At 40.1% G+C, this 115,343-nt stretch carries 108 protein-coding genes and 1 pseudogene (2 of these 109 running past the window's edge); 86 read left to right on the forward strand and 23 right to left on the reverse strand.

Going from position 1 to position 115,343, the window contains the following annotated elements; translation table 11 throughout:
- On the reverse strand, positions 1 to 6 hold the 5' end (the start) of the coding sequence (gdhA, locus tag A3217_RS01655) for an NADP-specific glutamate dehydrogenase (protein ID WP_066387155.1). The gene continues 1,347 nt to the left of window position 1, outside the view; only the first 6 of its 1,353 coding nucleotides appear in the window; the start codon lies at positions 4 to 6; the stop codon falls past the left edge of the window.
- A 196-nt stretch (positions 7 to 202) separates the two neighbouring features.
- On the opposite strand from gdhA, the gene bamA reads away from it, so the two are divergent.
- The 19 genes from bamA to A3217_RS01750 all read left to right on the forward strand — a co-directional run bounded on the left by bamA (position 203) and on the right by A3217_RS01750 (position 15,749).
- Positions 203 to 2,497: an outer membrane protein assembly factor BamA gene (bamA, locus tag A3217_RS01660; RefSeq protein ID WP_066387158.1), complete on the forward strand. Its 2,295-nt coding sequence runs from the start codon at positions 203 to 205 to the stop codon at positions 2,495 to 2,497.
- A gap of 83 nt (positions 2,498 to 2,580) precedes the next feature.
- On the forward strand, positions 2,581 to 3,657 hold the full coding sequence (locus tag A3217_RS01665; protein ID WP_066387160.1) for a dehypoxanthine futalosine cyclase: 1,077 nt from the start codon (positions 2,581 to 2,583) through the stop codon (positions 3,655 to 3,657).
- 24 nt (positions 3,658 to 3,681) lie between these two features.
- Positions 3,682 to 5,034: a M16 family metallopeptidase gene (locus A3217_RS01670; protein WP_231860258.1), complete on the forward strand. Its 1,353-nt coding sequence runs from the start codon at positions 3,682 to 3,684 to the stop codon at positions 5,032 to 5,034.
- Between the two features lie 128 nt (positions 5,035 to 5,162).
- Entirely contained in the window at positions 5,163 to 6,155 is a 993-nt protein-coding gene (moaA, locus tag A3217_RS01675) for a GTP 3',8-cyclase MoaA (RefSeq protein WP_066387162.1), read from the forward strand.
- A 222-nt stretch (positions 6,156 to 6,377) separates the two neighbouring features.
- Complete coding sequence (ccoN, locus tag A3217_RS01680) at positions 6,378 to 7,841, forward strand: cytochrome-c oxidase, cbb3-type subunit I (RefSeq protein WP_066387164.1); 1,464 nt, start codon at positions 6,378 to 6,380, stop codon at positions 7,839 to 7,841.
- Positions 7,842 to 7,856: 15 nt separating this feature from the next.
- A complete protein-coding gene (ccoO, locus tag A3217_RS01685; RefSeq protein ID WP_066387167.1) occupies positions 7,857 to 8,579 on the forward strand; it encodes a cytochrome-c oxidase, cbb3-type subunit II in 723 nt (240 codons plus the stop codon).
- Positions 8,580 to 8,599: 20 nt separating this feature from the next.
- Positions 8,600 to 8,839, forward strand: a complete 240-nt coding sequence (locus A3217_RS01690) for a cytochrome c oxidase, cbb3-type, CcoQ subunit (protein ID WP_066387169.1) — start codon at positions 8,600 to 8,602, stop codon at positions 8,837 to 8,839.
- A 16-nt stretch (positions 8,840 to 8,855) separates the two neighbouring features.
- A complete protein-coding gene (ccoP, locus tag A3217_RS01695) occupies positions 8,856 to 9,728 on the forward strand; it encodes a cytochrome-c oxidase, cbb3-type subunit III (protein WP_066387171.1) in 873 nt (290 codons plus the stop codon).
- Between the two features lie 13 nt (positions 9,729 to 9,741).
- Positions 9,742 to 9,942: a DUF4006 family protein gene (locus tag A3217_RS01700; RefSeq protein ID WP_066387173.1), complete on the forward strand. Its 201-nt coding sequence runs from the start codon at positions 9,742 to 9,744 to the stop codon at positions 9,940 to 9,942.
- A 122-nt stretch (positions 9,943 to 10,064) separates the two neighbouring features.
- On the forward strand, positions 10,065 to 10,877 hold the full coding sequence (locus A3217_RS01705) for a hypothetical protein (protein WP_066387176.1): 813 nt from the start codon (positions 10,065 to 10,067) through the stop codon (positions 10,875 to 10,877).
- A 9-nt stretch (positions 10,878 to 10,886) separates the two neighbouring features.
- Complete coding sequence (locus tag A3217_RS01710; RefSeq protein ID WP_066387178.1) at positions 10,887 to 11,480, forward strand: hypothetical protein; 594 nt, start codon at positions 10,887 to 10,889, stop codon at positions 11,478 to 11,480.
- On the forward strand, positions 11,443 to 11,745 hold the full coding sequence (locus A3217_RS01715) for a hypothetical protein (protein ID WP_066387180.1): 303 nt from the start codon (positions 11,443 to 11,445) through the stop codon (positions 11,743 to 11,745). Before A3217_RS01710 ends, A3217_RS01715 begins: the two co-directional genes overlap by 38 nt.
- Positions 11,742 to 12,497, forward strand: coding sequence for a hypothetical protein (locus A3217_RS01720; protein ID WP_066387182.1), 756 nt, complete (start codon positions 11,742 to 11,744; stop codon positions 12,495 to 12,497). Before A3217_RS01715 ends, A3217_RS01720 begins: the two co-directional genes overlap by 4 nt.
- The gene (locus A3217_RS01725; protein ID WP_066387184.1) at positions 12,494 to 12,901 is read left to right on the forward strand and encodes a hypothetical protein; all 408 of its coding nucleotides are present in this window, start codon (positions 12,494 to 12,496) and stop codon (positions 12,899 to 12,901) included. Before A3217_RS01720 ends, A3217_RS01725 begins: the two co-directional genes overlap by 4 nt.
- A 65-nt stretch (positions 12,902 to 12,966) precedes the next feature.
- Positions 12,967 to 13,194, forward strand: coding sequence for an HP1242/YdcH family protein (locus A3217_RS01730; RefSeq protein ID WP_066387187.1), 228 nt, complete (start codon positions 12,967 to 12,969; stop codon positions 13,192 to 13,194).
- Between the two features lie 5 nt (positions 13,195 to 13,199).
- Entirely contained in the window at positions 13,200 to 13,484 is a 285-nt protein-coding gene (gene gatC / locus A3217_RS01735) for an Asp-tRNA(Asn)/Glu-tRNA(Gln) amidotransferase subunit GatC (RefSeq protein ID WP_066387190.1), read from the forward strand.
- On the forward strand, positions 13,462 to 14,196 hold the full coding sequence (gene ung / locus A3217_RS01740; protein WP_066387192.1) for a uracil-DNA glycosylase: 735 nt from the start codon (positions 13,462 to 13,464) through the stop codon (positions 14,194 to 14,196). The genes gatC and ung overlap by 23 nt, the downstream gene beginning before the upstream one ends.
- A gap of 4 nt (positions 14,197 to 14,200) precedes the next feature.
- Positions 14,201 to 14,971: a tetratricopeptide repeat protein gene (locus A3217_RS01745; RefSeq protein WP_197456897.1), complete on the forward strand. Its 771-nt coding sequence runs from the start codon at positions 14,201 to 14,203 to the stop codon at positions 14,969 to 14,971.
- A 67-nt stretch (positions 14,972 to 15,038) separates the two neighbouring features.
- Entirely contained in the window at positions 15,039 to 15,749 is a 711-nt protein-coding gene (locus A3217_RS01750; protein WP_066387198.1) for a triose-phosphate isomerase, read from the forward strand.
- A 72-nt stretch (positions 15,750 to 15,821) separates the two neighbouring features.
- Here the strand turns inward: A3217_RS01750 and infB are convergent, their stop codons facing one another.
- The 3 genes from infB to pyrG are packed head-to-tail and all read right to left on the reverse strand — an operon-like array spanning position 15,822 to position 20,349.
- Positions 15,822 to 18,395: a translation initiation factor IF-2 gene (infB, locus tag A3217_RS01755; RefSeq protein ID WP_066387203.1), complete on the reverse strand. Its 2,574-nt coding sequence runs from the start codon at positions 18,393 to 18,395 to the stop codon at positions 15,822 to 15,824.
- Positions 18,383 to 18,616, reverse strand: a complete 234-nt coding sequence (locus A3217_RS01760; protein ID WP_066387206.1) for a DUF448 domain-containing protein — start codon at positions 18,614 to 18,616, stop codon at positions 18,383 to 18,385. The genes infB and A3217_RS01760 overlap by 13 nt, the downstream gene beginning before the upstream one ends.
- Positions 18,617 to 18,672: 56 nt before the next feature.
- Complete coding sequence (pyrG, locus tag A3217_RS01765; protein WP_066387208.1) at positions 18,673 to 20,349, reverse strand: glutamine hydrolyzing CTP synthase; 1,677 nt, start codon at positions 20,347 to 20,349, stop codon at positions 18,673 to 18,675.
- Between the two features lie 181 nt (positions 20,350 to 20,530).
- On the opposite strand from pyrG, the gene A3217_RS01775 reads away from it, so the two are divergent.
- From A3217_RS01775 to A3217_RS01810, 8 genes are all read left to right on the forward strand, one after another.
- Positions 20,531 to 21,769, forward strand: coding sequence for a M48 family metallopeptidase (locus A3217_RS01775; RefSeq protein WP_066387215.1), 1,239 nt, complete (start codon positions 20,531 to 20,533; stop codon positions 21,767 to 21,769).
- Positions 21,770 to 22,672, forward strand: coding sequence for a peptide chain release factor N(5)-glutamine methyltransferase (prmC, locus tag A3217_RS01780; protein WP_066387217.1), 903 nt, complete (start codon positions 21,770 to 21,772; stop codon positions 22,670 to 22,672).
- Positions 22,673 to 22,752: 80 nt separating this feature from the next.
- Entirely contained in the window at positions 22,753 to 23,070 is a 318-nt protein-coding gene (locus A3217_RS01785) for a hypothetical protein (protein ID WP_066387220.1), read from the forward strand.
- Entirely contained in the window at positions 23,070 to 23,834 is a 765-nt protein-coding gene (gene rsmD / locus A3217_RS01790; protein ID WP_082807839.1) for a 16S rRNA (guanine(966)-N(2))-methyltransferase RsmD, read from the forward strand. Before A3217_RS01785 ends, rsmD begins: the two co-directional genes overlap by 1 nt.
- Positions 23,827 to 24,384 carry a flagellar basal body-associated protein FliL gene (fliL, locus tag A3217_RS01795; RefSeq protein WP_066387224.1) on the forward strand — a complete coding sequence of 186 codons (558 nt, stop codon included), beginning with the start codon at positions 23,827 to 23,829 and terminating at the stop codon, positions 24,382 to 24,384. The genes rsmD and fliL overlap by 8 nt, the downstream gene beginning before the upstream one ends.
- 36 nt (positions 24,385 to 24,420) lie before the next feature.
- Positions 24,421 to 24,792: a holo-ACP synthase gene (gene acpS / locus A3217_RS01800; RefSeq protein WP_066387227.1), complete on the forward strand. Its 372-nt coding sequence runs from the start codon at positions 24,421 to 24,423 to the stop codon at positions 24,790 to 24,792.
- A 28-nt stretch (positions 24,793 to 24,820) separates the two neighbouring features.
- Entirely contained in the window at positions 24,821 to 25,849 is a 1,029-nt protein-coding gene (trpS, locus tag A3217_RS01805) for a tryptophan--tRNA ligase (protein ID WP_066387228.1), read from the forward strand.
- 122 nt (positions 25,850 to 25,971) lie between these two features.
- Entirely contained in the window at positions 25,972 to 28,395 is a 2,424-nt protein-coding gene (locus A3217_RS01810) for a heavy metal translocating P-type ATPase (protein WP_066387229.1), read from the forward strand.
- Between the two features lie 60 nt (positions 28,396 to 28,455).
- Here A3217_RS01810 and A3217_RS01815 read toward each other — a convergent pair whose 3' ends face one another.
- Complete coding sequence (locus tag A3217_RS01815; RefSeq protein ID WP_231860259.1) at positions 28,456 to 29,235, reverse strand: hypothetical protein; 780 nt, start codon at positions 29,233 to 29,235, stop codon at positions 28,456 to 28,458.
- Positions 29,236 to 29,346: 111 nt separating this feature from the next.
- Here A3217_RS01815 and glyS point away from each other — a divergent pair, with 111 nt between their 5' ends.
- The 8 genes from glyS (at position 29,347) to luxS (ending at position 39,457) form a co-directional block, all read left to right on the forward strand.
- Complete coding sequence (gene glyS, locus A3217_RS01820; RefSeq protein WP_066387230.1) at positions 29,347 to 31,488, forward strand: glycine--tRNA ligase subunit beta; 2,142 nt, start codon at positions 29,347 to 29,349, stop codon at positions 31,486 to 31,488.
- 22 nt (positions 31,489 to 31,510) lie between these two features.
- Positions 31,511 to 34,558 carry an FAD-binding and (Fe-S)-binding domain-containing protein gene (locus tag A3217_RS01825; protein ID WP_231860260.1) on the forward strand — a complete coding sequence of 1,016 codons (3,048 nt, stop codon included), beginning with the start codon at positions 31,511 to 31,513 and terminating at the stop codon, positions 34,556 to 34,558.
- A gap of 24 nt (positions 34,559 to 34,582) precedes the next feature.
- Positions 34,583 to 35,533 (forward strand): 16S rRNA (cytosine(1402)-N(4))-methyltransferase RsmH, encoded by a 951-nt coding sequence (gene rsmH / locus A3217_RS01830; protein ID WP_082807840.1) that lies wholly within the window; start codon positions 34,583 to 34,585, stop codon positions 35,531 to 35,533.
- Between the two features lie 9 nt (positions 35,534 to 35,542).
- Positions 35,543 to 36,052 (forward strand): hypothetical protein, encoded by a 510-nt coding sequence (locus tag A3217_RS01835; RefSeq protein WP_066387232.1) that lies wholly within the window; start codon positions 35,543 to 35,545, stop codon positions 36,050 to 36,052.
- 35 nt (positions 36,053 to 36,087) lie between these two features.
- Positions 36,088 to 37,089 carry a phosphoribosylformylglycinamidine cyclo-ligase gene (gene purM / locus A3217_RS01840; protein ID WP_066387234.1) on the forward strand — a complete coding sequence of 334 codons (1,002 nt, stop codon included), beginning with the start codon at positions 36,088 to 36,090 and terminating at the stop codon, positions 37,087 to 37,089.
- A gap of 10 nt (positions 37,090 to 37,099) precedes the next feature.
- Entirely contained in the window at positions 37,100 to 38,059 is a 960-nt protein-coding gene (locus tag A3217_RS01845) for an SH3 domain-containing protein (protein ID WP_066387236.1), read from the forward strand.
- A 1-nt stretch (position 38,060) separates the two neighbouring features.
- Positions 38,061 to 38,900: a shikimate dehydrogenase gene (locus tag A3217_RS01850; RefSeq protein ID WP_066387238.1), complete on the forward strand. Its 840-nt coding sequence runs from the start codon at positions 38,061 to 38,063 to the stop codon at positions 38,898 to 38,900.
- Positions 38,901 to 38,971: 71 nt separating this feature from the next.
- A complete protein-coding gene (luxS, locus tag A3217_RS01855) occupies positions 38,972 to 39,457 on the forward strand; it encodes an S-ribosylhomocysteine lyase (RefSeq protein WP_066387240.1) in 486 nt (161 codons plus the stop codon).
- Positions 39,458 to 39,564: 107 nt separating this feature from the next.
- Here luxS and A3217_RS01860 read toward each other — a convergent pair whose 3' ends face one another.
- On the reverse strand, positions 39,565 to 41,586 hold the full coding sequence (locus A3217_RS01860; protein ID WP_066387242.1) for a methyl-accepting chemotaxis protein: 2,022 nt from the start codon (positions 41,584 to 41,586) through the stop codon (positions 39,565 to 39,567).
- A gap of 399 nt (positions 41,587 to 41,985) precedes the next feature.
- Between A3217_RS01860 and A3217_RS01865 the strand changes: the two genes are divergently transcribed.
- Positions 41,986 to 43,434, forward strand: a complete 1,449-nt coding sequence (locus A3217_RS01865) for a CapA family protein (RefSeq protein WP_066387245.1) — start codon at positions 41,986 to 41,988, stop codon at positions 43,432 to 43,434.
- Between the two features lie 30 nt (positions 43,435 to 43,464).
- Here A3217_RS01865 and miaB read toward each other — a convergent pair whose 3' ends face one another.
- From miaB to A3217_RS01885, 4 genes are all read right to left on the reverse strand, one after another.
- Positions 43,465 to 44,796 carry a tRNA (N6-isopentenyl adenosine(37)-C2)-methylthiotransferase MiaB gene (miaB, locus tag A3217_RS01870; protein ID WP_082807946.1) on the reverse strand — a complete coding sequence of 444 codons (1,332 nt, stop codon included), beginning with the start codon at positions 44,794 to 44,796 and terminating at the stop codon, positions 43,465 to 43,467.
- Between the two features lie 198 nt (positions 44,797 to 44,994).
- Positions 44,995 to 45,246, reverse strand: coding sequence for an HP0268 family nuclease (locus A3217_RS01875; RefSeq protein ID WP_066387247.1), 252 nt, complete (start codon positions 45,244 to 45,246; stop codon positions 44,995 to 44,997).
- A 65-nt stretch (positions 45,247 to 45,311) separates the two neighbouring features.
- Positions 45,312 to 45,806: a flavodoxin gene (locus A3217_RS01880; RefSeq protein ID WP_066387249.1), complete on the reverse strand. Its 495-nt coding sequence runs from the start codon at positions 45,804 to 45,806 to the stop codon at positions 45,312 to 45,314.
- A gap of 117 nt (positions 45,807 to 45,923) precedes the next feature.
- Positions 45,924 to 47,141: a hypothetical protein gene (locus A3217_RS01885; protein WP_231860261.1), complete on the reverse strand. Its 1,218-nt coding sequence runs from the start codon at positions 47,139 to 47,141 to the stop codon at positions 45,924 to 45,926.
- A gap of 113 nt (positions 47,142 to 47,254) precedes the next feature.
- On the opposite strand from A3217_RS01885, the gene A3217_RS01890 reads away from it, so the two are divergent.
- The 8 genes from A3217_RS01890 (at position 47,255) to A3217_RS01925 (ending at position 54,070) form a co-directional block, all read left to right on the forward strand.
- The gene (locus A3217_RS01890) at positions 47,255 to 47,890 is read left to right on the forward strand and encodes an MBL fold metallo-hydrolase (protein WP_066387254.1); all 636 of its coding nucleotides are present in this window, start codon (positions 47,255 to 47,257) and stop codon (positions 47,888 to 47,890) included.
- 100 nt (positions 47,891 to 47,990) lie between these two features.
- Positions 47,991 to 48,764: a HesA/MoeB/ThiF family protein gene (locus tag A3217_RS01895; RefSeq protein ID WP_066387259.1), complete on the forward strand. Its 774-nt coding sequence runs from the start codon at positions 47,991 to 47,993 to the stop codon at positions 48,762 to 48,764.
- A gap of 62 nt (positions 48,765 to 48,826) precedes the next feature.
- Positions 48,827 to 49,216: a hypothetical protein gene (locus A3217_RS01900; protein ID WP_066387261.1), complete on the forward strand. Its 390-nt coding sequence runs from the start codon at positions 48,827 to 48,829 to the stop codon at positions 49,214 to 49,216.
- Between the two features lie 272 nt (positions 49,217 to 49,488).
- The gene (locus A3217_RS01905; RefSeq protein ID WP_066387264.1) at positions 49,489 to 50,262 is read left to right on the forward strand and encodes a HugZ family heme oxygenase; all 774 of its coding nucleotides are present in this window, start codon (positions 49,489 to 49,491) and stop codon (positions 50,260 to 50,262) included.
- A gap of 128 nt (positions 50,263 to 50,390) precedes the next feature.
- Entirely contained in the window at positions 50,391 to 51,332 is a 942-nt protein-coding gene (gene era / locus A3217_RS01910; RefSeq protein WP_066387267.1) for a GTPase Era, read from the forward strand.
- An 85-nt stretch (positions 51,333 to 51,417) separates the two neighbouring features.
- Positions 51,418 to 52,443 (forward strand): L,D-transpeptidase Cds6 family protein, encoded by a 1,026-nt coding sequence (locus A3217_RS01915; RefSeq protein WP_231860262.1) that lies wholly within the window; start codon positions 51,418 to 51,420, stop codon positions 52,441 to 52,443.
- Positions 52,444 to 53,244 (forward strand): undecaprenyl-diphosphate phosphatase, encoded by an 801-nt coding sequence (locus A3217_RS01920; RefSeq protein ID WP_066387268.1) that lies wholly within the window; start codon positions 52,444 to 52,446, stop codon positions 53,242 to 53,244.
- Positions 53,245 to 53,314: 70 nt separating this feature from the next.
- On the forward strand, positions 53,315 to 54,070 hold the full coding sequence (locus tag A3217_RS01925) for a hypothetical protein (RefSeq protein WP_156471822.1): 756 nt from the start codon (positions 53,315 to 53,317) through the stop codon (positions 54,068 to 54,070).
- On the opposite strand, the gene A3217_RS01930 is transcribed toward A3217_RS01925, so the two are convergent.
- The gene (locus tag A3217_RS01930; protein ID WP_066387273.1) at positions 54,067 to 56,178 is read right to left on the reverse strand and encodes a motility associated factor glycosyltransferase family protein; all 2,112 of its coding nucleotides are present in this window, start codon (positions 56,176 to 56,178) and stop codon (positions 54,067 to 54,069) included. The genes A3217_RS01925 and A3217_RS01930 overlap by 4 nt on opposite strands.
- Positions 56,179 to 56,212: 34 nt before the next feature.
- Positions 56,213 to 57,757 (reverse strand): flagellin B, encoded by a 1,545-nt coding sequence (locus A3217_RS01935; RefSeq protein WP_066387274.1) that lies wholly within the window; start codon positions 57,755 to 57,757, stop codon positions 56,213 to 56,215.
- Positions 57,758 to 57,922: 165 nt separating this feature from the next.
- On the opposite strand from A3217_RS01935, the gene topA reads away from it, so the two are divergent.
- Together topA and A3217_RS01945 are read left to right on the forward strand one after the other, a co-directional pair.
- Complete coding sequence (topA, locus tag A3217_RS01940; protein ID WP_066387275.1) at positions 57,923 to 60,121, forward strand: type I DNA topoisomerase; 2,199 nt, start codon at positions 57,923 to 57,925, stop codon at positions 60,119 to 60,121.
- A 1-nt stretch (position 60,122) separates the two neighbouring features.
- Positions 60,123 to 61,168, forward strand: a pseudogene (locus A3217_RS01945) (microcin C ABC transporter permease YejB).
- Positions 61,169 to 61,271: 103 nt separating this feature from the next.
- Here the strand turns inward: A3217_RS01945 and A3217_RS01950 are convergent.
- The 4 genes from A3217_RS01950 to A3217_RS01965 form a co-directional block, all read right to left on the reverse strand.
- On the reverse strand, positions 61,272 to 61,970 hold the full coding sequence (locus A3217_RS01950) for a CheB methylesterase domain-containing protein (protein ID WP_082807842.1): 699 nt from the start codon (positions 61,968 to 61,970) through the stop codon (positions 61,272 to 61,274).
- Positions 61,971 to 61,985: 15 nt separating this feature from the next.
- Positions 61,986 to 62,816, reverse strand: a complete 831-nt coding sequence (locus A3217_RS01955; protein ID WP_066387280.1) for a CheR family methyltransferase — start codon at positions 62,814 to 62,816, stop codon at positions 61,986 to 61,988.
- A gap of 61 nt (positions 62,817 to 62,877) precedes the next feature.
- Positions 62,878 to 64,305 (reverse strand): Do family serine endopeptidase, encoded by a 1,428-nt coding sequence (locus A3217_RS01960; RefSeq protein WP_066387286.1) that lies wholly within the window; start codon positions 64,303 to 64,305, stop codon positions 62,878 to 62,880.
- A gap of 111 nt (positions 64,306 to 64,416) precedes the next feature.
- Positions 64,417 to 65,514, reverse strand: coding sequence for a glycosyltransferase family 4 protein (locus A3217_RS01965; protein ID WP_066387289.1), 1,098 nt, complete (start codon positions 65,512 to 65,514; stop codon positions 64,417 to 64,419).
- Between the two features lie 171 nt (positions 65,515 to 65,685).
- Here A3217_RS01965 and nusA point away from each other — a divergent pair, with 171 nt between their 5' ends.
- From nusA to A3217_RS02095, 26 genes are all read left to right on the forward strand, one after another.
- Positions 65,686 to 66,867 (forward strand): transcription termination factor NusA, encoded by a 1,182-nt coding sequence (gene nusA / locus A3217_RS01975; RefSeq protein WP_066387295.1) that lies wholly within the window; start codon positions 65,686 to 65,688, stop codon positions 66,865 to 66,867.
- 38 nt (positions 66,868 to 66,905) lie between these two features.
- Positions 66,906 to 68,024, forward strand: coding sequence for a pyridoxal-phosphate-dependent aminotransferase family protein (locus A3217_RS01980; protein ID WP_066387298.1), 1,119 nt, complete (start codon positions 66,906 to 66,908; stop codon positions 68,022 to 68,024).
- Between the two features lie 32 nt (positions 68,025 to 68,056).
- Positions 68,057 to 69,043 (forward strand): tRNA (adenosine(37)-N6)-dimethylallyltransferase MiaA, encoded by a 987-nt coding sequence (gene miaA, locus A3217_RS01985; protein WP_197456900.1) that lies wholly within the window; start codon positions 68,057 to 68,059, stop codon positions 69,041 to 69,043.
- A gap of 86 nt (positions 69,044 to 69,129) precedes the next feature.
- On the forward strand, positions 69,130 to 69,300 hold the full coding sequence (locus A3217_RS09175; protein WP_197456901.1) for a hypothetical protein: 171 nt from the start codon (positions 69,130 to 69,132) through the stop codon (positions 69,298 to 69,300).
- Between the two features lie 41 nt (positions 69,301 to 69,341).
- On the forward strand, positions 69,342 to 71,795 hold the full coding sequence (locus tag A3217_RS01990; protein ID WP_066387300.1) for a DNA cytosine methyltransferase: 2,454 nt from the start codon (positions 69,342 to 69,344) through the stop codon (positions 71,793 to 71,795).
- Complete coding sequence (locus tag A3217_RS01995; protein WP_066387303.1) at positions 71,785 to 73,023, forward strand: restriction endonuclease; 1,239 nt, start codon at positions 71,785 to 71,787, stop codon at positions 73,021 to 73,023. Before A3217_RS01990 ends, A3217_RS01995 begins: the two co-directional genes overlap by 11 nt.
- Before the next feature lie 167 nt (positions 73,024 to 73,190).
- Positions 73,191 to 73,358: a hypothetical protein gene (locus A3217_RS09305; protein ID WP_231860263.1), complete on the forward strand. Its 168-nt coding sequence runs from the start codon at positions 73,191 to 73,193 to the stop codon at positions 73,356 to 73,358.
- Between the two features lie 105 nt (positions 73,359 to 73,463).
- Positions 73,464 to 74,150: a hypothetical protein gene (locus A3217_RS02005; RefSeq protein ID WP_066387307.1), complete on the forward strand. Its 687-nt coding sequence runs from the start codon at positions 73,464 to 73,466 to the stop codon at positions 74,148 to 74,150.
- Positions 74,143 to 76,236: an RNB domain-containing ribonuclease gene (locus A3217_RS02010; RefSeq protein WP_066387309.1), complete on the forward strand. Its 2,094-nt coding sequence runs from the start codon at positions 74,143 to 74,145 to the stop codon at positions 76,234 to 76,236. The genes A3217_RS02005 and A3217_RS02010 overlap by 8 nt, the downstream gene beginning before the upstream one ends.
- Before the next feature lie 16 nt (positions 76,237 to 76,252).
- Positions 76,253 to 77,269, forward strand: a complete 1,017-nt coding sequence (holA, locus tag A3217_RS02015; RefSeq protein ID WP_066387311.1) for a DNA polymerase III subunit delta — start codon at positions 76,253 to 76,255, stop codon at positions 77,267 to 77,269.
- 109 nt (positions 77,270 to 77,378) lie between these two features.
- The gene (gene rpsF / locus A3217_RS02020; protein WP_066387315.1) at positions 77,379 to 77,813 is read left to right on the forward strand and encodes a 30S ribosomal protein S6; all 435 of its coding nucleotides are present in this window, start codon (positions 77,379 to 77,381) and stop codon (positions 77,811 to 77,813) included.
- Positions 77,814 to 77,853: 40 nt separating this feature from the next.
- Positions 77,854 to 78,354, forward strand: coding sequence for a single-stranded DNA-binding protein (locus A3217_RS02025; RefSeq protein WP_066387316.1), 501 nt, complete (start codon positions 77,854 to 77,856; stop codon positions 78,352 to 78,354).
- 14 nt (positions 78,355 to 78,368) lie between these two features.
- Positions 78,369 to 78,623 (forward strand): 30S ribosomal protein S18, encoded by a 255-nt coding sequence (gene rpsR / locus A3217_RS02030; protein ID WP_066387318.1) that lies wholly within the window; start codon positions 78,369 to 78,371, stop codon positions 78,621 to 78,623.
- A gap of 89 nt (positions 78,624 to 78,712) precedes the next feature.
- Positions 78,713 to 80,623, forward strand: a complete 1,911-nt coding sequence (locus tag A3217_RS02035; protein ID WP_066387319.1) for a primosomal protein N' — start codon at positions 78,713 to 78,715, stop codon at positions 80,621 to 80,623.
- A gap of 95 nt (positions 80,624 to 80,718) precedes the next feature.
- Complete coding sequence (locus A3217_RS02040; protein ID WP_066387321.1) at positions 80,719 to 81,366, forward strand: lysophospholipid acyltransferase family protein; 648 nt, start codon at positions 80,719 to 80,721, stop codon at positions 81,364 to 81,366.
- Positions 81,367 to 81,432: 66 nt separating this feature from the next.
- Positions 81,433 to 82,446 (forward strand): hypothetical protein, encoded by a 1,014-nt coding sequence (locus A3217_RS02045; protein ID WP_066387322.1) that lies wholly within the window; start codon positions 81,433 to 81,435, stop codon positions 82,444 to 82,446.
- Between the two features lie 10 nt (positions 82,447 to 82,456).
- Positions 82,457 to 83,023, forward strand: a complete 567-nt coding sequence (locus tag A3217_RS02050) for a hypothetical protein (protein WP_066387323.1) — start codon at positions 82,457 to 82,459, stop codon at positions 83,021 to 83,023.
- On the forward strand, positions 83,013 to 83,612 hold the full coding sequence (locus A3217_RS02055) for a hypothetical protein (RefSeq protein ID WP_231860264.1): 600 nt from the start codon (positions 83,013 to 83,015) through the stop codon (positions 83,610 to 83,612). The genes A3217_RS02050 and A3217_RS02055 overlap by 11 nt, the downstream gene beginning before the upstream one ends.
- Positions 83,613 to 83,662: 50 nt before the next feature.
- On the forward strand, positions 83,663 to 84,709 hold the full coding sequence (locus A3217_RS02060) for an efflux RND transporter periplasmic adaptor subunit (protein WP_066387327.1): 1,047 nt from the start codon (positions 83,663 to 83,665) through the stop codon (positions 84,707 to 84,709).
- A complete protein-coding gene (locus A3217_RS02065) occupies positions 84,709 to 87,954 on the forward strand; it encodes an efflux RND transporter permease subunit (RefSeq protein ID WP_066387330.1) in 3,246 nt (1,081 codons plus the stop codon). Before A3217_RS02060 ends, A3217_RS02065 begins: the two co-directional genes overlap by 1 nt.
- Entirely contained in the window at positions 87,954 to 89,207 is a 1,254-nt protein-coding gene (locus A3217_RS02070) for a TolC family protein (RefSeq protein ID WP_066387331.1), read from the forward strand. Before A3217_RS02065 ends, A3217_RS02070 begins: the two co-directional genes overlap by 1 nt.
- Positions 89,208 to 89,286: 79 nt before the next feature.
- Complete coding sequence (aroQ, locus tag A3217_RS02075; RefSeq protein WP_066387336.1) at positions 89,287 to 89,772, forward strand: type II 3-dehydroquinate dehydratase; 486 nt, start codon at positions 89,287 to 89,289, stop codon at positions 89,770 to 89,772.
- Positions 89,773 to 89,778: 6 nt separating this feature from the next.
- On the forward strand, positions 89,779 to 90,837 hold the full coding sequence (locus A3217_RS02080) for a M24 family metallopeptidase (RefSeq protein WP_066387338.1): 1,059 nt from the start codon (positions 89,779 to 89,781) through the stop codon (positions 90,835 to 90,837).
- Entirely contained in the window at positions 90,834 to 92,768 is a 1,935-nt protein-coding gene (locus A3217_RS02085; protein ID WP_066387342.1) for a 6-hydroxymethylpterin diphosphokinase MptE-like protein, read from the forward strand. Before A3217_RS02080 ends, A3217_RS02085 begins: the two co-directional genes overlap by 4 nt.
- Positions 92,769 to 93,089: 321 nt before the next feature.
- Positions 93,090 to 93,464, forward strand: coding sequence for a group III truncated hemoglobin (locus A3217_RS02090; RefSeq protein WP_066387344.1), 375 nt, complete (start codon positions 93,090 to 93,092; stop codon positions 93,462 to 93,464).
- A gap of 10 nt (positions 93,465 to 93,474) precedes the next feature.
- On the forward strand, positions 93,475 to 94,344 hold the full coding sequence (locus tag A3217_RS02095; RefSeq protein WP_066387346.1) for a tRNA (5-methylaminomethyl-2-thiouridine)(34)-methyltransferase MnmD: 870 nt from the start codon (positions 93,475 to 93,477) through the stop codon (positions 94,342 to 94,344).
- A gap of 16 nt (positions 94,345 to 94,360) precedes the next feature.
- Here the strand turns inward: A3217_RS02095 and A3217_RS08930 are convergent, their stop codons facing one another.
- The gene (locus A3217_RS08930) at positions 94,361 to 94,510 is read right to left on the reverse strand and encodes a hypothetical protein (protein WP_156471824.1); all 150 of its coding nucleotides are present in this window, start codon (positions 94,508 to 94,510) and stop codon (positions 94,361 to 94,363) included.
- Between the two features lie 339 nt (positions 94,511 to 94,849).
- A complete protein-coding gene (locus A3217_RS02100) occupies positions 94,850 to 96,289 on the reverse strand; it encodes a major outer membrane protein (RefSeq protein WP_066387349.1) in 1,440 nt (479 codons plus the stop codon).
- Positions 96,290 to 96,493: 204 nt separating this feature from the next.
- On the opposite strand from A3217_RS02100, the gene A3217_RS02105 reads away from it, so the two are divergent.
- The 8 genes from A3217_RS02105 (at position 96,494) to tilS (ending at position 105,120) form a co-directional block, all read left to right on the forward strand.
- Positions 96,494 to 97,567: a type I glyceraldehyde-3-phosphate dehydrogenase gene (locus A3217_RS02105; protein ID WP_197456902.1), complete on the forward strand. Its 1,074-nt coding sequence runs from the start codon at positions 96,494 to 96,496 to the stop codon at positions 97,565 to 97,567.
- Between the two features lie 105 nt (positions 97,568 to 97,672).
- Positions 97,673 to 99,781, forward strand: a complete 2,109-nt coding sequence (locus A3217_RS02110; protein ID WP_066387353.1) for a DEAD/DEAH box helicase — start codon at positions 97,673 to 97,675, stop codon at positions 99,779 to 99,781.
- A 69-nt stretch (positions 99,782 to 99,850) separates the two neighbouring features.
- A complete protein-coding gene (locus tag A3217_RS08935; RefSeq protein WP_156471825.1) occupies positions 99,851 to 99,991 on the forward strand; it encodes a hypothetical protein in 141 nt (46 codons plus the stop codon).
- 64 nt (positions 99,992 to 100,055) lie between these two features.
- On the forward strand, positions 100,056 to 100,262 hold the full coding sequence (locus A3217_RS02115) for a hypothetical protein (RefSeq protein ID WP_066387355.1): 207 nt from the start codon (positions 100,056 to 100,058) through the stop codon (positions 100,260 to 100,262).
- A gap of 194 nt (positions 100,263 to 100,456) precedes the next feature.
- The gene (locus tag A3217_RS02120) at positions 100,457 to 101,062 is read left to right on the forward strand and encodes a UPF0323 family lipoprotein (protein ID WP_066387357.1); all 606 of its coding nucleotides are present in this window, start codon (positions 100,457 to 100,459) and stop codon (positions 101,060 to 101,062) included.
- 29 nt (positions 101,063 to 101,091) lie between these two features.
- On the forward strand, positions 101,092 to 102,507 hold the full coding sequence (locus A3217_RS02125) for a response regulator (protein ID WP_066387361.1): 1,416 nt from the start codon (positions 101,092 to 101,094) through the stop codon (positions 102,505 to 102,507).
- Positions 102,508 to 102,631: 124 nt separating this feature from the next.
- Entirely contained in the window at positions 102,632 to 104,041 is a 1,410-nt protein-coding gene (aspA, locus tag A3217_RS02130; RefSeq protein ID WP_066387362.1) for an aspartate ammonia-lyase, read from the forward strand.
- 8 nt (positions 104,042 to 104,049) lie between these two features.
- Positions 104,050 to 105,120 carry a tRNA lysidine(34) synthetase TilS gene (gene tilS, locus A3217_RS02135; protein ID WP_066387364.1) on the forward strand — a complete coding sequence of 357 codons (1,071 nt, stop codon included), beginning with the start codon at positions 104,050 to 104,052 and terminating at the stop codon, positions 105,118 to 105,120.
- Between the two features lie 195 nt (positions 105,121 to 105,315).
- Here the strand turns inward: tilS and cysK are convergent, their stop codons facing one another.
- The 4 genes from cysK to serS form a co-directional block, all read right to left on the reverse strand.
- Complete coding sequence (gene cysK / locus A3217_RS02140; RefSeq protein WP_066387367.1) at positions 105,316 to 106,221, reverse strand: cysteine synthase A; 906 nt, start codon at positions 106,219 to 106,221, stop codon at positions 105,316 to 105,318.
- 147 nt (positions 106,222 to 106,368) lie between these two features.
- Positions 106,369 to 106,515, reverse strand: a complete 147-nt coding sequence (locus A3217_RS08940; RefSeq protein ID WP_156471826.1) for a hypothetical protein — start codon at positions 106,513 to 106,515, stop codon at positions 106,369 to 106,371.
- 84 nt (positions 106,516 to 106,599) lie between these two features.
- The gene (locus A3217_RS02145; protein WP_066387368.1) at positions 106,600 to 109,041 is read right to left on the reverse strand and encodes a tetratricopeptide repeat protein; all 2,442 of its coding nucleotides are present in this window, start codon (positions 109,039 to 109,041) and stop codon (positions 106,600 to 106,602) included.
- 12 nt (positions 109,042 to 109,053) lie between these two features.
- Positions 109,054 to 110,337, reverse strand: a complete 1,284-nt coding sequence (gene serS, locus A3217_RS02150; RefSeq protein ID WP_066387371.1) for a serine--tRNA ligase — start codon at positions 110,335 to 110,337, stop codon at positions 109,054 to 109,056.
- Between the two features lie 139 nt (positions 110,338 to 110,476).
- On the opposite strand from serS, the gene tatB reads away from it, so the two are divergent.
- The 6 genes from tatB to A3217_RS02180 are packed head-to-tail and all read left to right on the forward strand — an operon-like array spanning position 110,477 to position 114,146.
- Entirely contained in the window at positions 110,477 to 111,007 is a 531-nt protein-coding gene (tatB, locus tag A3217_RS02155; RefSeq protein WP_066387374.1) for a Sec-independent protein translocase protein TatB, read from the forward strand.
- Positions 111,008 to 111,009: 2 nt separating this feature from the next.
- Complete coding sequence (gene tatC, locus A3217_RS02160) at positions 111,010 to 111,765, forward strand: twin-arginine translocase subunit TatC (protein WP_066387376.1); 756 nt, start codon at positions 111,010 to 111,012, stop codon at positions 111,763 to 111,765.
- A gap of 6 nt (positions 111,766 to 111,771) precedes the next feature.
- Positions 111,772 to 112,911, forward strand: a complete 1,140-nt coding sequence (queA, locus tag A3217_RS02165; protein WP_066387378.1) for a tRNA preQ1(34) S-adenosylmethionine ribosyltransferase-isomerase QueA — start codon at positions 111,772 to 111,774, stop codon at positions 112,909 to 112,911.
- Positions 112,908 to 113,537 carry a 16S rRNA (guanine(527)-N(7))-methyltransferase RsmG gene (gene rsmG, locus A3217_RS02170; protein ID WP_066387381.1) on the forward strand — a complete coding sequence of 210 codons (630 nt, stop codon included), beginning with the start codon at positions 112,908 to 112,910 and terminating at the stop codon, positions 113,535 to 113,537. The genes queA and rsmG overlap by 4 nt, the downstream gene beginning before the upstream one ends.
- The gene (locus tag A3217_RS02175) at positions 113,534 to 113,767 is read left to right on the forward strand and encodes a PP0621 family protein (RefSeq protein WP_066387384.1); all 234 of its coding nucleotides are present in this window, start codon (positions 113,534 to 113,536) and stop codon (positions 113,765 to 113,767) included. The genes rsmG and A3217_RS02175 overlap by 4 nt, the downstream gene beginning before the upstream one ends.
- 1 nt (position 113,768) lies before the next feature.
- Entirely contained in the window at positions 113,769 to 114,146 is a 378-nt protein-coding gene (locus A3217_RS02180) for a hypothetical protein (protein WP_066387385.1), read from the forward strand.
- Positions 114,147 to 114,175: 29 nt separating this feature from the next.
- Here the strand turns inward: A3217_RS02180 and A3217_RS02185 are convergent, their stop codons facing one another.
- Positions 114,176 to 115,343, reverse strand: partial view of a peptidoglycan D,D-transpeptidase FtsI family protein gene (locus tag A3217_RS02185; protein ID WP_231860265.1) — the 3' portion only. It continues 623 nt past the right edge of the window; 1,168 of the gene's 1,791 nt are visible here — the last part of the coding sequence; the start codon falls outside the window, past its right edge; its stop codon occupies positions 114,176 to 114,178.

Raw genomic sequence — 115,343 nt, forward strand, 5'->3', positions numbered from 1 at the left:
AGACATAGATTCTCCTTAATTTAAGTATTGAAAGTTGCACAAAATTGCAAGCATATTATAGCTTCAGAATACTTTTAATTTCATCAATTTTTAAATTATTTTTAGAAATTTAAAGTATAATTGCGCCCTTTAGATTCAAGCGCATTTTCTTGCGTTTGCAAGGGCGTTTAAGTCCCAAAAAATACATCACTTTAAGAGGAATATGCAAACTTTTATCAGAATCTTTTTTTTCATATTTGTGCTTTTGCAATGTAGTGCGCAGATTCTAGGTGCGGTGCAAATTAGTGCGGTGCGTTACCAAGGCTCACAAGTCATCTCAGATGTGCTTGCAAGCGAGATTTCTAAGATTAAGCCCGGCGATGAGCTTAATATCCGAGCTGTGGATATTGCGGTTCAGGAGTTTTTCAAGCAGGGTTATTTTGAGGATGTGTATGCAAGCTTTGAATCTGGCGTGCTAACTTTTCATTTCAAGCAACGCCCAAAAGTCGCAAGTGTGGAAATCAAAGGCTATGGAAGCGAGCAGGAAAAAGAGACGCTTTATAGTCAAATAGGCATTAAAAAAGGCGATAGTTTTGATGAGGTCAAGCTCGAGCGCGCAAAGGTTGTGATAAAAACGATTTTGGAATATCAAGGCTATTATGGAAGCGTAGTGAATGAAGAGCTAAAAAGCGTGGGTGATGATGGCGCGTATGCTATCACGCTTAATATCAATCAGGGTGAAAATATCATCATTACAAAAGCGCAGTATGAGGGTAGAGAGAAGCTTAGTATTAGCGAAGTTGAAGAGCTAGCGGCAAATAGGCAAAAGCAGTTTGCTGGCTGGCTGTGGGGGCGCAATGATGGGAAACTGCGCCTCAATGACTTAGAATATGATAACGCGAGAATCCAAGATGCCTATATGCGTAAAGGATTCTTAGATGCAAATGTGAGTTCGGCTTTTTTGGAGGCAAACTTCAGCGATTACACCGCGCATTTACATTATAAAATCAACGAGGGCGAGCGCTATAAGATTTCAGAAGTGAAAGTGCTTTTGCAGATTCCGGTTATGGACGAGGAAGCTTTGGTTAAAAAGCTTAAAATCAAAAAGGGCGAGTATTTTAATATTGAAAATTTGCGTGCAGATATTGATATTATCAAGCAAGAGGTCGCGGATTTGGGTTATGCCTTTGCACGAGCAAATCCGGATTTGGATAAAGACCCTACAAATTCTCAAGTCAAAGTGATTTATTATGTGCAAGTGGGACAGAAAGTAAAAATTAATGATGTGATCATCACAGGAAATACTCGCACAGGAGATAGGATTATCCGCCGTGAGTTGCTTTTGGCTCCGGGTGATGAATACAGCCTTTCACAATTGCGACGCTCTGAAAATGCACTTAAAAGACTTGGATATTTTGGAAAGGTTGAGATACAAGAGCGTAGGGTGAGTGAAGATTCTATGGATTTGCTTGTAAGCGTAGAGGAATCGCGCACGGGCGAGCTTATGTTTGGCTTTGGCTATGGAAGCTTTGATAGATTAATGGTAAATGCTTCTATTAGAGAGCGCAATCTCTTTGGTACAGGGCACGGTGCGCAGTTTTATGTGGATTGGTCCTATCGTCGCCAGCTCTTTAACCTCACACTTTCAAATCCACGCATTTTTGATTCTGAATATAGTGAATCTGTGAGCGCATTTGTTTCTACTTACTACAATTGGGATTATCGCGAGCGCACAAATGGTGCGAGTGTGACTTTTGGACGCTTACTAAGTGATACTTTTAGAATCTCTGTGGGTTACACGCTTTCAACTACACAGATTCTAAACTTCTATGATTCTACAATCCAAACCGCCTATGAAGCTTATTTTGCGCAAACTTATAAAAGTGGCGTCACGCCTTTAGATGGTCCGATAAAAAGCGCGATTAGCCCAAGCATTAGCTTTGACAATACCGATGACTACTACTTCCCTAAAAATGGTATTATTGCCTCTGCCTATATCGAATATGCCGGGCTTGGCGGGAGTGAAAAATACACCAAAATTTATGGAAAATTTGCTGCCTATAAGCATTTAAAAAGCCTTATTGGACTAGATTTAATAGCGCGCTACAAAACGCAAGGTGGCGCAATATTTGATCAAGGTTACGCGCCTATTACAAGTAGATTTTATATGGGTGGTATCACAAGTGTGAGAGGCTATCAAATAAGCTCGCTCACACCGCGCTACTACCACAACGCTGCGCCTAATGGAATCCGTGTGGGTGGTAACTATATGCTGACAAACTCTGTGGAGTTAAGCTATGGTTTGCTTGAAAAGGCGCAAATGCGCATCGCGCTTTTTGCGGATTATGGTATGATAGGCATTCATTCTCTTGCAGAGACACAGCGCGCATCGTGGGGTGTGGCACTTGAGTGGGTTAGCCCCATTGGTCCTATTGTGCTTGTATTCCCACAAGCGATTAATCCGCAGCCAAATGATTACACTTCAAAATTTGAATTTACTATGGGGACGAGATTCTAGGGCGCGAGATTCCAAGAGAGATGGGATTTTGAAAGACAAGTTTTTAGCAAGATTTTAAAGATTAAATAAAGAGGGCAAATCTAATGAGTAACACACCTACACAAACACTAAAGTCTAATCGTGTAAGCAATGATGAGATTTTGTATTTGATGAAAAATGCCTCGCTTAAAGAGCTTGGCTTGCGCGCGCGTGGTATTCGCGATTTTTTACATCCGAGCAAAACCATCACCTTTGTCATTGATAGGAATATTAACTACACCAACGCGTGCTGGGTGGATTGCAAGTTTTGCGCATTTAAGCGAAGACTTGGCGAAGAGGGCGTGTATGTGCTAAGCTTTGCAGAGATTGACCAAAAAATCGATGAATTATTAGAAATTGGTGGGACGCAGATTCTCTTTCAAGGGGGCGTGCATCCAAAGTTAAAGATTGAATGGTATGAAGAGCTTGTAAATCATATCCACACAAAATACCCGCAAATTACCATACATGGCTTTTCTGCGATTGAGATTAATTATATTGCAAAGATTTCAAAAATTTCGATTTCTGAAGTTTTATTGCGTTTGCAAAAAGCCGGACTTAGCTCAATCCCGGGTGCTGGCGCGGAAATTTTGAGTGATAGCGTGAGAGATATTATTGCGCCAAAAAAACTTGATACAAAAGAATGGCTAGAAGTGCATGAAAGCGCGCATAAAATCGGTATGAAAGGCACGGCTACGATGATGTTTGGTTCGGTGGAAAAAGATGAAGATATTGTGGCGCATTGGGAGTGCATAAGGGAACTGCAAGACAAATACTATGGATTCCGTGCGTTTATCTTGTGGAGTTTTCAGCCAGATAATACACCACTTAAAATTGAGTTTCCACATATCCAACGCGCTAGCTCAAACCGCTACTTGCGCCTTTTGGCTTGCAGTAGAATCTACCTTGATAATTTCACAAATATCCAAAGTTCGTGGGTAACGCAAGGCTCATATATTGGGCAGCTCGCCTTGCTTTTTGGCGCAAATGACTTAGGAAGCACGATGATGGAAGAAAATGTTGTTTCTTCCGCAGGTGTGAGCCACTCGATGAACGAGCAAGAGATGATAAGCCTTATCAAGGATTTGGGTTACAACGCTGCAAAGCGTAACACGGCGTATGAAATTTTAGAGCGCTATTGAAAAATATTCTATAAGGAGCGCGCGATGAAGGCAAGAATCTTAAGTAGCATTATTGCGATTATGATACTGCTAGGAGGTGTGTATTTGATGGTAAGTCAGCAAAAAGATAATCAAAAAGATGGTGTGGAATATGTGGAAATCAATGATGTGCGTGTGCCAATTATTTTTGAAAAAAGCACATTTTTACCACGTGGCTTTATTCGGCTTGTTTTCAATGGTGGTGGGAATTTGTATGATAATGTGGAGAATCTAGACGCGCCTTCAAAAGCCGGGCTTGCGGAGCTAAGCACGCTTTTATTAGATGAAGGCACGCAAAGTCTGGGAGGTGTGGAGTTTGCCAAAAAGCTTGAAAGCAAGGCGATTAATCTTAGTGTGAGCGCAGGCACGCAAACGCTTAGTTTTAAGATAGGATTTTTGAAAGAGTATCAAGATTTTGCCCAATCGTGCTTGATTGAGCTTTTAAGAGATCCAAATGTGAGTCAAAATACTTTGCAAAAAGCAAAAACACTCACCAAGTCCTCACTTTTAGCTAAGGAAAGTGACTTTGATTACATTGCAGAGAAAAATTTGCGTGCTATTTTCTTTGAAGGCACGCCGATGGCTTTTCCAGATATGGGTGATTTGCAAAGTATAGAATCTATAAACTTGCAAGATATTAAAAATTATTTGCAAAAAAATCTCGTGCTTTCTCGTCTTGTCATTGTCGCTGGGGGCGATATGGAATTAGATTCTCTTAAGGAAAATTTGAAAGAGAGCTTGAGCTTTTTGCCAAAGGGTGAAAGCGTGAAAAAGCCTCACATTTCCCCACGCACAACACCTACTTCTATAACCGAGACAAAGCCCACAGAGCAAGCGTTTATTAACTTTGCTTCGCCTTTTAACGCATCAATAGAGGAAAATTACAAAACAAAAGTAATGAGCTTTGTGCTAGGTGGTTCTGGCTTTGGTTCGCGCCTTATGGATGAAGTGCGCGTGAAGCGAGGGCTTGCATATTCTGTGTATTTTAGCATTAATGGCGGAAGTGATTTGGTGAATTTTGGCTTTGGTGCGTTGCAAACAGGGCTGGATTCTAAAGATGAGGCTATAAGCGTGCTAAAAGAGGTTATGGCGGAATTTGTTAAAAATGGCATCACGCAAGAGGAGTTGGATTCTGCAAAGGCGTTTTTGCTCGGCAGTGAGCCTTTGGGTGAGGAGACACTTTCTCAACGCTTGAATACAAAGCTTGCAAATTATCTGCGTTCTATGCCACTTGATAACCACAAGCAAGATATTGCAAAAATCACAGATTTAAGCCTTGAAGAGATAAATGAATTTATCAAAGCCCACGGCGAGATTTTAGATTTAAGCTTTAGCATTGTTGATGATGGTAAAAAATAGAATTTTATTAATCGCGCACAATCCTTTGTGGTTGTGTTGTATGATAAAAACTTTGATGATGTATATTTTAAAAAACATTATGTTTTTTAAGGTATGATTGTAGCACACTTCAAAAATTAGGTTAGATGATGCTTATAGATTCATTTGGGCGCAAGATTGATTACTTGCGCATCTCGCTTACACAGCAATGTAACTTTCGCTGTGTGTATTGTATGCCAGATACGCCGGAAGATTTTTTTGATCCAAAAGCTTTGGAGCTTTCAAAGCTGCTAGAATTTGTCAAAATCGCACTTGATAATGGCATTAAAAAAATCCGCTTAACCGGTGGTGAGCCACTTTTGCGCCCAGATATTGCGGAGTTTATTGCTGGAATCTATGCGCATAATAAAAACACAGAAATTGCGCTTACAAGCAATGCTTTTTTGCTTGAAAAATTCGCCAAAAAGCTCAAAGATGCGGGGTTAAAGCGCATTAATATTTCGCTAGATTCTCTAAAAAATGAGCGCATAAGGGTGATTTCTAAAAAAGATGCCCTACCTCAAATCCTACGTGGGATAGAATCTGCCCAAAAAGCTGGGTTAAAGGTAAAGCTCAATATGGTGGCACTGCGCTATACGCAAGATGAGATTTTAGATATGCTAGAGTTTGCCAAGTCGCGCGGAATTATGCTGCGCTATATAGAATTTATGGAGAATATCCACGCAAAAAATGATGTAAGCTCGCTTGAGTGCGGGGAGATTCTCTCTATCATCTCCACGCGTTACGCACTGAAGCCTTTGCAAAAAGAAAATTTTGGACCGGCAAAAATTTGGGAAATTGATGAGCCTGATAAGTCCAAGAGTGATGGGTGCAAGCCCTATGCGTTTGGGATTATCGCACCGCACGAAGATGATTTTTGTGAGAGTTGTAATAGAATCCGCCTCACAAGTGAAGGTGTGCTGTGTCCCTGCTTGTTTTATCAAGATTCTGTTGATGTGAGTGAGGCTATTATAAATGGTGATAAAGCGCGTATGGAGGAGCTTCTCAAGCTTGCTGTGATAAACAAACCTGAAAAAAATCAATGGAGCGCAGAATCTGGCGCACAAATTTCCTCGCGCGCGTTTTATCACACCGGGGGTTAAGGGGAAGTTGTCTTAAAAATGTGGCTTTCAAAACTACAAAATTGATGTTTATTTAAGAATTCTCAATGGAAGTTTGGGTTTTTCACTTTTCATGTTGAGTAAAAAAGTAATATCTCTTTGAAATTACTTAGAGTATTTAATCTATATTTGCATATTAATAAAGCTTTAATTTAGGAAGTATTAGAATGCAAACTTCTCTAATATCAAGAATAAGGAGCGGGTATGCAGAGTAATACTTTGGAGTATGACTACTCAATAGCAAAGTTGTTTGTCTTTTCTGTGTTGCTATTTGGATTTGTCGGGTTGTTGATAGGCGTTGTAGCAGCCTTTCAGTTAGCAATCCCTGAACTCAATCACTTAGCTTCAGAATATGGGACTTTTGGGCGGATACGACCATTACACACAAATGGGATTATCTATGGATTCACATTAAGTGGGATTTGGGCGTCTTGGTATTATCTAGGACAGAGAGTGCTTAAGATTACCTATCACGAGCATCCGTTTTTGAAAGCTGTTGGCTTGGCGCATTTTTGGCTTTATATGCTACTTATGGTGCTAGCTGTTGTGACGCTTTTTGGCGGACTTACTCAAAGCAAAGAATATTCAGAGCTTATTTGGCCTCTTGATATTGTTGTGGTGCTTGTGTGGGTGCTTTGGGGCGTGAGCTTGTTTGGAAGTATGGGTGTAAGAAGAGAAAAAGTTATTTACATTTCACTTTGGTATTTCATTGCGACATTTGTAGGTATCGCAACACTTTATATTTTCAATAACCTTTCAGTCCCAACAGGGCTTGTAGCAGGTGTTGGTAGCATTTGGCATTCTATCTCATTTTATGGCGGGACAAATGATGCGATGGTGCAATGGTGGTGGGGACATAATGCTGTGGCATTTGTATTTACTTCCGGTATTATCGGGCTTATCTATTATTTCCTTCCAAAAGAATCTGGACAAAGAATCTTCTCATACAAACTTACGCTTTTCTCATTCTGGGGATTGATGTTTGTGTATATTTGGGCTGGCGGACATCACCTTATTTATTCGACTACGCCAGATTGGATTCAGACTTTGGGTTCAGTATTCTCTGTGATACTTATTTTGCCTTCTTGGGGAACAGCGATCAATATGCTTTTAACAATGCGTGGCGAGTGGAATCAGATTAAAGAATCTCCGATGATTAAGTTCTTAATCCTTGCTTCGACATTCTATATGCTTACAACGCTTGAAGGACCGATTCAATCAATCCGTTCAGTAAATGCCCTTGCGCACTTTACAGATTGGATTATCGGGCATGTGCATGATGCAGCACTTGGCTGGGTTGGCTTTATGATTATCGTGGCGGTATATCATATGGTGCCTAGAATCTTTAAGCGAGAGATTTACTCTAAAAAGATTATAGATGCGCAATTCTGGGTGATGACCATAGGTATTATCCTTTACTTCTCAAGTATGTGGATTGCAGGTATCACACAAGGTATGATGTGGCGTGCAGTAGATGAGTATGGTAGTCTTATTTATGTGTTTATCGACACAGTAAAGGACATTATTCCATTTTATATCATTCGTGGTATCGGCGGATTGCTCTATTTGGTAGGATTTATATTGTTTATTTACAACATTCTAATGACTATCTCTTCAGGGAGAATCCTCGATAAAGAGCCTGCTAATGCTACACCAATGGCAGCTTAAATAAGGAGGTAGGGTATGTTTAGTTTTTTAGAAAGAAATCCATTCTTTTTCACACTTGCTTTTTTGGCTGTGTTTTCAATTGCCGGATTGGTTGAGATTCTGCCCGGATTTGCGAAAACTGCGCGTCCGATTGAGGGATTAAAGCCTTATAGTTTATTAGAAACTGCTGGTAGGCAGGTATATATCGCAGAGGGTTGCTATAACTGCCACTCTCAGCTTATCCGCCCATTTAAAGCTGAAACTGCTAGATATGGAAGTTATAGCTTTAGCGGAGAATACGCTTATGACAGACCTTTCCTTTGGGGTTCAAAAAGGACAGGACCAGACCTGCATAGAATCGGCGATAAAAGCTCAATAGACTGGCACGATGGGCATATGTGGGAGCCTACTTCTCGCGTAGCTGGTTCGATTATGCCTGCGTATAAGCATCTCTATAATAAAGATGTGGATTTTGAAACTGCCTTTGCAGAGGCTTATACACAAAAAGTTGTCTTTAATGTGCCTTACGACATAGAAGGTGGCGTGCAAATTGGAGCAGATGAGTATGTAAAAGGCGATAAGCGAACTCTAGCAAAAGCACATCAAATTTTTATGGACGAAGCAAAAGAGATTGTTTCAAAAATGACAAATAAAGAGGTAAAAGACGCATTTGAAAGAGGCGAGGTAAAAGAGATTGTTGCGCTTATTGCTTATATGGAAAGCCTAGGGCAAAAGCGTCGCGTGCCGCAAGCTAAGTAATTGCACGCAAGGGAAAACAAATGAGCGAGATAGGTGCTTTTATTGTGAGATTTATTAGCGAGCATGCAAACGGGCTTTATACCCTTTGCACTCTTGTATGTGTGGTCTTTTTATATGGTTATATCTACCATTTGTATTCCTCGCAAAAAAAAGGCAAGCGCGATTATGAGAAATACGCGGATTTGGCATTAAAAGATGATTTAAATGATGCGCTCATCGAGCCATTAGAGAATGAAAAAGCCTTGAAAAAAGGTAAATAAATAAGGAGGAGTTGGTATGCAATGGTTAAATTTATCAGATAGCGTAAATGCTTTAGCATTGCTAGGCGCGGTGGTGATTCTTATCCTTACAGCGTTCATCATGGCGTTGTATCTCAAAAAGATGAAAAACGCAAGAAGCGAAGATGAAACAAAGCTTGAGCACGAATGGGACGGCATAGGTGAGTTTGCAAATAATGTCCCTGTGGGTTGGTTGGCGTGTTTTGCCGGTATGATTATTTGGGGATTTTGGTATTTCTTTGCAGGCTACCCATTGAAATCTTTTTCACAAATTGGCGAATATAATCAAGAGGTGGCACGCTATAACGCAGCATACCAAAAAACTTGGGAGAATCTCACACAAGATCAGCTTCAGGCGATGGGGCTAGGCATTTTTCAAGTGCAATGCTCACAATGCCATGGACCAAGCGCAGATGGTATGGAAGGCAAAGCACAGAATCTCGTGCTTTGGGGCAAGGAAGAGGGCATCATTGATGTTATTAGAAATGGAAGTAGTGGCTTAGGCTATGGAATGGACGAAATGTCTCCTTTAGATTCAGATACTATAAGCGATGATGACGCAAGAGCAGTCGCAGCGTATGTGATGAAAGAAGTCTCTGGCGTGAAAAGCACAAGGTTTGAGAATGAAGTTGATAGAGGCAGAGAAATTTTTGCTGAACAATGTGTGGCTTGCCACGGCGAAGATGGCAAAGGCTTGGAAGGAATGGCAGCAGATTTGAGCCTTTATGGCACTACGGCATTTTTGCAACGCGTGCTTGAGAATGGTAAAAAAGGTTACATCGGAATTATGCCTTCATTTAATTATGCAAATTTCGCTACCACTCAAGAAGAAGCACTTAATGCCTATATTCGCTCTCTAAGCGTTGAATAATAAGGAGGAAGCTATGGATAGATTGTTCGGAATCAATGGATTAGCTGGCTTTTTGCTGGCTGTGGTTGTGCTTTTGAGTGTTGTTGGGTTTTTGGGCACTTGTGCGATTTTGACACAGCAAGAGCAAGCGACTAATTACTATAAAATAGAAGACCAAAAAAGCATTCCTCAAGAAGTTGAAAATGCTTCTATCTATTTCAAAGACGCGAAGTAAAGGAGGTATTATGAATAACTTTACACCAATGGAAAAAGTATTGGGCACGCTTATCATCATTACAATCCTTACGACAATCGCTATGCCTTTTGTGCCGGATTTATTCTTGCATTTAGTGTAGTATGTTTTTAAGAATTGTCTTTGGGTTTTGCCTATTTTGCGCTTATGCGCAAATTGCAGGTGCAAATGTGCTAGATTCTCAAAATAATACAGAATCTAGCCTTACTCACGCAAATTTGGTATCTCAAAACGCACCTCAGATTCCATTTGCAAAAATCTCAAAATTTGTCTTGCAAAATGATGATTTTTATCTTAAGCCAAACACACAAGGATTTATTGAAACACTTGGTGCAGAACTTTATGAAAAGACATATTTTGCGTTTTTTGTCGCTGTGATTGTAGATTCTAAAAAAGAATGTGAGAATCTCCTAAATCAAGCCCGCGCTAATAACGCACTTTTGGAGCTGGCTTTGCCAAATTGCTTGCAAAAAATTACAGATTCTAAGCAAAATCTTAAAAATTTTGAAAAACTCTATATGCATTCTAACTTAAACGCGCAAGGCGAGATTCGCAACGCCCTACCATACGCTACAATTTTTATCTACCCAAATGACAAAAAAATTGATATTGATTTAAGTCAAAATGTACAGGGTGTGTTTGATACCGAGCGTGTGTATTTTGAATATATGGTGCCTTTGCTGCCAAAGCCAAATGAGGAATTGCAAAGCGATAGACTTTCAGCCGTGGTGCTAAATGGTTATAGCGAAGCTGCGGATTTGATAGCCCTGCATTTTAACGCAAGCTTAGAAAACAATATCCCGCGCGATGAGAGCGGAGGTAAGGGCTTTGTGAAGTTTAGTATGTATTTTATGCTTTTTTGCATTTTTGGCGTGCTGGGCTTTGTCTTCCTTGGCTCGAAACTTAAAAAGAAATAGGGCAAAAAAATGAAAAATAAAAATTATTGGCCCATAGCCATTGTTGGGATCATTCTTTTTGGGATTGTGATAATTTGCGTTGGCGTAGTGATAGCGGTGAAAAATCCTATAGTAGATGAGCTGAGCTTTGGAGATAGAAAACGCGTGATTGATGAACATATAAATGAGTTTTTGCACTCACAGCGCGCGTTTGAATCACATACAAAAGTGATTTTGCACACAGATTCTCAAGCTCTCACCCTCACTTCACCTTATGAATACAAGCCTAGAGCGTTTGAAAAAAGTGATTTTAGCAATGCTAGTGCATTTAGCTTTGCACTTACATTGCAAACCAATCCTACTAACAAAGTTGCAGTTGATGAAATAAATGTCGCAATAGAATCTTTTTTGCAAAATATCCCACCACTCACGTCAAGACTTTGTGAAACGAAGCCAAATATTTTTGAGCCTTGCGTTACTCTTAGCGTGCCAAAAGCTGGGCGCTATAAAATGCGCTTTAGCATAAAATATGCAGATTCCAAAAAAGCACATTTTGAAGAAGATGTTTTTATCGGGGAGTTGCCGTATGATTACGAACAAAAAAAGAGGATTTATTCTCATTGAAAGCCTGAATGCGCTACTTTTGTGCGCGTTTGCATTGCTTTTGCTCTTTGCGTTAATGCGCTTTAGCTCTCATCGCTTTGCGTTGCAATACGCCCAAACAAGCTCACTTGCTGATATTTTAACCTTAGATTCTATTCCCTGCGCCCCTCAAACACTAAGAATTGACAATAAAACTTATGAAATCGCTTCTTGTGTTTTTAATAACACCACCGCACCTCTGCCTTACACGCTTCAATATATCAAAGCCCAAGCGGTCAGAAAATGAGAGAATCTCGCGCAAGTGTGAGTATTGAGCTTTTATGTAGCATTGTGATTTTTGGCGTGATTGGCATTGCGTGTGTGAGTGCAAGCCTGCAATTTAGTAAGCAATTTTTCAGTCTTTCCCCCACGCGCGCGCTAGATTCCCACATTGCGCTTTTAAAAATGCAAAATCTTCTTTCAGATTCCATAAACCTCACACTTTCCCCCACAAGCGCGACATTTTATCTTATCGACAGACAAAAACTCTTTGGTTTTGGGGATAAAAACTTTGCAAATCCAAGATTTAGCACGCAAGATAGCCAATTGCTTTTACCAAAAGTCCCGCTTGAAATCCTTTCTATCCAAGATAAAACCCTGCATCTCGCCTCGCATTTGCAAACACAAAGCTTTGTCGTGGGTGAAAATCTAGCACTTCTTTGTCCGCAACAAAACGCGCAAGGACAGGTTGTTATGGGGGCACATCTTGCTAAGATTACAAATGCTTCACAAGATAAACTCGCGCTAGATTCTGCCCCTCCGCAAGCCTGCAGGGCACTTTTGCCCTTAGAGCAAGAAATTATGCGCTTGCAGTATGCGGATAATAAACTCTTTTTTAATAATGAGCTTTTGTTGGATTCTGTGCGAAGTTTTGCTTTGCAACAAGTCTTTTTGCAGGATTTGAGTGAGTTTATTGTTATTAATTTTTGTAGAGATTCTATGTGTTTTGAAGGCGGGGCGTTTGTGAATGCAAATGCGCTTGTTGTGGAGATTTTATGAAAGGATTTTACAGAATCTTTTCAAAAGCCAATTTTGCAAAAACGTCACAAACACGCGCTTTTAGCACACTTTATAGTGTATTTTTGTTTATTTTTATTACACTTACTTTAAGCTATCTTTTTGCCTTTTCACCAATCGCACCAAAATCTCATATTCACGCAAAAACTCAACTTGAACTCTACGCAAAAAGTATGCAAAATCTCGCTATAAAATGCCTACAAACACTAGGACTAAATGAATGCAGACTTTTAGAAGTGCAATTTGAAAAGGGCTATTTTTTCACCGCGCGCGTTAGTCCTTTGGAGGATTCTCTTTATATGCTTGATATTAGTGGCTTTTTAAAAAATCCTGTGAGCACAAACACCCAGCGTATCACCAAGCGCCAGATTCTATTGAAAAAATAGGCTCTTAATGTTTTCTTAGGAAAAATATCTTATAATGCGCGCTTACTTAAACACAAGGAGTTGGAATGTTTCACGAATATAGAGATGAGGTAACCGCACTGAAAACACAAAACGCGCATTTTGCGAAAGTTTTTGAAAAGCATAATGAGCTAGATGATAGAATCAGGCGCATTGAAGATGGCGAGGAATTGCTTCCTGATATGGAATTAGAAGTGTTGAAAAAACAAAAGCTTTTGCTTAAAGATGAAGCGTATGCGATGATTTTAGAATATCGTAAAGCACACAAGGGTTAAAACCTATGCAAATAGATTCTAAGCTTTTAGAAAAGCTTGAGCGCCTAAGTATGCTTGAGCTAAGCGCGGAAAAAAAGGAGCAAATCGCCACAGAGCTAAGTGAGATTCTAGGCTTTGTGGAAAATTTGGAAACACTCAATATCCAAATGCCTAAAGATTCTCAAAAAGAAGCACTCAAAACACCAATGCGTGAAGATGTGCCAACAGATAGCAATATCGCTAAAGATGTCTTAGCGCACGCGCCACAGAGCGAAGAAGGCTTTTTTATTGTGCCAAAAATCATCGAATAGCACATTAGATTCCATCAAGCTACCAAATGAATGGAAGGAGCTTTTAGGCGATTTTTTGCAAAGTTCTTCTTTTGCTTCCATCATGGTAGAATACTTGCGCGCGTATAAATCTGGCAAGATTCTCTATCCCCCTGCAAAATTACTTTTCAAGGCTTTTTATCTTACGCTTCCACAAAATGTGCGTGTTGTCATTTTGGGACAAGATCCCTACCACGGCGCGCTTAGGGTGGTGGATTCTAATGGAGTGGAAAGTCTTATCCCTCAAGCTATGGGATTAAGCTTTTCTGTGCCAAGACCACTTCCCCCGCCACCTTCACTTAAAAATATTTACAAAGAACTTGCGCGCACGACTTCTTTTGTCCCGCCAAATCACGGCGATTTGAGCGCGTGGGGCGAAAGAGGCGTGTTGCTTTTAAATGCAATTTTGAGTGTGGAGGCAAATAAGCCAGCTTCACACAAAGACTTTGGCTGGGAAAATTTCAGTGATTGCGTGATAAGCGCGCTTTCTAGCCATTTTAAAGGTATTGTTTTTATGCTTTGGGGCGCGTATGCAAAGAAAAAGGCGCATTTAATCGATTCTAAAAAACACTGCATTCTTACCACACCACACCCAAGTCCGCTAGCGCAAGGATTTGTAGGTAGTGGCGTTTTTGAAAAAGCACAAGCCTATTTTATTGCGCATGGACAAAGCCCTATTGATTGGAGTTTATAAGGAATTGAAAGCTTGTTTTTTACTTATGTTTTGTGCGTCTTTTTATGCGGGCGCGCTCGATTTTAACGCTATTTATGCGTATGTGGCGTATAAAAGCGGACATTATGAAAATGCGCTTAAAATCTATGATGATATTTATGCGCATTCAAAGACTTGCGAAAACGCCTACAATCTCGCAAATACGCATTATAAATTGCATTCCTTTGCAAGCGCACTAAAATTCTACAAACAAGCGCTTGAGTTGCATTGTGCTGGGGAAAATACACTGTATTTTCATAAACCAAATAATACCGAGTATGCGCGAGGCGATACATCTAAAGGAATAGAATCTCAAACCACCAACAGCGTTGCAGAATCTGCAAATCTCAATAACCAAAAAACATCGAGTATAAGCGCGAGCGCAAGCGAGGCGGAGCCAAGCGGAATTCACTTCCGCTTCGGCGATACATCTAAAGGGATAGAATCTAGGCTCACGCGCGCAAAAATTTGGCATAATCTTGGCAATACGCTTTTTATGCTGGAACGTTTAGATGAAAGCAAGATTGCCTACGCAAATGCCCTTAGCTTTTATCAAACTCCCCAAAGCGCGCAAAATATCACCTATGTCGATGAAATGCTTGCTAAAAAGCAATCTCAAGCAAAAATTTTTAAAAGAGACTTTCAGCATTTACAAACACCAGATTCTCACGCTGCAAAGTTTTTCGTGCCAAATTTAGAAAAATTACACCAAATGCCACAGCAAGATTCCAAAAAAAATACACTAGATGCGTGGTAGCTTTTAAATGCGCAAAAGACTGATATTAGCGCTTTTGTGTAATAATATAAAAAAATAAGGGGAAAATATGGGACAAACAAAAATCGTCGCAGCTAATTTTAAATGCAATCTCACGCGCGCGCAGACAAAAAGCTATATTGAAAATCTAGATTCTGCTTTGGCTAGGGATTTCAGGGCAGAATCCGCACGTGTCGCGGTATTCCCCAATCAAAGCGCTTTGCTTGAAAATAAATTTAGCACTCTCACAATCGGCGCGCAAAATGCCACAAACGCGCAAAATGGTGCATTTACGGGTGAAATCGGCTTGGAGCAATTGGCGGAATTTGGTATTAACACCATTCTTATCGGGCATAGCGAGCGCAGAACTCTTTTTTATGAAAATCAAAAAAATGTGGCGCAAAAGTTTGCATTTTTCAAAGAAAGAAACTTTACTATTTTCTACTGCATTGGCGAAAGTTTGGAAGTGCGCCAAAGTGGGAAAGTTGCGGAATTTTTGCAAAGCCAGTTTGAAGGCATCGATGTGAAGCATAAAAATCTTATTATTGCGTATGAGCCTATTTGGGCGATAGGCACGGGCGTGAGCGCAAGTCTCAAAGAGATACAAGACACGCATAAAATCCTGCGTAGCTTTTCAAGCGCTCCATTGCTCTATGGTGGCAGTGTGAATGAAAAAAATGCAAAAGATATTTTGTCTTTACCAAATGTCGATGGTGTGCTGGTAGGAAGTGCGAGCTTAGAGAAAGAAAAGTTTTTGCAAATTATAGATTCTGCTTTTTAAGAATCTAGACTAGATTCTTAAAAGGGTTGATTAAAGCAGAGTTGTGCGCGGGCTAAGCGCAGTGATTAAGCCTTAAATTTTTGCCTGTGTGTGGATTTCTCTAAAGGTCTCAAAGACATCACCCACTTTTATATCATTGAAATTTTCTAACATAATACCACATTCATAGCCCTTGCTAACTTCTTTTGCGTCATCTTTAAAGCGCTTAAGTGAGGTGATTTGCCCCGTATGCACGACCACGCCATCGCGGATAAGGCGCACTTTGATTCCACGTTGTATTGTGCCTTCAACCACCATACAACCCGCCACAACACCAACTTTTGGAATGTTGAAGGTTTCGCGCACTTGTGCTTGCCCAGTGTTTTCCTCTTGAATCACCGGCGACATAAGCCCGCTTAAAAGCCCTTTTATCTCATCAAGCAACGCATAAATGACTGAATAAGTCTTAATCTCCACGCCAAGCTCTTTTGCCTTAGCTTTCACACTTCCGGTTGGGCGGATATTAAAGCCCAAAATAAGGCAGTTTTGCTTAGTGGCACACAAGTCAATATCGCTTTCACTCACGCCACCAACACCAAAGCTGATGATATTGACACGCACTTCATCATTGCTAAGTTTTTCTAAGCTTGATTTAATCGCCTCCAAACTTCCCTGTGTATCAGCTTTGATGATAAGCGGAAGAGTTTTAAGATTGCCTTGTGCGACCATATCGCCGAGTTCCTCAAAGGTAACTTTGGTGCTTTTGCTTAGCTCTTTTTGGCGCAAATAAAGCGCGCGTTTCTGTGCAAACTCTCTTGCTTGCGTGTCAGAATCTACCGCAATAAGCGCGCTTCCAGCATCAGGCACTTCAGATAAGCCAACAATTTGCGCGACAAAAGAAGGCGTGAGCGCATTGATATTTTTTCCCATATCATCGCTCATTGCGCGGATTCTCCCAAATGCTGTGCCTGCTACGATAGAATCTCCGACTTTGAGCGTGCCGCTTTGCACGATGATTGTTGCCACGGGACCGCGTCCTTTTTCCAAACTTCCTTCCAGCACCACAGCCTTTGCTTTGCCTTCACTTGGGGCTTTGAGCTCTAGGACTTCAGCTTGTATAAGGATTGTTTCAAGTAAAGAATCCACGCCCTCGCCAGTCTTTGCAGAAATAGGGATAAACTCATATTCCCCACCCCACTCATTTGGCGTAAATCCAAGCTCCGCGCACTCGGCTTTGAGTTTATCGGGATTAGCGTTTTCTTTATCTATTTTATTCATCGCGATGATGATTTGCACATTTGCAGCCTTTGCATGATTGAGTGCCTCGATAGTTTGGGGCTTCACGCCATCATCTGCAGCAATGACGATGATTGCTATATCTGTTACCTGCGCGCCACGACTTCGCATACTTGTGAAAGCCTCATGTCCGGGCGTGTCAATAAAGCTCATCATCTTGCCATTTTTTTCCACCATATACGCACCGATATGCTGTGTAATGCCGCCAGATTCTTTAGCGGCAATGCGCGAGTTGCGAATATAATCAAGCAAAGAAGTTTTTCCGTGATCCACATGTCCCATAATGGTGATCACCGCCGGGCGCTCTCTTGGTGCAAACTCCTTATTCTGTTCTTGGTAAATTTCCTCCAGCTCGCTTTTATCCTCCACAATCTCTACTTGAATCTTAAACTCTTCAGCCAAAATCTCTATGGAATCTTTATCCAAAAAGTCGTTTTTTGTTGCCATTACGCCGAGATTGAAAAGCACTTTGATGACATCTTTTAGCTCTCTCCCGCTTAAATCCGCAAACTCATACACACGCACTTCTTCAGGGATTGCAATAACGCTTTTTAGCTCCTTTGCGCTTTCTTTTGGTGTGTATTTTTTCTTATTTCTACCACCGCGTTTGATTGAGCCTTCACTCATCCACGGGCTTTTGCGATGGACTTGCACTCTTTCGGTGATGGCTTGTTTGATTCTGTTTTCTTCTTCCTCATCGCGCATTTCTTGTTCGTTTAAGTCAAAAAGCACGATTTCATCTTGCTCTTCGTCATAATCGTGCTCGAAGTTAAATTTTCTATCCTCCAAAATATCCATTTTTTGCTGAGAAATGTGCTTTGGCGCGGTCTTTGGTTTGATTGTGGCTTTTTTGGGCTTGGTTCTGCTGTATCCCTCATCTTGTGTTTGAGCGAATAATTCCCTCGCGCTCAACACCTGCGAGGTTTTGCTTTTTGGCGTAGTAGCGGGCTTTTCCTCTTGTTCGTTTTTGCGCACGATACGCAAGCCCTTTTTAGGCATTGGCATTTTTAATTCTGTGATTTCTTGTGTTTGATTTTGTGGCGCAGTATTTTGTGTGTTTAGTTCTGCAGCTTGTGACTCATTTTGGGCTTTTTCTTGTGTTTTAGTGGATTTTTTTGTTGTGGTTTTCTTGGGTGCTTTTTCTTTGGCGTCTTTAGATTTTGTGGTTTTCTTGGGTGCTTTTAATTCTTCTTTTTGAGGGATTGGATTTTTGCCGGTTGTGAGAAATTGATACAGCATACCAGCTTCTTCTTGCGTGACACTTGAAGAGACGGATTTTACTTTCAATCCCATTTGTAGGGCTTTTTCAAGCGCCTCTTTTGGTGTTTTAGCGCATTCTTTTGCGACCTCGCTTATTCTTATTTTTTCCATATTGTATTTACTCCTTCTGAAACTTCCAAAATCTTATAGCGCTTTGTAATACTTCTTAATGTTTTTGGGTTTGTTTGACATTCCTTGCATACATAAAAGCTCCTGCCACTCCCGCTAAAGACGCACAGCACAGCTTCTCTAGCTTGAAGACGCAAAATCAAGCTTTGGTGGAAGCGTTTTCTACAAGCAATACACATTCTCGTCTGCTTTGGATTGCGCATTATACCAAAATTCCTCCCTTTGCAAATGTATTTCTAATACCTTAAGTTTAGAGAATCTATCGTATGCGCTTGTGGGCTAGCGCTTGCTTGAGAAATTCTAAAATTATTGGGTTTGGATTTTTGAGCCTTGAGGTAAATTCTGGGTGAAATTGCACCGCGACAAACCACGGGTGATTTTCTAGCTCGATAGCTTCAATGAGCCCATTGCTTTCCCCGCTTATGATAAGCCCTGCCTTTTGCAAGGCTTCTTTATACGCTGGATTTGCCTCATAGCGATGACGATGTCGTTCTTTGATAAGCTCTTGCTTATAAGCATCATAAAGTTTTGTACCTTTTTTAATCCTGCATTCATATTCTCCCAAACGCATTGTGCCTCCCATAGGCGAAGTATGCGTTCTGAGTTGTTTGTTTCCTTGAGAATCTATAAAATCTTCGATTAGATAAATCACAGGCTCTTTTGTATCTTTGTCGAATTCGCTGGAATTTGCCTCCTTGATACCTAGCACATTGCGCGCATATTCGATAATACTAAGCTGCATACCAAGGCAGATTCCAAGCAAAGGGACTTTATTTTCCCTCGCATAGGTAATCGCGTGTAACTTCCCTTCAATCCCGCGTTCCCCAAATCCCCCAGGGATAAGGATAGAATCCACTTCATCTAAAATGCTTATATCATCTTCTAGCAATTCACTATCAATCCACCTGATATTTACCCTCGTATTTGTATTTGCTCCAGCGTGGATTAGTGCCTCAGTTAGGGATTTGTAAGATTCTTTTAAAGAGAGATATTTGCCCACAAAGCCAATGGTTATGGTATCTTTTGGTGAGATGATTTTTTTTACAAGCATATCCCATTCGTCCATATTTGGGCTTAGTTCTCCCAAGCCAAAAATGCGCGCAAGTGGCACTAAAATACCTTCTTGTAAAAAATCTAGCGGGCATTGATAAATGCTTTGAGAATCTTTTGCCACAATCACGCTATCATCATCGACATCGCAACTTAGTGCGAGTTTGCGTTTAAGCTCAATGCTTAGCATTTTTTCACTGCGCGCTACGAGAATCTGCGGTGAAATCCCAATCCTGCGCAATTCTTGCACGCTATGCTGCGTTGGCTTTGTCTTTAATTCACCCGCGGCGCGCACAAGTGGGATAAGCGTTACATGTACGCTCACAACGTGCTTTAATCCTAACTCGTGCTTCATTTGTCGCATCGCTTCTAAATACGGCATTCCCTCCATATCGCCAACGGTACCACCAAGCTCGACAATGAGAAAATCATACGCGCTTCCATCGGCTTGATTGACTCCTGCAAGGCGGATTCTGTGTTTTATCTCATCAACGATATGCGGGACGATTTGGATTGTTTTGCCTAAATATTTGCCCTTGCGCTCATTTTCAATAACTGAAAGATACACCTGCCCAGTGGTGAAGTTATTTGTCTTGTAAAAATTCTTATTTAAGAAGCGCTCATAATGCCCTATGTCTAAATCTGTCTCTGCACCATCGCTTGTGACAAACACTTCGCCGTGCTCTAGCGGACTCATTGTGCCCGGATCGACATTGATATAAGGGTCAATCTTTAAAATACTCACATTAAAACCGCTATGCTGCAAAAGTGTCGCAAGTGAAGATGAGGTAATTCCTTTGCCAAGTGAGCTTAAAACACCACCAGTTACAAAGATATATTTCACTTCTTTTTTAGAGCTAGATTCTATATGAGATGGATTTTTCATCATTTTGCCTTTGATTTAACCTTAAAAAATTTGCGTAATTATAAAGCGCAAATTCTATAAATTCCTTGAATTTCTCTACTTTTACAATGAGATTATTTACTACTTTGTATTTTTTAGTTTGTAAGATTGCGCCTTTATGTATTCTTTCAATTTTCACAACACATTTCAAGGAGCAAATAGTATGCTATTAATTGCTTTATTTTTATTGCTGTATAGTTTGCCTAGTCTTGTCTTAGCGCTTTTGCAATACACGCATATTAAAAAGGCTCTCACCAAAGAAGCTATTTTGTTGGATTCTAAGGATTATTTAAAAGCCGGATATTATGCGCTAGCAAATCTGCGCCTTAGAATCATAGAAAAAATCATCGATGCAGTGGTGTTTTGTGCGTGGATTAGCTTTGGACTTGGTGCACTTTGGGTGTATCTTAGTGCTTTTGGGCTAAATTTTTATTTACAAAGTGTCATTTTCCTTTTGCTTCTTTTTTTACTAAGCGCACTTATTAAGCTTCCACTCTCAATGTATCAAACCTTTGGTATTGATAAAAAATATGGATTTTGTAAGCAAAGTGTTGGACTCTTTTTTATGGATTTGTTAAAATCTAGTGTGCTTGGGATTCTCATTGGTGGGGCGATTTTTTATGGATTATTGTGGGTGATTGAGAATTTTGAATATTGGTGGATAGCTGGATTCTGTCTTGTGTTTGCCATTGTGATAGTGGCAAATGCCATTTATCCCACGCTCATCGCGCCACTTTTTAATAAATTTGCGCCATTAGAAGATATTGAGCTAAAAAATCGCATAGAATCTTTGCTCTTGCAAGTTGGCTTTAAAAGCTCTGGCGTGTTTGTGATGGATGCGAGCAAAAGAGATGGGCGTTTAAATGCGTATTTTGGGGGCATTGGTAGGACAAAGCGCGTGGTGCTTTTTGATACATTGCTCGATAAGATTAGCAAAGATGGACTTTTAGCGATTTTAGGACACGAGCTGGGGCATTTCAAACATAAAGATATTTTGAAAAACATCTTTATCGCTGGGAGCTTTTTGTTTGTACTTTTTTTTATTGCCTCGCATTTTCCTACGCTTTTTTACACCCAAAGTGCTTTGCCTCAAAATAGCGCAGGCACGTTAAGCCTGTTACTTTTGCTAGAGCCTGTGCTGTCGTTTTGGTTTTTGCCGATTATGGGATATTTTTCACGCAAGGCAGAATATGGTGCTGATGCTTTTGGCGCGAGTCTATCTTCCAAAAATCACCTTGCAAATGCGCTTGTGCGCTTGGTGAATGAAAATAAAGAATTTCCTAGCTCACACCCTTTGTATATCTTTTTTTATTACTCACACCCGCCACTTTTGGAGCGCTTAAAGGCACTTGATTATGAAGTGAGCGCAAACTACGAGAATACAAAGGCGCAAGCTCTATAAATGACTATTGCCTACGCGCTTCAAAAGGCTAAGGTGCTTTTAAACAACGCACCTTTTGTCAAAAAAGACTTTTCTCTAAATCCTGCGCTACCAAAACCTCGCGTAAGCTTAGAATCTGAACTTTTATTAAGCTATGTTTTAGGGCAAGAGAGAATCTTTTTGCATACATTTGGAGAAAAGCTCCTTTCAAAGAAACAAGAAAATGAATTTTTTGCGCTTATCAATAGACGCGCAAATGGCGAACCTATCGAATACCTTACAGGAAAAGTAAGCTTTTATGGTGAGGAGTTTTTTATAGAATCTGGCGTGCTTATCCCGCGTCCTGAAAGCGAGATTCTCATCAATAAAGTGCAGGCATTGCTTATGCAAACTCAAATGCAAGAGATTCTTGAAGCAGAAATCTTTGAGGTTGGTGTTGGTTCTGGCATTATCGCGCTCACCCTTGCGCGCTTAAACCCAAAGCTTAGAATCTATGCAAGCGATATTAACCAAAAAGCCCTTGCCTTAAGCGCGAAAAATAGCGCGCATTTTGGGCTAGATTCTCAAATTACGCTTTTTTATGGCTCGCTGCTAGAGCCTTTTCTTACAAATCTTGGCGTACAAAAGCTCAAAGGTGCGCTTATTGTTTCAAATCCACCTTATATCGCAAATGATTACCCCCTAAGCACACCTCTTTTGTTCGAGCCACAAAATGCGCTTTTTGGTGGGGAGAGGGGCAGTGAGATTTTAGAAGCGTTGATTTTAGAATCTAAGCGTGTGGGTGCTAGGGTGCTAGTGTGTGAAATGGGGTATGACCAAAAGGCATTTTTAAGCGCGTTTATTGCACACATTGCACATAAAAAGCTAGAATTTTATAAGGATTTAAGCGGGCTTGATAGGGGCTTTGTGTTAGAATTTTTTTAAAATCTTTAAGCATATCTTAAAAAACATAAAGGCACAAAAAATGCTAAAATCCCCGCATACTTTGAATCTAAGGAATGCAAATGAAAATTTCCCTACAATGCGAAAATATTCTTCTTCAAAGCACATTAGAATATTTTTTGAAAGACTATATTTGCGAGGAGGCGCAAAGTGATTTTATCCTAAGCGACACCACAAAGCCCACGCTAAAGCCACTTTGTCTATTAGGAAGCAAGGATTGCGATATTTTGCAACCTTTCACACCACAAAGCCTTATGCAAAGCTTAAAAGCTTTCTACAACACACATTGCCTTAAGCTTGCAAGTTCAACATTGCAAAGTGAAGTAGAAGTGCTTATGCAAGAATACACCAAAAAACTCATCGCCCTTTTACAACGTTAATGCAAAAGCCACGCACAATAGATTCCAAGAAATCCCAAACAACGTTAGAGAATCCACAGAATCTTGGTAAGCAAAAAAGGTTGAATATGAACGCGAAGCGGAGTCGAAGCAAAATTCCCAACCGCTTCGGTGATACATTGAAAGGAATAGAATCTAAAATTCCAGCTATCCGCATAAATAGTGGGATTCTCAAAGGTTTCAAATTAGAATTTCCTTTTATCCAGCAAAAATCCAAAACCCGCCCAACCAAAGCTATTATAAGAGAATCTTTTTTTAATTCCATCGGTGTGCAGATTCAAGGAGTTAGCTTTATTGAAGCCTTTGGCGGAAGTGGTTCTATGGGGATAGAGGCACTTAGCCACGGCGCAAAAGAAGCGCTATTTTTTGAATCTAATTCCAAAAACGCGCAGATTCTCTCTCATAATCTCGCGCGTGCAAAGGTGCGTTGCAGCGCATTACAATTTGAAGTTTTTGTGCAGGATTTTTTCACTTCTAGCGCCAATTTAGCGCATTTGCAAAACAAAAGCATTCTTTATCTTGATCCACCGTTTTTTGTGCGCGCTGGTATGGAAGATATGTATGTGCGTTGTTTTGAGTTTATCGCGCAACTTGAAAATCCGCATATTTTTCTCTGCGCGTTTGAGGGAATGAGCGGGGCGGAAATTCCTCAAAATCTTGGAAATTTTGTTAAAATAAAACACAAAAAATTTGGGAAAAGCACGATATCGTATTTTTTAAACACACAAGGAGAATCTTATGGCTGAAGAACAAGAAAACACCCAAGCTAGCGCAGAAAACAAGAAAAACAAGACGATTTTATTTGTGATTATTGGCGTTGGCGTTTTGCTTATTTTGTTGCTAGCGGTGATTATCGCGCTTGTATTTGTAACCTCAAAAGACAATGAAGCTAAGCCTCAGCAACCCCAAGTCCAGCAGACAGCCCAACCACAAACGCCAAAAATTGTCGTTGGCAACACCGTGACCGCGCGCGCAACTGATTACGCAAAAGTTGGACCTATTTTTCCTATTGCGGAGGAATTTCGCGTTAATCTGATGACACAAACGGGTAAAAAAGTCCTCATCACAAAAATAAACCTCGAGCTTGACAAGCCAGAAACACAGCCAGAGATAGAATCAAAGCTTCCAATGCTAACTGATGCGATTATTGAAATCCTCGCATCAAAGTCGTTTGAAGAAGTCGCCACCACAAAGGGCAAAAATCGCTTAAAAGATGAAATTGTCCAAAGACTCAATGAATTTCTCATCGATGGTAGCATTAAAAATATCTTTTTTACAAGTTTCCTTATTGGTTAAAATTGGCAGATTGGTGTGGTTTAAGGGCTTAATGAAGTGTTAGGCATTGATGTGATGAGCATTCCTAGAATGCGTGAGTTTGTGGAAAAATTTGGTGCTAGGGCAATGCAACGCTTTTTGTCAAATGATGAAATCGCGCTTTGTGTCAAAAAGCAATCTCTTAATTATCATCGTTTAGCAGGATTTTGGGCGGCTAAAGAAGCACTTAGCAAGGCTTTTGGTTGTGGGATTGGCAAGGAGCTTGGATTTTTGGATATGAGTATTAGCCTAGATTCTAAAGGCGCGCCACATATCGCATTAAATGCGCAAAAACTCTGTAATTTTCAAACACAAAAGCATTTTTCATATATCGCGCTAAGTATCACACACGAGAGGGAATTTGCCATTGCGTGCGTGATACTTAGATAACAAACATTGCAAAATAAAGGATTTTTTTATGAGTGTTTCTAAGAATTCTCAAACCTCTCAAACTCAAACCTCGCGCAAACCTCGTGTGTTTTCTGGTATCCAGCCAACGGGCAATATACATTTGGGCAATTATTTGGGTGCGGTGAAAAATTGGGTGGATTCTCAAGATTTGTATGAAAATATTTTTTGTGTGGTGAATTCTCACGCCATTACCACGCGTCAAGATCCACAAACCCTGCGCGCAAAGACCTATGAGTTAGCAGCGATGCTTTTAGCGTGTGGTATTGATATGCAAAAATCCAACCTTTTTATCCAAAGCCAGATTGATGAGCACGCCGCGCTTGCGTGGATTTTGGATTGTAATATTCCTATGGGTGATATGAGTCGTATGACGCAGTTTAAGGACAAGTCAAGTAAGAATCCAAAAAATATCAATGTCGGGCTTTTCAACTATCCTGCCTTAATGGCGGCGGATATTTTGCTCTATCAAGCCGATTTTGTGCCGGTGGGCGAGGACCAAAAGCAGCACCTAGAGCTTACGCGCGATGTGGCAGAGCGCTTTAATCGTGATTTTGGGGAATGCTTTAAGATTCCAAAACCGCTTATTCCAAAAGTAGGTGCGCGTGTTATGGGCTTTGATAATCCAGAATCTAAAATGAGCAAATCCGCCGAAGGTGAAAATCACGCGATTTTCTTGCTTGATAGCCCAGAAATTATTACACGCAAATGTAAAAAGGCCGTGACAGATTCTCAAAGTGGCATTGTCTTTGACCCAGCGCGCGCAGGACTTTACAATCTTTTATGTATTTATGAAATTTTTAGTGGTAAATCACGCGAGGCAATCGAGCAGGAATTTGCAGGCGCAGGCTATGGCGTGCTAAAAACACATTTAGCAGAGGTATTGATAGAATCTCTGCGTGGGATAAGAGAGGAATACACGCGTCTTGTGGCAGAAAAAGGCTATATCGAGCAGATTTTAGATTCTAGTGCAGAGCGTGTGCGCATCATCGCCCGCGATACCTATACGCAGGTAAAAACGCTTGTGGGATTGGTGTAGATTCTACTTATAAGGTTTCATCAGCGCGATAGAATCCAAAGTTAAAATTTTAGATTCTACAATGCTTTCAAGTTATAATACCCGCTGATTTATCAAGCTACAAAGATTAAAGGATTTTAGCCGTGCAACGACAATGCAGCCACTGCCATTTAAGCTATGATGAGCGCGCGTTAAAAAAAGTTGTGGCAGAAGATGAGGAATTGTATTTTTGCTGTAATGGGTGCGAAGGCGTGTATTTTTTATTGCAAAAAGCAAAATTACAAAGCTTTTATTCTAAGCTTGGCACAACTACGCTTAATCCTCCAAAAGATGCCAACACAGAGGATTTAGGCTTTTTTGAATCTGCGGGATTTAAGGAAAAATATATCCGCGTCAATAAAGATGGAAGTTTTTCTTGCTCACTTATTTTGGAGCATATCCATTGCGCGGCGTGTGTGTGGCTCAATGAGCGGATTTTGAATAACCAAAAAGGCATTAAAAATGCCACGATTAACTACACCAACAATAAGCTTCTTCTCACTTGGGATAATACGCAGGTCTCCCTGTCTCAAATTATCACGCTTATCCGATCCATTGGCTATGATGCCTACGCCTATGATCCTAGCTTGCAGGAGTCGCGCGACAAAGCGCATTTGCGCGAATATTACATACGCATTATTGTTGCGCTTTTTGCCACGATGAATATTATGTGGATTGCCATAGCGCAGTATAGCGGGTATTTTTTGGGTATGAGTGATGAGGTGAAAGATATTTTGAACCTTGCTTCGTTTGTGCTTTGCCTTTTGACGCTGATTTTTTCTGGCTTTGTGTTTTATAAAGGCGCGTATTTTGGGTTGAAAAACGGCTTTATTGGAATGGATTTGCTAGTAAGCGTTGGCGCGACACTTACATTTTTTTATTCTATTTATGCTGCAATCACGCATAGTGGGGAAACTTACTTTGAATCTGTGAGTATGATTCTTACCTTTGTTTTAGTTGGGAAATTTTTAGAAATACGCGCGAGGAAAGGCGCTGGGGAGAGTTTGGATAAATTGCACGCGTTTTTGCCTCAAACTTTGAGTGTGTGTGAAAATGGCGATGAGCAAAGTCTAATCCTTAAAAAGCCCGAGGAAGTGGCAATTGGCGATGTGATTTTAGCACTGCCGGGGGAAAAAATCGCATTAGATTCTGTGCTTCTTTCAGATATTGGTATTTTTGATACAAAAGCCATTAACGGCGAGAGTTTGCCGCTTACAAGATACAGGGGCGAGGAGCTAAGCTCGGGATTTATCAATCTTAATCATAAGATTCTCTACAAAGCACAAAAAAGCTTTGAAGATAGCCTTATGAGTAAGGTTATGCGTCTTGTGGAGGAAAGTCTAAGCCACAAACCCAGAATCCAAAATCTCGCTAATAGCATTTCGCAAAATTTTTCACGCGCCGTGCTTTTTATCGCGCTGCTGTGCTTTTTGGGCTGGTATTTTTTGGGCGGGGTGAGTGTGGAGCGCGCGCTTATTATTGCTATTTCTGTGATTATTATCGCGTGTCCTTGTGCTTTGGCGCTTGCTACACCGCTTGCGAGCGTGGTTGGCATTATGCAATCTTACAAAAAGCATATTATTTTTAAGCAGGCAAGTTTTTTGGAGATTCTTGCAAAGGCAAATGTCGTAGTGTTTGACAAAACAGGCACGCTTACTTGTGGAAATCCGCAAGTAGAAGCGCTTTTTGGGGAATTGCAAAAAGAGGATTTGAAGCTTTTGTATGCGCTTGTTTCACAAAGCAAGCACCCCATTTCTGTGGGCGTGAAAAATTACCTTGAAAAAAGAGAATCTAAAGAGGGCTTGAAGGCAGTCTTAGAGGATTTTGTGCAGGTGGATTCTAAGGGTATTAAGGCGTATTGTGAGGGGAAAAAGCTTGTTGGGGGGAGTTTGGAATTTTTAGAATCTGAGGGTGTTGAAATCGCGCGAGAGGGGCTTAATCTTGGCTCTGGAATGCTTTTTGGTTTTGGGATAGATTCTAGACTTGTTGGTGTTTTTGAGCTTAGGGATTCTCTAAAAAGTGGTGCGAAGGAGCTTATTTCCTATTTGCACACGCAGGGCTGTGAGACGATTTTACTAAGTGGCGATAGGGAGCAAAGCGTGAAAGAGTGTGCGCTCTCTCTTAATATCGCGCAGTATCAAGCCGGCGCCTCACCATTGCAAAAAGGCGCATTTATTGAGAATCTTAAAAGTAAAGGTATGAATGTTGTGATGGCAGGTGATGGCATAAATGACGCGCTGGCGCTAAGTAAAAGCGATATTGCCATAAGTATGGGCGGGGGCAGTGACATTGCGCTTTTAAGCAGTGATGTGGTGATTTTAAATGATAGTTTAGAAAGCCTGCAAAGTGCCTTTAGGCTGGCAAAGCGCACATTTTTATGTATCAAGCAAAATATCGGGCTAAGTATCTTGTATAATGCGCTGACTATCCCAATAGCGTTTGCTGGGCTTGTGATTCCGCTTTTTGCTGCACTTTCAATGAGCTTAAGCTCGCTTCTTGTTGTGCTAAATTCATTGCGTATCAAATAAGCGTGCATTTATTTTTCAAGCGTGCATTAAGGGTGGCTTATCTCACACCTTCCTCACATTTTATTCTTGCAAAAGGAAAAATTCTTTTGTATTTGGGTTGAGTGCTTTTTGTGGATTCTTAGTTTTTGCAGGTGTTTGGGTTGTGGGTTTTGGTAGATTTTTGGGTGCTGTGGGTGTGGAAATGATAGAATCTGTCCCGCCTTTTCGTATCGGCACTTGACGCAAAAGCATCGCATTTTGCTTGGAATTTTCAAGGAAAATAATCGCGTGATCCTTTTTTAGCGCCTGTTTATTGAGCGTGCTTGCCACCTTTGGCATATATTCTTGCAAAATTCTTACGCGTTTTGCAATATCTTCAAAATATTCCTGCGCCATTTTGTCACGCTCTTTATCCTTTTCCCAGCTAAAGCCTTTGTTATAGGATTTCACCACTTGCTGCCAATGCCAATCACGCACTTTGCCCCAATACAACAACTCATCAAGTGCCACTTGCGAGGCGTAATCATCATCGCGTATAAGTAGCTCACCCACCATATTGCGCATAAAGCTTGTGTCTTTTTGCTTATTTTTTTTTATCACGCCCGGGATATGCGCGTGATAAATCCCAGCACTCGGATCGGCAAAATTCACCTTATATTCGCCCGCGCAAGATTCTTTCCACGCAATAGCCGCCATTGTGTATGCATAGCCACTAGGCAAGCCATACTTAAAGGCTTTTAAAATCACTTGCTTTTGGGTTTTGCTAAAATCTTTTGGTTGCACGCATTTGCCCTCGATTTTATGTAAAGGGAGTGCATATAAGCTCGTGCAAAAAAGAAGCAAAAAAGAAATTTTTTTCAAAATATATCCTTAAATTTTAGAGGATTTTGAGAGTTTTATAAGAATCCTTTAACACATCCTAATGCTTTGCGTGTTAGAATTCTAGCCAAATTTTACAAAAAAGGATTGTTTTTGCAGACTGCGACTACAAATACCACAGCTTTTTTACTTGAGATTCTCACCCAAGAACTTCCAGCTAAGCCATTTTTAAAAGAGCTTCCACAGATTCTAACAAAATGGCAAAATGCCTTGCAAAATGCAAATATCACCACATCACACACACAGCTTTTTTACACGCCACGACGCATTGTGCTTTATTGTGAAGATTTCGCGCTTTTTTCAAATGAGCAGATTATAGAATCCTTTGGCGCGCCTATAAATATCGCCTATGATAATGATGGCAATCTTAGCAAAGCGGGTTTGAGCTTTTTTGCAAAAAACAACCTTGACCCGACAAGAGATAAGGACAAAGTAAGTAAGGCGCTCAAAGATGGTAAAGAAGTGCTGTATTTTAAAGAGACTTTGCAAGGCAGAGCGACAAAGGAGCTAATGCAAGATGTGGTTGATAATTTTTTGCAAAGCTTGCATTTTGGCAAAAGTATGCGCTGGGGGGATTTGGCAAGTAGATTGTCAAATTTTAATGGCTTCATTCGCCCGATTGTTAATATTTGTGCGTTTTTAGGAGAAGCACCACTACCTTTGTGTGTGTTTGGATTGGAATCTAGCGCGCAAACTTACCCACACAGGGACTTTGGCTACAATGCAATAGAGGTGAAAAACATAGGGCATTATTTTGAGATTTTGCAAAAAAATTGTGTGATTTTAGACCAAAATGAGCGCAAAGCAAAGATTCTCTCACAAATTGAAGCTATAAAATCCGCGCATCATATCGATATCGAGCTTGATAGTGAGCTTTTAGAAGAGATTGTGGCAATTACTGAATATCCGCAAAGTTTGCTGGGATATTTTGAAAAGGAGTTTTTGCGTCTGCCAAAGGAAGTTATTATCACTTCGATGAAAGAAAATCAACGCTATTTTGCGCTGTATAAGGAAGATTCGCTTTTCAATGGTTTTATTGTGGTGTCAAATTCCACGAGCAAGGATACTTCGCTTATTATAAGAGGAAATGAAAAGGTTTTGCGCGCGCGTCTAAGTGATGCGATGTTTTTTTATGAAAATGACTTGAAACGCGGGCTAAACGCACAGGGTTTAGAATCTGTGCTTTTTGTGGAGGGCTTAGGCACTTTGGCGCAAAAATCCTTGCGTGAGGGCAAAATAGCGCAAGTTTTAGCGCAAAAATTTAGCGTGCAACTTATAGAATCTGCCACTCAAAATACAAATTACACGAATGAGCGCCTTTTTATGCTTTTACAAGAATCTGTTGCTTTAGCAAAGGCAGATTTACTTAGCGAAATGGTTGGGGAGTTTCCAGAATTGCAAGGCATTATGGGTAGTTATTACGCACAAAGTGAGGGAAAAGATGCTTTGCTTGTAAAAGCATTGCGCGAGCAGTATTTGCCAAATTCCGAGCATTCCGCGCTTCCTTCAAATCTCTTTAGTGCTATTGTCGCACTTTCTTACAAGCTTGATAATATTCTCTCACTCTTTAGCATCAATAAGATTCCAAGCGGTTCAAAAGATCCTTACGCGCTTAGACGCGCAGCTTTAGGCGTGATAAAAATAATTTTACTTTACAAGCTTCCTTTCAATCTTTCAAGCGATTTGCGTGATATAAGCTATGCGCTTGGGTTTGAAAAACTTAATGTTGAGCAGATTGCGGATTTTTTCCTAGATAGGCTTGAATCTCACCTTGAGCTAAATCCTTCAATTTTCCGCGCAAGTGCGAATGCCCAAAGTGAATCTGGCGCGTTTGAGCGTGATATTCTTAACCTCACGACAAATGCAAATGCGCTAAATAGCGTCTTTGAAGAAAGCACTGACAAGCCTGCACTCTTAAGCACTTTTAAACGCGTGGCAAATATTTGCAAAGAATCTAGCGCGCAGGATTTTTCAACACCGCAACAAGAGTTTTTTAGCTTGCCACAGGAACAAGCACTTTTTAATGCCTTAACCCAAATACAGCACACGCAATTTGAAAGCACCAAAGCACGCGTGAGCGCACTTTTTGGGCTTAAAGATATTTTAGAATCTTTTTTTGATAAAGTCCTTATTAATGACAAAAATCCACAAATCGCCACCAATAGAAAAGCACTTGTTTTTAGCGTGTATAGGGAGTTTTTACGCGTTGGAGATATTGCGCAAATTGCCATTTAGCTAAACCTTTAAAGGAGAAAAGATGCCAAAAACCACACAACAAAATCTTACAACTTTTCAATACGATATAAACGCGCCAATGCGCGATTATCTTAGCTTTGAAGAAAAATGTCGCGAGTTTTTATTTGATGAAATAAATAGCACAAGGCAATACCGCATTTTTAGCAATTATTTGCAACGTTTTGCCTATGGCATTGATGCGTCCTGTTATCGCTATATCCCAAAGCTTGTTTTAAAACCAACAACAGAATTTGAAGTGCAAGAAATTATCGCACTTAGCAATTTATATAATATCCCACTTACTTTTCGCGGAGCTGGGACGAGCCTTTGCGGGCAGGCGTGTAGCGATAGTGTGCTTGTAGTCTGCGTGCATAAATGGCAAAATATCCGCGCAAACGAAGATTCTATATGGTGTGATTGTGGTGTAATAGGCGTGGAAGCAAATAACGCACTTAAGGGTTTTGGTAAAAAAATAGGACCTGATCCAGCAACGATTAATAATGCCACCATTGGTGGAATCTTTTCAAATAATTCAAGCGGAATGTGCTGTGGTGTGAAACAAAATAGCTACCAAACGATAAAATCCGTGCGCGTGATTTTGCACGATGGCTTTATTTTGGATACTTCAGATTCTAAAAATATCGCAGAATTTGCCCGCACGCATAAAAGTATGCTAAAACAAATCCTAGAATTGCGCGAGGAAATTGTAAGTGATAGCGCGCTTTTAAAAGAGATTAATCGTAAATTTGCAATAAAAAATACCACCGGTTATAGCCTCAATGCGCTAAGTGATTTTGATGAAATCAAAGATATTTTAAATCATATTTTTATCGGCGCGGAGGGCACACTTGGCTTTGTTTCGCGCGTGGAATATTTCGCCGTTACGGATTTTGCCCACAAAGCCTGTGCGCTTTTATTTTATGAAAATTTGCAACTCGCAGCAAAGGTGATTAAAGTCTTAAGCGCAAACGATTCTATTGTAAGCGCGGCAGAAATTATGGACTATGCTTGTTTAAAAGCTGTGGCGGATTTAGAAGGTATGCCAGAAGAGATAAAAAAAGTTAATGAAGGTAATTGTTGTATCTTAATCCAACTAGAATCTAATGAACTAAAAACTTTAGAGAAAAATATCGCGCATATTAAAAAAGAGCTAGATTCTATCCCCACACTTTTTGGGCTAAATTTTAGCTTTGATGCAAAGATCCAAGCAAAGTGGTGGAAAGTGCGAAAAGGCTTGCTACCCATTTCTGCTTCCACAAAGCGCGATGGCGCGACTGTGATAACAGAGGATATTTGCTTTGAGATTGATTATTTTGCAAAAGGGATTGAGGGCATAACGCGCTTATTCAAGGAATTTGATTTTGAAGGCATAATCTTTGGACACGCGCTAAGTGGGAATGTGCATTTTATCATCACGCCGCTTTTGGACGATAAAACCGAGCGAGAAAATTTTGCGCGCTTTATGGATTCTATGGTAGCACTTGTTGTGGAGCTGAAAGGTAGCACAAAAGCCGAGCACGGCACAGGCAGAATGATGGCACCTTTTGTCGAGCAAGAATGGGGCAAAAAGGCATATAAGTTTAACCAGCGTATTAAGCAAATTTTTGATTCTAAGAATCTTTTTAATCCTGATGTGATTATTTGTGCTGACCCACAAATTCATATTAAGAATCTTAAGCCAACGCAAAAAATCGAGGATTATATGAATGCGTGTATGGAGTGTGGATTCTGTGAAAAAGTGTGTCCGAGTAAAAATATCACGCTCACTCCTCGTCAAAGAATTGCTGTTCATAGGGAGATAGAGCGCCTCAAAGCAAAGAGTGCAAAAACCCCGATAGAGTGCGAAGAGTTTGATTTGTTAGAATCTGAATATGATTATTTTGGTGTTAGCACCTGTGCGACTTGTTCGATGTGCTCCACGCTTTGCCCGCTTGAGATTGATAGCGCAAAAATCGCTGTGCAGTATAAAAATGCCGCTGCTTCTAAGCTTGCAATAAAAATTGCCAAAAGTGTGGCAAACAATATGCCCCGCGCGGTGAAAGTCGCAAAATGGGGCGTTGGCATTGCAAATTTTAGCGCTGGGCTACTTGGGGCAAATGTGCTAAAAAACCTAAGCCTGCGCGCAAATAGGGCGATAAAAACGCCTATTGTGCCAAAATTTATGCCACGCAAAAACACCTATATTTTGGAATCTAAGCTAAACGCAGTGCAAAATACAGCACAAAATCCACAGATAAGCGCAGAATCTATAAATCCCAACCAGCGTGATAGAAATAAAAATTCCAATCAACCAAAAAACGCCGAGTATGAACGCGAAGGCGATACATTAAAAGGAATAGAATCCGTGCTTTATTTTTCAAGCTGTCTTAATCGCGCCTTTGCGCCTGCGCGTCAAGCAAGCGATACGCGAAGTATCCAAGAAGTTTTTGAAAGTCTGTGTGCGAAGGCGGGTGTCAATGTGATTTACCCGCACGCGCTAGATTCTATGTGCTGTGGCAAGTCGTTTAAGGATTACACCAAAAAAGCGCCTGAAATTAACCCACTATTGCGCACTTTGCAACAATTGCTCGTGGATTCTCATAATGGCGCAATTCCCATTGTCTGCGACCATAGCGCGTGCAGTGGTGAGGTGATTTCCCAGCTTAAGGGGCTTCAAGGTTTTGAAAATCTGCGCGTGTATGATATGAGTGTGTTTGTCGCCCAAAATCTCCTTCCGCGACTAAAAATCACACAAATAAGCGAAAATATCGGAATCTACGCTGTTTGTTCGGCTAAAAAAGGCGGTTTTTCAAGCGCAATTAAAGACATTGCCAAAGCTTGCACGAGCGGGGAAATTTATGAGCACGAGCAAACTTATTGCTGTGGCTTTGCAGGAAATAAGGGCTTTATCACTCCTGAACTCAACATTTCAGCCACAAAACCGCTTGCAGAGTTTTTTAATGCCCTGCCTACAATGCGCTGTTTCTCTAGCTCAAGCACTTGTGAAATCGGGCTAAGTGATGCCACCAACCGCCCGTGGCAACATATTATCTATTTGCTTGATAGTGTTTGTGCGCAAGATTTTCACTAAACTATGAGCAAATAAAGGCAAAGCGTGCATATTAGCGTTTTGAAAAATGAAGTCTTGCAGGCGTTTGATTTTTTAAGTATGTTTGAAAATGGCGTTGTGCTTGACTGCACACTTGGCTTTGGCGGGCATAGTAAGGCGATTTTGCAAGCCTACCCGCGGAGCAAAATTATCGGTGTTGATAGGGATTTGCACGCAATTAAGCTTGCGAGTGAGAATCTGGGTGATTTTATTAAAAACAGCGATTCTAAACGGATAGAGATTTTGCAAAGCCCCTTTGGGAGCGCGCTTACAAAGCTTTCAAAAGAGCAAAAAAGTGAGATTTGCGCGATTTTGGCAGATATTGGCGTAAGCTCAATGCACCTAGATGATAAATCGCGGGGCTTTAGTTTTGAATCTAGCAACCTTGATATGCGTATGGATACCGCGCAAAGTCTCACTGCTAGGGAGATTCTCAATACTTATAATGTTTTGGAGCTAGAGCGCATTTTTTTTGAATATGGCGAAATTAGAGAATCCAAAAAGCTTTCACGCGCCATTATCGAGCGTAGAGACAAGAAGCCTTTTGAAAGTGGGGAAGAATTTAGTGCCTTTGTAGCGCAATATGTCTCACGTCAAAAAGGTGTAAATCCTGCCACGCAAGCTTTTCAAGCCTTAAGAATTGAAGTCAATGATGAATTGGGGCAGCTAAGTGCGCTCCTAGATTCTATAAAAAACACCTATAATGAGGGGTTTTTAAGAGGTGCGAAGCTTTGTATCATTAGCTTTCATTCTTTGGAGGATAGAATCATCAAAAACACCTTCAAAATATGGAGCAAGGAGTGTATTTGCGAAGTAGAAGCGATGAAATGCACTTGTGGGAACAATAACGCGCTAGGCGTTGCTAGCAAAAAGCCAATTTTGCCAAGTAGCGAGGAAATTTTATTAAACAAACGTGCGAGAAGTGCTAAAATGCGCGTTTTTGAATTTAGACGATAAAGAGTGATGATGGATGTGCGCGATTTAAAACTAGAAAATTTGCAAAGTCAAAACACATTAGATTCCGCGTTAAATAGTGGTGCAAATAATGCAACAGAGCAGGGTTTGAAAGACGCGCCACAAAATTTACATATTCCACAAACACAAGCCTTAGAATCTGCAGATTCTCAAAACTTGCACATTCCACAAACTAAAGAAAATCAAACAAACACACAAGAATTCAAGGATTTTCAAACTCTCCAAAACCCTCAAGATTCCATAAAAGAGGCTCTTGCAAAAGATTTAGATGATAATGGTTTAAGTCTTAGGGAGCTTGTTTTGGGATTTTGTCTTTTTTTTGGCGTGCTAACACTTTTTTTTCCAAAAATTTATTTGGCAAATAGCATTTATTATCTTAGTAAGGAGATTGCGAGTTTGCAAACAACGCGCGAGATACTAAGCGAAGAATATAAAAAACTGCGCCGAGAACGCGAGGATATAGAATTCCTTTTTGGCGTGCTAGACAACCTTGCGCGATAATATGCTACAATTGCGCCCTAATTTACCCAAAAGGAATGCTTGTGCAAAATAAAATCAGCTATAAAGATTCTGGTGTAGATATTGATGAGGGAAATGCGCTAGTTGATGGGCTTAAACCGCTCGTGGCAAGCACTTTTGATAAAAATGTCATAGGTGGAATCGGCTCATTTGCAGGTGCATATGCGTTACCTAGCGGGTTTAAAGAGCCTGTGATATTGGGCGCGACTGATGGCGTAGGAACGAAGCTTGCCCTTGCGATTGAATCTAAATGTTTTGATAGTGTGGGGATTGACTTAGTCGCAATGTGCGTGAATGACCTCATTTGTAATTTTGCCACGCCACTTTTTTTTCTTGATTATTACGCCACGGGGAAGCTTGATAAAAAAAGCGCACTGGAGGTTATTTCTGGCGTTGTGAAAGGCTGTAAAATCGCTGGGTGCGCACTCATTGGCGGAGAGAGTGCGGAGATGCCCGGAATGTATAAGGCTGGGGATTTTGATTTAGCGGGCTTTGCGGTGGGGATTGCTGAAAAAAGCGAACTAGAGAGGGCACATTTGTTAGAATCTGGAGATTGTCTCATCGCCTTGCCTTCAAGTGGCTTGCATTCTAATGGCTTCTCACTCGCGCGCAAAGTGCTTTTTGAAAAGTTGCAATTGCGCTTAGATTCTGAATTTGAGGGCAGAGCGCTAATCCAAACGCTTTTAGAGCCGACAAAAATTTATGTAGATATTTTTAAGCAAAATAAATCGCGCATTAAAGCCCTCGCACATATCACAGGTGGTGGCATTGTGGAAAATCTCCCGCGTATTTTGCCTCCGCATCTTGGCGCGAGGATTAAAAAAAGCGTTATCCGCTCACATGGGATTTTTGAGCTTTTAAGAGAGCATGTTGATGAAAAGGAATGCTATCGCACTTTCAATATGGGTGTTGGAATGATTCTTGCTGTTGGTGAAAAAGAATGTGAAAATGTGCTAGCCCAAAGCGGTGGCTATCTCATCGGGCATTTGGAACACGTGCAAGGCGTGGAAATTATCTAAGGGAGCTTTATTGCCATTAAAATCGCTTGTTAAGCTTTACTCAATCCCTACACTTATCGTAATTGTTGGCATTTGCTTGTATTATTTTGTATTTCTTGGACTGAAGGATAGGGATATTGATAACAACGTTCAATTTATCGCGCAAGATACGCCACAAAAGCACTCACCAAAACAAGAAGTAGAGATTCTCTATGCAAAAGCGCAAGATGAGCCACAAAGCACAACCCCAGCCATAGCGCAAACTACGCAGGAGTCAGAAAATCAAATACCACAAATTCAAATATTAGAAAATTTAGAAAACACTCAAACTTTGCTCCCACCACAAGTTGCCACCACACAAGCACAAGATTTTGCTATTTTGCAAGATTCTTCGCAAGCCCAGACTTTGCAAAATCAAGTCATCGCACAAAGCGCGCGCATACAAGATTCAAGCCAAAATTTAAACACTGAGAAACTAGCTCCAACCACACCACAAACCACCACTTATGCGCTCATCACTGCAAAAAGCGTCAATGTTCGCGCACAGCCTGATACGCAAAGCGCGATTGTGAAAAGAGCGCAGTTTAATGAAGGCTATGAACTTGTCAAAAATCACAATGATTGGCTTGAAATCAAGCTTAATAACGCACAAAATGGCTATGTCGTAGCGTATTTGGCAAAGATAGTGGAGGAAAAGGATTTACCACAGCACGCGCAAAATGCGTCTTTAGCAAATCCTCATCACACACAAGATTCCTTGCACTCAAATGTGCAGGAACGCGACTTTAGTCTTTATGAGGTTATCGCACACAGGGCAAATGTCCGCGCGCACACGAGTGTAGATTCTGCAGTGATTGCTTCTATTGAATCTGGCAAAAAAGTGCGCGTTTTAGAAACGCTCACTATCGATGATGTCGCTTGGGCGCATGTTTTGCTAAACTCTGGGAGTGAGGGCTACATTGCTTTGCGCTTGCTAAAAGAGGTGCAGTAGTTTGCGTCAGTTTTGTGTTTTTGGGAATCCTATCTCACATTCCAAATCCCCGCTTTTGCATAATGCAGTATTTTTGCAAAAAAGGCTTGATTGCTTTTATGGGCGTGCGTGCTTAGATTCTGCTTTGAGTGCAAGCGCGCAGGATTTTAAAAACGTACCAAGCCTTTATAGGAGCTTTAAAGAGCTTGGTTTAAGTGGCGCGAATATCACCATTCCTTTTAAAGAATCCGCATTTAGGGAGGCTGATTGTGTGCGAGGTATTGCAAAAGAGATTGGCGCGGTGAATACTTGGATTTTAGAGGGTGAAAAAATCATCGGCTATAACACCGATGCAGAAGGCTTTTTTATGTGTATTGAGCGCTTTGGCGTGAAGTCTGCGCTTATCTTGGGCGCTGGTGGCTCGGCGAAGGCGTGCGCGAGTATTTTGCGCGCTCAAGGCATAGAGACAAGTATCTATAACCGCTCAAGTGCGCGACTAAGTGCTTTTAGCGACTTTGTATGCTTTAGCCCTGAGTTAAAAAATCTCTCCATCTTAGAATCCAAATGTTTTGATATTGTTATAAACACCACGCCAGCAGGACTAAAAAGTATGCAATCAAGTGATACACTTCCGCTAGATTTAGAACTTCTTACTCGGATTCTCTCCCGCGCACATTTTGCCTTTGACCTCGTGTATGGCGCGCCTACGCCCTTTCTCTCGCTTGCAAAAAGTTTGGGGCTTCACACGCAAGATGGCACGCAAATGCTTATCAATCAAGCAGCCCTAAGCAACGAGCTTTTTACTTTCAAGCAATGTGCGTTTGAAGACGCGCTTAGTATTATGAATGCGCTTGGAATCTAAAGTTTTAAGCCCATATTGCAACAAAAACTGCTAAAATGCGCGCCTATTTTTTAATAATGTAAGGAGAAAAAATGCCATTGCTTGATAGTTTCAAAGTCGATCACACCATTATGCCAGCACCTGCTGTGAGGCTTGCAAAGACTATGCAGACGCCAAAGGGCGATAAAATTAGCGTGTTTGATTTGCGCTTTTGTGTGCCAAATAAAGAGATTTTGAGCGAAAAGGGAATCCACACATTGGAACATTTGTTTGCAGGCTTTATGCGCGAGCATTTAAACACGTCAAATGTCGAGATTATTGATATTTCACCAATGGGTTGCAGGACGGGATTTTATATGAGTGTTATCGGTGCGCCAAGTGACGATAAAGTGCGCGAGGCGTGGGAAAATAGTATGAAAGATATTTTGAAAGTGAGCCAAATCCCTGAAGCAAATAAATTTCAATGTGGCACTTATGCAATGCACTCGCTCGCTGAAGCCCAAGACATCGCGCGCGAAGTGCTTGATAAAGGTATTGGCATTATGGATACGCAAAAATTGCTTTTAAAAGATATTTAAGCTCTAAGTTTATCGACTTCAATTCCATAAAAGCACAATCCCCGCTTTTATGGAATCTTGTCCGCGAGGGTTTCTTAAAAACGCGATGACCTTAAAAAGAATATAGCTTAAAATTTCTTTTTATGCACATCTTCAAGAATATCTTTAGCGATATTATTGACTTTGAGCATAATCTCATTTGTCGTGTTTGCCACTTCCACATTTTCATTAGCGATATTTTCTAGTTGCACAATTGACTCATTTATCTGCGTGATACCATCGGTTTGCTCTTGGATAGAATCTGTCATTTCGCTGATACTTTGCACCAGCATATTGACATTTGCTTCAATCTCGCTCAAAGACTTTTGCGTGCGTTCGGCAAGCTTTCTTACCTCATCAGCCACCACTGCAAAGCCCCTGCCGTGCTCACCTGCGCGCGCTGCTTCAATCGCGGCATTTAAAGCTAGCAAGTTTGTTTGGTCTGCAATGTCTTTGATGATATTTACGATATTTGTTATGTCTTCTGCTTGTCTGCTTGCCTCATTTGTTTGCTCATTGACATTTTGCATTGATGAATTTATCTCTTCTATCGCGCTTGCGGTTTGCTCCAAGCTACTTGCTTGAGAATGGCTAGATTTGGTGAGATTTGCCACAGCAGATTCTAAATGTTTGCTTTGCTCATCTAGCATATTTGCAAAACGCGCGCTAGAATTTAACATCGTGCGGATTTCCTCACCTAGTGTTTGTGTAACTACTTCCACATGTCCATTTGCGTTTTTCATATCTATGCAAAAATCAAGCTCTGCATAAGAATCTAGAACTTTTTTAAGCTCGTTAAAATCGCTTCCTATACGTTTTTTTATCGCCTCAATAAAATGATTTAGTCCATTGCGTAGTTCCATAAGTTGGGGATTTTGAGATTCTAGTGTGATGGTATCTTGCACAATGCCATTATTTGCTTTTTGCACGATTTCTAAAGTTTGGGTGACAAGCTCTGTGTCTTTTTGCAAAGATTCTTGTGTGCGCTTAATGTTTTGATTGAGTGCTTGTGCCATATATTCAAACTCATCGCCACTTTTTACTTCCAATAAATTTGCCTGCTTGCTTTCATAGTTAATATATGCAAAAAACTTATCAAGTCCCTGCCTAATGAGATTTATAGGCTTAAGGAAATATGAGATGAGAAAATACAACACTACAAAGCCAAGTGCTAAAAGTGCTAGCGCAATAAGCATACTCGCGATAAATTCTTTTTGTATCGCGTCTGTAAAATCACTCGTGCTAGCTGACACAAGCACTATCCAGCCGGATTTTAGCTTTTTAAACCTTGCGACTTTTTCTATTGTGCCATGCATGTAATGTATTATTCCAGAATCTTTATTCCCTGCCTCTTCTTCTAATGCCTGTTCTACTGGTTGCTCGCCGGGTGCAGCTAAGACAACCTTATAATCATCGTGCGAGAAAATAGCATATTGAGAATCCGCGATAAAAATTGTCAAACTCGGTAGCTGTTCGAGCCTAAAAATCCCAAAATGCTCCTGCATGCTCTCATAGGAGAAGCTTAATCCCACCACGCCAATGATTTGGTTATTTTTGGTGATAGGCATTGCAACTACTGCAAGTGATTTGCCGTTTTTATCAAGTGAGAATTTGCGTGTAGAGTCGATATTCCCATCGCGTGGGATATAGGGATTAAGCACGACAAAACCTTTTTGATTTAAGGCATTTTTATACCATTGTTGATTTTTCATATCTTCTAAAGTATCAAAACTACCTTTTTTCGCGCTTATGCTTTCATCTTGTGAAACAATCACAAAATCACCATTTTCATAACCCACAAAGACATTTTTATATTTATGCGCCTGCGCGATAGAATCTAAAAGTGCGCGCACTTGTCTGATATTTTGTTCAGAATCTAAATCTAGCGTGCCTAATTCTTGCGCCAAATATTCTAGACTTTGCTTTGTCCTTTCTATGGTGTCTTCCACAACACTAAAAGATGAAATCAACATCTTTTCTTGCAAAGCATTATAGAGAGAATTTATCGTGGAGACACTAGAGCGGTAATTTATCACACTCACAATTGCTAAAATAAAGAAAACAACGCCAAGTGTGGAGATGGTGAGTTTTGCGCGAAGTGAAAGCTTCATAGTTTTCTCCTTTTGTTTTAGAAGATTGCTTAGATGATTAAATTTGTAGATTTATCACAAAGCATTTCAATGATTTTAACAAAAAAAAAAAAAAGAGCTATTAGATTCATGTAAAATAAAGTATGCAACTTTACAAAAAAGTAACACTTTCGCATTTAAATGTATAGAATCCACTCATTTATTTTTTTTGAAAATCCTCCCACAAAAAAAAGCAGATTATTGTCCTTAAAGCCTTTTTATGATTAAATCCACCTTCTTAAATTTTGGCGCTTGCTTGAAAGCTTGCAAATAGCTTTGAAAATATTGAGCGGAGCGTGATAGGATTTTTAAGGATTTATGGCTTTTAGGTGCGAGTTAGGGAGCTTTGGGGCTTTGTGAAATTATGGACTGGGGGAATGAATGTATTTTAAGAAAGTTTGGCATATTTTGCGTGTGGTTGTTTTTTGTGGATTTGCAAGTGCAAGTGCGTGGCTGTTTCTTGGCTGTTCTCAAACTCACATTCCACAAGCAAAAGGAGAATTTCAAGCAGAATCTGTAGTCTCGCAAGCACCGATAATTGTCAAAATAAGCTTTGTGGGTGATTGTGTGCTGGGGGATTATAAAGGTGCGAGCGGCGCGACTTTTAACGCGAAGTTTAAAGAAGTGGAGGGCGATTATGCCTACTTTAGCAAGGGTGTTGTTGCGGTGCTAAGCGAAGATGATTTGAGTGTGGCAAATTTAGAAGGTGTGCTAAGTGATAAAGAGCTGCAAAATGCCTTTGTAAAGCCTTTCAGCTTTAAGGGTAAAAGTGTTTATACAAATATTTTAAAGACTGCGAGCATAGAATCTGTGAATATTGCTAATAATCACACACGCGATTATGGCGCACAGGGCTTTAAGGACACAAGAGAGATTTTGCAAAATGCGGGGATTTCTTATTTTGGTGAAGGGTTTTTGGATATCCGCGAGATTAAGGGCAAGAAGTTTGGCTTTGGTGGGCATCGCGGGTGGAGCAGGGATATAAAAGCGCGCGTGAAAGATGAGATTGCGCGTTTGCGCGAAAATGGTGCTGAGGTGGTGATTTTTAGCTTCCATTGGGGTGAAGAGCGCGAGCATATTGCAAATAGCTTGCAACGCGAGATTGCGCATTTTGCCATTGATAATGGCGCGGATTTGATTATCGGGCATCACCCGCATGTTTTGCAGGGAATCGAGGAATATAAGGGTAAAAAAATCGTGTATAGTTTGGGGAATTTTATCTACGGCGGGGCGAAAAATCCAAAAGATAAAGACACGATGATTTATAGGGTGGAGTTTGCGTTTTATGAGAATCTAAATGACGCAAAAAACGTTTATGCAAAAATTGTTGGCAATAGAAATGAGAGTGCAGAATCTGTGAAACTTATCAGCCAAAAAATGCCGAATATGCGTGCGCAAGCGAAGTGTAACGAAGCTAGAGCTGAGGTGGAGTGCGATTTGACTGCACGAGAGGATACAATTGATGGAATAGGAGGAATAGATTCTCAAATAACAAGCCAGCATGATAGAATCCAAAAATCCAATCAACCAAAAAATACAGAATATGAGCGCGAGCGTAAGCGAGGCGGAGGTGAAGCGGGATTCACTCCCGCTGAGACGATACCAATTGATGGAATGGGCGCGTTTATCCACTCAATTGCGAGCGTGGATTTTTGGGGAGATTCTGGTGTGGTGTTAAAACACAGCATAATTCCTGCAAATATTTCTAGTCAAAATATCTACAATGATTATAGTCCCAGAATCTACGAAAAAAATAGCGGAGAATACGAAAGGGTGCTAAAGAGGGTTGAGGAATATAGCACCGCCAAAATGCCACAAAAAACGCGCTAATGTGTTTTGACGCACTTTGTGTATTTTAAATTAACTTAGCAATTCCCCATACAGCGAGCCACCTTGCGCGCGTGTGATACGAGCGTGGGCGAAAGTGCCAATCGCGCATTTTTTGCCTAAGATTTTTACGAGGCGATTATTCCCGCTTCTACCTTCACTCCAGCACTGCGCCTCATCATCGCGGTAGTTTTCAATAAGCACTTCATACACCCTGCCAATTTCATTTTTAGCGCGTTTTGCAAGCATTGACTTGTGAAGATTTTGCAAGCGCGCTAGGCGCTCTTTGGCAATGTGAGAATCCACAAGCCTGCTAGATTCAATAGAGTAAGCGGTCGTGTTTGGGCGCGGGGAATACACAAAGCTATACAAGGTATCAAAGCCCACTTTTTCCACCACATCAAGTGTATCGGCGAAATCCTCCTCGCTTTCTCCCGGAAATCCCACGATAATATCTGTGCCTATCCCCACATATTCCTGCCCAGCCTTGTGGAGAAACTCTCTTAATCGCGCGATTCTCTCCAAATACCATTCCTTGCTATATCCGCGCTTCATAGCTTTGAGAATCTTGCTTGAGCCACTTTGCAATGGGATATGGATTGATTTGCAGATTTTTTCATTATTCGCAAATTCCTCCAAAAACGCGTCATTCATATGCAGTGGGTGCGGAGAGGTAAAGCGGATTCTTTTAATGCCTTCAATCTCGCTTAGTGCGCGTAAAAGTTGCGTAAAATTTGTCTTTGGGTGCGGGCTTGAAAAGCGCACCCCGTAATTATTGACATTTTGCCCAAGCAATAAAAGCTCTTTGACGCCATTTTGTGCTAATTTGCGCGCCTCGCTTAAAAGCAAATCCTGTGGGATTGAAATCTCTTTGCCCCGCGTAAAAGGCACAATGCAATAGCTACAAAGCTTATCGCAACCAATTGAGATATTTAAAAGCGCTTTAATTCCCATATTTTGCGGTGAGGCAAAGACATAGCGGCTATCATCATAGTTAATATCCACTTCCACGGCTTTTGGGCTGTGAAGCACTTGCGTGATTTTGGAAGTATTGCGCGCGCCAAGCACAAAATCCACGTTCGGCGCTTTTTTGATGATTTGCTCTCCTAGCGCGCTCGCGGTGCAACCACAGACTCCGATTTTTGCACCTTGCTTTTTTTCACGCGCAAACTGCCCGATTTCGCTAAAAAGCTTGCGTTCGGGTTTTTCGCGCACCGAGCAAGTATTGATGAGAATCAAATCCGCTTCCTTTGGATTTTGTGTAAGCGTGTAGCCCTCTTTATATTCAAGTTCAGCAAGCAAATGTTCAGAATCCCGCTCATTCATAGCGCAGCCAAGTGTTTGAATATAGACTTTTCTTTTCATTGTCTCATAGCAACCCCCGCTTGTCTCCGCTTTAGTTTCATTGTGCGAATCTTGCGCGCTCATGTTTGAGATTTTTTGGTCATTGAGATTTGTAGATTCTGCAACGCTGTTTGATTGATGAGGATCTTGGATTTTTTGTTGTGCGGGTGTTTTGGAAGTCATAAAGTTTTAAAAAAATGTGGATTGATAAAGAAAAATCTACACCACATACAATTCATAAATATAGTTATTTTCATCTAAGCCATAGCGCACTTCGTTGAGTTGCACGCGGAAGCCACTTTTTTCAAGACTTGCCTTTGCTTTTTGCATATCTTTGTGCGAGTTTGTGCCATCAAAATAAAAAGCGTGCTCGTTTTGCTCTTGCACTTTTTTTATGATTTCATCAAGGCTTATTTTTGCTTCGACTTTCTTTTTGCTAGTTAAATCAGTCCTTGCGATTTTTAGCTCCATAAATTCTCCTTAAAGCTTGTGTGGGAAAAAAGCAGCTTAGAAATTAAGCCACTTTTTTGGAAGGTTTATTTAAATTGCCCTTTAATTTGCCCTACCCATTTTGAAATTCTCTCATCTGTTAAATCGCTTTGGTTGTCCTCATCAAGAAGCAATCCGATAAGTTTGCCATCAACAAGTGCCTTAGATTCATCAAAATCATAGCCTTCGTTTGCAGTTTGTCCGATGATTGTTGCTTTTTGCGCTTTTTCATAAAGGAAAAACAAAGCATCGCAATAAGTATCTGCATAAGTATCTTGATCGCCAACACCAATAAGTGCTACAACCTTGCCTTCAAAATCACCTTCACTAAAAAGCCCAAGATAGCTCTCCCAGTCATCTTGCAAATCGCCCGCGCCATAAGTAGGCGTTGCAAGAATAAGGTTTGTAAATCCTAGTAAATCTTCTTTTGAAGCCTTTGCCACATCAAAAAGCTTTGCGTCTGCGCCTAGCTCCTTTGCTACTTTTTCGCAAATACTTTGCGTATTTGAAGAATCGCTTCCATAAAAAATACCAATGCTCATTGAAAACTCCTTGTGAGATATTCTTTTTTTTGTTTGAAGTAAAAAAGAGCGTGCATTTTATAACTTTTTAGATAATGGGAAGAAAAATTTGCATAAAAATGCGCTTAAAGGGTGCATTTAGTGTGTTTTGAGAATTTTTTTTGCCTCTTTTAAGAGGGTTTTTTTATCATAATGTGTGCTTTTATTTTGGTAGATTTTTTCCTCTATAAGAGCGATAAAGCGTTGGATTGATGCATTTTGGGAATCTTTATTTTTGTATTTATGCGCAAGCAAAATTTCTAAAAGCTCCTTATAAGAGTGCGCGCGCAAGATAGATTCTCCTAAAAAATGCTTTTTACGCATAAAGATAAGAAATACCATAAAAAGAATAAGCGCAAGGAATGTAAATGGGAGCAAATTTTGCGCTTTTTTGGGTGTATGAGTTCGCGCTAAATCTTGCTTAATATGCACCGCAAAAGGTGCGGTGGTAAGTAAATAGCGCGTATTATATTCCTCATATTCCGCACTAAAGCTAGGAATCTCATAAGAATCTTTTGCCAAAATGCTAAATTCCTTGCTCAAAGTATGCCAATACAAGCCATTTTCTTTTCGCACAGAGTGCAGTTCTAGCGTCCCAGCATAAATGCTTACATTTGGGATAGTAAGCGAAAAATCTAGCTCAAACACATCACCATAGCTTTCTAGCACGACTTTATAAGTGGTTGGTGTTGTGGATTCTCTCTCTGTGTTAATTGTGCTTGTCTGATAAGAATCCTCTTGTAAAAACGCTTCAAGCTTGCTCTCTCCATACAAAAGCGCGGGATTTTCAGAATCTTGCACTTTAAGGGTAAATCGTGGTGTTAAAAGCGTGGTTTTACGCATTTTAGATGTATCTTTTCCATTGCCAAAAAGCTCTTGTTCCTCATTGCTAGAATTTTCTAAAACCTCAATTGATACTAAATCAACGCTCAAAGGCTCAATCTCAAAATTCCCGCTTTGCGTGGGATAAAAAACATGGCTTACCTCATAGACAATATTTTCCTGTGGTTCGCCCTCAATGCGCTCTACCTCATACACTTTAGCAAACTCAAGCCAAAAGCGCGAAATATGCAAGGTGTGGATAGATTCAAAAAAATCCTTTGCAATCTCTAAACGCACGCGATAGACTATTTGCTGCCCTTTAAAGGCGGTGTAGATTTTCTTTCCACCTAAAAATTCCTCTTTTGCGCCTTGCAGAGTGCTGGAGAGAAATATTTTTTCATTTCGTAAAGAATCTTTTTGCAAAGAATCTTGCGCGTGCAAACACGATGCAAACGCGCAAAGCATCAGTAAAAATACAATATTTATTCTTTTCAATATTCCACTTTTATTTTTAAGATTTGGTGAGATTCTAGCAAGTTTTAAGCATTTGCAATCAATTTTAAAGTAGAATTGCCACTTCATTTTAAAGGAATATAAGGGTTAAAAAATTGCAGATTCTTTGCCGAGCTTTTGGGCGTTGTGAAACAAATTGTTATATTCTCAAATTTTCGCAAGGCGAGGTGATTATCGACCCGGGCGAAGGCGCGAGCGCGTGGGTGATGCGTGAATGTCAAAATATCCTAGCTATTCTTAACACACACGGGCATTTTGACCATGTGTGGGATAATAGCGCGCTTAAAAAGCTTTATCCAAATGCGCCATTGATTTGCCACGAGCTAGATTCGTTTTTACTTCAAAAAGACATTTTTGGGCTCAACCTCCCGCTAAGTGAGCCCGATAGGGTCGTTAGTGTTTATAAAGATTCTCAAACAATTTTGCTTGCAGAATCTAGCCACAATGGCGCTCCAGAAATTTATGCGACTTTTCATCACTTCCCCGGACACACGCCGGGCTGTTGTATGATAGAGATTGGCGGAAGTGTGTTTAGCGGGGATTTTATTTTTTATCGTAGTATTGGGCGCAGTGATTTTGCGTATTCAAATGCTGCGGATATGCGCGAATCGCTTTTGCGCTTTCAAGGGCTGGATATTCTTTCTAGTCTTATTGCATACCCCGGACACGGGCAAAGCACGCTCATAAGTGATGAGCAGAAAAATAGCAAATTTTGGCTTACGCGATTATGAAATTTTGAGGTTTTAAAATGCTAGATTCTAAAGATTCTAATCAACATTATAAGTACGAGATTTTAAACCAATCAAAAGATGCTGGATCTAAGGAGTTTTTATGCTAGATGATAAGCAAAAAAAGCGTCACTCACGCGGGATTTCACTTCCTGATGTTGGTGAGGAGGGACAGGCAAAATTACTCAATGCGAGTGTGCTTATTGTGGGTATTGGTGCGATAGGTTCGGTGGTAAGCACATATTTGAGTGCAGTGGGTGTTGGGCGTATTGGATTGGTTGATTTTGACACCATTGATATGGACGATTTACAACATCAAATATTATATGAAATGCCTTACCTCAATCGCCCAAAAGTGCGTTGTGCGCAAGAGCGATTAGAAAAAATGAGCCCAAATACAAAGATTGAGGGTTATTTTGAAGTTTTTGGCTTGAAAAATGCGCTGGCTTTGATGAAAAACTATGAATTTATTGTCGATGCAAGCAATGATTTTAAAACTGCTTTTATCATTAATCAAGCCTGCGTGGTGCTAAAAAAGCCCTTTAGCAGTGCGAGTTATTTTGAGTATTTGGGACAGGCGCTAAGCTTTATACCACAATCTGCGTGCTTTGCTTGCACTTTTGGAAAAATCCCACAACAAGAATTGCACGGGCGTTTTAGAAGTGGTGTCTCTGGCTTTAGCACGGGGATTTTGGGTTCGATACAAGCCGGCGAAGTGATAAAGTATTTTTTGCATAAGGATTCTAAGGATTTTAATGAACATATGCTACTTAACACCATCGCGCTTGTAGATTCTCAAAAACTAAGCATTACAAAAATCGCCACACATAAAGATCCCAATTGTCCTGCGTGCGGGCAAAATGCTAGGTGCAAATAGGTAAATTTAAGAAGCTGGGCAAATTTAAGAAGTAGATAACTTAAATAATAGTGGATGGAGAAATGAAAAAGTTTGTGTTTGCGATGTTTGTATGTGCTGTGCAATATCTTTGGGCGAGTTGTTCTGGGGATTGTGTGAGCTGCCATTCTAAGCTTGATTTTAAGAATGATATGCGACATAAATCTATGACTGAATGCAAAACCTGCCACACAGAGAAAAAAATGGCAAATATTAATATGGGCGGTTGTGGGCAGGACTGCTTTGCCTGCCACGATGTGGAGAAAATCCGCCTGCCAGAGCTAAGGAAAGCACACAAGGTGATTGATGATTGTATGAATTGCCATATAGGGCTTTCAAATTCCATTTTCAAGCCAAATTTCGATGGTGTAAAAAGTATTTTTGATAGACGCAATTTTGAAAATTTTAGCAATGGGTTAGAAATTATAAAATAGGAATTGTTATTAATTTAACTTTAAGGAAACTTTGCTTACAATTCTCTCACTTTTTTAAAAGATATCTAAAAAAAATTCTTTTAATAAACCATCACTTTGAGATGCTAGAAGCGTAAGATTTTTATCAAACAGAATCTTAGGTTGGGTGGGTTTGGGCTGACAAGCATCTTTTTCCTTCCTTATTTGTTGTTGAATACCTCCCTTTTTTTGTGTTTGTTGTGGTTTAGAAAGGGAGGTTAGACTTCTAAAAATCAATTTTTCAAGGAATTATTATGGATAAGAATTTTATTATTGGGCATATGAATGAGCATCACACATCTTCACTTATTAAGGTTGTGAAAAAATTTAGTGGCACAAGCGATGTGCAAGAAGCCACTTTAATAGGTATAGATACAGCAGGGCTAGATATTGCTTATAATGGCACAAAGACCTTGCGCGTGGATTTTCCACAGGTGGTAACCTCAGATCAGATTCAAAGTGAAATCATCGCTCTTTGCAAGCGTGCAGGGATAGATTCTGAAGAAGGCACAGACACGCAAGTAGGGAGCGTAAAGAAAGAGATTGAAGAGTTTAAAAAAGGCTTTGGCTCGGTGATTTTGGCGACACTTAGCGAGCAGGGCAAGGTGATTAGCTCATATGCGCCACTTATCCAGCACAATGAGCGTTGTTATGTTTATATTAGCAGCGTGGCGGATCATTACCATAGCATTAAGGCAAATCCAAACAATATCGAGATGCTTTTCTTAGAAGATGAATGCAAGGCGAAATCTGTGATTTTGCGCAAAAGATTGCGCTACTCTGTCAATGCGCGTTTTATAGAACGTGAGAGCGAGGAATTTGAGCAAGCATTTAGCGTATTAGAAAACTCTATGGGCGGACATGGTGGCGTGAAGCAGATTAAAAAAATGCTTGATTTTAGCCTTGTGGAATTGCAACTTTTAGACGGGCGTTTTGTCAAAGGATTTGGACAGGCTTACGATATTAAAGCAAATGGCGAAGTCGCCTATGTCGGCACAAATGGGAATCCACACGATTTTGGGAAATAGCAGATTCTCTTTTTTTCTTTGAAATACGCCAACTTAAAGCAAGAGAATCTATAAGCCTTATCAAAATAAAAATGCTAAAATGCCAAGCTTATTTTTTTTGCACAGGTGATACAAAAGGAATACAATTTATGCAAACGCGTTGTGGATTTGTAGCGGTTTTGGGGCGTCCAAATGCTGGAAAATCAAGCCTTCTTAATGCCCTAAGTGGGCAAAATCTCGCGCTTGTCTCAAGTAAGGCAAACGCCACGCGCAAGCAGCAGCTTATCATCATCACGCATTCTGGGGAAGATTCTCAAGGTGCGTATAACGCGCAAATCATTTTCACCGACACGCCCGGAATCCACCATCAAGAAAAGCTTTTAAATAAATTTATGCTCAATGAAGCCCTGCGCGCGCTTAGTGATTGTGATTTGAAGCTTTATCTCGCACCTGCAGGCGATTCTATCAAGTATTATGAGGAATTCCTCGCGCTTTTGGATTCCAAAAAAACCCAAGATTCTAAGTTTAATTCCGCGCATATTTTGCTTTTAACCAAATGCGATATGCTAAGCCAAAAAGAGCTCTTAGAAAAAATTATGCAATACGAATCTTTAAGCGCGCGCTATCTTGCGCTTATTCCGCTAAGTATCAAAAAGGGTTTCAAACCTCAAATCTTACTTGACATACTTGCGCGCTATTTGCCACAAAGCCCGTTTTTGTATGATGAAGATATTGCGACAATCTCGCAAACACGCGAGATTGTAAAGGAGCTTATAAGAGAGAGTTTGTTTGAAAATCTTAGTGATGAAGTGCCTTATGAAAGTGATGTGTTGGTGGAAAGCTATAAAGAAGGTGAAGTTGAGCGAATTTATGCTAAAATACTGACCCTCAAAAACAGCCAAAAAGCCTTAATCATCGGAGAAAATGGCAAGACAATCAAGCGTATAGGCATTTGCGCGCGCCAAAAGATAGAATCTCTTTTGCAAAAAAAGGTATTTTTACGTCTTGAAGTTGTCGTGGATAAGGCGTGGAGCAAGGAAGTGGGCAAGCTTAAAAAAGTGGGCTATGATATGAGTTTATACGCAAAATAAAATGTGCGAATCATACAAAGCGCGTGTAAAGAAAAGAAACAATACAAAACGCACAAACAAGAATACACAAAATGGAGGGTAAGAGTTGAAATTTTTTATTGCAACGTTATTTTTTGGTCTGTCTTTTTTATCTACGACTTACGCAGATGAGGCGCGCAAGCCACTCAATCAAGAAACATTTAATCTCATTAATCTCTACCAAACACAAGGTATTGCAAGTGTGCAAAAGGAGCTAGAGCGCTACCTACTCACGCCAGAATATTGGCTACGCGCGCTTGAGGGCAAAGATGTGCGCTATGGTTATTATGAAAATACAAAATATCTTTTTGTTTCAGATAAGGCAGTGCCGGATTTAAAGCTTTTTAAAATCACGCAAAATGGCTTTGAATCTCTTGGAAACTCTAGCGCGCTTGTGGCAAAAGGTAAAGGACATAAAAAGCTAGAGGGGGATTTAACAACGCCCATTGGAGCGTATGATTTAAACGCGCGCCTTAGCGGATTGCCACCTTATTATGGTCCGCTTGCTTTTGCGACAAATTACCCAAATACTTATGATAAATCACTCAAAAAAACAGGTAGCGGGATATGGATTCACGGATTGCCCTTAGATGGGAATAGAGAGGAGCTAAACACAAAGGGTTGCATCGCAATTGACAATGAGATTCTGAAAAATTACGACAAGATGATTAATTACAAGGATAGCGCGGTGATTATCTCAGAAGGAGCTTTGCAAGAAGTGAGTATTCAAGAAATCGCAAAGCTTTTAAGTGGGCTTTTTTCTTGGAAGGAGGCGTGGAAAAATGGCGATTTGCAAAGCTATTTAAACTTTTATGACAAACAAGATTTTATCCGAGAAAATGGTATGCGTTACACTGCGTTTGCAGAATACAAAGCGCGTGTGTTTGCAAAAAATGAGCAAAAGCAAATTAATTTAAGCGCGATTGATATCTTTCCCTTCCCAAATGAGCAAAATAAAACAATGTTTCGCCTAAGCTTTCAGCAGGATTATAAGGCATTTTTCAATGGTAAGTTGAACTTTAGCTCAAATCATCGCAAGGATTTGTATGTGTGGCTTGAAAATGGTGAAATGAAGATTTTAAGCGAGAAGTAAATGAATTTTTTTGACGCGATAATTTTAGGCTTGGTTGAAGGACTCACGGAGTTTTTCCCTATTTCATCGACAGGACATATGATTTTGGTCTCAAGCGTGCTTGGATTAAAGCAAGATGATTTTTTGAAAACCTTTGAGATTGCTGTGCAATTAGGCTCGATTTTGGCAGTGCTGTTTTTACTTTATAGGCGTTTGATGCAGGGCATTGATATTTGGATAAAGCTTGCTATTGGATTTGTCCCCACAGGCATTTGCGGGTTGCTTTTGCACAAGCACATTAAGACACTTTTTGATGGCTATATCGTGGCGATTATGCTTATTCTTGGCGGGATTGTGTTTTTATTGATTGAATACAAGCATAAGGGCAAGGAATACGCGGTGAATGAAATTTCGCAAATTAGCTTTAAACAGGCGTTTTTTATCGGACTTGCGCAGTGCTTGGCAATGATTCCGGGGACTTCAAGAAGTGGAGCGACTATTGTCGGTGGGCTAATGCTAGGGCTTAATCGCAGGGTTGCAGCGGAGTTTTCCTTCCTTTTAGCTTTGCCCACGATGTTTGCAGCCACAGGCTATGATGTGTATAAGAATCTGCATATTTTAGATTCTGCTAATCTTGTGATTATGCTTGTTGGCGGAGCTGTGGCTTTTGTCTCGGCACTTGGTGCGATTAAATTTTTCCTTTTCTTTGTATCAAAGTTTAGCTATGTCCCTTTTGGAATTTATAGAATCCTCATAGGCGCGTTGTTTTTGGCATTATTTACTTTTGGGGTGTTAGATGCGCATTCTGAACTTTTTAATTAAATTTTTGGTTTTTTTTTGCTCTCTTAGTTTTGCTGAAGATTTTATAACTTTGCCTCGCCATAGTGTTTCATTGAGTTTTAGCGGGCAATACTATCTCTACGAAGAACCGAGTTTGATGAATATTTCTGGCGTTTTTGGCGGAATTGGTGGAGAGTATAAGTATTTTCACGATGATGGTTTTTTTGGAGAAACCCATCATCAAGTAAATTTCGCGTATTTTAGCACTTCAAGCACGCGCTACAATGGCTCACAATGCACTATTTCCGCGCCTGTGGTTTGCACACCATTACTTGCAGATTCTAAGGATTCTTACATTTTTTTTGAATACCACTACAAGCCCATTTTTATCCGCACAGGCAATGCCTTTGCAAGCTTTGACATTGGGCTTGGCTATCGCTTTTTAAACAATAAAATCTCTGCAAGCTCTGCCTATAAGCGCGAGCAAAGCTATTCGTATCTTATCACTGGATTTAACGCGCAATACGCACTTCATTCTGATGTCAAACTCTTTGCAAATGTGCTTTATAAAAATCTTTGGAGTGGGAAAAACACGAGCTATCTTAAGGATTTGGGTTTTGATAGCAACTTAAATGTTTCACAACATAGGGGGTTTGGGCTAGAATTTAGTCTCGGTGTTGAGCAAGAATTAAGCAAGCAGGGCATTGATATGGGCGTGGGTGTTAGCGCGTATTTTGAGTATTGGAACATTGGGGAATCTAACATTCAAGCTTTACATCAAGCAGGTGTGCCTTTTTATTTTAAAGAGCCTTACAACTACACGCAAGCCTTTGGTTTGCGGATTTTATTATCTTATAATTGGCTTTAAACTTCCCATTCGTCAAAGGCTTTTTTTGCCACTTCAATAACGCTATCAATCCCCCCAGCAAGCGAAAAAAGCCAGTATTTATGCGCGTAGAGCAAATCAATTTGCTTTGCCTTTAGCTCAATATCATCTTTTGCCACACGCACGATGATTTTAGCAATTTCCATTTCTTGATGCACGATATAAGATTGTATCGCGTCATTAAAGCACATGCTAAATTTCTCTTCCTTGAAAAATTCCTTAACCTCCTCAATATGCTTAAGCGCATTTGTAAGAAGCCCAAAGTCAAAAGATTCTAAAGCATTTTGCTTATTTGCTTTTTCTAGTTTTTCAATTAATCCAGCCACTTCTAAAAACACCTCTTCAATCTTTGCCTTTTTCTCCAAGCCAAAGTCGATAAACTCCTGTGTTTTTTGACGCGCTTTGCTAAGATTTGCTTGATAGGTTTTTGGCGTGGGTGAAGCGAGGATAAGAGATTCTTTTTTCCCCCCATTTTCACAGCCACTTACTGCCTGCAAAAAACTCATCTCTTTTGTCCCCTTAATGCGCACGCCACCTTCTGTGGCATTTATCACTTCGATTTTATAGGGTGTTTGCGCAATATCTGTTTCATAAAATTCTAAAAAAAGTTTCCAAATTGAAGTGGATTTCACCTCGCCCTTTCCGCCATACGCAGGGAGCAAAACCATATCTTTGCGTTCTTGTGGGTTGATTTCATCTTCGCCATACACAGCATTTTTTGCGTGTGAGCTTCCAGATTCTGAAAATGCCAAATCCTGCCCGATTAAAACCACCCTTTGAAAGCGCGCATACACAGCCATTTCATACGCCATATTTGCCGCACTCATTCCCACACCAATATAGCCATATTCCTTAAAGCCAAAATAATAAGTATAGCCAAATGGACGCATATTGTATTGCACTAAATCGCCCTTGAGCGCGTCTTTTAGGCGCTTATGCACAATTGAGCTAATGGCAAAAATCACGCCTTTGTGTTCCTGCTTTGGTGTGTCTTCATAAAATTTCGCTGTCAAATCAACGCGCTCTAAGCTAAACACAACATCAGGCTTAATGCCCTCTTTTGCAAGGATTGGGAATGATGCGTCAATGCAAAAAATTGTAAGATAATCTTGGTATTTTTTTAAAAGTGGCAATTGCTTGCTAAGGCTCGGACCTGTGGCGACAATGACCGCGGTGCTGCCTTTTATTCCTTTTGTATCACCTCGCGGGAGTGAATCCCGCTCTAGCTTCGCTCCAGCTTCGTTACACTTCGCTTGCGCGCGCATACTTGGCATTTTTTTGTTGATTGGATTTGTAGATTCTGTAATATTGTTGGTGTGTTCATATTCTGTATTTTCTAATTGATGAGAATCCGTAGATTCTAAAGGATTATTCGCCTGAACTTTAAAATACCGTGCGCGCTTGAAGCGCAATTCTTCCAAAAGCTCTAAAAGTGTTGGTGAGGCAAGCATTTGGGGCAAAGTCGCGATATGATGTGAAATCCCAATGATAGAATCCCTGCTATCATTCCCCACGCTTATCACGCAATGCTCCAGCGCACGCACAATCCACTTATTAAACTCAATGCTTAGCGCGCTAAATTTTTCATAATACCCATTAAAAATATGCAAATCATACAACCGCGCATAAAGCTTCGTGTGCTTGTCTTTGATGAAGTTGTTAAGTACTTCTTGGTAGCTCGTCTCCTTATCCCAAAAAAGAATGCGCCCTTGCAAAATCTCTTGCGAAAAATCCAGCAAATGCAGCACAATAAAGAGAATCTCAAGCTCTGGCTCAATCACCACTATGCGCTTAAGATTCTCATTTTGCAACAAAACCTTATAAAACACACCATTGCCAAGCCCAAAAAAATACAAATACGGATACAGCGCATAGGGCGTAAAGTGAATAATTTTTTCATTCGTGCTTTTTAGCGGTGTTTGGGGGAATAGGGGTGTAGAATCTGCCTTATCGATAATATTAAAATCTAGCACATCATTTGTTAAAAAAACTTCATATTTTTGGTTTGGGATAACCCTTTGCAAGCGCGCACTTAAGGCAGGATTTTTAAGCTTTAGCGCGCAAAGGTTTGTTTCAAAAAAATCCTGCATAAAAGTTTAAGAATCCATAAAAATTTAAGAAGCTCTATTGCAAAAGGCGCAAAACATTTTGTTGCACTGCATTTGCCTGCGCCATCGCAAAGCTACCACTCTGCGCCAAAACATTATGCTTAGAGAAAGTCGCAGATTCTGCGGCGAAATCCACATCGCGGATTTGAGATTCTGCGCTTTTGACATTGACTTGTGTTACAGAAATATTATTGATAGTGGCCACAAGTTGGATTTGTGCTGAACCCATATCTGCGCGGATTTTATCAAGTTGGATTCTCGCGGATTCTGCCATATCAATTACCACCATAGCACCTTTTAAGCTCGTGACACCTGCGCCTATTCCGCCTGCGTGCAATTCTGCTTGCGCCACATTGGCATTTGCCCCAGATGCTGAAGCAATGTTAGAATCCATCTCTCCCCGCACCGAGCGCAAATTCACGGTGTATTCTGCAATGCCTTGCGCGGTATGGAATCCTACATGGCTAAAGTTTGTTCCACTAATGATAATATCGCGCGCATCTGTGCGGATAAGCGTCAAGCGCCCAATGATTGTGTGTTCTGTCCCGCTAATCCCAGTGAAATTCCCTCCGCCAAAAACTGCTCCAGTAGCGCTTTGTGTCCTAATGGCAATCGCGCGCCCATCAGTGCTACGCAAATTTAAACGCCCGGTGATGTCGATAAACGCCTCTGCCCCTGTGCGCTCTTTGACGGAGTTAATCGCATTAATAAGGCGTCCATCTGCGTCATTTTTACGCACATCATTGATTGTCCCAATTGTAACATCATTTATCACTAACCCATGCACAGTTCCAGATAGCACAGGAGTGCCTCCAGTCCCCATAACATTCCAAGTAGCGCGCACGCCTAACTTATCTGAGTGTTTATTGATAACTTCTGAAAGCACGCCGATACCGGTATTTGCAGAGGTTGAAATCTTAACCGTTTCAAGAGTGAAGCTATTTTTCCCATCAACTTCTTTGACATTAAACATCACTTCTGTAAGGTTGCGTGCTGCACCAGAGGCGAGCATTCCAGTAGCAGAAAAAGAAGAGCTTTCCATTCTAATATGTCCGATTTTATCCGAGCTTGTAGGACCGATTGAGGCTTTGATTGTTGTGTTTGAATACGCGCCGATTTGAAATTCTTTATTAGAAAATGCACCAGAAAGCATCTGCTGTCCGTTAAAGCTTGTTGTGTTTGCAATATTATCAAGCTCTTCTAAGAGGCGCAAAATATCACTTTGCAGGGCTTTGCGAGATTCTGTTGTTTGTCCATCTTGTGCGGCTTGAATGGCTTTTGTTTTAATAGTATCAAGGATTTTTAGCTGCTCGTCCATTGCCTTATCCGCAACTTGAATCATACCAATCGCATCATTTGCATTCCTCACTGCTTGCCCTAACCCTTCGCTTTGCGAGCGCAAACTATCAGCGATAGCCATACCTGAAGCATCGTCAGCAGCCTTATTAAGACGCAAACCAGAGCTTAACTTCTCCAGCGAGCTATGCAAACTTCTATTATTTGCAACTCCAATTGTATGTGCGTTCAACGCAGAAATATTCGTGTTAATACGAAAGCTCATATTCAGAATCCTTTTTTTGCTAAAGTTTTTCTTGCTTGTGCCGAATAAAGCAAAAGATATTCCACAATTTTTACGCGCAAAATTTGCGCAAAATGAAAGAAGTTTTGTATTTTTTACTTTCATTGTGATAGAATTTATTAAAAACCAAGCAAAAGAGAATCCCCAATGAAAAACCTTATCATCGTAGAATCTCCCGCCAAGGCGCGCACGATTAAAAACTTTTTGGGCAAGGATTATGAAGTCATCGCTTCAAAAGGACACATCCGCGATTTGCCAAAATACACGCTAGGTATCAATGTCGAAAATAAGCACTTTGTGCCAACATACGCGATTGATAAAGACCATAAAGATATTGTTGAAGAAATCAAAAAGCTTGCAAAAAAGGCAAAAATAACTTATATCGCAACTGATGAGGATAGAGAGGGTGAGGCGATAGGCTATCATATCACGCAAACTCTTGATTTGCCAGCTGAGGAGTTTCCGCGCATCGTGTTTCACGAAATCACAAAAAGTGCGATAAAGCACGCGTTAGAAAATCCAAAGCGCATTGATATGAATAAAGTCAATGCACAGCAGGCAAGAAGGCTACTTGATAGAATCGTAGGCTTTAAGCTAAGCAATCTCATCTCTTCAAAAATCGCGCGTGGGCTTAGTGCTGGACGCGTGCAAAGTGCGGCGTTAAAGCTTGTGATTGACAAAGAGCGCGAGATTCAGGCGTTTAAAAGTGTAACTTATTTTCTTATCCAAGCGCATTTTGAAACAGACAAAAAAGAAATTATAGAATCCGAACTCATAAGCTATAAAGGCAAAACACTCCAAAAGCTTTCTTTGCAAGATGAAAAAGAAGTAAAAGAGATTCTGACAAATCTTAACAAACAGCAATTTATTGTGGCAGAAATCAATAAAAAAAGTAAAAAAACCACCACACCTCCGCCATTTATGACTTCCACACTTCAGCAAGTTGCCTCGACACAACTCGGCTTTACGCCAACTAGGACGATGAGTATCGCTCAAAAACTCTACGAAGGTGTGCGAACGCACGAAGGCGTGATGGGTGTGATTACCTATATGAGGACAGATAGTCTTAATATCGCAAAAGAGGCGAGGGATAGCGCGCGCGAGGTTTTGGAAACTCACTATGGCAAAGCCTATGTCCCAGCAAAGCCAAAAATCTATGCCAGCAAATCAAAAGGCGCACAAGAGGCGCACGAGGCAATTCGCCCGACAAATCTTGGATTTACACCAGAGATTGCAAAAAGTTTCTTAAAGCCAGAAGAGCTTAAACTCTATACGCTCATTTATAAGCGGTTTTTGGCAAGTCAGAGCGTTGATGCAGAGTTTGAGTTGCAAAATATTATTTTTGCAAATACAGAGCAAAGCGCGCAGTTTAAGGCAAATGGCAGGCGTCTAGTTTTTGATGGATTCTATAAAATTTTAGAACTAGAGGATAAAGATGAACTGCTCCCGCAACTAAAGCTTAAAGAATCTATTAACGCGCAAAAAATTGCGAGCATTAAAAAGCAGACCGAGCCACCCGCACGTTATTCTGAAGCAAGCCTTATTAAAAATCTCGAAGCACTTGGAATTGGCAGACCTAGCACCTACGCCCCAACAATCTCGCTCCTTCTTGGGCGCGATTATCTCCAAAATGAGAAAAAGGTGTTAATCCCTACGCAAAGTGCGTTTCAGGTAATCGAAGTGTTAGAAACTCATTTTAATGAAATTGTGGATAGTAATTTTTCCGCTGCACTTGAAGATAAGCTTGATTCTATCGCTCAGGAAAAGGCGGATTGGAATCAAGTGCTGTGGGAGTTTTATGAGCCATTTATGCAAAAAATCGAGGAAGGCAAGCAAACTATTGCCTCACAAAAGCAAGCAATCCCAACCGGCGAGTTATGTCCAAAATGTAATAAAGAGCTTGTGTTGCGCAAGGGGAAATTTGGCGAATTTATCGCGTGTAGTGGCTACCCGAAGTGTAAATACATCAAATCTAGTGAATCTAAAGATTCTCAAAGTGTGGGTGAAAAATGCGAAAAATGTGGCAGAGATATGGTGAAAAAGTTTGGGAAAAATGGTGAATTTATCGCGTGCAGTGGCTATCCAGAATGCAAAAACACAAAATCGCTTAAACCAAAAGAAGTTCTTGACGTGTCGTGTCCGGAATGTGGTGGGAATTTGCTAAAGAGATTTTCAAAACGTGGGGCGTTTTATGGTTGCCAAAATTACCCAAAATGCAAATTTATCTCTAAATATCCGCTTATACAAGAGCGTTGCAAGGAATGTGGTGGAGTGATGGTAGAGCGTGAGCTGAAAAGTGGGAAATTCCACGAGTGTCTAAAATGCAAGCATAAAATTGAGTGCTAACGTGCTTGGTTATATTTCTAAGCGCTTGGCATTACTTGTGCCGACTTTATTTGGGATTCTTATTCTTAATTTTCTCCTTATCCAGCTCTCCCCGGGTGGTCCGATTGAGCGCACTATCGCAAAGCTAGAGCGTTTGGATAAGCCCGCAGAATCTGCCATTGCACAAAAAAGCTTCTATAAAGGAAGTAATGGCTTAGAACCTGAATTAATTGAACAGATTCAAAAACTCTATGGCTTTGATAAACCACTGATTGAACGTTTTTTATTATGGTGAAAAATTATGCGCTTTTTGATTTTGGCGAGAGTTTTTATCGTCAGCAAAAAGTGCTTGATATTATTATTGAAAAACTTCCCGTAAGCATTTCTTTGGGCTTTTTTAGCACATTTATAATCTATCTTATTAGCATTCCTCTAGGCATTATCAAGGCAAAAAGGCACGGGAGTGTGTTTGATATCGCCACAAGCTTTGTGGTGGTGATTTTTCACGCGATACCAAGCTTTTTGCTTGCGATTTTTTTAATCGTGCTTTTTGCCGGCGGGAGTTATTTTGATATTTTCCCACTGCGCGGGCTTGTGAGTGAGGACTTCGCGCAAATGAGTTTTTGGGAAAAAATCAAAGATTACTTATGGCACTTATGCTTGCCTGTGTTTTGTATCTCTATTGGTGGTTTTGCTACATTAAGTATGCTATGCAAAAATTGTTTTTTAGAAGAAATCCATAAAACCTATGTTCAAACAGCGCGTGCAAAAGGTGCGAGCGAACAACAGATTCTCTATAAGCATATTTTTCGTAACGCGATGCTTTTGATTGTGAGCGGATTTCCTATGGTGTTTGTGGGAATGTTTTTTAGCGGAAGTTTGTTGATTGAAATTATTTTTAGCCTCGATGGGTTGGGACTTTTGGGCTATGAAAGCGTGGTAAATAGAGACTATCCCATTATTTTTGGCACATTGTATATTTTCACCTTTTTAGCGCTCATTGTTGGCATTATTAGCGATGCGCTCTATGTGGTGATAGATCCAAGGATACACTTTGGAGTTCGCTAGATTCTAAAAAATTGCTAGCAAATTTTAAGGGTCTTGTTGCCTTCAAGCTTTTTTTGCTTTTAATAATTTTCAGATTCTATGAGTTTTAACATTTTTGAGAATCCTAATTCCCAAATTTTGCGATTTTCTCAATGATTTCCTCCAAACTTAGCGTGTGTGTGACGCCACCAACTTCAATGGCTTTTTTTGGCATACCAAAGACAACGCAACTTTTTTCATCTTGGGCAATTGTCGTAGCGCCATTGTCAAAAAGCTCTTTTATTCCGATACTGCCATCATCGCCCATACCTGTGAGAATGACGCCCAGTGTGTTTTTGCCCGCGATATTATTAGCAAAGCGGAATAGAATATCCACACTTGGCTTGTGGCGCGAGATTCTAGGACCATCAAAAGGCTTGGCGCTGTATTTGCCGTTTTCATAATTTAAAGAAATGTGAGAATCCCCGCTTGCCAAATATGCGCAGGAAGTTTCCAAAAGCATTTCTTGTGTTACTTCAAAGATATTAAGCATTGATAGAGAATCTAGGCGCTTTGCAAACGAGCTTCCAAAAGGCTTTGGGATATGTTGGACGATGACAATTGGCGGCAAGCCAGAGGGCAGTCTTTCAAAAATCGTGCTAAGCGCATCTACGCCGCCGGTGCTCGCACCTATGACGATGAGCTTTGGACGCAAGAAATCCTTGCAGGGCTTGCTTTCTAAAAGTGCATCGGGGTGTAGTTTTTTGCTTGGAATCCTGTGGAATTGTTCTTTAGATTCTGAAATTTGCGTTTTGGTGATAAGAGGTTTGTTAGATTCTGCCATTGTCCATCCTCAAAATCATTTTTTAATAAAAATCTTGCGCCCGAGCTTTTCTGTATTCACAACTAAATCGTGTAAGCCTTCAGAATGCCCAAGATACAGCGTCCCACCGACTTTTAAAAGCCCAAAAAGGCGTTGGAGTATTTGCATTTGATCACTTTTTGTGAAATAAATAAGCACATTGCGACAAAAAATCACATCAAATTCTTCGGCGTTGAAAGGATACACCTTATTGAAAAGATTAAGTTGGCGAAATGTGATGAGATTTTTAAGCTTTGGTTTTGCGCTTAAGTGGCGCAGACGCGGATTCTCATCAACGACATAAAAAAACTCGTGCATTTCATCTTCTGCCCATTTGAGCCATTGCTCTTGAGCAGGATTGACTTCATATTTGCCAACTTGCGCGATTTTTAGCACTTGGGTGTCAATGTCTGTGGCAGTGATTTCAATGCGCGCGCTTGAGGGGTAGAGTTTTTTAGCATAAAGCGCAGTGCATGCAATGGAGTAGGGTTCTTGTCCAGTGGAAGAGGCACAACAAAAGATTTTTATGGTTTTATTATTGCGCAACAAATTTGGCAACACGCGATCAAGCAAGTCTTCAAAATGAAAAGATTCTCGAAAAAAATCTGTCTTATTGGTGGTGAAAACATTAATAAATTCTTGCGCGATTTTTTTGTCTTTCTCCATCGCTTTTAGCAATTCATCGATGCTACCATAATCCATACTTTTAGCCAGCTTTGCCACGCGATTTTTAATCATCGTCTGCTTAGAATCCACAATATGAATACGAGAGAGTTCATAAATCTTGTCTTTTAAGAGTGCGAATTGTCGCTCATCAAAGTTGGTCACAACCACCTCCTTTTTTGATTGTGAATCTTAAATGCAAAATGTGCGCGGTTTTACACGCGCCTTATTTTAAGATAATTGTTTTTATACCATTGCGCGAATACACAAGGATTCTCTTGTTTTTATTTTTAAACTTTGCTAAAGCGTTGGTGAAATTTGCAGGTTTTGTAATATTTATATCTTCAATCTGCGCGATAATATCCCCTAATGCGAAGCCAGCTTTTTGCGCTAGCGAGCCGTTTTTAACTTCTGTTACCACTACGCCCTGTACCTCATTTGGCACTGCGTATTTTTGACGCAAAGTGTTTGTAAGCTCACTTATGCCCAAGCCTTCAATGCTGTGCTGGCTTTTTTGAGAATCTTGTGAAGGTTCAGGATTTCTCCCGCTTCTTGTATCATCACTTAACTCACTAAGCATAGCTTGCGTGGTGCGTATTTGCTTATCGCGGATATATTTTATTGTTATCTGTTCTTTTGGAGAAAGCATACCAATGGCGTTTTTGAGGTCTTGAGGGCTTTGGATTTTCTTGCCATTTACTTCTATGACTAAGTCCCACACCATAAGCCCAGCTTTTGCTGCAGGGGAATCTTTTTCAATGCTTATAAGCAATGCACCCTCTTTTTGCCCATAGCTATCTTGCAAATCCTCGCTCACATCTTGAATCCCAACGCCCAAATAACCACGCTTAATCGATCCTTTTTCAATAAGCTCTTTTGCGATTTTTTTTGCCATATCAGAAGGGATTGCAAAACCTATGCCGTGATTCCCACCTGTGCGCGAAATAATGGCGGTATTTATCCCAATAAGTGCGCCACGAGAATCCACCAACGCCCCGCCAGAATTCCCCGGATTTATCGAAGCATCAGTTTGGATGAAGTCCTCGTAGTCATTGACGCCTATGTCACTTTTATTGAGCGCAGAGACGATTCCTTGTGTGACAGATTCTCCAACGCCAAAAGGATTGCCGATAGCAAAGACAACATCGCCTACTTGCACCTCGCTACTTTGTGCAAATGTGATTGAGGATAAGTCATTTTTTTCAATCTTAATCACTGCAATATCACTGCGAGAATCCGAGCCTATCAGCTTTGCGGTGTATTCTTTTGAATTCCCAGAAAGTGAAACAAGAATCTTATCTGCACCCTCGATTACATGGTGATTTGTGATGATATAGCCATCATTTGAGATAATCACACCACTTCCCAAAGAGCGTTCCATTCTATCGCGTGGGATTTGCCCATACACATCGCCAAAAAACTGCTGGAAAAAAGGGTCATCAAACATCGGGTGATTTGGAATGCTATTTGAAATCTGCTTTTGTGTGGAAATATTTACCACCGCCTTTGTTGATTCTTGCAAAAAAGAGGCATAAGAATGAATGCTTTTATCCGAAGTGCTTGGATTTATGCGATTTTGCACGCTTGGGGCGGATTTAAAATCAATACCTTGCAATGCTGTAAAAATACTTAGAAAAATAAGAAAATATTTCATTTTGAAAACTCCTTAGTGCTGAAAATATTTGCAAGTGTTTTAATGCAAAAGCGGGATTGTAATGTGCATTCTTAAATAATTGGCAAAAATACTTCTTGCGCGCTTTTAGTCCTAACGCGTTTTGCTTAAATCTATTAAGAGCTTTTCCCAAAGGCTTAGAATCTTTGCTTTGCTGAATTTTTCCTGCACGTTTTTTTTTGCATTTTCGCCAAAGCTTTGACGCAAGGATTTATCTTTCATAAGCGTTATAAGCGCGTTTGCAAAGCCTTGCAAATCATTATCTTGCAAAAGAAAGCCATTTTTTTGGGTGGCAATAATATCTTTTGGACCAGTTTGAACATCAAAGGCAACGCAAGGCAGACCAAAACCTTGAGATTCTAAAAGCACCATAGGAAATCCCTCTATGTGGCTTGTCATCACATAAATACTTGCATTGAGATATTCTTTTTGTATTTCTTTTGTGAAGGGTTTTAATACTACACATTCTTGCAGACAGAGACTTTCAATCTTAGATTCTAAAATATTTTTTAGCGTGCCATCACCAACGATATAAAGTTTCCATTCCTTTAAATCTTTGTCCTTTTTAACTTGCGCCCATATATCAAGCAAACGCAAGAAGCCTTTTGGGTCATTGCTTTCCATACGCCCGATACTAAGCACGATTTTATTTTCTAGTATTGCGTGAGATTGTGGAATTGTAGGTAAAAAGTTTGGAATACATACGACATTTTTATGCTCTGTTTGCAAAAGGTTTTTATGAGAGTTTGTTAGCGCGATAAGTGCATCAAAACGCTTGTTGCGCTTTGAGTTTTTTTGAGAGAAAAGATGTAAAATCTTGTAATAGCGCGCATTGCCAAATTTCAAAAAAGGAGTGAAAATAAAGTCATTGCAAATAATCACAAAATCTTTTCTGTATTTCCACGCAATGCGCGTAGAAAGGATAAATTTATGAATATTTTTTTTGTAAATTCTTATGAAAAGATTATCTTTAGATTTTTGTAAAAAATCTTTCTCACCTTTCAAAAAAAGAAAAAATAACTTTACTTGCGGATTAAGCGCGTAGGGCAGATTCTCGCTTCCTCTATAAAAACTTAGAATCTCTACATTATAACCAGCTTCCACAAAGGCATTGGCGAGATTTACCACTACGCGCTCCAATCCGCCAAAAATGCTTATGTCTGCAATGGTTAGGAGGATTTTTGTTTTCAAGCAATCTCCAAGCAATTTCTTTGTTGTAAAAATTTAAATGTAAGTTTTGCAGTGTAGCAAAATACACCTTTTGTAATTTTTAAGCTTAAATGCAATAGAATTCTAGTCCTCACAAAGCGCAAAATCACATAAATCCAAAGAGTTTCAATGTTTAAGGAGCGAAAATAGCGAATGGAAAAAATTTTAGACATTATAGATATGATAGCGTATGAAAAGGGCATAGAGCCTCAAATCGTGTATGACATTGTGCGTAACAACATTATTCGTGTGGCAAAAGAAGAGATTAACGAAGCGTATGATTATTTTGTCGAAAAGGACGCCAAAACACGCTCGCTCAAGCTGTTTTATAAGGTTTTGGTGTGTGCTGATGATGATGAGCGTTTGAAAGTTGAGAATCCAAGCTTTGTGGGAATTTCAAAGGCAAAAGAAGCTGGTGAAGTCGCTGTGGGCGATATTTTGGAATATGAAATAAGCTTAGATTCTATGAAACGAGGGGCGATTAATAAGCTTTTTTTGAATCTTGAAATAGGCTTGCAGCGTCAAATTGAAGATCAAATTTTCGCAGATTTAAATTCCAAACTCAATCACATAGTCGCAGGTGTTGTCGTAGGTGTGGATAAGGAAGAAAATACTTTTGTAGAAATTAGCGGTATTCGCGCGATTTTAGCCAAAAAGCACCGCATTAAAGGAGAATCTTTTAAAAACGGGCAGACAATTAGAGCACTCTTAAAGTTTGTGGGATTTGCGCGCGGTGGCATTAAACTAGAGCTTTCGCGCACTGCGCCAAAGTTTTTGGAGGAATTGCTCACGCTTGAAGTACCAGAGCTCAAGGATGGGGAGATATATATTCATAAAAGCGCGAGGATTCCCGGTGCGCGCGCAAAGATAGCAGTTTATACAAATAACGCAAGGATTGACCCAATTGGTTGCTGTGTTGGTGTCAAAGGCGTGCGGATTAATGCAGTTAGTAGCGAACTTCACGGCGAAAATATTGATTGTATCGAATACACGCAATCACGCGAAATGTTTATCGCACGCGCACTTGCCCCCGCACAAGTGCTAAGCGTCAAAATCCAAAAAGCCCAAAATGACGCGCAAAACACACAGGCAGAAAATCTCGAAAAAACTTCAGAATCTAAACTAAAAGATAAGGCAATCGTGCAGATTACGAGTGACCAAAAAAGCAAGGCTATCGGCAAAAGCGGAATTAATGTTCGTTTGGCAAGTATGCTTTGTGATTGTGAGATTGAGCTGCAAGAAATAGGCGAAAATGCTCCACGAGATGCCCTAATACAACGCGAGCAGGCACAAAAAATAGGAATTGACGCACTGCAATCGCTCTTTAAAAGCTAAAGGGCAAATGTTGTTTTAAAAAACCAAAAGGAGAGAATATGCTACTTTTTACCCCCGGACCAACACCCATTCCAGAATCTATCCGTATGGCGATGAGCGTGCCTACACTGCACCACCGCACGCCAGAGTTTGAGGCGATTTTTGCACGCGTGAGAGAGGAGCTAAAAGCATTGCTTAAAATGCCAGAAGTCCTATTGCTAGCAAGTAGCGGAAGTGGCGCAATGGAGGCGTGTGTGAGGACTTTTGCGCGTAAAAAAATGCTAAGTGTGAATTGTGGCAAATTTGGCGAGCGCTTTGGCAAAATCGCACAAAGTTACAATATCCCTTTTACCGAGATTACTCACACTTGGGACACGCCAGCAAGCGCGCAAGAGATTTTACAGACTTTTCAAAACGACAATGAGCTAGATTGTCTTTGTGTGCAAATGTGTGAATCTGCGGGCGGTTTGCGCCACCCGGTGGAGGAAATCACAAAGGTACTAAAAAGCTACAATCCCGAAATTATGGTGGTGGTGGATTCTATTACCGCAATGGGTGTTGAGCCAATTGACACGACACATATTGATGCGCTTATCGGTGGCTCGCAAAAGGCATTTATGCTTCCGCCGGGGTTAAGCATTATCGGGCTTTCAGATTCTGCACTCAAAGTAGTGGAATCGCATAGCACGGGCTTTTATTTTAATCTCAAAACCGAGCTAAAAAATCAAGTCAAAAATACCACCGCTTGGACTGCGCCAACGACTATCATTCAAGGGCTTGATAAGTATTTTGCGCTTGTGAAAGAATATGGTGGGATTGAAAGAATCTATAATTTCACGCGTGCGCGCTCACTTGCCACAAATGAGGCATTAAGCGCGCTAGGGCTTAAGATTTATCCCAAAAGCCCAGCATTAGCAATGAGCGCGATTTATGATGAGAAACACGCCAAAGATTTGCGCAAAATCCTTAAGAACGACTTTGGCATTAACGCCGCTGGCGGGCAAGATCATTTAAAAAATTCTCTTGTGCGCTTTAATCATATGGGATTAATTGAAATTTATGAAAGCGCGTGGGTGCTAAATGCCGTGGAGCTAGCTTTGCAAAAGCTAGGAATACGCAAATTTGATGGGCTTGGCAATAGTGTGTTTGTCAAAAAATATTACGAGTTGCTAGGGTAATTTTTAACGCGCGCAATGCAAGAGATTGTGAAATGCAAAAAAAATGGGCGCAAAAGATTCTGAATCCTCCAAAAATAATCGCGATTCTTGGTGCGAGTGCTAGCGGGAAAAGTGCCTTGGGGCTTGAGTTGGCAAAGGCACATAATGGCGCGATTTTCTCACTTGATTCTCTAAGTATTTATAAACATATTAATATCGCCTCTGCAAAGCCTACAAACGCGGAGTTGCGGGAAGTTAAGCATTATGCAATTGATGTGCTAGAGCCGCATTTGCCCTGCAATGCTATGACTTTTTGGAATCTGCTTACAAGCGCATTTGAGCAAACAAGCGCGCAGGGAAAAAAAGCACTTTTTATCGTTGGTGGCAGTAGTTTTTATCTCAAAAGTATGCTTGAAGGCTTAAGCCCACAACCCCAGATAAATGCGCAATTGCGCGCGGAAGTGCAAGAAAAAATACGCGTTTTAAGTGCACCTTATGAGTTTTTGGCGCGCATTGATGGTGAGTTTGCGCTCACAATCAAGCCAAATGATACTTATCGCTTGCAAAAGGCACTGGAAATCTATTTTGCGACAAACCTACCTCCAAGCGCATATTTTAGGGCAAATCCAAAGCAAAAGCACCAACTATTAGAGAATCTCGCGATTTTTGTGCTTTCACTTCCGCGCGATGAGATTATTAGGCGCATAAAGGAGCGCACGCAAAAAATGCTAGATTCTGGCTTGCTTGAAGAAGTTGCGTTTTTAGCAAAAAAATATCCCCTAGATTCTCAAGCTTTGCGCGCCATAGGGATTAAGGAATGTTTAGAGTTTTTGGGCTATCAAAATGCACAAAGTCTAAAAACACCCCAAGGCACGCAAGATTCCCAAAAAAAGAATCTCCAAGACTTATGCGCGCTAATCTCTACGCACACTTCCCAGCTAGCCAAGCGACAAAGCACCTTCAATCGCACGCAGTTTGGGAATGCGTATTTTGGCTCAAGCGCGCAAATTGTCAAAGAGATTGCGCAAATTCTTAAATGACTACATTAAGAAGGAGTAAAAATGCAAGACAAAGTTTCTTTAACCGAGCTTAAGGAAGAGCAAATAAAAAAGCTAAGGCAAATTTTTTGATAAAACTCATACAAAACGCAGAATCTAGAGAAGATGTGCTAAGTTTAAGTGCGCTTGGGATAGCCTATAAGCGCACGGGCTTTCACTTTGATGTGCGATTAGAAAAGAGTGACAGGACGATAAAGTATTTTGTAAAAAATGAAAAACCAATGCAGTGTTTTGTTTGATAAAATATTATTAAAATTTTTAAAATATAAGGTTTGCAATAATGCTACAAGGTGAAGCTTTAACATACATTTCACTTTTCTCATCGGCAGGGGTTGGTTGCTATGGATTTAAAGAAGCTGGATTTGAGTGTATTGCTACAAATGAAATACTAGAAAAAAGACTAAAAATCCAAAAACTTAATTGCAAATGCAGATATGAAAGTGGCTATATATTAGGTGATATAAAAAAACAAGAAATTAAAAACCTAATTTTTAATCAAATTGACTTTTATAAAAAATTAGGGAACGATAAAGTTGATGTGCTGGTGGCTACCCCACCTTGTCAAGGTATGAGTGTAGCAAATCACAAAAAAAGCCACAATGAAATTGAACGCAATTCCCTAGTTGTTGAGAGTGTTGAGCTTATAGGACAAATTAAGCCAAGATTTTTTATTTTAGAAAATGTTGCAAGTTTTTACAAAACAGGGTGTGTAGATAAAAATGGGGATATTGTGGCAATCGGCGATATGATAGAAAGAAGTTTGTGTAAAGAATATTCAATTTATAATGAAGTGCTAAATTTTAAAAATTATGGAGCAAATTCAAGTAGGACAAGAACTTTAGTAATAGGCGTTTGCAAAGAGCTTAAAAACTATATCACGCCTTTGGAGCTATTTCCAAAATACAGCAAAGAAAAAACATTGAAACAAGTTATTGCGCATCACAAATCTCTAGAATGGGGAGAATATGATACAAAAGACTTTTATCATAGTTTTAGAATCTATCCACAAAATATGCGTGAATGGATAAAGGATATAAAAGAAGGGCAAAGTGCATTTGATAATAGAGAACCAAGTAAAAGACCGCATAAAATAGAAAATGGAAAAATTATAGAAAATGCTAATAAAAATGGTGATAAATATACAAGACAGAAATGGGATAGTGTAGCTCCCTGTATTCACACACGAAACGACCAAATGGCTTCGCAAAATACAATCCACCCAAAAGATGATAGGGTATTTTCCATAAGAGAGCTTATGGATATAATGAATATACCCCATAACTTTCAATGGCTTTCTTTTGAGTTAGACTATCTTAATTCTTTAAGCAATAATGAGAAACGCAAAATATCAAAGCAAAATGAGATGAATATAAGACAAAGCATAGGTGAAGCAGTGCCAACCATTATTTTTAGTCAAATTGCAAATAATATTAAAAAATTTATGAAATTAAAGAATCTTAGTAATAAGGAAATAAAAAATTTAATCACAAGCCATAATTTGCAAGATTTCAATAATCTAAAAAACTTCATAGAGAAAAATAGGGCAATTTTATCACAAGCCACATTATCAGATATAGCAGAAATATCAAATATGCAAAGAACTCAAAATTCCGCCTATTTTACTAACAAATTTATTCTTAATGAGATTGCTAAAACTCTACCCATTTTTGATAAAGATTCTATTGATATTATTGAGCCTAGTGCTGGTTGTGGAAATTTTTTACCTATAATTTTTAAAAAATATGAAAATGTTAAACAAGTCAATTTAAGAATTATTGACATAGATTCTAGAAGTTTGCAAATTTTAAAAATTATTTACGAAAATCAAGCACCAAAAAATTTTAACCTAGAATTTGTTTGCGATGATTTTTTGCATTTTAACTGCAATAATATAGATTTGGTAATTGGCAATCCACCATTTAGCAAAATGAAAGGTAAAAATTTCGCATTTTTATTTTTAGAAAAATCACTAAAAATAGCCGATAAAGTATCAATGGTAATGCCAAAGAATCTTCTTAATACAAAAGAATATGAGACACTGCGACTTCAGCTGGAGAAAAAAGGTGTTAAAGCTATCCTAGATTTTGGGGAGCTTGGTTTTAATGGGGTTTTAATAGAAACAATAAGCATAACAACAGACAAATCAAAGGAAATACAAATCAAATCTTTACCTATGGGTTTAAATACATTGCAAAAGCATTCTTATGTTTTTGATAAAAAATTGCCCTATTGGGTTATTTATAGAAATGAATTTTTTGATAGTATATTTAAAACTTTGGAGTGCGGTATTTTTGAATCTTTTAGGGATAGACAATTAACTAACAGCAATACAAGCACGATGAAAAATGATATACAAGTTATTAAGTCTCGCAATATTAATGATAATGGCAACATTATATCAATACAAGGATATGATAGCTACATATCAAAAGATAATTTATCTTTATTTAAAGTTTTTGAATTTTTAGATAGAGATGATGTTTATCTTACTCCAAATATGACTTATAATCCAAGATTGATACAAAAACAAAAGGGCTATGTCGTAAATGGCTCTGTGGCAATTTTGATTCCTAAAAAAACAATCAGTCTTACAAAAAAACAATTAGGCTATATCGCAAGCGATGAGTTTAGAAAATTCTATAAAATCGCACGCAATTATCAAACTAGAACACTCAATATTGATAGCACAAGTTGTTTTTGGTTTGGTATCAAAAGGGGTAAAAATGAAAAATGAACAAATTATAAATTTTTTAAATTCCTATGATTACGATATTAGAAAAAGTAGGAACGCTAGGTGGATTGACCAAAAATGCACTTGCGATGTGTTATCAATTATCGCAGATTGCATTTTAGAATATACAAATTATGACAAGACAATAAAATTTTCTATCAATGATATTTGGCAAAGTGAGTATGCAAATGAAAATGTTACCGCTATTTTTTCTAAACCCAGCACAGATTCTACTAGAGCAAAAAATGAATATGATAAATTTTTTTCGCAGCCTATAAACTTATTTGCATATAGTCAAGTTTTAAAATGCATAGGCAAAAAAGGAAATAAGAACTTCTTTGTTATCAACAATATAGAGTTATTAGAATTTATCGCAATGCGTGATATGAATGCTCTTTTATTTTTGCAAATTTATATAGAAAAAGTCTTGCTTGATAGTGGAATCTATGATAATTTTCAACATTTTTTAGAGATACAAACTAAAGATAGTTTTAAAAAATTAAAGGATAGTTTTATTAACTTTACAATAGAGCATACACCTATAAATCAAAGCGTTGAATGTGGCAGAATCTTTACTAAGATTTTAAATCCCCTTTCCTTTAAGACACGCAAAAAAGGTACAATGAAAGGACATTTATCAAAAACAATCATAACCCTAGATGAATTAAAATACAACCGCGTAAATTGGCGTGATGCACATAGTGGAAAAGATAAAAATATGACAAGAAAAGAATATGAGCAAATGGATTTTATAGCACAAAAATATACGCAATATACCATACAAAAAGCCAAGAAAATCGTCCGCCGTTATAATGATAAATTCAACAATAACTTACCAGAAGTTAAGCAAGATGGCGAAAATGTAAATGCCACGCAGATTCATCATATATTTCCGGCAAATGAATTTCCAAATATTGCAGATTTTGTAGAAAATCTCATTGCATTAACGCCAAATCAGCACTTCTCTTACGCACACCCCAATAATCAAACAAGCCATATTGACAAAGATTTTCAATATATTTGCTTGTTGGCAAAAACTTTTACAATCAAAAATGATTCTACACAAACTTATAGTTTTAATTGCTATAAAGTTGTTCTAAATATTGGTTTGAATACAGATGTTTTTCTTTCTATTAGTGAATATGACTATGTTGCTTTGTTGGAAAAAATTGATTATTTTTACTCGGATTTTAACAAATTTACAAACTTAGCAGAACAATATAAAATATGAATATTATGATGAGAGAAAACGAGTGAGCCATCCGGACTCTATCTTTAAAGACAAAAAAGACCAAATTCATGTTTTTGAGGTAAAAAGCGTAAATGCGAGTAAATCTCAAAGTATAGAAAAGGAAGCCTATAAACAAAAGATAAAAAGGCTAAAGCAAGCGTATTTATTTGCTAGCAAAATCACGGGGATATATCTTTTATTTGCCTGTGAAAGTATGGAAAGATTGGCAGATATGGTGTGTGGAAAATGGCGAAATTCTGCATGAGAATATGAATAAGGCGATGTTTGAAAAGAAGTTTAAAGATGAGTTTGAAAAAGATAAAAAAAGCCATTGATAAGCCAAACTAAAAAAGAGCAAATTTTTTATACCATAAAGAGATTCTTACTGCTATAATTGCGCGTTTTTCTTAAAAATTTATTCCACATTTTAAGGCACAAATTTGCATTATTTTTTGACACGCGATACCTTTTTGATATCAGATTCTCACTTCGGACACGAAGCTGCATTAACAAAAGAGCCTTTGCGTCTAAAAAGTGCGCTTGAACACGGATTTAAGGATTTTGATTCTTATAGCGTGCATTTGTGGAATAGCGCAGTTGATAAAGAAGCAAGAATCTGGCATTTGGGGGATTTATACTTTGGCAAAGGCTACAAGATTCTAAAAAAGCTCAATGGTCAAAAGACGCTCATTGTGGGAAATAACGACATTGGCAAGTTTGAGTATGTCAAGGGGCTAAAATCTTGGTATGTGTGCTCTAAGCTCTCTTTGCAGATTCCAGAGCGCAAGCTCATCAAAGAGCGTTTGAAACTGCAATTTGGCAAAGAGTGCTTGAAAAATATTTACTTAAATGCGGTGGTGTGTGATTTTGAAGGCGAGCGCATTATGTTTTCGCATTTTCCTGTGTTTAATCGCAAGGTGCGCGATAGGTTTGGTGCGGCGCGCGATATGCTTGATGAGACTTTCAAGCTTGCGCAATGTTCGCTAAATATCCACGGACATTTGCATTCACGCGATAGTGGCAATAGCTTTTGTGTCAATGTAAGTTGCGAGCGACTGCATTTCAAACCGCGCAAATTAGGGGAGATTTTGCATTTTTATAAGAAAAAGGTTGCGACGTATGATTGAATTTTTTTATAGCCTTATTAATGGCATCGCGCTTGAGGCACTCACGTCAAAGCAACAAGAGATTTTGCAAAAGCTCTTAAAAATGGGCGTTTTGGAGCAAATCAAAAAAGAGACCTACAAGCTAAAATCTGATCTTTTAATCGGCGCAGTTGATGTGAGCGCGGACTTTAGGCGTGCGTTTGTAAGTGTGTTTAATGCAGGATTTAAAAAGGATTTGCTTTTAAAAAACTACCCAAAAAGTATTGCAAAGGGTGATATTATCATCACAAAGCTTACTAACCAAAAGCAGGGCAAGCGCAGAGGCGCGATGAGCTATAAGCAAGTGGCGTGTTTTGTAAGCACGCTTTTAGTGAAAGAGCGTATTGGAATCTGCAAGCTTACGCGCAAAAATAATGACAAAAATAGCGAGATTTTAGCTTGCAACTTGCACGATAAAAGCCTTTTGCGATTGCAAGCCTCTCAAAAAGCGCTCAAAGCCCTGCCACCTGAATGCGTGCTAAAAGTCAATCTCAAAACCTATGAAATCCTAGAAGTGCTTGGGAGCTTTGAAGATGAAAGCATTGATGAGCGCATTTGTTTGGAGCAATATAATATACAAAAAGAATTTAGCACCCAAGCTTTGCAAATCGCTCAAAGTTATGGTGAGCGCGTGAAAAAGTGTCATTATAAGGACAGAAAAGATTACACAAAAATTCCTTTTTACGTTATTGACCCAAAGGGTGCAAAAGACCACGATGACGCGATTTACTATGATAAAAAGCACAAAAAATTATATGTGGCAATCGCTGATGTAAGCGAATATGTGCCAAAAAATAGTGCGCTTGATAAAGAGGCGCGTGCGCGGAGTTTTAGCGTGTATTTTCCAGAATCTGTTGTGCCAATGCTTCCGCCTAGCCTTTCAAACAATCTTTGCTCGCTTAAAGAAAAAGAATTGCGCCTAGCGCTTGTGTGGGAAATAGAGCTGAAAAAATCCCGCGTGTGCGAGTGGGTGCTAAATCTTGGTATCATCAAGGTGCAAAAAAGCTTTGATTATGAGGAAGTTGATTTTTTGCTAGATTCTAAAAGTGCGCCAAAATGGCTTAAAAAATATGCAAAAGTTGTAAAAAAACTGCGCGCCAAACGTCTAGAAAGCGGCTATGACTTCCAGAATCCCGAGCCAAAAATCACACTTGAAAATGATAAAAGTGTAAAAGAGATTAGTCTAAATTTTGCCACGCGCTCTCATCACATCATCGAAGAATCTATGTTGCTTGCAAATGTGGCTAGTGCGCATTTGTTAGATTCTCTTCCCACACAAGGGCTTTTTAGAATCCACCAAAACCCGCGAGATTCTAAGGTTTCTGAACTTTTAAATTACATTGAAAAGCTTGGTGTGCCACTTTTGAGAGAATGCGAGTTTGCGGACTTTGAGCGCACACAGCAAGAACAGCATGCACAAGACACCGCGCTTCACGCGCAAATTTCTTTTACGCAATTATGGGCAGATTCTCGCGGTATGCGTGAGATTGTGGATTCTATGATTATTCGCTTTTTTGCTAAAGCTGCCTATGCGCCTACACCGCACGCGCATTTTGGGTTAGGATTTTCACGCTATACGCATTTTACCTCGCCTATTCGTCGTTATTGTGATTTGTGTGTGCATAGAATCTTAAAGGATTTTTTATTAGGAAAAAAGCTTCCAAAAGCTTGGGGAGCGGATTTTATCGCGTGCGAGATTAATCTAAAAGAGCGCAATATCAATTTTTTACAAAGAGATTTTTTGGATTTAAAATATATGCGTTTTGTGCGTAAAAAGCAGAGTTTGGGAGAGACATTGCAATTGCGCGCGGTGCTTTTAGACTCTCAAAATTTGCAATGCGTAGCATTAGAGCTTATCCCGCAAGCAAGGATTTTTTTACACCCGCGCACACAAAGGGAGCTTCGCGCATTAGGCGAGATTGATTGTTTTAGCACGCTTTTTGTGAGGATTATTGGGACTTCAGATTTTGGAGAAATTTTTGCTGAGGTTATAGACTTACCCAAAGCCACAAAGCCACGAGCTGCATTAAAAATTGCATCAAAAAAAAGCCCCAAAAAGATGAATTAAAAAATGAGTGAAATCAATGTATAAAAAAGAATTAGATTCTCTTTTAAATAAGTCAAATAGCCTGCCTCGAGCGTATTTGCTCTATGGTGCAAGTGAATTTTATATTTCGCATTATGGAAGTAAGATTGCAAAAATTCTTGCGCAGGATCAAGAGGTGCAAAGATTTTATTTTGAGGAATGCGATATGAATCAGATTTACACGCTTTTATCGCAAAACTCGCTTTTTGGTGATAAGAGTTTTTTGCTTTTGCGCCTTGATAAAAAGTTGGATAAAAAAACTTGCGAAAAGCTTTTGGGTGCGTTAGCAAATAATATGGAAAATGCGCTTATTATCGAGTTTCACGCATCAAGTGCTAAAAGTAGCACGCAATATATGCAGGATTGTCGCGCATTTGTTGCAAGCTTCAAAAGTCCGAAAGTCCCTGTGGCGGAGGTGCGCTTTTTTGAGCCAAGCTTGAGTGAATGTATGCAGATTTTGCAAGGGCGCACAAAGGAGCTAAATATCGCGCTAAAGACGGAGGATTTGCGCTATGTTTTGGAATTGCAAAATAATAATATTGCCATTGCGTTAAAAGAGCTAGAGAAATTTTGCATAGGTGTGGATTCTCTAGGGATAAAGCAGATTGAAAGCCAAAGCGTGCGCTTTTTGAGCGAAGGTGTGGCGAGCTTTAGCGTTGAGGAGCTTAATTGCGCGATAATGGAGAAAAAGCCGTTTTTGAAAATTTTGCAGACAATTTATGAAGAGGGAATTGATGAGATGTCGCTAATTAGGGAAGTGGAGCGATTTTTTTACCAACTTTTTTTGTTTTTCTCTTATATTAAAACAAAGGGCGCACCAAATGCAGCAGAAATCTTGGGTTTTTCCCCGCCAAGGCATATTGTTGAGCGTCAAAGTCGGTATTGTATAAGTTTAAAGGAGCAGGATTATGCAAAGGTTTTTGAGCTTCTTAATCAATGGCATATGGATTGTATGAGCGGAAAAAGTAAAAATGGCATTACGACTTTAATAAAAATTCAAGCTATGTTGCGCTAAAATCGCGCGCTTCTTCGTAAAAGAAGCCTAAGAAAAAAAAGAAAAAGCCTTGCTCTTTTGGGATTTTTAGAATCTATAAAAAGGGCGGTAACACCAAAAGGAGAAAAGTATGAGACACTACGAGACGATGTTTATCCTAAAACCCACGCTTGTGGAAGAGGAAATCAAAACAAAAATCGAAATCTTTAAGGAAGTCATTACAAAAAATGGCGGAGAGATTGAAACTTGCCTAGATATGGGAATGCGCAACCTTGCGTATGAGATTGAAAAAAACAAGCGCGGTTATTACTTTGTGATTTATTTCAAAGCAGAGCCTTCGCTGATTGCGGAATTAGAACGCAATTATAGAATCAATGAAGATGTGTTGCGCTTTATTGTTATTAAATATGAAAACAAAAAAGAGCAAAAAGCGTGGCAAACCCTTGTAGATAGGGCAAACAACAAGCCAGAACAAAAAAAAGAAAGCAAGAAAAAAGTCAGTGAATCTGCAAAAGAGGAAACTCAAAGCACAGATTCTCAAGTCCAAGATTCTGCGGAATCTTAAAGGCACTTTTAAGCTAGAGGCTTAAAGGAAAGGGAAAGGTATGTTTAATAAGGTTATTATCGTTGGTAATTTGACGCGTGATGTGGAGTTGCGCTATTTGCCAAGCGGTAGCGCGGTAGCCACTTTGGGGCTTGCGTCAAATCGTCGCTACAATAAGCAAGATGGCACAAAGGCTGAAGAAGTGTGCTTTGTAGATGTCAAGCTTTTTGGTAGAAGTGCAGAGGTGGCAAATCAATACCTAAGAAGCGGTTCAAAGGTGCTTATTGAAGGGCGACTTTCATTTGAATCGTGGGTGGATCAAAGCGGACAAAAACGTTCAAAACATAGCATTGTCGCTGAAAATATGCAAATGATGGGTTCTAAAGTGCAAAATTCTGATAATTACGGAAATGCTGAATATGAATCTAATCAATCCTACCAGCAAGCTCCACGCGTGCCACAGCGGGCATATAGTACCCAAGCGCAACAAAACCAACCAAATAATGCTTATAGCCAAAATATCCCTGAAATCAACATTGACGACGAAGATATACCATTTTAATCAAAGGAGAAACTATGGAAAAGAAAAAATACTCAAAACGCTACTGCCGCTACACTGAAGCAAAGCTCGAATTTATCGATTACAAAGATATTGAAATGCTTAAGCATTCTCTCTCTGAGCGATACAAAATTATGCCAAGACGTCTTACAGGTAACACAAAACGTTGGCAGGAAAATGTCGAAGTGGCAATCAAGCGCGCACGCCAAATGGCGCTAATCCCTTATATTGTGGATAGAAAAAAGGTTGTTGAAAATCCTTTCAAAATCTAATTTTGCCAGAATCTAAACTTCAAAAATCACGCGCTTTGCAAGGATGCAAAAGCCTTTATGCGCGTGTAAGAGTTTAAAAAAGATTTTTTATGCAAGATTCTCACTTCGCCCTTATCGCGCCACTTGGGCTAAATTCCCCCCTGCTTACTTACAAAATCCCGCAAGATTGCAAGCTTTATGATATTGTAGAAATTGACTTGAAGCAAAAACAGCTTGTTGGTGTAGTGGTGAAGTTTCTTAAGGAAGTAGATTCTAAATTGCAAGAAAAATGCAAGCTCGCAAAGAAAAGTGAAGCAGAGTTTTTACCTTTTCAAAAATTGTTAGCTGAGTTTATTGCAAGCTATTATTGCGCGAGTTTTTCTCAAACTTTTGCACTTTTTACCCCGCAAAAAAACGCGCAAATTTCACAAAGTCCGCAAACCCAGCAGACCTCACAAACTCTAACTTTCCCCCTCCCCACACTTTCACCAAAACAGCAAGAGGCACTCGCCTGCGCGCTAGATTCTCAAAATATGCTCCTTTTTGGCGACACAGGAAGTGGGAAAACTGAAATTTATATGCACCTTATCGCGCATACACTCTCTCTAGGCAAAAATGCGTTATTTCTAATGCCAGAGATTGCACTCACACCGCAGATCGAACAACGTTTGAAAAAAGTTTTTGGCTCGCTAGTGGGAATCTGGCATAGCAAAATCACGCGTGCCAAAAAACAAGAACTTTTAGATTCTCTAAATAATGGTGAAATACGAATCATCGCAGGAGCGCGCTCGGCGCTTTTTTTGCCACTTCAAAATTTAGGGCAAATCATCGTTGATGAAGAGCACGATGATGCGTATAAATCCCAAAACACCCCGCGCTACAATGCACGCGATTTGGTGCTTTATATTGTCAAAAAGACGGATATTAAAGCCACGCTTGGCTCTGCTACGCCTAGCCTTAATACTTATGTAAATGCGCTTAAAAATAACGCGCTTTTTCGCCTTAAAGGCACATATTTTGGTGCAAGTAAAAGTATTCTTTTTAGCTCTGAGCCACCACTTTGTGAATCTATGATTGCACGCATTGCAAAGGTGTGTGAAAATCAAAAGCAGGTTATCGTCTTTCTTCCTACACGCGCGCATTTTAAAAGCCTTTTTTGTCAAGATTGTGGGCATAAGATGCAATGCAAATTTTGCTCTGTGAATATGAGCGTGCATTTAGAAAAAAATGCGCTTATGTGCCATTATTGTGGCTTTTCTCAAGTTATCCCAAAGCTTTGCCCGCAGTGTGAAAGTCCAAATTTGCAAAGTCAAAGAATTGGTACGCAAGAATTTGCTAAAGAGTTAGAATCTGCCCTACCTTACCTTAAAATTGGCATTTTTGATAGGGATCATATCACCACGCATAAAAAGCTTAATGCCACACTCAAAAGCTTTAATGATAAAAAAATCGATGTGCTAGTTGGCACGCAAATGCTTAGCAAAGGGCACGATTATCATAATGTTGCGCTTTGCGTGGTTGTGGGGATTGACTATGTCTTAAATGCGATTGATTATAGGGCAAATGAGCGCGCGATGAGTTTGCTTATACAAATCGCTGGGCGCACCGGGAGAAAAGAAGCGGGAGCGGTGTTGGTGCAGAGTGTGAATAGTGATTTTTTTGCACGTTTTGGGTTGGATTATGAGCTTTTCTTACAAGATGAGTTGCAAAATCGCGTGAAAATCTACCCGCCATTTATGCGCCTTGCAAATCTCTCCTTTTCGCATACAAAAGAATCTTACGCGCGAAGTCAAATGGAATGTGTCCTGTCGCTTTTACAAAGCGCAAAAAAAGCGCAGAATCTTTGTTTTGAAATCGTTGGCGCAAAGTCTTCAGAGATTAAATTACTCAAGGGCAAATATCGCTACAATATCTTTCTGCGCGCAGATTCTAGCCTTGCACTAAGAAGCGCGATAATGCACGCACGCAAAAATGTAAATTTTAGCTTTGAGATTGACGTTGATCCTTTGAGTGTTTTGTGAGATTCTGAAAATCTTTAAGTAAAAATTAGCTAGAATCTGCCCCCATACAAAGCTTACAACTTAAAATTTGAAACTAAAATTTGCAAGGAAAAAATTTGCTTTCAAAAGAAACCAAGCGCAATATTATTCTTTTCTTTGCTCCGCGCCTTATTTGGTGTGTGATATGGATTATGTATGCGCTCACACGGCACAGATTCCATATTGATGCGCAAAGTATGCAAAAAAATTTCGTGGCAGCATTTTGGCACGGGGAATTGCTGATGTTGCCATTTTTGTATGCAAAGATAAAAACGCATATGAAAAAGGAGCGCGAGAAAGGCTTTTATGTAGTTTTTTCACATCATTTTGATGGGGAGATTATCGCGCGTGTTTGTGAGCTTTTTGGACTGCGCGCATTGAGGGGCTCTAGCTCAAAAGGTGGGACAAAAGTTTTGGTAGAATCTATCCGACTTTTGAAAGAGGGCTATGATATAGGTATCACGCCCGATGGACCAAAGGGTCCATATCATAGCATTGCTGATGGCTCGCTTGCAATGAGTATGAAAGCAGATGTTTCAATCGTGCCAATACGTGTAATGTTTAGCAGTTTTTGGGAGCTAAAAAGCTGGGATAAACTCAAAATCCCAAAGCCTTTTTGCAGGATTGATTATTACGCAATGCCGGGCTTTAAGGTGGATCCCACAATGCCAATACAAGAATCAAAGAATCTGCTAAGGGCGCGTTTAGCAAGCGTGCAAAAATAAGTCAAATGTTGGAAAGAATCTTGCTTGGCGAGACGATACAATTAAAGAAACAACAAGGAAGTAGCATTGTTTAACTTTTCTCATCTCTTAGCACCATTTTTTTCTACGGCTCTCATCGCGCTTGATGTCGATGGGCGCACTTGTGCGGTGTCTGTGTTGGTGACAAAGCACGGCAAGGTGAGAGAGGAATTTCACAAGGAATTTAAATGCGTCAATAATGAACTTCCCATTGAAGCAGCAAAGCTTATCCGCGCCTATAAGCGCAAATACCCCTTTACCTATCTTGGCGTAATTGCAAAGACTTACAATCAAGGGCTTGCTTCCACCACTTCGCGCTCAAAAATGGCAAAGTTTGGAATCAATGTCAATGACAGCGTGATTATCAAGCTTGATACTTGGGCTTGCTACATTAAAAAGCGCGCGATTGATGAAAATCGTGTGCGCTATCTTAAAGCGTTAGGATTAGATTATCTCTTTTCGCCATTTTTACTTGTTTATTCTCTTATCTCAAATAGCTTGCATAAGCGCAATTGCCTGTATATTCTCGCGCAAAAAAATAGCATTACCTTGCTTATTGCCGATAAAAGCAATGTGCTTTTTGGGGGGTATTTTTTCTTAGGCAATGATTTAGAGATTAATCCAAAAGAAGAAAATCTTAGTGAAATCCACTCAATTCTAGATATGAAAAATATCGAAGGACTCATTGGCTCATCAGTTGAAGAGCTAAAAGAAATTGGCGAGTTAGAAGATATTGATAAAGAAGTGCTAGAAGAAGAGTTCCTTCCCAAAGAATCGCAAGCGCGCAAAGATGAGGAAAAGAAGCAATCGCATTTAGAGGAATTGCGCGATTTAGCGCGCGCGAATAATGCCGCAGAAATCATCATTAATTGCATTAGTGAATTTTATGGCAATGATATTTATACGAGCGATTTTTTGGAAAAAGTTGTGATTTTAGATAGTTATGGAATCTCAAAGCAAGCAGTTGAGCATATTAAAAGCACCTTGCTTTTAGATATTGAAGTCAAAAAAATCGAGCTTACAAAAAGCATTATTGCGCTAATGCAAAACGAAAGTCGCTAAAGGAGTAGGTGTGGCTACATCATACAGCTTTATCCAACCAAAAACAAAATCAATCCTTAAAAAACTTACAAAAGTTTGGATTCTTTTTATGGTGTTGGCAGTGCTTTGTATAGCGGGATTCTATGTGCTTTTAAATTTTCAAATCTATCAAAAACAAAATGAGCTAACACTAATCGAAACGCACACGCATAAGCTTGATTTAGGCATTATCGCAGCAAAGGATTATCTCAATCGCTTGCAATTTGAGCAAAGCAAAACCACACGCATTGTGGAGAATCTAGATTCCCAAGTTATCCCAAGCAATAAGCGCTATCGTGAAGGTTTTGAACGCTTGCTTGCATTAATCCCCGCGCAAATCACACTAAGAAGCCTAAAAATTGACAATGACTATTTAGAACTGCGTGGCATCACACCTTCAAAAGAAGTGTATGTGTTCTTGCTCCAAGCCCCGCTAAAAGCAAACTTTGACGAATCGCGCGTGGATTTTTTCCCTCTTGCAAATGGTTGGTTCAATTTTGTTTCCGTTAGTCGCAAGACACAGCCTTTTATCCTGCCACAGGAGGAATATGATGAATGATTATAAATCAGAATACATTATAAAAAACATACTTTTTTTTATTGTTTTTACCACTATCGCGCTTGTTGGCATTACGCAAATCTTGCTTCCAAAAATACAAATTTATAAAGCACAAGTAAGCGAAAATAGACGCTCTCAACTTATTTTAAATCAAACCCAAAGCGATTTTGACAAAATTAGCACGCAAATAAGGGATTTCATCGCGCAAAATAAAGCCACTTTTGATAAGCTCTACTTTCCAAACACACAAGAAGATTCCACGCAAGAGCGCGTGATTTTGGAGTTAAAAGAATTTTTGCATAACTATTTTTTAAGTTTTATACTCACGCAAAAAAAAGTTTTTCTCCAAGATGACTTACAATACACAAAACTTGAGTTAAAGGGCTATGTAAGCGATAGCACAAAATTACAGCAAATGATGGAAAATCTGCATACTTTGCCTTTTGTGCTGCGCCTTGAAGTGCCACTTTTTGTAGAAGAAGATGCAGCGAGCCAAAGCTCTAAAGTTACACTCGGGCTAGAAATTATACAAAGTCACTATCGCCCGCATACGCTTATTATTGAAGAGAATTTGCAGTATAAGCCTTAAGGATTTTTAGATTCTAGCGATGTTTGTGTGTTAATAAAAAAGGAGTTGGCGTGCGTGGTGTCGGTGCTATCTTTTTTGTAATAGGCGCGTTTGCATTGTGTGTGCCTTTTGGCTTTGGTGCGGAAATTAGCATAGTTTCTAAGCCCATCACAAAAGGAAGCTTGCAGTCCCAAAGCACCTTTTTAGGCACTCTGCATTTTAGCAATAGCTCCAAAGTCGCTTCTCAAACGCGTGGTGTGGTAGAGAAGATAAATTTTAAAATCGGGGATTCTATCAAGCGCAACGCAAGTCTAGCGCAGATTAACGCGGATTTATTACAAAAGGAAATCCAAAGCAAAGAAGCTAAGCTTGCCCAAGCAAAATACATTCACGAGCGTCAGCAAAAAGAGCTTGCGCGTTATAAGAATCTACTAAAATCAGATTCTGTCTCCTTACAACAATATGAGAGTATCGAATATGAGCAAAAATCCCAATATAGCAATATCCTAGCCCTTACCTCTGAGCTAGAATCTGCAAAAGTCGAGCTTACTAAAAAAACCATAAAAGCGCCAATCAGAGGAATCATTGTAGATAAAAAAATCAATATCGGCGAATGGATAGAAGTAGGTGATGCGATTTGTGAAATCCTTGACACCACGAGTGCGGAGGTGATTGTCGATGTGCCCTCACATATGCTTTCTTTTCTTAAAAATGGGCAGGAAGTTGGCATTATCATTGATAAAAAAAATTATAGCGGTAAAATTTATGCCATTATCCCGCGTGCGGACTTGCAGACACGCACTTTTCCTGTGAGAATCAATGTAGAAAATGACGGAAGCTTTGTTGATGGAAAAGCCGCAGAGGTGATGCTTTCAAATGGCGGCAAAGTCGAAGGCGCGATGGTGCCAAGAGATTCCATAGTGAATTATTTAGGTAATCCTAGCATTTTTGTAGTTAGGGATTCTAAAGCAGTGGCACTAGGCGTGGAAGTGCTAAGTATGCAGGGGCAAAATGCCATTATCCGCGCGAATTTAAAACAAAATGATTCTGTGGTAACGCGTGGGCAGGATAGACTCCAAAATGGCGCGCAAGTTCGAGAATCTACGCAATTGAAATAATGAAACAGGCGCTTTTATTTTTTCTCAAAAATCCTATGGTGGCGTTTGTGTGTGTTGTTTTTATGCTACTTTTTGGGATTATGGGCTTGAAAAATATGCCCTACCAGCTTTTGCCACAAGTTACGCGCCCAACTATTAGCGTTTATACAAATTGGAGTGGCGCGACACCATTTGAGATTGAAAAAGAGATTATTAATCGTCAAGAAAAAGCACTCAAAGGAATTGAAGGGCTAGTTACGCTCACTTCCACTGCAAGGCAATCCCGCGCGATTGTTGGGCTAGAATTTAGTCCAGAAATTGATGTGAATTTCGCGCTTTTAAAAGTGAGTGCGAAAATAGATGAAATCAAAGGCTATCCGCTAGATGTGGATAAGCCCACAATCGCCATCAGTGGGGAAAATATCCCGCCTGCAATTTATCTATTCCTCCGCACATTGCCAGAGAATGAACGCGAAGTAGATACTTATAAGACTTTTTTTGAAGATTATATCTTAGGGAGATTAGAGCGAGTAAATGGCGTTGGCGAGGTGTTTTATCCCAGTGGGCGTGCAACGCAAATGCAGATTTTGCTAGATTCTAAAGCCTTAGCTTTTCATAGTATAAGCATTGCAGAAGTCATAGATTCTATAAAAACGCATAATCAAAACACCACCGCAGGCAGTTTGGACTATGGTTTGCGAAGCTATCGCATCAAGGTAGAATCCCAATACACAGATACTAATGCTATCTTAAAAACGCCTATAAAGCAGAGCGGAGGGCAGATTCTCTATTTGCAAGATATTGCTGTGGTAAGTGTTGGTTTTGCAAAGCAGACAAGCTATGGCTATGTGAATGATACGCGCGCTTTGAGCGTGCAAATTGTCCCAACACCAAATGCAAATATTTTAGAGCTTACCCAAAATATGCGCGCTGTGGTGAGCGAGCTAAACTCTAGTATTTTGCATAATCAAGGTTTAGAGTTTGTGTGGAGCAGGGATCAGGAGGGCTATATTTTAGATTCTATCGCGCAGGTGAAAAATAATATTTTACTAGGCATTGTGCTTGCGTGCGCAGTGCTGTATGTGTTTTTGCGTAGTGTGCAAAGCACACTCGTGGTGCTTGTGTGTATCCCTATTTGTATTATTAGCTCGTTTTTTCTTCTTGATTTTTCTCACCGCACGCTTAATGTTATTACGCTTGCAGGCGTGAGCTTTGCGATGAGTATGCTTATCGATAATGCCATTGTTGTAGTGGAAAATATCTCGCGCCATTTACAAATGAAAAAAAGCGCATTTCAGGCGTGTGTTGATGGCACGCTTGAAGTTGTAGGCGCGATTTTTGCCTCTGTGATTACGACCATTGCGATTTTTATACCAATTTTAAATATGCAAGAAGATATAGGACAGCTTTTTTCTGATATTGCGCTAAGCGTGTGCTTTGGGCTTATTATTTCATTTTTTGTTTCACTTTTTATAATCCCTTCCGCGCAGTTTGTGCTTTTAGAAAAATTTGGCACAATTTGCCCGCAAAACTTTGCGTTTTTACAAAAACTAAGCTTTTTTGGACAGAATCTTAGTCAAAAACTCATACGCATTTTGTCTAAGATTCTCACTTCATCAAAACACTGCGTGCTTTTTATCGTAGGCTTTTTGGGCTTGAGTGTGATTGTAAGCATAGCGCTTATGCCAAAGCTTGATTATCTCCCAAGAGGAAACGAGAATCTTTTAATCGGCTATATCAATACGCCACCGGGGATTTCGTATGAAAATCGCAAGGAAATCGGACAAGCGATTTTTGAGCAAAATAAGCATCTTATCCGCGATTTGGGCTACACGCAAAAAAGCCCGCAAGATTTACCGCCAATTGAACATCTCTTTTTTGCAAGCAATGAATCTTATATGCAGCTAGGGCTTACTTCTAGCAATCCTGCTGAAGTAAAGCGCCTTATCCCCCAAATCCGCCAAAGCATAGCAAATATCCCAGATGTGCAAGCCTCAATCGTGCAGCAGGGCATTTTTGATAAAGGTGCTAGCACGCAAAGCATTTATATTTATGTCGTGGGGGAAAGCCTAGATTCTGTCAATGCTACTGCAAGTGTGCTAAATAGCGCGATAAAAAAGCAAATGCCTTATATGCAAACGCGCCCATTGCCTGCGCTAGAAAATAATGTGCGCGAGCTTGTGCTGTATCCAAACAATGTGACTTTGAGTCTTAATGGCTTTAACGCAAAGAGTTTTGGGCAGATTGTAGATGTGGTGCTAGGGGGCAAGGAAATAGATGAGTTTAAAACACCAAGCGGAAAAACCATCGATCTTGTGCTAAAAGCCCTGCCGGATTTAAGTCCGCCCTCCATTGCGCACGCACTTGAGGGTGAAGATTTTGACGCGCCAGAAGAGTTTGCAAACACGCAAATCACCACGCCAAATGGAAAGCTTTTGCCACTAAGCGTTTTAACGGATATTAAGCAAGAATATTCAATGTCGCAGATCCGCCATTATGAAAGGGAACGTTCCATCTTGCTTGTGCTAAATTCCCCGCCAGAAATGCCACTAGAGCAGATTCTCTCTACTTTGCAAAATGAAGTTATCGCACCACTTAAAAAAGCTGGAGAGTTGCGGGATAATCGCCTTATTTTTGGTGGCGCGGCAAAAGATATAGATTCTAGCAGGGGCGATTTGCTTGCAGGCTTTGGGCTTGCTTTGCTTATTACTTATCTTATTTTGTGTGCGCTGTATGGGAATTTTAGCTACCCATTTATAATTATTTTCAGTGTGCCTTTTGCGGTTGCTGGCGGGCTTTTGGGGCTAGGGATTCTCAATTTGTTTGATAATGTAAATCTTGATATGCTAAGTTTGCTAGGATTTATTATTTTGGTTGGAAGCGTGGTAAATAATGCAATTTTAATCGTGTATCAAACAAAATACAATCTTATTTATGGCAAAAATGTGCTAGATTCTATCATTGAGGCGACACAAAGTCGCTTGCGCCCGATTTGTATGAGTATTTTTACAAGTGTATTTGGCTTGCTTCCGCTTGTGGTGATTGTGGGTTCAGGAAGTGAGATTTATCGCGCTCTAGGTGCGGTGCTTGTTGGTGGATTGCTTTTTTCTGGGCTATTAAGTTTGTTTATAATCCCTTGCGCGCTAAGGGTGTATTTTGCAATCCAAAAGATTGAACTAAAAGTGTTTTGTAAAAAAAATCTTGTGCTTTTTAAGAATCTTGCGCAACAAATCCTTTTTAAAATCCAAAAATCAAGGAAAATGTAGTGAGAATCTGTTTGCTTTTTGCTTTGCTTTTTAGCTTTTGCTTTGGACTTAATCTCAATGAAGCGATTTCTTTGGCATTGAAAAATTCCCAACGCATACAAGAAGAAGAATTCAATGTCAAAAAAGTGCAAAACACCAAACGCGCGCAATATGGCAACTTTGCGCCAAAGCTGGAACTGCGCTATTCTATCACGCAAAATACGCGCATAAATGGCGACATCATCACCACCAATCTTAGCGATATTCACGCAAGTTATAATCTTTTTAACGGGTTAAAAGATTTTTATTCCCTCAAACGTTATGAAAGCTTAGAATCCGCACAGCGCTACCTTAGCGAAGCTACGCGACAAGATATTATTTTGCTAGCAAAAACATTTTATATTCAGATTTTAGAAGCGCGCGATAATTTGGCAATTTCTACGGAATCTATCCGCCTTTTAGAATTACAAAGAACTCAAGCGGAGGATTTTTATCTGCAAGGCTTGAAGGCAAAAAGTGATTTATTGAGCGTGGAAGTTATGCTCGCAAATGCCAAAGTTACACAAAGCAATGACAAAAATGCCTTGCAATATGCCATGCTTTCTTTGCAAAAATTACTAAATCAAAATATCGCTCTAGATTCTTTAGAATCCTTGCGTCCACAGGATTTGAATGCGCTAAATTTTGAGCGCGCACAGCTAGAAGATTTAATGTTGCACTCACGCTCGGAATATTTGTATTTGCACTCGCTTTTAGATTCTTTGCAATATGAAAAGAGAATCGCACAAGGCGCGTATTTGCCAAAGTTTGACGCCACCTTTTCACGCCTTTGGTATAGCAATGATGTTAGCACGCTCAATCGCCTCGGCACAAATTTGCAATCGCAGGCAAAACTTAGCGTTACTTGGAATGTTTTTAATGGCTTAAGCGATAGATATGTCATAGAATCTAAGCATTTTGAGATTCTCTCTACCCAAAGCCGTTTGGTGGATTTGAAACGCGAGCTAAATCTCGCGCTTGATAAGGCTCTAAGTGATTTAAACATTGCAAAAGAGCAGTATGAAGTTTCTAAAAATGCCGTGAGTTTAGCCGAGGAGAGCTATAAAATCGTGCAAAATCGCTACAAACAAAATATTGAGACTTCAAGGGAATTGCTAAACTCTGAAGTTGCGCTTTCACAAGCGAGATTGCATTTCAACCAATCTGAGCACCGCATAAATCTTGCTTTGGCAAATTTAGAGCGCATTGTGCAAGATTCACTAAATAAAATCTAGTGCAATAACTTTTTAAGAGAATTTGCCCTATAATTGCGCCTTTTTGAAGCAAAAGCATACAACCCAAAAGGAGAATTAAATGAACATTCTTGTTATTCAAGGTCCAAATCTCAATATTTTAGGGCATCGCGAGCCACATATTTATGGCAATATCAAGTTAGAGCAAATCCACGAGAATCTTAAAGCTCAAGCAACTCAAAATAACGCGCAAATCGAGTTTTTTCAAAGTAATTTTGAAGGCGAGATTATCGACAAGCTTCAAGAGTGCATAGGTGGCGAATATGATGGCGTGCTGATTAATCCAGCGGCGTATTCTCATACTTCAATCGCAATCGCAGACGCCATCGCAAGTTGCGGTGTGCCGGTGGTGGAAGTGCATATTAGCAATATCCACGCTAGAGAGGATTTCCGTGCTAAAAGCTACACAGGGCGTGTGTGTGCGGGCGTGATAACAGGCTTTGGCGCGTTTGGCTATCACTTGGGATTAATCTCGCTTTTTCAAATCATTAGCGAAATCGCCCACTTAAAAGCCCAGCAAGAGCAGCAAGCACAAAATAAGGCGTAGATTCTTATGGAGGTAGAATCCTATTTTGCGCTAAGTCAAAGCGCGCAGTATTATGAATGTGGGTTTGACTGCGATAATGCTATCGTGCTAAAAACACCAGAATCTAAGTTTTTTTTCACCGATATGCGCTATGTTTTAGAAGCGAAGCAAAATGTCATAAAAGGCGTTGAGGTGGTGGATTCTGCGGAGTTATGCACCTCACTAGCCAAAGCCATTAAAAAGCTAAATCTCACAACATTAGGCTTTGATTCTTTAGAAGTCTCGCTTGATTTTTACCATTCCTTGTGTGCGCATTTAGGCAAGCTAGGTGCAAAATGTGAGCTTGTGGCAATGCCAAATTTTCACCAGCATTTGCGTGTGTGTAAGAGTGAATCGCAAATTGCGCTTATTAGGCAATCTCAAAAGCTCAATAAAAAGGCTTTTAAGAAGTTCGCAGATTTTCTCTCTTGTGCAATTGTGGATAAAAAGCCCTTAAGCGAGCAGAATCTGCATTTTTATGCCAGCACATTTTTGAGTATGAATGGAAAATATGAACTAAGCTTTAATCCAATCATTGGGATTAATGCCACAGGTGCGAAACCCCACGCCTTGCCAAGTGCGGAGATTACATTAAACAAAAACGATCTTTTACTCTTTGATGCGGGGATAAAATTTAAGCATTACTGCTCGGATATGACGCGCACCGCGCGCGTGGGCAAAAATATGGATTTTAGCAAAGAGCAAAAATTTAAAAATAAAAAACAGCAAAAAATCTATGATATTGTAAGGAAAGCCCAAGAAAATGCCATTACAAAGGCGCGCGTGGGAATGAAAGCAAAAGAGATTGATTCTCTTGCGCGCAAGTGTATAGAATCTGCTGGTTATGGGGAATTTTTCGTGCATTCCACAGGACACGGCATAGGGCTTGATATTCACGAGCTGCCCCGCATTTCTGCGCGTAGTGAAATGGTGATAGAAGAGGGTATGGTATTTTCTATCGAGCCGGGAATCTATCTGGGCGATGAATTTGGCGTGAGGATTGAAGATCTTGTCGTTATGCGTAATGGTGTCGCTGAGGTGTTATGAATCTTTCTGAAATCTTGCATACAAATGATTTTGCGCGCTTAGATTCTTATATGAGTGCGACTTTTGCGCGCAATATGATGTTTTTTAGCACGCTCAATCCGAGTCTTTTTGCACGGCTTAAGTCTGCGCCCACCACGCACAATCTCTACTTTGATGGCAAAGAGCTAAATATTATCAATCTTAGCGATGGCGCGTTTGTGTACAGACAAGGCGAGATGTTAGCCCTGCAACGCGCCCTAGCGGTAAATCCGCTCAATAACACAAATTATGAGCTTTATACAAATAACCTCGCACTACAAAAGCTAGACGAGGAGAAAATCCCGCTAACCGCGAAAGTTTGCAACAATCTTATTAACCTTATGCTTGCCTTTCCTTCGCAAAAAGAGTTTCTTTTGAGTGCGAGTTTTCTGCCAAGTCTTACGATTTTTGGCGCGTTAGGAGGGGTGTTTTTGCAGATTCTCTTAGAATCTGGTGTGTATTTTCATTCTTTGTTGCTTTTTGAGGAATACCTTGATATGTTCCGCATTATGCTGTATTTTGTGGATTTTGAGTTGCTTTTTGCGCGCGTGAGCGAGAAGTCGTGTTATTTGTTTGTGGAAAATCTCATCAATAAGGAGTTTGTCAATAGCTACTTTAGCACGCATAAAATCACGAATAATTTTTTGCGCCTTGAGCTGTATTTGTATGAAAGTCCCAAGATTGCTAGCGCGCGTAGTATCGTGCAGGAGGCGTATAAGATAAATGCGCGCGGTTGGGGGAGCTTTGATGATGAGATGATAGGCGTGAGAAATAGTGTGAAAAATTTTCATACAAATTTTGGAATCCTAAACCTTCCAAAACGTGTGAATGTGCCAATTTGCGTGGTGGGAAATGGGGTGAGTTTAGATTCTTTGCTTCCTTTTATTAAAAAAAATGCACCAAATATGCTGATTTTTTCCTGTGGTACGGCTTTAAAACCGCTTAAAGCTTATGGCATAGAGCCGGATTTTCAAATCGAAATTGAACGCATTTCTTATCTTAAAGAAGTGCTAGAGGGCGCGCCGCTAGGAGATACGACGCTTTTATGCGGAAGTGTGGTGCAGCCAAATGCGATAAATCTTGCCAAAAAAGGCTTTTTGTTTATGCGTGGCGGGAGTGCGAGTGCGTATATGTTTAGCCCAAAAAGTGTGGTTGAGTTTAGCGCGCCTTATGTTGGAAATGCAGGCTTTGCACTTGCGGCACTTTTGGGCGAGGAGGTGCTTATTTGCGGGCTAGATTGTGGCTATATACAGGGCAAAAGCAAGCATGCTAAAAATTCTTTTTATGGCACAGAATCTAGCGCGATTCCGACAAATGCCTTTGAAGTGCGCGCAAACAAGGATAAAAAAGTCTTTTCTGACGCGCTTTTTTCGTTAAGTGCGCAGAGCATTGAGCGTGCGATTAAGGTTTTTGCGCCAAATCTTGTGCTAAATTTGGGCGAGGGTGCGTATCTGCAAGGAAGTAGGGCGTGTGAAGTTGATTCGTTTGAGTTAAGAAAAGTCAATAAAGCGCGCGCTATTAAGCAGATAGAATCTTACTTTCAAAAAGACTACAACAAGGTATTTAAAGAAAAAAAATTCACAGATTTATACACAAAAGAGGTGTTGGAGTATAAAGATGAGCTTTTAAGGGCTTTGCGCGTCAATGTGGGGAGCAAAAAAGAGCTATTTGCACTTGTGGATAAGGTGCATCGCCTAAGCCTTAGGAAAAGTGCGAGTTTGCCATTTGTGGGGATTTTGTTTGAAGGCTCAATCGCGCATATTTTGCATACGCTTATGGTGTGTGTGTTGCATTTAAGCAGTGATGATATTAGTGAGTTTTATGCGAAAGCTTATGCGCTCATCGAGCAGGGTTTAGGTGCTATGGGTGTGAGCTATCGCCTCTTTGCAATGCAAAATAAAATGGCAAAATAAGCAAATATTAATCTTTTTCCAAAGAGAACCTAGATTTTCTGTAATTTGGTGGCAATGTAGATTCTGGCTTTGAGTTTATCAGCAAGCGCAATGTAGATATTTCATTGAAAGTCTTTGGATTTTTAAAATCTGGTGTGTAGCAAAGATGTTTTGATGACGGCGCAAGAAATGTTCCTCATCGCTAAGTTGTGGATTTGAAAATCAAGGGGCGCATTATAGCTAAGGTTTAGGTGAGTTTCACAAGACTTATTATCTTTTAAGTTTGCATTATGATTTTTAATTTATACTTGCGCTTTAAATTTAACTTAAAGGGGGGAGTGTATGTTAAAAATCACACATGATTCTATTGCAAAGCTTATGGATATTTTTTATGAAAAAGTGCGCAAAGACGCCAATCTAGCGCCTATTTTTAACGCCAAAATCGGAGAATCTGATACTAAATGGCAACATCATAAAAAGCATATTGGGAATTTTTGGAAGCAAATGCTTTTAGGAGAATCCACTTTCAATGGGCAACCACTTAAAAAGCATTTGGAGCTTCCGCCATTCCCGCGTGAGCGCTTTGATGACTGGCTCGCACTATTTGAAGAGTCCTTGCACCAAGTGTATGATGAACCCACAAGCGCGCATATTTTGGAGGTTGCGCGCGGGATTGCGGGGCGCTTTCAAATGATGATATATGATATGCCCCACTAAATGCTAGTAAATGCTAGAGCTTAGGCAAAGTGCGGATTTGAGCTTTAGCGCGTATAGTGTGGAGTTTGATGAGTGTTATCATAGCTTGAGAGAGGGCGCGCTCAAAGAAAGCTTGCAAAAGCACATACAGCCCGCATTTGCAAAAATCTTGCAGAATCTGCGCGCGCAAAGGGCTTCACAAAATGCCTTACGAAATGTTTCGCAAAATACCTTGCAGAGTGACACTTTTGCAGGCGGTATTTTTGAAAATGCTGCTTTTGACACGCTAAAAGCGCCTGTGTGCGAGGCTCAAGCACACATTACTATTTTAGATATTTGCTTTGGGCTAGGTTATAATAGCTTTGCAACCTTGCTTTATTACGCCACTTACGCGCCAAAGATAAGGCTTAAAATTTATTCCCCAGAAAAAGACTGCGCACTTTTAGATTCTCTGTCTTCTTTTCCCTATCCTAGCGAGTTTAACGCACTTTCTTTAAGTGAGATTTTGTATGCGCTTACACATTATGGAGTTTATGAGGGCAAAAACGCGGATATTGCGCTTTATAAAGGCGACGCGCTAGAATATGTCAAAACCTTGCAAAATGAAAGCTTTGATATTATCTATCAAGACGCATTTTCACCGCGCAAAAATCCCGCACTTTGGAGCGAGGAATATTTTATGCAATGTTTTAGAATCTTAAAGCCAAATGGGATTCTCACCACTTATTCTCAAAGTGTGCAAATCCGCCAAAATGCCATAAATTGTGGATTTTTTGCCTATGATTTTAAGCAAGAAATTTGTGAGGGTGCAAATAAAATTCGCGGTGGCACACTTTTGTTAAAAGAGCCACTTTTAGAGTTGGAAAATTATGCGCTTAAAGGTATCGCAAAGAGAGGGTGAGAGATTTAAAACATTGTCATATTGAGGTATAGCCCCCCCCCTTTTTTTTGTCATATTGAGGCGTAGCCGAAATATCTACAAAGCCAAAATACCCCCTTTTGTCATATTGAACATTTGAAAAATGCGAAATATCCCTTTTAGAATCTTTAAGAGATTCTTCGGGCATAAAGCCCTCAGAATGACAAGGGGGCAGTATGACAAAAAAAAAGGGGGATAGAATGACAAAGGGAAGTTTCAGAATGGCAAACAAAAAAAAAGGGGGGGGTAGAATGACATTTGCCTTGTCATATTGAGCGCAAGCGAAATATCTTAGAATTTAGATTCTATTCCCTCTAATTTATCGCCTTCGCGGGAGTGAATTCCGCTTTGTCTCCACTTCGAGCGCGTACTCAACGCTTTTTGATTATTTAGAATCTAAGATTTCTATGAGAGAAAATTTAAAGTAAGACTAAAGAAAAGCAAGAAGCTTTCTAAGCGGGGGTTGCCCACTTAGAAATTTGAAAAGTTAGAATGCGAATTTCACTTCAGCGCGTGCAATGTGAAGCTTCATATCGCCTACACTTTGTCCATACCAGCTTGTGAAAGTAAAGCGCTCATTGAGCTTATAGACAAGCGAAGGTGTGATTTCTATAAAGTTTGTGTTTTTGTTGCTAAGTGATGAAGAAGTGAAGTTATTTCTATTCCCGTGAATGTTGTTTGCACCACCTACATAGGCTACATCAATGCCGAGTTTAAGCTTTTCAGTCGCATCAAGGACAAACTTCGCATAGCCTACCATAATGTTTGTGCCTTTTACACCACCAGAGCCAAACATACTTGCGCCATTTCCACCATACACTAGCATATTATGCCATACCATACCACCGAGATTGAATGCACCTTGATTGTCGATGAGTGCGCCATAGCTATCGCCAAAGCTTCCAGTAAATCCAGCTTTTAGCATAAAGCTTCCTTTGCTTGCATAGCTTGCTTGGATGTTATACAAACCAGCATTTTTTGCTAAGTCATTATTTGGGTTGATAAGGTCTGATTTGTTATGGTTAATAACATCACTACTAGCATTTATTGGTCCAAATCCTTGATATACGAGTGCATTTCCTTTTCCATAAATATCTTTCTTATGTTCTCCGCCGTATTTGCCAAATTGTGTGTAGGCAACTTGCGCGCCGAGTCTAAAACCACCTGTGTTGTATCCTAAGTCAAGATAGGCTGCTGCATTTATCATACGCGAGATAGCTGAAAGATAGAGTTTGTAGTCTAGCCCGCTGCCATCAACTGCTGGCTTTTCTGCTCCGATATAAAAGAGGTTGTTTTTAAAAGAATCGTGACCATATAGATTCTTGCCTTCTCCATAGCCTCCAAGTGTGCGCATAAATGCCCAGTCCATTGATGACCAAGAGTCGTATGCTGCGACTTTTAAAGTGGTATTACCAAACTGGAAGGCTGTGCTAGCACCCACACCCCTATCCATAGTGCCATCAGTGAAAGGAGTTTTTAAATACATCATTCCCACTTTTGCGCTGTATTTGCCATTTTCATCAAACTTTTTGTTTAAAAATGCTTCAGATACACCAAAGATATTAAGGTTAGCATTAATTCCTTGCCCGCCTAAGTGTGATGCCCCTGTGCCTAATAAGTCAGTATGCGCGCTGTTACCATTTGCGCTTAGTGGCATACCGCTACCTTGATTGTAGTAAAGTCCAAAGCCTGCTTGATAGCCTTCAAAATCTTGTGTAAGGAAGTTTAGGTAAGATTTAACCTGAAAACGCGAGCCAGATGCTCTTCCGCCTGCATCTCCTAAGCCTGTCTTTTCTGTATAGCGCACAAAAGTTGTGCTTGATATACTGGTGCCCTCCAACGCTTCTAAGAAGCTCATCGCACTAGCACTACTAAGAGTACCAAGAGCAGTTAATGCTGCTAGAGAAAGTTTAAATGTTGTGTTCATAGATAACTCCTTTTATGTTTGTTGTTTGCTTAAAGCAATTTTTATTATAGGTTAAATTGTAAGAATTTAGTAAAGTATTGCGCTTATGTGTTGTGTTGTGTTTAAAGAATGTTACTTTTTGCGCTATTTATGTTATATAGTTTTTTATAGTGTGTAAATGTATGCTAGAATTTGGCATTTTTAATCACAAATAGAGGAAAACTAATGATAACACTCGCGGTAAATGGGCTTGGCAGGCTTGGGCGCAATATAATATGCGCGGTACTAAAGCGCGATGATATAGAAATAAAAGTAACGCACGATGTGGCTTCTGGGGCAATGCTAGCGTATTTGTTTGAAAATGACAGCGTGCAGGCGCGGGATTTTGTCAAAGTGGTGTATGTGGAAAAAGCGGATTTTGTGGATTCTTGCGCGGAATTTGATGTGAAATCTTGTGAGCGCGCGGGTGTGCTTGAGTTTGAGCTAAACAATGGCAAGAAAAAAAGCTTCGTATTTTTGCAAAATTGTGCGCGTGAAAGTCTCAACTTTGGCGCGGTAGATGTGGTGGTGGAATCTAGCGGGAAATATTTAGATTCCCAAAGTGTGGCGATACATCTAAAAAATGGCGCAAAAAAGGTGATAATCTCAGCCCCCGCAAGTGATGATACGCCAACTTTTGTGCTTGGGGCAAATGAACATCTCTACAATGAAGAATCTATCATTTCTAATGCTTCCTGCACGAGCAACGCGCTTGGGGCGATTTGTAAAATGCTAGATTCTGCGTATGGGATAGAATCTGGGATACTCACCACAATCCATAGCTACACAAATGACCAAAATCTCCTTGATAACGCGCATAGAAGCGATAAAAGGCGCGCGCGCGCTGCGGCTCTTAATATAATCCCAACAAGCACAGGCGCGGCAAAGGCACTCTATAAGGTGCTTCCAAACTTAAAAGGCAAGTTTCACGGGCATAGCGTGCGCGTGCCGGTGGCTGATGTGTCGATGATTGATATAAATTTGAAATTGAAAAAAAATGTGAGCACAGAGGCTGTCAATGCGCTTTTTGCGCAATCTGCTAAAGGCGCGCTAAGCGGGATTATAGCCATTGATAAGGAATGCAGGGTCAGTAGTGATTTTATCGGAAACACTCATAGTGCCATTATTGCGGAGGATTTGACTTTTTGCCTGCCTTGTGAGAATGGAAGTATGCTAAAGCTTATGGCGTGGTATGATAATGAATGTGGCTATGCGCATAGAATCTTGGATATGGCGGTTTTTATCACGCGCACGCGCTAGGGCGGATTTATAAACTTGGGCTAAAAATTGCGCGGGGGAAAAGGGCTAGAACTTGCGCTAAGGCGCAAAATATTATGAATGCTTATTTGAGGGGAAGTTGGGAGAATGACGCATTTACTTTTGCAAAAAGCGGACTTGAGTAACCCTTACTTTTCTCTTGCTCCAAAAGAGCTAGATTCTGCGCGCAAAGTCGGAATATTCACGTTGTATGATATTGGGCTAAATCCACCAAAAAACTATGAGCAGAAAAATTTATTGCAAACTTTGAGTGTGTTTGAAAAGCAAAATGTACTTGAATGCGCGCTACGCGTGGAAATAACGCAGTGCAATAAAGCAGGCTTTGGCAAAAAGATGTATTTAAGGCTAAGCGCGTATAGTTTGGAATTTGATGTGCCGATAAATCTAGTCATTTTTAATCCTAAGCCTTTTATGTATAGTGCGTTTGGCGTGGGGAAACAATGCGTGATTTATGGGAAATTGGAGAGGAAATTTTCACAATATTCTATGGTGCAGCCAAAGATTCTTAACCAAAGTGCGATTGAAAATCTTGGGAAAATCACATTGCAGTTTAAAGACAAAGATTCTAAGAATCTGCGCGCTGTGATGGAGTTGCTTGTGCAAAAGGTGTATAGCGTGGAAAATCTGCTTGCGTGTGGTGTGAGCTTGCCCCACGCAAGGGAATTGTTAAGGATTTTTCAGCCAAATAATGCGTTTGTTGGGGAGTTTAGGCAAAATGGCGGGTTTAGCGCGCAGAGTTTAGGCGCGTTGAAGTTCAATGAGATTTTGCGCTATATGCTTATTTTGCGTTCAAAGCGTTTGGAATCTCGCGCGAACTTTGTGTGTAATGGCGAGTATGAAAGCTTTATCAACGCGTTGCCTTTTAGCTTGACAAAGGGGCAGAGGAGTGCGATTGATACCATTGCAAAAGACCTCAACTCACAAATTGCCGCTAGACGCCTTATAATGGGTGATGTGGGCTGTGGGAAGACGATTGTGATTTTGAGCGCGGTAATGATGGTATATCCTAGAAAAAGCGTGCTTTTAGCGCCCACGAGCGTGCTAGCAAAGCAGCTTTATGAGGAGGCACGGAAATTTTTGCCAGAATCTGTGAAGGTGAAGCTTGTGCTAGGGAGCAATAAGGAATTTACGCAAGACGCTTTGGAGCAAGAGGGCTTGGAATCTAGCGCACAAGGGGATTTGTTTGCATTTGCTTTGCAAGATTTTCAAAATATGTCGCAAAATCCATACAATCTAAACCCCCAAAAACGCGCCGAGTGTGCGCGCGAAGCGGAGTGCGATTTGACTGCGCAAGGCGATGCAATTAATGGAATAGATTCTTGCCATTTTATCATTGGCACGCAGGCGCTTTTATATCGGAATCTAAACTTTGATGACTGCGCGCTTGTGATGAGTGATGAACAGCATAGATTTGGCACAAATCAGCGCTACAAGCTAGAAAAAATGTTTAGCGCGCAAAATGGGGCAAATCCTAGCAAACCGCATTCTTTGCAGTTTTCTGCTACGCCTATCCCGCGCACAATGGCGATGATAAACTCGCAGTATATCAATGTCAGCAATATCACGGATTTACCTTTCAAAAAAGATATTACGACTTCTATCGTTGGTAAGAGCGATTTTAAGGGGCTTATTGCACATTTGCAAAGTGAGTTTGCGCTTTCTCATCAAGCGATTATCGTGTATCCTTTGGTGGAGGAGAGCGAGCATATTAATTATCTCTCGCTAAATGAGGGGCGCGAGTTTTGGCAGAGGCATTTTGAGGGTGTGTATGTGACTTCTGGTAAGGACAAGCAAAAAGAGCGCGTGCTAGAGGAATTTAAGGAGAAAGGAAATCTGCTTCTTGCAACTACGCTTATTGAGGTGGGGATTTCACTTCCGCGTCTAAGCACGATTATTATCGTAGCGCCTGAGCGTTTGGGACTGGCGACTTTGCATCAGTTGCGCGGGCGGGTTAGTCGCAATGGGCTTAAGGGCTATTGTTTTTTATACACGCATACGACAAATACCGAGCGACTGGAAAAGTTTGCAAGCACGCTTGATGGGTTTAAAATCGCCGAACTTGATTTGAAATATCGCAATAGCGGGGATTTGCTAAGTGGCGCGCGTCAAAGTGGCGATGAGTTTGTGTTTTTTAGCTATGAAGATTCTGAAATTTTAAGCGAGGCAAAAAGTACGATAGAAAAAGCAAAATCTTAAAACTCTACTAAACCAAAAAGGGTAAAATAGGTAAAATACGCGCGCGCAAGTGCGATTTGACTGCGCGAGGTGATACAATTTAAGGGTGTAGATTCTAAAACCACCAAACAACATTGCAGAATCTTAGAATCTCATCAACCAAAAAACGCCGAGTGTGCGCGCGAAGCGGAGCTTGTCAGGGGCTTTGCTCTTGTAAGTGATACATTTTAAGGAATAGAGGCGGAGCCGAAGCGGGATTCACTCCCGCCCAGACGATACAATTAAAGGAATAAAAATGAAATATAAACTTGTGATGTTTGGTTTTAGCGCAGTGTGCGCGGATATAGAGGAAGTGAGGGCGCGTTTGAGCGTGTATCCGAGTGAGCGCTTTGCAATAGAGGGTGGCGAGCAATGCTATTTGATAGATTTGCAAAGCGCGGAGTGCTATCTCATCGGGCTAGATTCACAAAATCGCTACATTATCAAAGGGCTAGATTCTTAACAACCAAAAAACGCCAAGTATGCGCGCGAAGCGAAGCTTGTCAGGGGCTTTGCTCTTGTAAGTGATACAATTTAAGGAATAGATTCTTAAATTACTAAACAGCGTAAAATCGCTTAAATATCTTTTAATTGACAAAAAAAAGAGAAAAACATATAATTGAACCTTTCTAAAATCCCCATTTAAACGGAAGCACAATGAAGCTAGGAAAAATCAAAGATTATGCGATGGTAGGGTCGCTGGGCGTGGCTGTGGCGTTTGCGTTGCAAGGTTGTGAGGATAGCAATAAGGATTCTAAGATTTTGCAATCTCAAGCGGTAAAAAATGGCGCATTTGTCGTCATCGAGGAACAGCAAGATGGTAGCTATAAGGTGCTAGAGGAATATCCCAGTGAGACAACGCGCGTGATGCTCAAAGACAAAGACGGCAATGAGCGTATGTTAAGTCAAGAGGAGATTGATAATCTCATCGCGGTGGAGGAGAAAAAAATAGATTCTGGAACAAGCGAACTTACTAATCCAAATGGCGGTGGATTGGGACTTGGTGGCGCGATTTTGGCATCTGCGGCGGGCGCAATACTAGGAAGCTACATTGGGAATAAACTTTTTAATAACTCAAACTACAAAGCAAATGCCCAGCGCAATTACAAATCCCCACAGGCTTATGAGCGTAGCAAAAATAGCTTTTCAAATTCTGCTAAAAGCACGACTTCAAGCGCGACAAGAAGCACTGGTGCAAAAAGTGGATTCTTTGGCAATAGCTCAAATGCTAGCAGAAGTACTTCAAGCTCTATGGGAGCGTAACTTTCAAAGTATCACAAAAGGAAAAGATAATGTTGCAAGGGATTTTGTTAGAAGTCGATACGCAAAAAAAACAGGGCAAAATACAGCAGGCTGTCAATAAGCGTGAATATCTCTTTGATTTGGAACTATGGGAGGGTAAAGAAAGCGAGTTGGTGGCAAAAGAGGAAATTGAATTTGATGCTGAAAAGGGCGAGGTGATAAAAATCCGACCAAAGCCAAAACCCATAGACCCCAATGAGATCCCCGTGACAAAAAGCCCAGAAGAATGTATTTTAGAATTTTTTGCGCGTGAGAATAGCATTTTAGAAAATTATAAAGAATTTGTCGCAAATCACCCGCGCCTTGATTTTTTACGCTCACAACGTTTTATTTTGACTGCGTATAATGATTTATGCGAAATGGATGGCACACTTGCAAATCCAGCCTTAAAAGCCCTTAGGCAAGAGATTCTTAACCTTTATAAAGAGTATGAAAACTACATCAAAAAAACTTCTTATGCGCTTGAATATTCCTTTGAAAAAATCTTTTTAAACCGCCAAAGCGCGTATTTAAAAGCGCAGGATTTAATCGAGATGACGCAAAGCTCGCTTAATAACGCTCAAGCTCAAGTGCGTCCATTAAGTAAGAATCTTGAAGAATCTGAATTTGCGCTCAAAAATACCAAAGGCTCTAAGACAGAACTAGAAAAAGAAGTGAAGGCTATGCGTAAGCGCTATGTGGATTTGTTGCAGTATATTGCTGTGCAAAAGGAACTTTTGGTAAAAACAACCGAACGCTTGAAAAGATTTAGAGAGACGCATTTGGAGGAATTTTCTGAAGTGTTTAAACCGATGAAAGAGGATATTCGCACGCATTTTGTTACCTTGCTTGATACGAAGGCGTTTGATTTGGATTCTTTTTTGTGGGGTCGTGCGAAAAAAAGCGAGATTGTCAAGCGATTTTTCCGTGATGCAGGGATTGAGGGAGGTTATAGCTCAAAAACTTTCTTGCATTATTTTTTGCGCGGACTTGATAAATCAAAGCTTAGCCCGCGGAGCAGGGAGCTTTTTGACTTGCTTCATTATTTGGAAGAGGTGAGTAAGCGCAATGTGTTAATTATCCGAGAATCTAGCTCGGATTCTTATCGTGATATGCAGATTATTTTAAAAGTGGATTCTTGTATTTCTGTGAAAGCGCAGCAGCAAATGATTCCTGCATTTAACGAGTTATGCGCAAATAAATATGATATTGTGGTGATGGATTGGCGTAATGAAAATGTCAGCGCGCTTGATTTTATCCGCAAATATAAAGTTACTAAAAAAGATTCTAAAATATGCTTTATAATCCTTATGCCTGAGAATCAAGATTCTGAATTTGTGCTTAAGGCGCGTGATTTGGGCGTGCAGTTTTTTGTCCCTTCGCACAATGCGGATTTGCTTTCAGATGCTGTGCGTATGGCGATTTAAGGCTTAAAATCTTACATTTTGCGCTCTAACTCTAGGATTTACCCACTCTATCTTAAAGAACTAACAATTTTTTCGCACAAATTGGCTATACTCTAAGCATCTAAAATCTAAAAAGGAGTGCGTAATGAAAACAAGAAAAGAGCACGATTTTATTGGTGAGCTAGAGATTGAAGAGGGTGTGTATTATGGGATTCAGACATTTCGCGCGGTGGAAAATTTCGATATCACCCACGAGCGCTTAAGCAATTTTCCTAGCTTCATCAAAGCCTTGGCGCAAGTAAAAAAAGCCGCAGCATTGGCAAACTATGAGCTAAAATTATTAGATGAAAAGATTAAAAATGCCATTGTGGAAGCGTGTGAAAGGATTATTTCTGGGGAGTTTAAAGAGCAATTTGTGGTGGATATGATACAAGGTGGGGCTGGCACAAGCACAAATATGAATGCAAATGAAGTCATCGCTAATATTGCCTTAGAATCTATGGGATATAAAAAAGGGCAGTATGAGTTTTGCCACCCAAATGATCATGTAAATCTCTCTCAATCAACTAACGATGCTTATCCTACGGCACTTCGTGTGGCACTTTATGAGAGGCTTTTTGAACTTACAGAATCTATGCAGATTCTCAAAAAATCTTTTGAAAAAAAGGCACTTGAATTTAAAGATATTCTAAAAATGGGACGCACACAGCTTCAAGATGCAGTGCCTATGACCTTGGGGCAGGAGTTTCGCACTTTTGCAGTGATGCTAGGAGAGGATATTCAACGCGTGAAAGAAGCACAAGATTTGGTGCGTGAGATAAATCTCGGTGGCACAGCCATAGGCACGGGGATAAACTCGCACCCTGATTATCCAAAAGTAGTGGAAAAAAAGTTGCAAGAAGTGACCAACCGCCCTTTTGTAACTGCAAGTGATTTGATTGAAGCCACACAAGATACCGGTGCATATGTGCAAATAAGCGGCGTGCTAAAACGTGTCGCAAGCAAGGTGTCAAAGATTTGTAACGATTTGCGCCTTTTAAGCTCTGGTCCGCGCGCAGGGCTTAATGAAATCAATCTTCCTAAAATGCAGCCCGGAAGCTCAATAATGCCCGGCAAGGTTAATCCGGTGATTCCGGAAGTTGTCAATCAAGTGTGCTTTAGTGTCATTGGTAATGATGTGACAATCACGCTCGCAGCTGAAGCAGGACAATTGCAACTCAATGTCTTTGAACCTGTGATTGCGTATAGTTTGTTTAATTCTATTGCGATGATGAAGCGCGCCTTTCGCACGCTCGCTAACAAGTGTGTCGATGGAATCACCGCAAATGAGGAAATTTGCAAAAATTTCGTTTTCAATAGCATTGGCATTGTAACCGCGCTAAATCCCTACATTGGCTATGAAAACTCTGCAAAAATCGCCAAAGAAGCACTTGAATCTGGCAAAAGCGTGTATGAGCTAACACTAGAGCATAAACTCTTAAGCAAAGAGGAATTAGACGAGATTTTCAAGCCTCAAAATATGCTACAAGCGCATATGCATAGTATCAAAAAATAAGGCTATGTTTGAATGCTTTGAAACTACTGCATTTAGAGCTTTTCAAGGATTGTAAGAATTTGCTGGCATTTTCTGGCGGGATAGATTCTAGCGCATTATTTTTTTTGCTGAAAGATTTGAATGTAAGCTTTGATATAGCCATTGTCAATTACGCTACAAGAGAAGATTCTAAACTAGAAGTCGCCTACGCACAAGAACTAGCGCAACGATACAACAAAAAAGCCCATATTTTTAACGCCCCAAAAATCCACGCAAACTTCGAGCATAACGCGCGCGCGGTGCGCTATGAGTTTTTTAAGAATCTTTGTTTCAATGAGGGCTATGAAAATGTGCTTTTAGCTCATCAGCTCAATGACAGGCTAGAGTGGTTTTTGATGCAGTTGGCGCGCGGGAGCGGGATTTGGGGCTTGCTTTCACTGCAGGGCGTGAGTGAATTTGAAGGCGTTAGGCTTGTGCGTCCATTGCTAGAATCTAGCAGGGAGGAGATTTGCGCGTATGTGGCACAAAGGGGGATAAGGTATTTTAATGACGCGAGTAATGAGGATTTGCGCTTTAAGCGGAATTTTTTTCGCCATAATTTTTCTAACAAGCTCCTTAAACACGCGCCAAAAGGGATTTTGCAAAGTTTTAGAATCTTAGATTCTCAAAATGCACTTTTTTCACAAGGTGCGCAAAGCGTTGAAAAAATTTTAGACAATCTCTTTGTATGCGCACGCAAATCAAAAAATCAATGTTTGGAAAATCAATATTTGGATACTCAAAAAGATATGCGTAATGTGGATTGTGCGCTGAAAAATCTTGGCTATGTGATGAGTTTTAAGCAGCGTGAAGAAGTGCTTAAAAGTGGCTTTGATTGCGAGCTTGGCGGGCGTTTTGTGGTGGCTTGTGCGGGCGAATTGCTTTTTGTTGCGCGCAAAAATTTTCACCATCACCACGCAATGCCAAAAAAAATAAAGGAGCAATACCGCCTTTGTAAAATCCCGCCAAAAATCCGCCCTGTGCTTTTTCAAGCTGGCATCATTGATAAAGAGTTAGAGGATTTAAGGAAATTATTAGAATCCAGATTTTCTAAATCATGAACAGCATTGCAGAATCTACAAACCCAATCAGCCAAAAAACGTGGAATATGCGTGCGAAGCGGAGATAAAGCGGGATTGCTCCCATAGGCGATATAATCAATGGAATACAATTGGATAGATTTTGTAATGAAATAAAAAACATAAAGTGTGTAAGCTTGCAGGGAAAGCCCTGCAAGTTGGAGGTAGGTCACAAATTTAAAACCCTGAAAAAAGGTCTGTTGAGAGATAGCGCTCGGCTGTATCATTAAGCATTGTTAGCACTTTTTTGCCCGGATTTTCTTTTGCGATTGCTTCGGCGATTGCGACATTGCCACCGCTTGAAATCCCTACCATCACGCCAATGCTACCAAGCTTTTTTGCCATAGCGATTGCCACATCATTTTCCACGCAAATAATAGAATCCATAATATCTTTATTAAGCGTTTTTGGGATAAAGTTCGCCCCAATGCCTTGAATCTTGTGCGGTCCTGCCTGTCCTTGTGAGATGAGAGGCGACGCCGCTGGCTCTACGCCTATGATTTTAATATGCGGGATTTCTTTTTTTAGCACCTCACCCACACCGCTAATTGTCCCACCTGTGCCAAATCCAGCCACAAAAAAATCTAAATCTTTCCCAAAAGATTCCAAAATCTCTTTGGCTGTGCCGAGCTTATGAGAAAGTGGGTTTGCAGGATTTTCAAACTGGCTTGGCATAAAGGAGTTTGGCGTGGATTCTAGCAATTCTAGCGATTTATTAAGTGCGCCTTTCATTCCCTCGCTTGCTGGTGTAAGCACGAGCTGTGCGCCAAAAAAGCTCATCATCTTGCGGCGCTCTATACTCATAGATTCTGGCATTGTGATGATGATTTTTAGCCCTAAATCCGCGCAAATCATCGCAAGTGCGATACCCATATTCCCGCTGGTGCATTCTATGATGGTTGTGTCTTTGTTGATTTTGCCCTCTTCCATTCCGTGCTTAATCATACTATATGCTGGGCGATCCTTGACAGAATGGCTTGGATTGAGAAATTCGCATTTACCATATACATTTTCGTGAATGCCTGCAAGGCGCACTATTGGGGTATTTCCTATAATATCACTTATGCTGTTGTAAATTTTCATTGTGTTGCCTTTTTTGAAGTTTTAGCTCACCTTTGGCTTGCTCTCTTTGCAAAGAAGCCTCAATGCGAGGGTTAGCATTGTAACAAGCCCATACTTAATAAGTCAAGTTTTATCGCTTTTCTTGTTGAGAAGGTTTAGAATCTAAAACTACCAAATCGCGTTGCAGAATCTTAGATTCCAATCAACCACAAAAACGTCAAGCCCGCGCGCAAGCAGAGCCAAATCTGGATTCGCTCCTGCGAGGTAATACAAATTGATGAAATCTAAAAAACCGAGATATTTCGCTTCGCTCAATACGACAAGGGCTATGCCTCAATACGACAAGGCGATTGTCATTCTGAGGGTTTTATGCCCGAAGAATCTCTTAAAGAATCTAAATTACTCTACCAACTTTTGCGTATTAATATCAAAGTCAAAATATTCTGACATAAAATCAGAGTTGCTTATCTTTTCGTAATGATCTGCCGCAGCTTTGAAATTTTTATTTTCTTGGTAAAGCAAGGCAAGGGCAAATTTTGCTTCTAAATTTGTTACAGATTCTAACTTTGAAATTTGCAAAAGTGCCACGGCGTTTTCGTGTTTGTCCGCACCAAGTGCCGCCACCGCGCCCAAAAATCGCGTATGCGCGTCATCTTCTTTCAAATCATCAATAAGCGTGTTGTAATACACAAATGCCTTTTCAAAATTACCATTGTAAATATTTAAAAGTCCTAGCAGTTGTAAAATGCCAGCCGGATTCTCATTCTCGCTTAAAAGTTTATGCTCTAACTCTGGCTCAAGGCTTGAGAGTGTGCCGGTGATAAAGCCCACATACACAAATAATTCCCTTGCAAGCGTTGGTCCAAAATAAATGCTTGCTTTGTCAAGATTCTTTTTTGAAAGATTTGCATTTAGCTCTAGCGCGATACTTTGCAAATCTTTTTTATGGAATCTCGCAAGCTCATACATAATATTTGACACCACATCGCGCGGGTAGAGTTCTTGCAGATTCTTAAAAGATTGCATAGCAAAGGTTGGGTTATTTTGTGCTATTGCATATACACTTTGCAAGGCATAATAAATTGGCAATTTTTGCTTACTTTCCTCAATCCAGCTAAAATCATCAATTGGCACATTATTAAGATAGCGTAATAAAGAAAGCAAAAACATCTCTTTTGTTTTATCTTCAAACCCAATATCTATAAAGTCCGCTCGTATCGAGCTTAAGATTCTATCAGTATTCCTATAAGTGAGCTTGCCAGCAATCACCGCAAAAAGCCCGGATAAAATATCGCTTGTGTCCAAATGATAAGCGCGCAAAAAATGCGTATAAGCATTGTCATAATCCCCAAATTGCGCAGACAACACACCCAAATTGTAATGTAAAATTGAGTGGTTTGGATACATCGCAACAGCTTTTTGCATATATTCTCTAGCTTTTCTTAAATTATTTTTATACGCCTCTTTTAAGCCCAAAACAATATTTTGATTCACCTTTGCAATCCCACTTCCTTCACCTAAGCCACTTTTAGCAAGTTCGATATTTTGAATCTTTGCATTTATCCCGCCATCTCTAATTGCCTCTAGCGCTTCTTTAGCGTCAAACACACGCAGTGGTGCATAAAAATATAAAATCTTAAAACTTAGAATTTGCTGGTGCTCAAACTTGCGATTCCAAAAATTTTCCTGCGCAATATTGACATCAAACAAATCTTCTTTTAACTTTATGCGAATAGGATAAGTCTCTAGCTTTGGATTATATTCATCTTCGCGCATAAAGCGATTAAGAATGGTCGCGCTTTCTTTAAAATTCCCAAGCTTGATTTCAATAAGTTGCAAGGCAGCAAGTGCATCTGGATCTTTTGGAAAATAAGAGAGATATTCATAAATGTAAGAGCGCGCCTTGTCATACTCGCCAAGCCGTGCGTGCAAAAGTGCGATTGCAAGATTATCTTTTTTTGAAGGTGTTTTTTTTAGCGTATTGAGCGCGTTAAAATCATCATTGAAAAGCAAAAAAGTGCGCGCAGCGATTTTATTGTTTTGAGTTTGATAGAGTTTAGAATTTGGGTGCAAAAGTGGAGAGAGAGATTCAAAATAAAAGCCCTTGTAAGTGTTAAGAAGCGCATAAACATAAGAGTAAAGCGGTTGCTTGCTCGCATCATACAAATGCGAAGCACTTAAGCCAAGATAATATTGTGAGAGGGCAATATCTCCTAATTTATATGCCGCATAGGCTGCATTAAGTGCGCTTACAGAGATATCTTCGCCAGCATTGATAGCATTGTCAAATGACGCGATAGCTTGTTTATATTGCCCTTCTTTGAGCTTGATTACGCCTAGATTGTAGCTTGCGAGTGATTGAGAAAAGATTGAGATATATTCAAACAAATCAAGCGCTTGCATTTTATCGCCTTGCTCATACAAGAGATTTGCTTTTTTTATCATTTCGTCTAATGCGTCATTATCGATATTTCCAGCTCTACTAAGGGCTTGGACGATGGGTGGCGTTTGGATTTTTTTAGGTGGTAGGATTTTAACCTCTTCTTCTTGTGGTGCTGGAGCTTTAAGCGCAAACACTAATCCAAGCACGATAATCATCACCACGCATACCACAATACCTATAATAATAAAAAATGTTTTTTTGTTTTGCTTAGGATTTTTTAAAGACGCGGGTAGGGATTTGATACACGCAAGCAAGGATTCTAACTTAATCTTAAAACTACCCTCTTTTTGCGCGTTTCCTTGCTCGCTCTCTTGTGCATTTTCCCGCGTGGCATTAGATTCAGTTTGAGAATCTCTCTTTGGGTCATTTAAATCTACTTCTTGCAAATCATCTGCCATAGCGCGCCACTATTAAAGGTATTTTTGAAGTGTTTGCGGGATTTCGATACTCCCATCTTTATTTTGGTAATTTTCCATAATTGCAATAAGCGTGCGCCCAACCGCAAGAGATGAGCCATTGAGTGTATGGACGAGGAGATTTTTTTTCTCATCTTTGTAGCGGATTTTTGCGCGTCTTGCTTGAAAATCGCGTGTGTTTGAAATCGAACTTATCTCACGATAGCATTTTTGCCCCGGAAGCCACACTTCTATATCAATCGTATTGCTTGCGCTAAAGCCTAAATCCCCGCCACAAAGCTGCATAAAGCGATGAGGCAAGCCTAATTCTTGCAAGATTCCACTTGCAGTTTGAAGCATTTTTTCTTGCATAAAATCGCTTTGTTCAGGCGTTGTGATTGCCACAAGCTCGACTTTGTCAAATTGATGCTGGCGAATCATTCCGCGTGTATCTTTGCCTGCGCTTCCAGCCTCTTTGCGAAAGCAAGGCGTTTGCGCGGTAAGCATTATGGGAAGCTCGGATTTTGGGATAATAGTGTCATTGTAAAGATTTGTCAGCGTGATTTCAGAAGTTGAAATAAGATACAATTCGTGCGCTTGCAAATTCGCAGAATCTAGCCCCTCAAAGTCTTGGTTGCCAATTTTAAACATATCAGATTCAAACTTTGGAAGCTGTCCTGTGCCAAAAAGGCAGTTTTTATTCACAATCACAGGCGTTACCACCGCTTCAAAACCCGCTTTTTGATTGTAATCAAGCATAAAATTTATAAGCGCGCGATTGAGCCTCGCACCCATTCCACGCAATACGCTAAAGCGGCTTTTTGCTAGCTTCACGCCTGCTTCAAAATCTATCCAGCCATTTTTATTTGCTAGCTCCCAATGCTCCTTTGGCTCAAAATCAAATACCCTCGGCTCTAGGATTTTTTTTATTTCTCTGTTATCGCTCTCGTCCTCGCCCTCTGGCGTTTTGCTATCTGGCAAATTTGGGATTGTGTAGCTTATCTTTGTAAGCGCAGATTCTGTTTTTTCAAGCTTTTTTTGCGCCTCTTGCATTTCTTGTTTATTAGAATCTAGCTTTGCTTTAAGCTCATCTATATCTTTATTTTGTGCGCGCAAGGTGGCAAACTCTTTTGACGCGCTATTTTTAAACGCTTGCAATTCTTCTAGTTTTTGCTTTTGGGCTTTATACTCACAAGCAATGCTAAAAAGCTCTTGCAGCAGCTCTTTGCTCACTTTTTTAACCTGCAACTTTTGCGCCACAAATTCAAAATTATTTAAAAGCAATTTTGTATCTATCATTGAAGATTCTCCATAAGCTAGACATTTGTCTAAGATTATGAAATCTTAAGCATTTTTTATTCCGATTAAAATTTTTGTTTAAATTAATCATTTTTACACTAAAATTGCGCGTTTGATACACATAAAGATAAGGTTTGCAATGTTTGGCGTAGGCATTTTTGAGATTCTTGTCATTTTGATAGTGGCGATTATTTTTTTAGGACCAGATAAACTACCCCAAGCAGCCGTGGATATTGCTAAATTTATGCGTGCGCTTAGAAAAACCATCAATGATGCAAAAGAAACCTTTGACAATGAAGTGCGCCTAAGCGAGCTTAAAAAAGAAGCGCTTTCTTACAAGGAAACACTGACAAAAGACATCACGCAAAGTATGGATTCTCTAACCTCCATACCAAAAGACATCACAAATGAAATCACCAAAAGCCTAGATGAGACGGATTCTGACACATCAAAAAATACAGAATCTATACAGGCACAAAATGGCGAAATCCAAAAAAGCCCAGAAACTTTGGCGTTAGAAAGCCTTAATTTCCAAAGTGAAGCCATTGATAAGGAAATCGCTGAACTCAATCAAAAGGCTTTGCAAGAAAATGAACAAAATGAAACAAACTACACACATAACGAGAAATTAGCAGCGCAAAACACACAAGATTCTAAAAACAAGGCTTAGTAATGTTTGAAGATTTAAAACCACATTTGCAGGATTTACGCAAGCGACTTATTATCTCGACACTTACGTTGCTTGTGGCTTTTGGCGCGTGCTTTAGCTTTTGGGAATTGCTCTTTGACTTTGTTGCAGCACCTATGAATAAGGCACTAAGCAACGACACTATAAACGCGCACCTTGCCACACTTAGCGTGTTAGAGGGTGTGTTTGTTGCATTGAAAGTCGCGTTTTTTGCCGCACTTGTGGTGTCAATGCCGGTTATTTTTTGGCAATTTTGGCTTTTTGTCGCGCCCGGACTTTATAAGCACGAGAAAAAAATCGTCCTGCCATTTGTGGGCTTTGCAAGTGCGATGTTTTTCGTGGGTGTGGCGTTTGCGTATTATCTCGTGTTGCCTGTGGTGATTGAGAATGTCCTGCTTTTTGGGAATGATAAGTTTGAGGGAAGCATTAGCGCGGATAATTATGTGATGTTTTTTACAAGGCTAGTTATCGGCTTTGGCATTACCTTTGAGCTACCGGTGCTTAGCTATTTTCTCGCGCGCGTTGGAATGATCACAGACCAATCGATGAAGAATTTTTTTAAATATGCGGTGGTGATTATTTTTGTCATAGCAGCACTTATCACGCCACCAGATGTGATTTCACAGATTTTTTTAGCAATTCCACTTATCGGGCTGTATGGTGTTTCAATCCTCATTGCAAAAATGGTAAATCCCGCAAAGGAGCAGGATTTAGAGCAAGACTTAGAAGAAGAAAATTAAGATTCTATGCAAGAGCCAAGCCAAAGAGATTTTTTTTTAAAATCTTATGATTATGATTTGCCAAAAGAGCTTATCGCCTATGCGCCCACAACGCCAAGAAGTGCGGGAAAGCTCCTTGTGTATAAAAGGGTGCAAAAAAGTATTGAACATTTTTATTTTAGCGATTTTTGCGACATTATTCCGCGTGAAAGTATCCTTGTGTGTAATGATACAAAAGTGCTTAAGGCGCGCCTTTTTGGGCGTAAAAAAAGTGAAAGATTTCAAAGTGAAAATTCTAAATTATACGAAATCTTTTTTCACAAGCCCTTAGAATCTGGTGATTGTAAAACATTAGATTCTAAAGAGTTGGATTCTTTCCATTCCTCTGCGCCCAATAAATCTACACCTACACGCTTTTTAGTCCAAACACGTGGGAAGATTAGGTGTGGGGATTGCATTGTGCTAGATTCTGGAGTGCAGGTGCGAATTTGTGAGATTCTCTCTAATGGCTTGCGCGTGGTGGAATTTCAAGATTCTAATGGGAAAATTTTAGATTTTTCTCAAGTTTTAGAGCTTTTAGAAAATCACGGCTCTATGCCCCTGCCGCCTTATATTAAGCGCGGAGCAAACGCCCAAGATGAGCGCGATTATCAAAGTGTGTTTGCAAAGTATGCGGGCGCTGTGGCTGCACCTACGGCGAGTCTGCATTTTAGCGCACAGGATTTTAGCGCGCTACAAAAGCACTATCAAACCTGCTTTGTGACGCTACACATAGGCGCTGGGACATTTCAAGGTGTGGAGAGCGAAGATATTAGAGCACATACAATGCATTCAGAATCTTTTTTTATCTCACCGCAAAGTGAGGAAATCCTGCAAAAACATTTGAATGATGGCGCACTCCTTTGTATCGGCACAACTGCCGCGCGTGTGGTGGAAACATACGCAAGAGGGGCTAAAAATAGCGGCGAATGCGAACTTTTTTTGCATCCGCATAATCCACCGTGTGCAAAATTTGGGCTTTTGACAAACTTCCACCTTCCAAAATCCACACTTTTAATGTTTGTAAGCGCGCTCATTGGGCGAGAAGAGACTTTGCGCGTTTATGAGGAGGCAAAAAAGACGGGCTATAAATTCTACTCTTTTGGCGATGGAATGTTAATCTTATGAATCTGAAAAATCCTCAAACGAGAGACTTAAACGCACTTTTGTGCGAAAATAAAATAATGTTAGATTCTGCGCAAATAGCGCGTTTGGAATCTTTTGCAGCACTTCTTTTGCATTGGAATAAAACGCATAATCTTAGCGGAGCGCGCACAATGGAGGGAATGCACGAAAATATTGTGGATTCTTTGTATCCTTTGTGTTTTTTGCAAACCTTTGAAAATGTGCTTGATATAGGCAGTGGTGGAGGGTTTCCGGCGATTCCTCTAAGCATTGCGCGCCAAAATGCGACTTTTATCCTCCTTGAGCCACGCGCGAAACGTTTTTCATTTTTGCAAAATGTGATTTGTGAGCTAGGGCTTAAAAATGTGAATGTGTATAAAGCACGCTTAGAATCTCTTGCTTCCCCACTGCAAGTTGATTTAATCACTTCACGCGCGGTGATGCCAGCCTCAAAACTCATAAAAATATCGCGTACCTTTTTGCGCGAAAATGGCTATTTTTTGCTTTTCAAAGGTTCAAATTTCAAGCGAGAAATGCCAAATGCAAGCCAAAATGAGTGTTTTACAAGAAATGATAGAATCTACTTTTACGCAAAAAATTCTTTTGATGTTGTAAGGAGTGAGAAGTGAAGTATTTGTTAGTTTTAGTCGGTGTTGTGGCGTTTGTGTGGTTTGTGCTCTTACGCCCAAGGCTTAAAAAAACATCAAGTATTGGAGAATCTAAGCGTGAAGATTCTAAAAGACTGCAAGGTGAAACAATGGTGGAATGCGCGCTGTGTGGAAGTTTTGTCTCACAAAATGATGCGTTGCAAAGAGGCGGGGTTTTTTACTGCTCGCAAGAATGCTTGCAAAAGGTGTAAAATGCTAATTTTTGGACATTCACATATCACAATGCCCCATTTTAGGCGCGTGGAAAATATTCAATCTATCCAAACAAGCCCAAATGATAGTATCGTGTGGTTTAGACATAATGAAAATTTTGCGCTCTTAAAGCATTGCAAAGAATTTGAGATTCCCTGTGCTGTGATGGTGGAAAATATGATTGATTTTATGCTATGTGCGCACTTTAGCCCGCGCTTTTTGTTGGTGGATTCTCACGCGCAGGAATATCAAAAAATCATCGATACTTATTTGCTAGATTCTAAACTTTTATGCGTGGTTGAAGACTTGAGCGAGATAAAATCCCTCGCTCCTTATGGCATTGATGGTGTGATAACAAAGGCATATTTGGAGCTGTGATTTTTAATCATCTTGCTAGAAAAGCAATTTTAAGAATCTTGCAATTCAAGTGCAGTTTGAGCATCTTGGGGCTTTAGATAGCCTTCATTTACAAGCATTTCAACAATTTCTTTAAAAATCGGCGCGGCTGTGCGCGAGCCATAGTAGTCGTTTTGGATATGAGATTCAAAGACGACAACGCCTATGGTGTAAGTTTTTTGAGAATCTTTTGCAAAGCCAAAAAATGAGCCATTGTATTTGTCAATATAGCTTCCATCTTTTGCAATTTTTGCCGTGCCCGTTTTCCCACCTACTATGACGCCTTCCACTGATGCGGGCTTGCCTGTGCCTTTTTGCACGACATCAATGAGGAGCTCTTGCATTTTTTGCGCGTTATGAGAAGAGAGAATCTGCAAGGGCTGCGGTGTCGGCGCGATATAGCGCTCTGTGCTTGGTGCGCTAATATATTGTGTCACGCGCGGTGTGATGAGAAATCCACCATTACTAAAGCTCGCATACGCGCGCATAATCTGAACAAAAGTCGTCTGCAAACCATAGCCATAGCTCAAAGTTGCCTTTGTGGCTTCCTCGATATTGAGACGTCGCACACTTGGGAGCGAGCCTTTTTTCTCATAAGGTAAGTCAATGCCTGTGATATCCGAGAATCCAAATGCTTTTAGCGCAGTATGCAGGCTTTGAGAATCTAGCGGGGCGCTAAGTTTCACCATACCGATATTGCTAGATTTTAGTAAAATCTCTTCTGGTGTGGCGTTTTTTACAAGCGTGCTATCGCGGATTGTGTAGTTTTTAATCTTCACCACACCGCCTTCTAGGTCAAAAACCTGCTTTGGATTTATCATATTTTTTTCAAGCAAAATAGCGTAAATGATAGGTTTAATCGTGCTTCCGGGCTCATACACGCGCTCAATCGCACTCAAATTTAACACAGAATAATCTTGCAAACTTCGCAAGGTGTTTGGATTAAAGCGATTTGAGCTCCCAAGTGCCAAAAAGCGCCCACTTTGAGAATCCATAATCCCTGCAATCACTTCCTGCACATTATAGCGCGCCTTCGCCTTGTCTAAAATCATCTCTAGCTTGTGCTGCACACGTAAAGGAATGCTTAGAGTGATATTAAAGCCATCTTGACGCAGTTTTTTTACCGCGCTTTTATCCATAATCACATTAAAGCCGATGTCGCGCTTCCCGCTTACAAGT

Source organism: Helicobacter himalayensis (genome assembly GCF_001602095.1).
In the GTDB taxonomy this organism is placed as follows: domain Bacteria; phylum Campylobacterota; class Campylobacteria; order Campylobacterales; family Helicobacteraceae; genus Helicobacter_F; species Helicobacter_F himalayensis.

Coding starts and splice junctions, on each gene's coding strand:
- bamA (WP_066387158.1), top strand. CDS start 203: ATGCAAACTTTTATCAGAATCTTTTTTTTCATATTTGTGCTTTTGCAA.
- A3217_RS01665 (WP_066387160.1), top strand. CDS start 2,581: ATGAGTAACACACCTACACAAACACTAAAGTCTAATCGTGTAAGCAAT.
- A3217_RS01670 (WP_231860258.1), top strand. CDS start 3,682: ATGAAGGCAAGAATCTTAAGTAGCATTATTGCGATTATGATACTGCTA.
- moaA (WP_066387162.1), top strand. CDS start 5,163: ATGCTTATAGATTCATTTGGGCGCAAGATTGATTACTTGCGCATCTCG.
- ccoN (WP_066387164.1), top strand. CDS start 6,378: ATGCAGAGTAATACTTTGGAGTATGACTACTCAATAGCAAAGTTGTTT.
- ccoO (WP_066387167.1), top strand. CDS start 7,857: ATGTTTAGTTTTTTAGAAAGAAATCCATTCTTTTTCACACTTGCTTTT.
- A3217_RS01690 (WP_066387169.1), top strand. CDS start 8,600: ATGAGCGAGATAGGTGCTTTTATTGTGAGATTTATTAGCGAGCATGCA.
- ccoP (WP_066387171.1), top strand. CDS start 8,856: ATGCAATGGTTAAATTTATCAGATAGCGTAAATGCTTTAGCATTGCTA.
- A3217_RS01700 (WP_066387173.1), top strand. CDS start 9,742: ATGGATAGATTGTTCGGAATCAATGGATTAGCTGGCTTTTTGCTGGCT.
- A3217_RS01705 (WP_066387176.1), top strand. CDS start 10,065: ATGTTTTTAAGAATTGTCTTTGGGTTTTGCCTATTTTGCGCTTATGCG.
- A3217_RS01710 (WP_066387178.1), top strand. CDS start 10,887: ATGAAAAATAAAAATTATTGGCCCATAGCCATTGTTGGGATCATTCTT.
- A3217_RS01715 (WP_066387180.1), top strand. CDS start 11,443: ATGATTACGAACAAAAAAAGAGGATTTATTCTCATTGAAAGCCTGAAT.
- A3217_RS01720 (WP_066387182.1), top strand. CDS start 11,742: ATGAGAGAATCTCGCGCAAGTGTGAGTATTGAGCTTTTATGTAGCATT.
- A3217_RS01725 (WP_066387184.1), top strand. CDS start 12,494: ATGAAAGGATTTTACAGAATCTTTTCAAAAGCCAATTTTGCAAAAACG.
- A3217_RS01730 (WP_066387187.1), top strand. CDS start 12,967: ATGTTTCACGAATATAGAGATGAGGTAACCGCACTGAAAACACAAAAC.
- gatC (WP_066387190.1), top strand. CDS start 13,200: ATGCAAATAGATTCTAAGCTTTTAGAAAAGCTTGAGCGCCTAAGTATG.
- A3217_RS01750 (WP_066387198.1), top strand. CDS start 15,039: ATGGGACAAACAAAAATCGTCGCAGCTAATTTTAAATGCAATCTCACG.
- infB (WP_066387203.1), bottom strand. CDS start 18,395: ATGGAAAAAATAAGAATAAGCGAGGTCGCAAAAGAATGCGCTAAAACA.
- A3217_RS01760 (WP_066387206.1), bottom strand. CDS start 18,616: ATGCGCAATCCAAAGCAGACGAGAATGTGTATTGCTTGTAGAAAACGC.
- pyrG (WP_066387208.1), bottom strand. CDS start 20,349: ATGAAAAATCCATCTCATATAGAATCTAGCTCTAAAAAAGAAGTGAAA.
- A3217_RS01775 (WP_066387215.1), top strand. CDS start 20,531: ATGCTATTAATTGCTTTATTTTTATTGCTGTATAGTTTGCCTAGTCTT.
- prmC (WP_066387217.1), top strand. CDS start 21,770: ATGACTATTGCCTACGCGCTTCAAAAGGCTAAGGTGCTTTTAAACAAC.
- A3217_RS01785 (WP_066387220.1), top strand. CDS start 22,753: ATGAAAATTTCCCTACAATGCGAAAATATTCTTCTTCAAAGCACATTA.
- rsmD (WP_082807839.1), top strand. CDS start 23,070: ATGCAAAAGCCACGCACAATAGATTCCAAGAAATCCCAAACAACGTTA.
- fliL (WP_066387224.1), top strand. CDS start 23,827: ATGGCTGAAGAACAAGAAAACACCCAAGCTAGCGCAGAAAACAAGAAA.
- trpS (WP_066387228.1), top strand. CDS start 24,821: ATGAGTGTTTCTAAGAATTCTCAAACCTCTCAAACTCAAACCTCGCGC.
- A3217_RS01825 (WP_231860260.1), top strand. CDS start 31,511: ATGCCAAAAACCACACAACAAAATCTTACAACTTTTCAATACGATATA.
- A3217_RS01835 (WP_066387232.1), top strand. CDS start 35,543: ATGGATGTGCGCGATTTAAAACTAGAAAATTTGCAAAGTCAAAACACA.
- purM (WP_066387234.1), top strand. CDS start 36,088: ATGCTTGTGCAAAATAAAATCAGCTATAAAGATTCTGGTGTAGATATT.
- luxS (WP_066387240.1), top strand. CDS start 38,972: ATGCCATTGCTTGATAGTTTCAAAGTCGATCACACCATTATGCCAGCA.
- A3217_RS01860 (WP_066387242.1), bottom strand. CDS start 41,586: ATGAAGCTTTCACTTCGCGCAAAACTCACCATCTCCACACTTGGCGTT.
- A3217_RS01865 (WP_066387245.1), top strand. CDS start 41,986: ATGTATTTTAAGAAAGTTTGGCATATTTTGCGTGTGGTTGTTTTTTGT.
- miaB (WP_082807946.1), bottom strand. CDS start 44,796: ATGAAAAGAAAAGTCTATATTCAAACACTTGGCTGCGCTATGAATGAG.
- A3217_RS01875 (WP_066387247.1), bottom strand. CDS start 45,246: ATGGAGCTAAAAATCGCAAGGACTGATTTAACTAGCAAAAAGAAAGTC.
- A3217_RS01880 (WP_066387249.1), bottom strand. CDS start 45,806: ATGAGCATTGGTATTTTTTATGGAAGCGATTCTTCAAATACGCAAAGT.
- A3217_RS01895 (WP_066387259.1), top strand. CDS start 47,991: ATGCTAGATGATAAGCAAAAAAAGCGTCACTCACGCGGGATTTCACTT.
- A3217_RS01900 (WP_066387261.1), top strand. CDS start 48,827: ATGAAAAAGTTTGTGTTTGCGATGTTTGTATGTGCTGTGCAATATCTT.
- A3217_RS01905 (WP_066387264.1), top strand. CDS start 49,489: ATGGATAAGAATTTTATTATTGGGCATATGAATGAGCATCACACATCT.
- era (WP_066387267.1), top strand. CDS start 50,391: ATGCAAACGCGTTGTGGATTTGTAGCGGTTTTGGGGCGTCCAAATGCT.
- A3217_RS01920 (WP_066387268.1), top strand. CDS start 52,444: ATGAATTTTTTTGACGCGATAATTTTAGGCTTGGTTGAAGGACTCACG.
- A3217_RS01930 (WP_066387273.1), bottom strand. CDS start 56,178: ATGCAGGATTTTTTTGAAACAAACCTTTGCGCGCTAAAGCTTAAAAAT.
- A3217_RS01935 (WP_066387274.1), bottom strand. CDS start 57,757: ATGAGCTTTCGTATTAACACGAATATTTCTGCGTTGAACGCACATACA.
- topA (WP_066387275.1), top strand. CDS start 57,923: ATGAAAAACCTTATCATCGTAGAATCTCCCGCCAAGGCGCGCACGATT.
- A3217_RS01950 (WP_082807842.1), bottom strand. CDS start 61,970: ATGGCAGAATCTAACAAACCTCTTATCACCAAAACGCAAATTTCAGAA.
- A3217_RS01960 (WP_066387286.1), bottom strand. CDS start 64,305: ATGAAATATTTTCTTATTTTTCTAAGTATTTTTACAGCATTGCAAGGT.
- nusA (WP_066387295.1), top strand. CDS start 65,686: ATGGAAAAAATTTTAGACATTATAGATATGATAGCGTATGAAAAGGGC.
- A3217_RS01980 (WP_066387298.1), top strand. CDS start 66,906: ATGCTACTTTTTACCCCCGGACCAACACCCATTCCAGAATCTATCCGT.
- miaA (WP_197456900.1), top strand. CDS start 68,057: ATGCAAAAAAAATGGGCGCAAAAGATTCTGAATCCTCCAAAAATAATC.
- A3217_RS01990 (WP_066387300.1), top strand. CDS start 69,342: ATGCTACAAGGTGAAGCTTTAACATACATTTCACTTTTCTCATCGGCA.
- A3217_RS01995 (WP_066387303.1), top strand. CDS start 71,785: ATGAAAAATGAACAAATTATAAATTTTTTAAATTCCTATGATTACGAT.
- A3217_RS02010 (WP_066387309.1), top strand. CDS start 74,143: ATGATTGAATTTTTTTATAGCCTTATTAATGGCATCGCGCTTGAGGCA.
- holA (WP_066387311.1), top strand. CDS start 76,253: ATGTATAAAAAAGAATTAGATTCTCTTTTAAATAAGTCAAATAGCCTG.
- rpsF (WP_066387315.1), top strand. CDS start 77,379: ATGAGACACTACGAGACGATGTTTATCCTAAAACCCACGCTTGTGGAA.
- A3217_RS02025 (WP_066387316.1), top strand. CDS start 77,854: ATGTTTAATAAGGTTATTATCGTTGGTAATTTGACGCGTGATGTGGAG.
- rpsR (WP_066387318.1), top strand. CDS start 78,369: ATGGAAAAGAAAAAATACTCAAAACGCTACTGCCGCTACACTGAAGCA.
- A3217_RS02035 (WP_066387319.1), top strand. CDS start 78,713: ATGCAAGATTCTCACTTCGCCCTTATCGCGCCACTTGGGCTAAATTCC.
- A3217_RS02055 (WP_231860264.1), top strand. CDS start 83,013: ATGATGAATGATTATAAATCAGAATACATTATAAAAAACATACTTTTT.
- A3217_RS02065 (WP_066387330.1), top strand. CDS start 84,709: ATGAAACAGGCGCTTTTATTTTTTCTCAAAAATCCTATGGTGGCGTTT.
- aroQ (WP_066387336.1), top strand. CDS start 89,287: ATGAACATTCTTGTTATTCAAGGTCCAAATCTCAATATTTTAGGGCAT.
- A3217_RS02080 (WP_066387338.1), top strand. CDS start 89,779: ATGGAGGTAGAATCCTATTTTGCGCTAAGTCAAAGCGCGCAGTATTAT.
- A3217_RS02085 (WP_066387342.1), top strand. CDS start 90,834: ATGAATCTTTCTGAAATCTTGCATACAAATGATTTTGCGCGCTTAGAT.
- A3217_RS02090 (WP_066387344.1), top strand. CDS start 93,090: ATGTTAAAAATCACACATGATTCTATTGCAAAGCTTATGGATATTTTT.
- A3217_RS02095 (WP_066387346.1), top strand. CDS start 93,475: ATGCTAGAGCTTAGGCAAAGTGCGGATTTGAGCTTTAGCGCGTATAGT.
- A3217_RS08930 (WP_156471824.1), bottom strand. CDS start 94,510: ATGCCCGAAGAATCTCTTAAAGATTCTAAAAGGGATATTTCGCATTTT.
- A3217_RS02100 (WP_066387349.1), bottom strand. CDS start 96,289: ATGAACACAACATTTAAACTTTCTCTAGCAGCATTAACTGCTCTTGGT.
- A3217_RS02105 (WP_197456902.1), top strand. CDS start 96,494: ATGATAACACTCGCGGTAAATGGGCTTGGCAGGCTTGGGCGCAATATA.
- A3217_RS02110 (WP_066387353.1), top strand. CDS start 97,673: ATGACGCATTTACTTTTGCAAAAAGCGGACTTGAGTAACCCTTACTTT.
- A3217_RS02115 (WP_066387355.1), top strand. CDS start 100,056: ATGAAATATAAACTTGTGATGTTTGGTTTTAGCGCAGTGTGCGCGGAT.
- A3217_RS02120 (WP_066387357.1), top strand. CDS start 100,457: ATGAAGCTAGGAAAAATCAAAGATTATGCGATGGTAGGGTCGCTGGGC.
- A3217_RS02125 (WP_066387361.1), top strand. CDS start 101,092: ATGTTGCAAGGGATTTTGTTAGAAGTCGATACGCAAAAAAAACAGGGC.
- aspA (WP_066387362.1), top strand. CDS start 102,632: ATGAAAACAAGAAAAGAGCACGATTTTATTGGTGAGCTAGAGATTGAA.
- cysK (WP_066387367.1), bottom strand. CDS start 106,221: ATGAAAATTTACAACAGCATAAGTGATATTATAGGAAATACCCCAATA.
- A3217_RS02145 (WP_066387368.1), bottom strand. CDS start 109,041: ATGGCAGATGATTTGCAAGAAGTAGATTTAAATGACCCAAAGAGAGAT.
- serS (WP_066387371.1), bottom strand. CDS start 110,337: ATGATAGATACAAAATTGCTTTTAAATAATTTTGAATTTGTGGCGCAA.
- tatB (WP_066387374.1), top strand. CDS start 110,477: ATGTTTGGCGTAGGCATTTTTGAGATTCTTGTCATTTTGATAGTGGCG.
- tatC (WP_066387376.1), top strand. CDS start 111,010: ATGTTTGAAGATTTAAAACCACATTTGCAGGATTTACGCAAGCGACTT.
- queA (WP_066387378.1), top strand. CDS start 111,772: ATGCAAGAGCCAAGCCAAAGAGATTTTTTTTTAAAATCTTATGATTAT.
- rsmG (WP_066387381.1), top strand. CDS start 112,908: ATGAATCTGAAAAATCCTCAAACGAGAGACTTAAACGCACTTTTGTGC.
- A3217_RS02180 (WP_066387385.1), top strand. CDS start 113,769: ATGCTAATTTTTGGACATTCACATATCACAATGCCCCATTTTAGGCGC.